Genomic DNA, 100,022 nt, shown 5'->3' with positions numbered 1-100,022 from the left:
GAAATGGTGGTCTTCTTACTGTCCATTTTAACCTACGATGTGCAGCAATATGGAGGGCTATTTTTTTGCGGTTACGTTCATCATAGCTAGCGCTTCGATCGAGGCGTACTCCTTTTGAGACAGCCCCATTCTTTTCAATTTTACGAGAAGATCAGCTTCCACAGCATCATACCCGCCATTCCGACCATTACAATAGCGGATAACCGATTGAAGAAAACACTGACCCGGCCTGTACGATCTGTTCTACCTACTAGCCTGCCTGCACCTGCCAGTCCCAGAAACCATACCCATGATACCAATGCCGCCGTTATCGCAAAATAAAACCGTGCCACCCCTTCGTATTGAAGTGAACTGGTGCCGATCACGGCTACCGTGTCCAGCAGGGCATGCGGGTTAAGCAAGGAAACGGAAGCAGCAAAGGCGATCTGTCTTCCCGCAGACAGCACTGCTGCTGAACTATTGGCAGGGCCGGATGACCTCCAAATGCTCCATGCCATATAGAGTAAAAATACACTCCCTCCTGCATACAATAAACTCGCCAGCAGCGGCCATTGCAGCAAAATGAGGGACACCCCTCCGACCGCTGCACCAATCAACAACGTATCACTGAGTCCTGCGGTTACTATAGCTGGCAGCGCCCGCGCATAACTTCGTTGACTCATGCCCTGATTAAAAATAAATACATTTTGTACACCGAGTGGCAAGATCAGGCCAAACGCCAGCACCACCGCGTGAATAATTACCCCCATCGTTCATCCCCCTTAGACATGTCTCCATAATAGTAGAGATAACGTCAGGCGTAACCAACCACTTGGATGGCATTGGACCCAACCAAATGATATAGTGTTCAAAATAAAAGAAAACGTAAATCCCATCACTCATTCTATAAAGGAGGCAAACCTGCCCATGAATCGTTCCGATTCTCGACAGGGGGGCAGCTGGAAGCCAGACCCGTCCCATTCCCTACCTCTGTACCGACAGATTGAAGTCTATATCAGCGAGAAAATTACTGCCGGCGAATGGACAGCAGGATATCGGCTTCCTTCACAACGAACACTGGCTCAATCCATGGGAGTGAATCGCAGCACGCTGGTTACTGCATTGGAAAATCTGGCCTCCGCAGGCATGATTGAAGGCAGACATGGTGGCGGAACCTATGTCTGCGGCTCTGGCTGGCATGCGCTGGCTCACGGAGCCATGCCCAACTGGGAGGAAGCCATCGAAGAAGGCTGGTATTATCCCAATCTGCCAGAGGTACAGCAGATTAACCGGGCTGAGTTCCAGCCAGGCATCATCAGGCTTGGTACAGGTGAGCTTGCCCCTGAGCTGATGCCCCAGGAGGCTTTTAACGACCTCCTCCTTGCTCTATCCAGCCGTCCTCGTACACTAAACTACCTCGAACCTCAGGGTAGTCTGGAGCTCCGTCAGGCTTTGTCCGTTTACTTGCAAGAAAGCGGTATCCAAGCCTCCCCTGACTCCATTCTGATCGTATCCGGCTCTCTTCAGGCACTGCACCTTATTTCAGTTGGGCTTCTGCCCCGCGGATCGGCAGTTCTGCTGGAGAAACCATCTTATCTGTACTCCATTCATGCCTTCCAATCCGCCGGATTGAAAATGAGCGGCATTCCGATGGATGCCGAAGGCTTACACACTCCGCGTCTGGAAGATGCCGTACAGAACAATGCAAACAGGGACAGCATCTCACTGCTCTATACGATTCCGAGCTTCCACAATCCTACCGGCTCCGTCATGAGTGACAGCCGCCGGGAAGAAATTCTCGCCACAGCGCGAAACACTGGCATCTCCATATTGGAGGATGCCGCTTACAGCGACCTGTGGCTGGACGAGCTCCCGCCGCCAGCGCTGAAGGCGCGTGATAAAGAAGGACGGGTGCTGCACATGGGCACCTTGTCCAAGGCGGTGAGCCCCGGTCTGCGCCTCGGCTGGCTGGTTGGGCCGGAGCCGGTCATCCGTCGCCTCGCAGACATCAAGATGCAGACGGATTATGGCACCAGCTCCCTCGCTCAGGAGGCTGCTGCACTCTGGTTTGCCGATGGATACCACGAGCAGCATATGGATCGCCTGCGGCCAGAACTGCGCAGACGCAGAGACTTCATGATCCAGCTTCTGCAACGCGATTTCGCTGAACTCGCCGAGTGGAGCATACCTGCCGGAGGCTTTTATATCTGGCTCCGATTTACCGTCAGTCCTCTTTCCATTCGCGAACTGTTCCATGCCTGTCTGGAGAATCATGTGCTGATTCATCCGGGTTATCTTTATGACCGCCTAGATGCGGAGCACATTCGTCTGTCCTATGCCTATGCTTCACCGGATGAGATGGAGCGGGGCCTTCACCTTCTGGCACAGACAGTCAAAAAGCTGATGACATCATGAAATGAAAGAACCGCCTTGATTGTAAGGAGTGACATCCCTCCGATCATGGCGGTTCTTTTGAGTTTTTGTATTCATGAGACAGATACATCTCGTCTAGATCGCAGGCAGGTTTTCCTTACCCTTTTACCGCACCCTCTGCAATCCCCTCCATGATGAACTTTTGGAAGAACGCATAGATGAGAACCACCGGAATAGCGGTCAGTACCAGGGAGGATAGAATCAACGGCCATTCCTTATTGTACTCGCCAAACAGCATGTTCGTGGACAGAATCAGCGTATAACGATTTACATCCGTCAGCATGAGCAGCGGCAACAGGAAGTCATTCCATATCCACAGGAAGTCCAAGATGGCGATGGTGACCGTAATTGGCAGCAACAATGGGAAGATGATCTGGAAGAACGTCTGGAACTCATTACATCCATCCATCTGTGCCGATTCTTCCAATTCACGCGGGATGGACTTAACAAACCCGTGATACAGGAAGATCGCCATGTTCACACCAAGTCCGATATAGATCAGGGCCAATCCGTATGTGCTGCCTTGAACGTGAAGTCCTTTGGCAACCCGTGTCAGCGGAATCATGATCGAGTGAAAAGGAACGAGCATGGATGCCACGAACAGGAAGAAGATCAGGTTGCTCAATCTGCCTGAAGTACGCGACAGCTTGTAGCCGGCCAATGAAGCACAGAATACAATACCGCCAATCCCCAGGAAGGATACAATCGCCGAGTTCAATGAGCTGCCTAGCAGATTGATTTTGTTAAATGCATCCGAGTAGTTTTCCCAATGAAATGTCGTTGGGAGAGCTATAAAGGACTGGAACATTTCGCCTTGTGTTTTGAATGAGTTCACAATCGCCATGTAGATTGGCAGCATTGCGACGAGGGAGCCCAGCACCAGCAGCAGTCGAATAAGGTAGCTGTTAATTCGTTGCATCCTCATGCTTCCACCTCTTTCTTCTTCATCACCGTAATCTGAATGAGCGTGAAGATGAGCACGATGACGAATAACACAACCGACTTGGCACTGGCATATCCGTATCTAAAATTGTTGGAGAATGCCTCTTCATAAATATTCATCGTAATGACCTGAGTGGCTCTGCCTGGACCGCCACCTGTAAGACCGTACACAACTTCAAATACTTTGAATGCTCCGTTCAGTGTCAGGAAGAAACAGATCGTCACGGCATGAGTGATCATCGGCAATACGACATTACGCAGTACCTGGAACGCGTTGGCTCCATCAATAACAGCCGCTTCCTTCAGACTCTTCGGCACACCCTGGAGTGCAGCCAGATAGATGATCATCATATACCCCACACCATTCCAGAGCGATACGATCAGGATGGAGTAGAATGAAAATTTCGGATCACCCAGCCACTGTTGGTCCAAAAAGGAGACGGCCAACTTCTCGGCCAGCTGCGGCAGCACCTGGGAGAAGATGAATGTCCACATAAAGGCGCTGATGATTGTACTGATCATGTTCGGCATGAAAAACAGGGTCCGGAATAACCCCTTGCTGCGCGTCCGTGTCTCAATGAACACGGCGAGCAGCAAGGCAATTCCATTTTGCAGGATCAGCATAAACACCACATATTTCAACGTGAACCACAGGGAATTCAGAAAGTCGGGATCTTCCTTGAACAGTTCCACGAAGTTCCCCAGACCGATAAAACTGTAATCCCGGTTCAGACCATTCCAGTCCGTCAAGCTGTAGAATAAGCCGCTAAATGTGGGATATAGCAGGAAAATGGCATAGATGACAAAGGCAGGCGCAGTGAACGCTAGCAGCGACAGATACTTCTTGAATACATTCGTAGCCATTGGTTCTCCCCCTTTTCACTATAAGCAGACTCGCGGAAACGGGGGAACGAAGACCGTTCTGCCAGCCGTTTCATCTGCTTACTTGTTGACTTTGTTGTAGGATTTCCACGCCTTGTCGAGCGCATCAATCACCTGCTGCTGATCCAGTTGTCCGGAGTAGTAACCTTGCAGCGCTTTGCCTGATTCATCCTTAACCGCTTGAGGAATGGATGGATCCTGATACGCTTTGCCTTCATTAACATATTTCAGGGCATCGTCTACCCAAGGGAAACTTTTGAAGTCATGAATTTTGGCAACCGGATTGAATTTCAGTGCTTCGTAGAATGCACTTGAGTCCTTGTCATCGAGAACATAGTTTACGAAGTCGAGTGCCACTTCCTTGTTTTTGCTGGAGGAAGATACGGCCAGTGAAGTCGATGTGCTCAGGTTGATTTTGGTATCATCCGGGTTGTCATTGATCGGCAGTGGAGCTACGCCGAAGTTGATATCCGGATTGGACTTCAGGATGGTTTCCGCGAACCAAGGTCCTTGAATCCACATTGCTGCTTTGCCTGTTGCAAAGGCTGCTGAACCATCATCGCCGCCCACTTCGAGTGCTTTCTCCGTTCCATTGGCATTGACGAGATCGAAGATGTCGAACAAGGATTTCATATCCGAGAAGGAACCTTGATCCTGATTCATCTTATCCAAGAAGTCTTTATGTTCTGACTGAGTCAGTGCACCTACAGTAAGTGGCAGGAACAGTTGTGGAATCCAGGCTTCTTTGTATGAAAGTTCAAACGGGGTGATGTTGGCTGCTTTCAGCTTTTCCACGACCGCTTTCATTTCCGTCAAAGTTGTAGGTACCTCTATCCCCTGCTCTTTGAAAATATCCTTATTGTACAGGTATCCCCAAGATAACGTTTCCAAAGGAACGGCCACGACTTTACCCGATGCATCCGTTACGGAAGGCTTAACGGAATCCAGTAATTTATCGACAAAAGGTTGACCCGACAGGTCTTCCAGATAACCTGCTTTGCTGAACGGTGGAATTTCATTGACCGCATGAAGTGCGAACACGTCCGGTGCATCATTGGAGGCAAGTCGTGTTTTCAGAATCTGAGGCGCATTATCTGCTGGCGGCATCTCCAGTTGTACGTTGACCTCAATATTCTTTTCGGCTTTCTCCTTGGCTTTGAACTGTTCTATATATTTATCGTAATGTTCTTTCAGCCGCGGCTGTGCAATGAATACTTTGAGGGACACCGTACTGCCCGATGCAGTTCCCTCCGTCTTACCATCCGTACCCGCATTGGAACCGCAGCCTGCGAGCAGAACACTCACAAGTACCGCACTTGCTACGCTTTTCCATACTTTCATCTCTTATGACCTCCCGGTGTAACTGGTTTGTCTTTCATAGGATCATTATATATCACGAAATGAAAGCGCTTCATTGGACATTATTAGACTCATTTATTGGATTATTTTAAACCTTAATCCAACTGTAAGCTCTCTGTGAACGAATTATTTAGGGCTGTTACCTGATATTCGAGGTTGTCCCTTTCGCATCTCTCCAGGCGAAACTCCGAAGTGTTTCTTGAACACCCGGTAAAAGTACGATACATCCTCATAACCCGTCATCTCAGCAATATGTTTGAATGGAATCTGATCATCGAGCACCCACTCCTTGGCTCTTGCCATCCGTAACTGGACAATATAGTCGGTCACATTCACGCTGTGTTCTTTTTTGAACACCTTGCTGAGATATTCTTTGCTAACAAAAAAGATCTGGGCAAGCTGCTCCAGCGTAATCATCTCCATGCAATGCTGCTCGATGTATTGCTTCACCTCATCCAGGTTCAGCTTGTTCTTGAATTTGCGCTGCGCAATCAGCTGCTCCAACGAAGTATAGTAAGGCGCTGATATCCAGTCCACCGCCGATGCGATGGACGCCAGAGCCGTCGGCGGCGGGAGCACAGCTGCTACAGGTTGCTCGCATAAGCCGTTGGAAACACACAGCTCGCCCAGCAGCGTCTGTAATTCGTATGCGATCCGCCCAAGCTGTTGCGGTCTCCGGATATCACTGGTATCAAGTCGGTGCTCCAGCTGCCCGAACAGCTCATGTAATCCCTGAACGTTCAAGTCGTTAAAACGCAAGCGTGCCTGCTGCTGAAACAACGAGAATTCGCCAGAAAAAGCCGAAGGATAAGGTTCCCACGACTCCGGCCCGGACTCGGTCTTTTCCAATTCACGTTTACACTTGGCCAGAACGTTATTCAATTCATCGGGATTTACTGGCTTAAGCAGATAATCAGCGGCACGGTGACGAATGGCATGTTTCGCATAATTGAAATCATCATAACCGCTGACCACAATCACTTTGATATGCGGATATTGTGCGCTCAGCGTCTGGAGCAGTTCCACGCCGTCTTTACCCGGCATACGCATGTCTGTAATGATAATATGGGGCTGATGCTGCTCGACCAACCGGATCGCCTCTCCGCCATCCTCTGCCTCACCTGCTACCACCATGCCAAGCTCATCCCACGTGCCCAAATTGCGCAAAATGTCTCTATTCCATGGCTCGTCGTCCACTAACAGCACTCTATAATGATCCTTGTTCACGAGATCTCGCCTCCTGTATGGCAAGGAATTCGAACAGTGACACGGGTTCCCTGTCCTTCCCCACTCTCCATGTTCATACCGTATGCAGGCCCAAAGTGCATCAAAATGCGTGATGCGGCATTGACCAGACCAATGCTAGTGCCCGAGCTCCATACTCTGTCTCCTTGCTGGGACAGCTTGGACAGTCTTGATTGCATCTCGGCCAGCCTCTCTTGATCCATGCCCATCCCATTATCGGAAATGCGGATGGTTACCTCATGATCTAGTCGGACAACTTGAATGTTCAATTTCCACTCTCCCTGCTTTTTCTCCAGACCATGAACAAATGCATTCTCCACAATCGGTTGCAGGGACAACTTGGGAATGTAACAGTCATTCAGCCCGCCTTCAATCTCCAGTTTATATTCAAGTCTGCTGCCAAAACGCTGCTTCTGGATGAGCATATAATGCTCCAGTTGGTCCAATTCGGACTGTAATGGCACGAGACCATCCGGCGCTCTGACAATATAACGGAACATCTCACTTAGTGCACGAATAACTTTATAACTGTCTGCCGGCTTCTGTGAGTACACCATACCTCCGATCATCTGCAACGTATTTTGTAGAAAATGCGGGTGAATCTGGGACTGAAGCGCCTTGAGCTCGGCCGTCTGTTTCTCCAGATTCATGAGATAGTTATCCCGGATATGCTCCCGAATGCGGCTTGCCATACCATGCAGATTTTTCTCCAGCAGGCCAATCTCATCCACCCGACCACTGCGCACCACTTCCTTGTCCTTGATCAACTGGATTCCCTTCATTGAATTCGCCAGTCTGACAATCGGTTTGGATGTTCGCCAAGCCACTAATGCTGCCAACAACACCGAAACCACGGTAGCCAGCCCACCCACAACAAGACCATATTTCATCGTTTCCATTGCACTCTCATTGATGACATGGGAAGGTACAATTTTGATCAGACGCATTCCTGACGGATCAATGGCATGATAGAATACATATTCCTTGGCTGTTCGAATGAAACCGGAACTATCCTTTGTAGCTGCGAGCCTTTCCAGTGCCTCTGCTGAAGGCTGTATCTCCTTATTGGGCTGATAGACCGGACTTCCCGTACTATCCGCGATGTACACCGCATAATCTCCCCGGCTGTCCAGCAATTCCAATGTCTGATTGAATTCGGCCCACTTGACTTCCAGACTGATCGCGCCGATCTGCGCCTGATCCTCGAATCGGTTCATGCTGCGGGTCATATGGAACTTCTCCGGATCGTTCGGATCATTAATAATCGTAAAGTCCTTATGCTGTTCAAAAAGTTCATCGTATGCCGAAGGAATGTCCGGAACCGATCGGATTCGGCTTTCCATCGAGTTGAAGGTAAACAATGTGTCCAGTTCCTTCAGGTATAATTCCACACCAAATACATAGTTGCCAGCCGAATAATATACACTGTTCAGCATGTTGAACACAGCCTTCTGTTCATCGAAGCGGCTGGCAGCTGGAGCATCCTGGTTCAATGCCAAATACTGATGCAGCTCATCACTGATCTGAATGGAATAGATGAGATTGTTCATCCGCGCGAATTGTTCACCCAAATAGATGGAGGCCCAATTCATATTCGCACGGTTGGTCTCCATGATCTCTTCTTCCATGGAAGAACGGGTATTTTCGGCTGCTACAACCGTCATGGCAATGACGGGCAGAATGGCCAGAAACGTCATGGTGAGGATTAATTTGTTGCGAATGCTGCGTTTGAACGGATTAGTAAGCTTCCGATATAATTCGGTAAACACGAGGCATCCACTCCTGAGCTATGAGCTAAAATAAGATAAACGCCCCAGCATGAAGCCGAGGGCGCTTTGGTCTTGGTATTCTTTTTATAATCATTGAAAACAGACTTGTCAATTCATTTATGATTTCCCATTATTGCTCAATAATGCAGAACCCCCATGGTTCCAGCTTCATATTCCGCCCTCCAGACACCGCTGTTCCTGCCAAAAGTTCCGTTCCATCCCCGTAGGCATACACGAACGAAATCGCCTGATCGGAGTAGTTAAAGAAATACCGAATCGTATTCCCCTGATCATTCACTCCGCTCTTCACGATGATTGGAAAAGCCAATTCCTGATCGGTTCCCCACAGTCCAGCTTCCTTCATGACACGCTCCAACACGTTGCGGATCACCGCGGAGCTGGTATAACATCCAACGTACGTTGCTTTGCCCTTGCCATAGGTATTCTGAGTAATTGCTGCATATTCTCCCCAGTGAGGATGATCATACCAGGCCAGCACTTCTGCAGTTGTTGGTGTGATGAGTTCCATCCAGGTGTGAATCTGATTCTGTTCCTCCCCAACCTCGAACGGATCATCTCGAAGCGAAACATTTTTCGGCTCTACAAAAAGGTTGTAACTGATGCCACAAGCCTCACTGATCAGTCCAGGCTGGCGGGTAGAGCGGACCTTAATATGCTCATTAGCGAATCCGCTCTTGAAGGAGTAAACGACATGCCCACCATCATGTACAAATTGATTCAGCCTCTCGAGCAAGACATCGGAAGCTGCGTACAAAGCAGGCACAACGATCACATCATAGCCTTCATAACTCTCCACAGACGGATCAATCAGATCACAGCCAATATTCATTTTGTATAATTCGTCATACATCCAGCGAACAACGTCGTTGTATTTTTTGTCACTCGTAAAATTAAATCCGAACCACTTGATCGACGTCAACGCCTCATTGCTGAACAGCACGGCTACCCGATTCGTTTTCTTCAAATTCACCAGTTGCGGGCTAAGTCTGGCAAAATCCCGGCCGATCGTTTTGGCCTCGTTGTAGACCGGATTGGGTTCAAAATCATGGCTCAGCAATCCTTTCCAATACGTCTCGAACGAATTATGCAAGGAATGCCAGTGCCAATAGGCGACCATGTTTGCTCCCGATGCCAGGTGGCTAAACGCCTGAAGGCGAAGCTGTCCGGGGTAGGGAACCCAATGCCAGAAAGCCTGCGCTTCCGTCTCCAGTACGAGATAGTTCGATTGTTTGGTGGAACGTGCCACGTCACCACCGAATGAAATCTCAATGCCGGTCAGATCATCCTGCGACGGATGGTAGATGTCCACACTGGTGATGTCAAAAGGTTTGGATGCGGCAAAATGGTCCACATCTCCCTGAATGCCGTACGAATATCCACGCCAGTCGAAGTCAAAATTCTGGGTTACAAACTGCCCCTCCTGTTTGTACTCATTTACAATTCCGACCTGCCACGCTAGAAAGTTAGTTACCAGTTGGCGCTGGAATTTGGCAAATTCAGCTCCCAGACTGCCGTTGATTGTACCAACAACAGACGGGAAGTCCTCCCAGCTATTAATGCGGTTACTCCAGTAATCCAGCCCAAATTCCTTGTTCAGATCATCCAATGAGCTGAATTTGTTACGCATATATTTGACGAATTGCAATTGTACATTATCTCCGGCAGTGTTGTAATGCTTCGTTTCGTTATCCGTCTGATAACCAATCACGGCAGGGTGTTTACTGACACGGGAAATCAGCTTGCGAATGATGCGTTCCGCATAGAACAGATACGTCGGATGTGTGATATCCATGATCTGCCGCGCCCCATATTTCCCCGGTCCCTGTACCGTTGTTGCCAGAACATCCGGGTGCTCCTTGACCATCCACGTCGGAACAGCATACGTAGGTGTACCCACAATAACCTGAATACCCGCCGCATGCATGGCATCCAGAACACGATCTACTGAGGAGAAGTCGAATACACCATTCTGTGGTTCATGCGTACTCCATGTTGATTCCGCAATCCGCACCACGTTGATGCCTGCATCTTTCATCATCTGAATATCCTTGTCCAATCGCTCATAAGGCATATATTCGTCATAGTAGGCTACCCCGTACAATAACTTGTCCATGTTAAAATCCCCTTTTCATCCGGAAGTATGAAGCTCTTGGCATTTATACAAAATGAAATGATCCAATTGAAAGATGATAACGTTTACATTATTATCTATTGAAGTACATCAGAGACTTAGCAATCTGCCGAACGCTCTCCTGTTCTGCGATTTTCAATGTTGGCGTTAAACTGATTATAATGAAGTATACTATGGGTGCCGATTGTACAAGGCGAGTTATTTTTACCCTTTTCCGAGGTGAATGTCATGGATATCCGATCGCAGCTGCGAGAAATGCCACATCATACACTGGCTCACTGGCTGCCTATTATCGACTGTAACATTAAATTCTATGGAGCGCACAGCCAACAAGTTCCATACGGTTGGGCGATGCCGGAGGAATGCCATCCGGGCTTTGAAATTATGCTGATTATAAAGGGGACTCAGGAGAGTGTAATTCACGGATATACCTATACGGTTGAGGAAGGTTCGATTCTGCTAATTCCACCCGGATTCAAACATACAAACCAATGTGTATCATCAGAGGGCATGACGTACTTCAGTGCTCATTTTAATGTAGATGATCCCGTATTTACCCTGAAGCTGATGTCACATCACAGCCGAATCTATGAGGCAGGCACCACAGATAATATGCAAATGCGCCCTGTCCTGGAGAACTGGATGAACATGATCAGAACATCGGAGGCATACACTTCCACAGACAAATTTATCATGCAGGCACGCATGTTTGAATTGTTTGCCCTGCTGTCCCAAGCAGCTGACCGTGAACCACTATCCACCCGATCTGATGCTTCGCCTAATGCTCCAGCTCCCGCAGCCATGCATTATGCAGGAGCCATCGCAGAAGCCATCAAACAGGCGTTCCATACGCAGCTCCGAATCCAAGAGGGCAACGTATCCACCGTCAAAGTAGAGCAGATTATATCATCGTTTGGCATCAGTCCGGGATATGGGCTGCAGATCTTCCGTAAGGTGTACGGACAATCTCCACGGGCCTACCTGTCCAGCCTGAAGCTGCAGGAAGCCAAAGTACTGATCGAACAGCCGAAGCTCTCTTTGGGTGAAATTGCATGGAAGCTGGGCTACACCCATCTGTCGCACTTCAGTCGGCAATTCAAACGATGGACGGGTCAGAGTCCACTTCAATATCGCAACGCCGTTCAGGATCTATCCAACGAATCGGGTCCAGTGGACCAGAGTTGGCAGACCGAATCGGACTAAGAAAGGAATCCGAAGATGAATGAATAGATGGGTTAAGGGCCGTATGATCTGTTGCGAATATGCTCATACTCTTCCGGGGTATTCATATTACTAAGCTGAATGGCCAAATCATGGACACCAGCGCTTTCCAGCTCATCGACGTCGACATATCGGCAGCTGATCTCTTCAAGCCATTGGGTTACTTTCAGTCTATTATCTATTAAGCGCTGTTCAATTTCGGGGAGAACACATCTATGATATGCACCTGCAAGCGGATGAACACGCCCTGCCAGTCGTGGAACGATTGCGTGATGCTCTTGACCTGATTCGGTGAGCCACTTCAAGCCTTTGAAAAAGGATGGCTCTAGCAGCGGCATATCACAGGCGCAGACAAGGTTCCAGTCTGTCTGCGAAGCTTTCAGCGCGGCATGCAACCCTGCCAGCGGTCCCTTCCCAGGGTAATAATCCTGAACGCAGTCATAGGGCAATGCCTTGTATGCAGCCGTGTTGGCTCCTGCGGAAACGATAATACTATTCACAGCTGGTGCCATCGCTTGGATGACCTGCTCCAGCACGCTGGAACCATTCCATTCCAACAATGCCTTATTGGAACCCATACGGCGGGATAAACCTCCTGCCAATACAATACCTGTCCATTCCATCGTGCTCACGGTAATCCTCCTCGTTCAATAAACTTATTCTATACATTGAATACCCTTTCAACAAATGATACATTGAAGAATATGATTCTGAAAGGAATGGCTCTATTGGACAGATATGCACCCGGAAGAGGCAATCCCTCTTTGGTTTCGCTGAAACTATATAACTTTTTCATTTATGGAGCCATTTCAATCTTCGCCGGTTTTCTTCAGTTGTATTTGCAGGAAATCGGGATGACCAAATTGGAGATTGGCAGTCTGATGGCAATTGGTCCGTTTGTATCCTTGTTCGCTAATCCGTTCTGGGGCTTCTGGAGCGATAAATCACGCAATATTCGCATTATTCTGATGATGATGATGGGTGGCACCTTTGTGCTTGCTCAGGCCGTATTCTATGCGCCTACGTATGCCTGGATCTATGCAGCCATGATCTTTTTTTATTTTTTTCAAAGTCCACTGTTTGCCCAAACCAACAGCCTGATTCTCGGTTATATCGATGGCACGACTCAGAAATTCGGTACGTTTCGGCTATGGGGATCGCTGGGTTGGGCTCTAACCGCTGTGGCTGCCGGACCGCTGATTGACCGCCTGGGGGCGGGCAGTGTATCGATTGTCTTTGCCTTCATGATTGTCATTGCCTTTGTCTTTGCCTTGTTTCTACCCAGACAGCCGATCGCTTCAGATACACCTGTAGTGAGCTTTCGACGTTTCGGCAGGGTGATGTTCAATCCGTACTTTATGATCTTTATCGGGCTTGGGGTGCTCGTTTCCGTACCCAACGCCATGAACAGTACATTTATGTCATTATACATCGTGGAAATGGGTGGCGATAAACAGATGGTTGGCTGGGCCATCTTCACATCATCCATCCTTGAAGTGGGTGTTTTCTTGCTCCTGGACCGTTTTCTCAAACGCAAAATGAGCATGCTTCTATCATCGCTCATCCTGATCAGTCTGTTGTTCGCCATTCGCTGGCAGCTCATGGCCTTAGCGAACAATCCATTAGAGATTGTGTTCATTCAGCTCATGCACTCCATTACGTTCGGCGGGTATTTCTATGTAGGAACCCAGCTGACGATGCTGTTCATTCCAAGGCCGTACCGTTCCTCTGGTCAGGCCGTGTATACAATGGCCTGGGGCGGCCTCTCTGGTGTCATTGCCGGCCTGTTCGGCGGCTGGCTGTTCCAGAGCTTCGGTGCCGAAGTAATGTATAACATCGGGGTATTCTTCTCCCTGATCGGTGCTGTTGGTTTTGCAATCATGTGGCTCTCGAACCGCCGCAACGGCTATCAGCCAACAGTGTTGACGGAAATGGGTGAAAGATAATCTTTTGTTGGCAAAGGTTGAACCTTTCAAGATTTACACTGGATCACTACGAAGACAGAACAATCTTTCGATCGCTGTTATCCCCGGATTTTTTTGATCCCCTTTCTATAAGGGTAAAATCCGGTGATAAAGGCGACCGCTACGCTTCTCCAGCTTTATTCTGTCCTCTCGTTATGGTGTAAATAACAAAGTTCAAACAATCAAACAAAAGATTAAGAATAGTAGTAATAAAGAGAAAGGCGTCTCCATTGGCTTGTTGCCCTGGAGACGCCTTTACGTTTATAGATTGAATTTTATGGATTTAGGTTTACAGCTTAGGCGTATAACCCTAACTTGTTTTCTCACCCTAAACCTCTAACTTCACCTATTGTTCTACCTTTGTACTTAACCTTATGCTTTTGGCAGTTGGAACGAGCTTTTCAGGGATACTACCCGGTTAAATACCGGACGGCCTGGCTCGGAATGTTTCGGATCAACGCTGAAGTAACCATGACGGAAGAACTGGAATTTATCCTGTGCTTTCGCTTCCTTCATCTCTTGCTCCACAAACCCTTGAACGACTTCAAGAGAGTTTGGATTCAATTGATCCAGGAACGTTTTCTCCGGTTGCTCTTCAAGCTCTGTTTCCTCTTCAGCATCCGGTGCTTCTGCGGCGATCAGAGGTTCATACAGACGGAATTCAGCAGGTACCGCTTGGCTTGCTTCCACCCAGTGGATGGTACCTTTAACTTTACGGCCTGTGAATCCACTGCCGCTCTTCGTTTCCACATCATAGGTACAATGGATTTCAGTCACATTGCCTTCTGCATCCTTGATTACATCGTTACATTTGATGAAATACGCATGTTTCAGACGAACTTCGTTGCCAGGGAACAAACGGAAATATTTGTTCGGTGGATTTTCCATGAAATCGTCTTGTTCAATGTAAATCTCGCGAGAGAACGGAATTTGGCGATTGCCCATCTCCGGGTTCTCCACATTGTTCTCAGCTTCGAGCCATTCCACTTGCCCTTCAGGGTAGTTGGTAATGACTACTTTGAGCGGGTGCAGGACAGCCATCGTGCGCGGAGCTTTCAATTTCAGATCTTCACGTACAAAGTGCTCCAGCGTTTGCAGGTCGATGACGCCTTGGCTTTTGGAGATGCCTGTTTCGAATACGAAATCACGAATCGCTTCCGGTGTATATCCCCGGCGGCGCAGACCTGAAATCGTTGGCATGCGCGGATCATCCCATCCATCCACATGGCCTTCATCCACGAGCAGTTTCAGCTTCCGTTTACTTGTCACCATTTGCGACAGGTTCAGGCGGCCAAACTCATATTGATGTGGTTGGTTCTCCATCTCACATTCGGCAATAACCCAATCATAGAATGGACGTTGGTCCTCAAACTCCAGGGAGCAGAGGGAGTGGGTTACTCCTTCAATGGCATCTTCAAGTGGATGTGCGAATGCGTACATCGGATAGATGCACCATTTGTCACCCGTATTATGATGATGTGCATGAGCAATACGATAAATGACCGGATCACGTAGATTGATGTTCGGTGAAGCCATATCAATCTTGGCGCGCAGCACTTTCTCACCGTTCTGGAATTCGCCTGCACGCATCCGTGTGAACAGGTCCAGATTCTCTTCTACAGTGCGGTCACGGTACGGGCTGTTCTTGCCCGGCTCAGTGAGCGTTCCACGCATAGCACGGATTTCGTCAGCGCTTTGGTCGTCGATATAAGCTTTGCCTTTTTGGATCAGCAAGACCGCGCGGCTGTACATTTCATCAAAATAATCGGAAGCAAAACGTTTCTCGCTCCACTCATATCCGAGCCATTTCACGTCTTCCTGAATCGATTGAACATACTCTACATCTTCCTTGACCGGATTTGTGTCATCGAAGCGCAGATTTGTTTTGCCGCCAAATTCGCCACCCAGTGCAAAGTTAATCCAGATCGCTTTGGCATGGCCGATATGCAGATAACCGTTCGGTTCCGGAGGAAAACGGGTAATGACTTCCTGGACTTTCCCTGACCGGAGATCTTCGGTAATAATATTTTTGATAAAGTTAGGTGGGGTTGTACGATTGTCCACAGGTATCAAACCTTTCATGAATTGATTGGAGCTTTCAGGAATTTGCAGCAATTCCGGCTAAAATTCCTTTATAACGAAGTCATTTCCTGAAAAAATCTATTTTCTTGGAAAGTTTCGTACGCGTTTCATTTAAATATACCTTTAACGAGGGAGGAGTTCAATAAATAACGCCCCAAAATCAGGATCAGTTACACACAAGATAGGCCCAAAACCATTTTGACGGGTTCGCACGAATCATGTAGCATGATAGAAAAACAGAATTTAAGGGAGGGTTTCCCATTGAACGCGCTAAAACTGTCCAAAGAACAACAGGATGAAGCCATACGTACCATCCAGTCGTATTTCGAAGAGGAACGCGGCGAAGAACTGGGCGATCTGGCAGCTTGGGGTGTGCTGGATCTTTTCATGACCCAGTTGGCTCCCTTCATATATAATCAGGCACTGGGTGACGCCCGTACTACGGTGAATCAACGCATGGCCTCGATGGAAGAAGACCTGTTTGCATTGGAGCGCAAGCTACCGAAGAATTCCCGATAATTCATTATTTTAAAGAAAGAAGGTTGCACTCATGTTTACCTATTCATTGGATGAATATACCGAACTCCGCCCACTTGCCATGGAGCACACCAAACCGTTGTTCGAACTCACGGACCGCTCGCGGGACCAGTTGAGGCATTGGTTACCGTGGGTGGACAACGTGACCGAGATTGAGCACACTTCAAATTTTATCAGCAATGCATTGAAACAGGGCGCTGACAACGGCGGGTTCACCGCAGGTGTCTGGCTGAAAGGCGATCTTGCCGGCATCATCGGCTTCCACGAAATCAACTGGACCAACCGCTCGGTAAGCATCGGATACTGGCTTGGCAAAGGTTTTGAAGGTCAAGGCTTGATGACCAGCGCATGCCGCGTTCTGGTGGACTACGCTCTCGTCACCCTGGATCTGAACCGTGTCGAGATTCGTTCAGCAACCAACAACAAGCGGAGCCGGGCCATCCCTGAACGGCTTGGATTCGTCCTTGAAGGCGTTATTCGCCAGGCTGAGAAACTGCCTAAGGGCTATGTTAACCATGCGGTGTATGGCATGCTGCAGCATGAATGGGAACTTTTACGCTAATTAGACTTACATAATTTGAATGGTTGGAGGACCAGCTTCCATTACGAATGACGGCCCTCACAATGCATACATCAACCCTTAAAGCCCCTCCTACTCCACAACACGTGGAGAATAAGGAGGGGCTTATCTTATTTGCGCATTTATGCATCCATATAACTTCGAATCTCTCGATCCGACTTCTTCTTAGAGCGCACGTACCATGCCACCGTCCACTACAAGAGATGTACCTGTAATGTACGTATTCGCTCCTGATAAGAGGAACACAACTGCTTTGGCAAACTCGTCGGGTTGACCATAACGTCCCAGTGGAATTTCCTTACGGAATTGTTCGGCAACTTCTTCCTCACTTATTCCGTTCTGCTCTGCACGTGCAGCATCCAGTTCACGTATCCGATCCGTACCAATTCTACCCGGTGCAACCGTATTAATCAGAATGCCATATGGCGCGAGTTCCTGTGACAAGGTCTTGGCTAATCCGAATACCCCCGTACGGAACGTATTGGACAGAATCAGACCGGGGATCGGCTGCTTCACAGAGGTGGAGGCAATGTTCACGATATGTCCGCCATTCTCCTTCATGTAAGGGAGCGCACCGCGAATCAGTCTGACATAGCTAAGTACATTTAATTCAAATGCACGTTCCCAATCTTCATCCGTCAATGACTCGAATGTTCCTGAAGGCGGGCCGCCTGAATTATTCACCAAAATATCAATCTGTCCAAACCGCTCGCCTGTCTTGCGAATCAGGGCATCAATATCTTCCTTGCTTGTCACATCGGTTGCACAATATTCGATACGTCCACCGCCACCCAGCGCCAGCAGCTCCTGCTTCACCGCTGCAAGCTTCTCTTCGTTCCGGCTGGCGAGCATGACATCAGCGCCTTCTGCCGCCAATTGAGCGGCTACCGCTTTGCCCAGTCCTCGACTGGATGCAAGCACCAGCGCCTTTTTACCCCGAAGTCCCATGTCCATTGTTGTTCCTCCTTCTACTCTGTTCTATCCGTTGGCCCGGATGAAATAGCTCATAAGAATATCGTCCACATAATTGCCTGCAATATAAAATTCCGACACCAGTCTGCCTTCCGTCACAAATCCACACTGTGTATAAAAAGCAATCGCCCCTGGATTGCTGGATAACACCCGCAACCTAAGTTTGATGATCCCTTGTTCAAAGGCATGCTGTTTCATCGCATCCATCAGGGCTGTAGCAATACCACAGCGCCGATCATGGGGATGAACAGCGATATTAATCTCGTATACATGGCGGTTAACAGGCATTCCTGTTGGCAGATAAAAGCCCACATAACCACATACCCGCTCTCCCTGAACGGCAATCAGCTGACTGCCTGGAGGACAATGCTGCAAATATTGTTGTCTGGATCGCCACTGAAACGGGGCCGGAGAGGTATGCTTATCCCATACCAGTGCATCCAGTTCCATCAGTTGGGCGGCATCCTTGATCTCGGATGGCCGAATGGTATACGTATGGCTGATAAGCATAAAAGTTCAACCTTTCGAGCAATAGTCGATAATACTGCGCAAAGCAGCGTTAGAAAAAATGGCTTGTTCCTTACTCATTTCGACATTTTGCAATTGAATACGATGCAAAATGCTCCTTTGCTTTATATTGTAGCATAGCCTCAGACTTGACTAAAATTTCACTCAGTGGAAAGAAATAAACACTTAACCTTGCCGTAACGTCATCGTTTATACTGAATTGATAAGGAGGTGCACGTGATGAACATCAAAGAAGCCGCGGACAGACTCGGCATATCGGCGAGAGCTATTCGCTTTTACGAGGAAAAAGGACTGATCTCGCCCGTCAAACAGACAAGTAACGGATATCGTACATATACCGAGAATGACATCTGGCGGCTGCAAACCATTGCAGCTCTGCGTGAAATCGGGATGTCGCTTCAGGATATCACCCAAGCGCTCGGAGAGATTGACCAGGGCAATCAGCAGCGGCTGGAAGAATATCTGGAGCTGCAGCAGGCGGTCATGTATGCCCAGTGGGTCGAGCTAAAGCGCATGCTGGATACAACCCAGCGCATGATTGATCTCAACCGCCAGGACGGACCACTGGATGTGAGCCATCTGCATGATCTTGCAGACAGTGCGCGCCGCCTCAGGGAAGCCCGGCAGAACTGGCACGACCGCTGGAATTACGATATGCAGGCAGCCATCCACGATCAGCGGGTGCAGGCGGCGAATGGCCGTATGACCGGTCAAACTGCTTCTAAGGTCAGCATTGATTCGGGACCCGGAGCCATGCAAGCAACGGTTGAGTCAGATCGAGAAGGAGGACCAGTTCATTATGGCGATGAAGTTCGCAGCCAGAAGAAGAATAGCCGGACAGCACACAGACCAAACAGCGATGCAACGTATCCAGAAGATGCAGAATCAAGATTGGAAGAATTGGGAGTAGGAGTAGGCGCAGGACCGTTCAATATATATGAAAACTATGACGAGGCGCTGGAGCAGACGACAAGCTGGATATCTCCTGTGCCCGGCGAAAAAGGACTCGATATCGGTACAGGCACGGGGAATTTGGCAGGCAAACTGTTAGAACGCGGCGCAGCGATGACTGCCATCGATCAATCCCGGGAGATGCTGCGTACATGCCGCACCAAATATCCCGAGATGCATGTGAAGCTTGGCAACTTTCTGGCGTTGCCTTTCGCCGACCATTCCTTCGATTTTGTCGTATCCAGCTTCGCCTTCCATCATCTGAGCCCAGACCAGCAGCAACTGGCGTTACATGAAATGCAGCGAGTGTTAACCACACGTGGACGAATCTGCCTGACAGACCTCATGTTTGTTGATGCAGCTCACCGACAGGCATATGTCCAACAGGCTGAGGCAGCAGGTCATGAGGACCAGCTGCAAACGATAAGAGAACGCCACTTCCCACTGCTGGACGGCCTGTGCAGCTCGCTGGAGGACGTAGGCTATGTGACGAAGCATATGCGCCATAACGCGCTTCTGCACACATTGCTGGCCGTTCCTTTGCGTTAGAATGATCATCCCCGTAACAAGTTCCTCTGACCCGCCAATGAATCCTTCTCAAATAAAAAAAGGTCACCCTGCCTGTTAAGGAGGATGACCTTCCACTCTACTGAAACATCGAGTTTGTATTAAATTTACATATAAATTTCAACAATCGTGCGCTCCGAAGCATTACGCGCTTGTTTGAACTCATCCAGCGAGATACGAGCCCCACCTTGACGGTAACGGTTCGCCGTTTGCTCGGTGCGGATGTCCTTGCCATTTACCGTTACACGGTTAACCGAACCTTCGTTCAGATGGTAGATAAATGTTACCGGCTCTCCTGCATATTCAAATTCGAATTGCATGCCATTCAGCTCAGCCGGCAATACCGGGTCAATAACCAGATCTCCGCCTTCCTGACGAATGCCAAGTGCGTTCGAGATCAATTGGTTCATGTAGATTCCAGGGCCGCTGGAGTAGATTCTCCATCCACCTTTCACCTGTACTGTTCCTTTGCGTAGTTGATCAAAATGCTCCTGCGCCTCGTAGCGCGTGTTGAACTTACCGTCGGAACTGCTGAAGTACGCGTTCGCCTGACGAATCTCTGCATTAGGTACAACTTCGCCGATGCCAACCGGGTTAATCATGGCAAGACCATTCCACACCTGATCCGTCTTACCAAGCTTCGCCATCGCTTCAACGTAACGGATATGAGCGTGTACATACTGCAAGCCGATCTCGCGACCGAAGTTGGACGCTTGCTCTGCCCGTTTGAAGTGAGTGCTCACACCACCTGCATATTGAGCCGGACGATTCATCAGACGTACCCCATCCGGGCACAGGAACTGTTCACGAATCAGCGCATAATGCGATTCTGCCTGTTCTGCATTCAGCAATTCACCGATCATGCTGCGCGTCATCGGCAGAAGGCGATATTGAATGCCTGTCTCCGTATCTGTTGGGTGAAGCATCAGCTTCGCCTGATCTGCTTCTTCCATGTATACAAAACCTGGGATCACATCTGTACCCAGCATGTAACGATTAAAGTCTTCACGGATGCCTTGAGCCAGAACGTCCAGCTCCTGTGCAAATGTAGCGTCTTTATGTTGCAGCGCTTGTGCAAGCACATTTACAGACTGATAAGTCAAAGCAACGGTCCAGCTGCTCACCATATATTGTTTGAGCTGTGCATTGGCTGGCTGGAGCGTATCATCCCAGTCCCCATCACCGTAAGAAGACAGGAATGTGTCGTGCAGGAAGTGCGAACGAATATACTCGATCTCTTTTTTCGCGTGATCCAATACAGTCGCTGTTTCTTCTGTGAATCCGAAGCTGTGCTTAACGGTATAAGGCACTTTCTCATCCAGAATCGCATAGTCGCGAGTCGCTGTCAGGTAGTCCGCCAGCACTTTCAGCGGCCATACGATGATGTCACCGTGGCTCTCTTCCTGCTGAATTGCAAAATACTTGTCGAACATAAACCATTGTGGCCAGTTGCCATCATCTTCATATTGGTGGGTGTATACCATTTTGATGATATCGCGAACCTGCTCGTATTTTTGTGTTGCCATGAAGTATTCAACCGGACCTTGGCATACATCCCGAGTACCCCATGCGGCACCGCCGTACTGCTCCAAACCGTGAGGCACGGAGTAGTGAACCAGCATGTTGTGGGTGTACCACCAAGCCAGTGCGTTCACTTTGAACAGATCCTCTGCACTTTGGCCTTCACCACGAGACAAACGGAAACCGTTCATTACACCTGCGAAGAATTCACGGTACGCCTGCACTTCCTCTTCAAAAGTAAGACTGGATCCTGCTACGACAGAACCGTCTGCTTCGTTTGCTTGACCTTCCAATACGCCTTGTACCTTGAGCGTCCATTCTGCACTCTCTTCCAGACTAAGTGTAACCAGCGATGCAGATCCACTGCGAATACCACTCGCCAGCAACGTTTCGTCTCCAACATTTACGGTTGCGCCATCCACCGACATGCGGTATTGCAGATCAGGATACGTTCCGGCACTAATCGCTTGTGGATCAGCCTTGAAGATCAGCGTATTGCCATCTTGCGTCATATGCAGCGGATATTCGTATTCATTGACATTCATCGTAATTTGGTTAGTTACCAGGTAACGATATGCTTTGCCACTTGTCGAGCGTACGTTCATGCTCACTTCAGTGGTGTGTGCTCCAGTGTAGTTGGTCACGATAATGGTATCCGATTCGGTTTTGTAGATCCAACGCACATAGTTGAAGCCAATCTCGAACAGGGAAGGCATCGTCAGCAGACGATATTGTCCATCCATTTCCACATAAATGCGTTGTCCAGCCGTCTTCGGCACGTTCAATGCGTTGCGGGCATTACTGATCATTTTATTAAAATTGGTGTTACCAATAACGAGTTGTGAGTTGAAAATACCGTACATATACGATGTCGTCGTAATAACCTGCGCACCAAGCTGCACATTGCCACCACTCATCAGGATATGGCCGTGCGGACGCTCTACGAGCAATTCTTTCGCTTTCAGGACGATATGTTCATAACTGTCCGTGAAGAAGGATAACAACGAATCACCGCTACGCTCTTCCTGATGGCGATCAGGGAACAAATCATGAATCTCATCTTGTGTCAAATCAAGCGCAGCAAGCGGTTCACCCAGGAAGGAGGACAGTTTCACCTGTTCCAACGTCTCGCCTTGCTCCACAGTCAATGCTTGTACTTCGTTCCATGCTGCAGTCACTTCATCCCCGAATTCCAGTGCGGAGATTCCGGCAGGATGATCTGCTTTGGCCAGTCCGTAGAAGACGACTTGGGCTTCCCCATCCAAGTTTACGCGCTCCGATTGCAATGCTGTGTAGGCAAATTCATACTGGTATGTCTCATTTGCCAGTGTATTATGGCTCAGGCTCTCAGGCTGGTTCGTTTCCTTGTAGGACAGTCCGAAGAATTGGAATCCGTCTGTAGAGTAACCAACTGCCTTAGTCAGAGAACCTTGTTGCATGTAAGGGAAAGCACCGCCCTGAGGCTGGTTTTGACGGGAACATACCACATATCCCTTCGCTTCATCCTCGAACACCGTATGGTCAATATACTGCGACAGATAAGCTTCATTGCTACGTACTGCACCTGGATCAGCAAGACCTACATCTTGTCCATATACCACGTCAACGTTATGTTGTTGTCCTGTGAGCTTCACATCCCAGAACCAGACGCCTTGCGTTGTGGCTGTAAACACAACCTGATAGCCAATGCCTTGTTCTTTGCCTTCAAGCTGTACGGTACCTTCCCAGATCAGTTGATTCCCGGATTGCGCTTTGCTTGTGATCACTTTGCTGTTCGAACGCACACCCAGCAGTGGGAACGAGCTGATTTTCTCTCCCTCGTGTACACGCAGATACAGGTTATTCAAAGATCCATCGATCTGGTTGCTAAGCAATTGATTCAACATGGTCGTACCGGATTTAGCTTGGTACAGGTCCCCACTGTTCAAAAAGGTAAAGGATAAATCCCCGGCAGTAAGCCGGATTGGTTCATTAATCATCGTTGTCATACGATTCACTCCTTCAATTAGTATAAAATCGAAACGTTTCGATAAATCTGAAAAAGAATAGGGGTCCTCTGCGAAATGACCTTTGTCTGGCCCATTCGGACGGTGATCCCCATCATTCAACTCTTAATTCAAAGAGGGCTAATCCCTTTTACAACCATGCAAGTTGGAAAAAAACAACTTCAAAAATTTAGACAGATCGGATATGGCATGACTTCTGTAAGCAGTTCTGTAAGCAGTTCTGTAAGCAGTATCCAAACCATATCCCATCTGACGAGTTACTTCCTAGGCTGGCTGAATTCCTGACTGATCCTATACCAATCGTACAGACTCGCGCTCCACCAGATCAATGGTTAACGTGTACGATGGATTCACAGCTTCACCGTTCAGCATCTGGAAGAGCAAATGCCCAGCCAATGAACCTGCTTCATGCTTGGGCTGCCGCACCGTCGTAAGCGGAGGATGAACATATTCGGACAGTTGAATATCATCAAATCCGATGACCGAAATGTCATTCGGTACCGAAATGCCGCTCTCTTCAAATGCCTTCAGTCCACCAATCGCCATTTCGTCATTCCCGTAAAATACAGCAGATGGAAGCTCGCCCTGCATAACCATCATCTTGGTTGCACTATATCCGCCCTCACGTACAAAGTTACCGCTTAGACGCCATTTGGACTTCTCTTCAAGGCCCGCCTCCTGCATGGCTCGCAAATATCCTTGATAACGCAGCGCATTATCATAAGAATTGGATGGCCCGCTGATATAGGCGATGGTCTTATGCCCCTTCTGAATGAGGTGACGTGTAGCCAGGTAGCCACCTTGCTCCCCATCTACCAGCACGTTGACCAGATGGCTGCTCGACAGCTGCCGATCCATCACAATGATAGGGAAACGTTCACCTGCAGATTCCACCAGAATATCATCATGGATGTTATGGGCCAGGATGATAGCGCCATCCACTCTTTTTTCCCGCAAGAAACGAACCGCTGTAGAGTCGCGTCCTCCCATAGAACTGCAAGCAATCAGATCATACCCGTTAGCCAGCGCTACGTCCTGTACGCTGCGAATCAATTCGGAGTAATACGGACCCGACAGATCTGTAAGAATCAATGCAATCGTGTTCGTCCGGCTCCGTTTCAAGTCCATGGCAAAGCCGTTTTTGCGATAATTCAGTTCTCGTGCTGCCGCCAGCACTTTTGCCTTGGTCTTGGCACTTACCTTGCTGTCCCCATTCAGTGCATAGGAAGCGGTCGAGAGCGCCACGCCTGCCAGCTTTGCCACATCCTTAATCGTTGCCATTCCACGTTCGCTCCTTCTAACTTTCTTGTTACCTATCATTTTATACTGTAAATGGTTGCAACAACCACCTATTCCTATTCATTAATCCAATAGGAGTGACCTCAATCCCTCATCTATCGAAACGTTTCGAAGTTTTTTCAAAAAAAATCTCTCTTCACGTCTTTTAAGCATCACTGCTGAATCATATACCCTTTAATTGTACATATAGCTTGGTCGATTGACAACATTTCAATATTGGACAAGAGGAAGAATTCATTATAAATCACAATGAACACGCCTGTAAACCATAGATTGAAACGTTTCGACATTTTCATTATAGTCGGTGTTGATAGCGATTTCAACCTCTTTATCCATTTTTCACAGAAATATGTGAAGGGAATGATTCGAAGGGTCCTCATTCCACCTTTGTGGTATTATACTGCTTATTAGTCCAATCCTCTATAAGGAGTCCATTATGTTATGAGCAATCTGGATCTAAGCTTTCATAAATCATCCCTGAACAATCCCGGCCGCTTGCAGCAAATCACAACCGTGCCTCCCGCAATGTTCAAACTGTGTCATCTGGTGCAGCTCCATGATCGGGAAGCCTTCTCCCGTATCGATGAACTGTGGAGCAGCAAGCACGTTCTTTATGTCATCACCTCTGGTCAAGCAAGACTGGTCAGTTCGAATGGTCCATTGATGGTAAATACCGGCTCCGCTGTTGTACGCCAAGCTGGAACCTTGCTTCGCCATGAAAATAAACGGGGCTCGCTATCTCCCGTACAGGGCATTGCCATTGCCTTTGACTATACCGATAACAGTGAGCCAATCTGGCCGTTCGGACCTTCCGTTCCTATTACGAGCCGCGTCATTGCCGAGCTGGTCTCCGACTTACTGCTGGCCTGTTCCAAAATCGATGAGTCAGGTCCATTCAAACCTCATATGCTGTTTTATCAGCTGCTGGATACGTTGCGAGATCATGCTGTGCGTTTGGCTCATGAAGATCATTCCTGGCTGGACATCGTCATCGCGCACATCCATGAAAGAATTACTCATTCTTTTACACGTGAGCAATTAGCGAAAGAGGTTAATGTGAGTCCAGAGCATTTTTCAAGAGAATTCAAGAAGTACACCGGACTTACGTTTGTGGAGTATGTTACCCGGTTAAGAATTCGAATTGCCCAGGAACACCTGCTGTTTGCCAATCCCACATTGCATGAGCTTGCGCAGTTGACGGGATACAGAGATACCTTTTATTTAAGTCGAAAATTTAAACAAACGGTAGGTTGTGCACCGACTCTCTATCGGAAAACGCCAAAAAAAATTGTAAGCCTTACATACAACTACACCGCTTCCTTGCTGGCACTGGGCCATATTCCGCATCTGGGTGCCGTTGCAGGATGGATGAAAAGTAGACTTATTGAAAATGGACAAGACCAATTTGATCAGTGTTATGAGCATGATCTTATTAATCTTCCGGATCTAATCGCAAACGCTCATCCCGATGTCATCCTTGGTTATGCACCTCATTCCGGCATGGATGAATTACGGCAGATTGCACCAACTATTTTGATGCCTTTTGAGGAACTTGACTGGCAGGAGCAATTCATCCATTTGGGACGTATCACGGGTCTGGAAGCCAAAGCACGTGCGCTGTTAGACCATTATGATATGCTTCAGCAAGAGGCCAATCGTACACTCGATCAGATCATGGGTAAACGGGGCTCAGCGGTATGCATATTCATGATTGGTGAGAGTGGAGCGTACATCTATGGTCATGGATGGGGCAGAGCTTCTCATATTTTGTATCAATCGCTGGGCTTCACCCCTCCTGCACGGATGAAGAAGGATGGACAACTACTCACAGGTTACATCCATGTTCCGCTAAATGAAATTCATTTGTATGCGGCAGATCATATTTTTATTGATTATGCCAGGGAATCATCAGAGCAGGATGCTGTAGACAAGCTGTTTGCTCAGGAGTCCTGGAATACCTTGAGTGCGGTCCGGAAAGGGCGCCTGTACGAGATTGATGCGGATATGTTTTATGGATTCGACCCCATCTCGGTTATGGAGCAATTGCAGCACATCATGCACAAACTGACATCACATCTGTCCATGCATTTGTCATCATAGATGTCCATGTACAAATGTTACGTCATCCTCTATGTTAGTAATGAGAATAATAATCATTATTGATTATATACACAGGGGGAACAATTATATGTTTGCTGCAAAAAAACGCTTTTCCGGCTTGCTGCTCATGCTCGCCATCATCATGATTCTGGCTGCCTGTAACAGCAGTACGGGTTCCGGCACAACGGAACCAACAGCGGCGGGTTCAGAATCGACTACAAGTTCGACCGAAACAAATACCGATTCTTCGGGTGCTACGCGGATCTACAAGTCATTAAGTGGAGATGTGGAAATTCCGGCTGAACCGAAACGGATTGTTACGGATATGTACGTAAGTGATCTGCTCGCACTTGGTGTAAAGCCCGTTGGCTCTATTCAATATTATCTGGAAAATCCATTCTACGCCGATCAAGTGGAGGGCATAGAGAATATTGGCGACCGGGGTGCCGTATCCTTGGAGAAGGTCGTCGCGTTGGACCCGGATCTGATCATTACCTACTCTGATCAAGCTGAAGAAATTGAGAGTTATCAAAAAATCGCACCTACCGTGGTCATTCCCTACGGCACGTTTACCAATGTAGAGGATGAAATTCGAGGCTTCGGAGAACTCATGAACAAATCCGAAGAAGCGGAAGCCTGGCTGAAGACGTACGACGAACGTATTGAAGCCGCTCGCGCCAAAGTAAAAGCAGTCATTAAACCGGAGGAAACCTTCTCCATCCTCGAAGTATCAGACAAGAGCTATTATGGCTATGGAGACAACTTTGGTCGCGGTGGACAAGCCGTTTATCGCGCTTTGGAACTTACACCACTCGAAATCACCAAGAAAGAACTGATGGGTGATACCCAGTGGAAAGAGATATCGCGTGAAGTCGTTGGTGATTATGCAGGAGACCATATCTTCCTGACCGTAGGGGAAAACAATAAAAATTACCAAGGTGATTCCATCTGGCAATCGCTCCCGGCTGTGAAAAACAATCAGGTGTACGAATTACAGGAAGATCGCTACTGGTACTTCGATCCGATTGCAATTCAGAGTCAGGCTGAAGAATTCGCTGATATGATCGTAGAACGTGCACAGCAAAATCGTAAATAAGAGGATGGATTCAATAATCATTTCATAGGAAGAAACGTAATGTCCGGACAGGCCGATCAGCCTGCCTGGGCTTTTGCGTTAGAGAGAGGAGTGACTACATATGCTTCGCCGTTTTATGGCTTATTATCGTCCTTATCGGGGACTCTTTATATTGGACTTCTCCTGTGCAATTCTGGCTGCACTGCTGGAACTTGCGTTTCCCTTGGCTGTAAACAAAGTTGTCGATCAGCTGCTTCCCGCAGGCAACTGGTCCATGATTTTATCGGCCTGTGCCGGATTACTGGGCATCTATCTGCTCAGTTCCTTTTTCCATTATGCAGTCACCTACTGGGGACATAAGCTGGGTATTAACATCGAATCCGATATGCGGCGGGAACTGTTCCAGCGTGTGCAGAAGCAATCCTTCCGCTTTTTCGATAACAACAAGACGGGGCACCTCGTCTCTCGCATGACCAATGATCTGATGGATATAGGTGAGATTGCGCATCATGGACCCGAGGATCTGTTCATTGCCCTGATGACGTTGGCCGGAGCCTTCGGCATCATGCTGGGTATCAACTGGCAACTGGCTGTCATGACCTTCATCATCGTACCACTGATGATCTTCCTGTCCCTTTATTTCAGCCGCAAAATGTCCAAAGCGTTCAAGCGTATGTTTGCGGATATTGCAGATTATAACGCACGCGTAGAGAACAATGTGAGCGGAATTCGTGTAGTACAGGCTTTTGCCAATGAAAAGCATGAAGTGAAACGTTTTGTCGAAAATAATGAACGCTTCCGTCTTACCAAACTAATCACCTACCGGATTATGGCGTGGAATTCCTCGCTCAGCTTCATTCTGATGAAATTTGTCTCGCTGTTTGTACTGGTATGCGGTACGTGGTTTGTCATTCAGGGCAGCATGACCTACGGAGAATTTATCGCCTTTGTTATGTTATCTAATGTGTTTCTTGGACCAATTCAACAGATCAATTCCGTCATCGAAACGTATCCCAAAGGCATCGCTGGATTCAGACGTTACCTGGAGCTCCTGGAGGCCGAGCCCGATGTGAATGATACACCACAAGCCAAACCCATCCCGCATGTGAAAGGCGACATCGCCTTCCATGACGTTTCATTTGCTTATGGGGAACACAAACCAACCTTGGATCAGATCAATCTGGAGATTCAGGCAGGACAAACGGTTGCGCTCGTTGGACCTTCGGGTGCAGGCAAATCTACGCTGTGTAGCCTCATTCCGCGCTTTTACGATGTGGATGCGGGGCACATCTCTATTGACGGGATTCCGGTAAAAGATATGACACTGGAGTCGTTGCGCTCCCATATCGGGATTGTGCAGCAGGATATTTTCCTGTTTGATGGGTCAATTCGTGAAAATATTGCCTACGGCAAACTGTATGCACCTGATGAAGAAATCTGGCAAGCTATCCGCCGGGCCCAACTGGAAGAGCTGGTACAATCTCAACCTGAAGGACTCGATACTCTAATTGGTGAGCGAGGCGTCAAATTATCTGGCGGACAAAAGCAACGTCTATCCATTGCTCGCATGATTTTAAAAAATCCGCCGATCCTCATACTGGATGAAGCGACCTCCGCACTTGATACCGAGACGGAAGCCGCCATTCAGTTGGCTTTATCCGAGCTGGCACAAGGACGTACAACGCTGATCATCGCCCATCGACTGGCAACGATCAGACACGCCGATCGCATTGTGGTTGTGGAGAACGGCGGCGTAGCCGAACAAGGCAGCCATGATGAACTTCTGGCACGTCAGGGCTCGTATAGCCGTTTGCATCAAGCTCAGTTTGGGTAGGTTGCGTATTATTGCGGATTATTGTGGATTGTAAAGTTTAACGAATTCCAGTCACGTTATTCCCGCAAAACCAGCGGCAGGATCGCTAATTTCGGAAATTGGCGTTAATAACACGCGCTCGGTTCGTTAAACAGTACTAACGCTAAAAAAGGATGTCCCCGTCATGTAAAATGTACCCTACAAGATGACCTTTTTTTTAAAGTGTCTATCTTATAGGGTACATTTTATTATGGGACATCCCTTTCTTTTTCAGATCCTAATCTGTGATAATCACATCAGGAATAGAGTTTTATTTTTTGACCGCATGGATGAAATGGTTGGTTTCGAAGGCAGATAACTCATCTGTGCGATTGCTGAAATATCGATCCTGTATGTCTTCTGGCGATAGATGCTCATATATAAGAAGTCCCACATCCGCCAATAACCGCTCTATCTCCTCGTAAGTGAAGCAAGATTGCATCGGCTCGCCCCCCATTGCAGCCATCTTCACCATATTTTCAACCCGGTTAAACCTTCCTTTTTCCTCAAAGAGATGCTCATCTGCATAATCCAGCACAATGGAGCTACCCGTTGGAAGATTCCAAAATACATGTCGGAGCAAGTTGGACAGATCTTCTTTGGTCAAATAATACGAAACGCCTAATAGAGTAACCATCGTCTTTCGCTTCTTCAAGCCTTCCTTAGTCAAACGTTCATACGAAGGCTCATGGGTAAAATCCATTGGCACCAAATGAAGATTGTCCGGCATGATCAACTTGGCCTGGTTCAGACGCTCCCGCTTGAATTGCTGTGTAGCTGGATAATCCACTTCAAATAGTTCTAGAGTGTCCTCCAGTTCCGGATGCCTCATAGCAAATGTATCCATCCCCGCGCCAAGAATGACAACCTGCTTCAATCCCAACACAACTTCATGAAGCAGTACATGCTCACAATAGGCGGCCCGAGCCAGTGTTATTGGTGATAACTGCACCTGGGTAATCCATTTTAAAATCGTATCCGGTTCGTCCTTGATCAGATGAGCCATGTCCGGGTTAAAAAAATGGATACCTTGAATCATATTCTCGCGAATACCCGCAAACTCTTGAGGAGTAATAAGCTCTTTAGCTATATAGTCATTGAAAATAAGCGGTGTATCGTATTGGCAATGGTAGGCTCGGCCAAAAGCCGAAATCAAGGATGTGATGCTGGACTCATTATGCTTCATATTTCATCCTCCCGTACAAACAAAAATAAGATTCCCCCTGGCCAGGAGAACCTTAGTATATACGGAATGTTTTTATATGTAAATTATAGCATAAAAAGATTTTTTTGTCAATATCAATATACGGGATGATCCGACAGATTAAAGTGACTTTCTTTGCCCCTCCACTCCAATCTGTCCTCTTCCTCCCTCATAGCATTCAATCAGAAAAAGCTAAGCGTCCAATCCGTACTCCTTCACTTCACGGTTGCGGTTCAGCACCGCATGCAGTACAAAACCAAGCACCGCAATAACCGCCGTGCCAGTCGCCAGCCACGCTACAGGAATCAGTCCCTGTTTGTCGTACATGACCCCCATTGCATACGGCCCGATAACCCGTCCAACCGCACCGATCCCACCGGAGATCCCGATGTAGAAAGGTGCCGCTCTTCCGGCATGCTCTGAGATGAATGCCGGCGTAGCAGGTGAGATCAGCATTTCCCCAAAGGTAGCCAGTACCATTGCAAGCACCATACCCGGATAGCTATACATGGTGATCATGACGATGTAGGCCATGCCATAGAACACCGCACTTGCAGTCATCTGAGCAGTCGATGTACGGGCCATCGTACGCTTGACCCAATTGGTGAAGGGTTGTCCCACAAAGATCAGCACCCCGTTCAGGGTCCAGAGCAGACCGTACATTCTTTTCTCCATACCCTCGGAAATAATATACGGAGACACACCCGTATTCCAGATGGAATTACCGAATAGCAGGAACAGCACGCCCAGGCTCATGAACAGATATAACCTGGTGTTGCCCAGTAGCGCCCAGACGCCCGGCCCACCTTGAACCGTTTTGCGTTTGGTCAGATGTACTTCGCCCTGATCCGGTTCTGCCCGCGACAGATAATACCAGAAGAAAATCGCAAACCCGGCGGAGGTCACCCCGTTCAGTACAAAGCTGAGATGATAGGAAAAGTCAGCCAGAAAACCACTGAGCGCTGTACCAATTGCCACACCGATATTGTTGGCGACATAGATCACATTGAACAATTCCCCACGTCGCTCCGCAAACCGGAAGCCAATAAAGGCTTGAATCGCTGGTAACGACAATGAACTGAATAGACCGATCCAGCCCATGGCACATATAAACACAACCCAATACGCGCTAATCCACGGCAGAGCAAACAGCCCTACGGCATTTAACGCCAGCGATCCGATGATTAGCTTCTTGACGCCCACCCGGTGGTACAATGCACCGCCGAGCAGTTGCCCGAAGATGCCGCCCAGCGACTGGATCAGAATAACAAACCCCGCGTTCGCCATCGTGCGTCCAAGCTCGTCAAATACATACATCGTGGTCAGCGGCCACATCAAAGCACTACCTGTCGCATTGACTAAACTTGCCAGCAAAAATATTTTCACTTCTTTTGGATACGTATCCAGCCATCTCATCATCTTGTTTATTCTCCTTAGTACCTTCAAAAAGCATATTGCCATAAAAAATAGACCCTTGCCCTGACGGCATAATTAGCCAGAGCGAAGGCCACTTGAATTTAGAATTTAGAATTTAGAAATTTGATTTCCGAATCTTGCTCTTTATCATTCTGCTTACGAACTATCCATTGTTCATCTTACCTGAAAAGATCCGATCTGCAAGCACATTCATTGACGCTTCACTTCGACAGTGGCCGAGAAGAATGTTGCCCCATTCCCCATGTCGGACAGACGATTGGACGTGAGCGAGTTCGCCCGCTGTTTTTTGCCATTGCCATCCCACCATAAGCCTTGACTAATCACCGTTCCTGGCAGCATGGATTCACTCACTTTGGCGGTTAGCTCGATCCGGCCACGGTCGTTCCATACGACCACCGCATCCCCGTCTTCCACCTGTCTGTGAGAGGCGTCCTCTGGGTGCATTTGCAATAATGGCATCTTCTCCAAACGTTGATGTTTGGCCGAATTGGCAAAGGTGGAATTCAGGAAATTATGGTTTGGCGGCGACAGAAACATCAGCGGATAAACATCCGCAGGTCCAGCCGGGTTTTCCCCGTCATACCCCTCCACGAGTGCACTATACGTAGGCAAAGGAGGCAATCCCTTCTGTGCCATCGTTTCCGAATACAGCTCGATTTTCCCCGAAGGCGTGGGCAACTGATCCAAATAGGAGTCATGTGCAGACATATCCAGCTTGACGAAATGATGCTGCTTCAGCCCCTCCAAGGTTACTCCGTTCATGTAGGGATTGCCCGTACCCTGAAGTGCTTCCTCGATCATCTGTTCCGGTGTCTGACCGAAAATCTCCGGGTCATACCCCATCGCCTGTCCAAGCAAAGAAAACAATTCAACATTGCTCTTGCTCTCACCCAAAGGCGCAATGACGGGCTCTTGCAAATGAACATACTGATGCCAGTAGGACGTATATAGATCCGTCGTTTCAAATGAAGACGTCGCAGGCAGCACAATATCTGCGTATTTCGCCGTATCCGTCATGAATAGGTCATGGACTACCGTAAACAGATCTTCTCGTGCAAAACCTCGCTCCACCCGCTCGGTATCTGGTGCCACCACCAGTGGATTGCTGCAGTAGACCATCAACGCCCGGATCGGCTGCTCCGCTTCCAGTAGCGCTTCGCCAATCCGGTTCATGTTCACCACGCGCGGCTCCGGGTTCTGCCGCAGCTCAGGACGCTCGAGCGCATCGCTATTGGTGCTCGCGTAGCTGTTGGTACGAATAGCGCCCCCGCCGCGCTTCAGCCACTGCCCTGTAATGGCAGGCAGACAGGCTACGCTGCGGACGTTCATGCCACCGTTGTCGTGATGCTGGAGGCCATTGCCAATATGAATATGGGCTGCCTGTGCATTGCCATAGAGCTCAGCCAGCTTCACGATGTCCGCTTCCGGCACACCTGTAATACGTGCGACACGCTCAGGGGTGTAGCTGCGGACATGATCACGCAGTGCCTCATGGCCCACGGTATATTTTTGCATAAAAGCCTCATCCGTCAGTCCCTGCTCAAACAATACATGCATTAATCCGAGTGCCAATGCACTGTCTGTACCGGGGTAGAGTGGAATGAACCAGTCTCCCCATTGGGCGGTCCGATTGCGATGGACATCAATAACGACGATTTGGGCGCCCCTTTTGCGAGCTTTCTCGGCCAGAACAACCTGATGCATATTGGTGCTGACGATGTTTCCTCCCCACACCAGAATGACATCCGCATGCTCTGTATCCTCGGGCAATGTTCCACGGTTCGCACCCATCGTATATTTCCAGCCGGTATTTCCCGCTGCATTACAGATGGTCTGTTCCAGCTTGCTCGCACCTAGCGCATTGAAAAATCGACGATCCATGCCATCCACACCAAGAATGCCCATGTTTCCATAGAAGCTGTAGGGCAGGATGCTCTCCGGTCCGTAGGTAGCTGCCAGCGAACTGAATCTCGCCGTAATCTCGCCGATGGCTTCGTCCCAACTGATTCGCTCGAACTGGCCTTCGCCCTTGGCTCCGATGCGTCGCATCGGATATTGCAGCCGCTCGGGGTGATACACCCGCTCCGTCATATTTCGGACTTTGTTACAGATGGCGCCTTTTGTAATCGGATGGTCCGGATTGCCCGCTACCTTCACGATCTTACCGTTCTCCTTATGAAGCAGCAGGCCGCAAGTATCCGGACAATCGAGCGGGCAAACTGCCGGGAATACGCCATTCTCCTGATCGATCATATACAAGTCCCTCCCCCTTCAAAGCTATCCTCATATCATATCTTCTTCCTGGTAATCGCGTAAAGAGAACAGTCTTTTTTTTACCGCCACAACCGCTCCACATTTTTTTCAAAAAAATCTTTTTTCCCTTTGATTCAATCTCGAAATTCAGGGGTAAATTAAAAATAAGGCATTAGGCTAGTGTTTCCCCACTTCCTCCTCATGCCATATCATGGACCACTCCCGAAATTCGCCATGAACAGGTTTCGTTCCCCCGAACCTTGTCATGGCGAATTTATTTTGCGTGGATATTTTTACATTAAAAAAAGCGATTCCTCTCCCGTCCATCACAGCAGACAGCCATGACTTGAACGAGATCAGAATCGCCTCTCCTGTTTACTTTGCACTCGTCTTTTCATTCGTTTTCGCACTTGTACCACGTTTACAACGCTACTCAATTACTCGGCAAAATTCCGCTACGCCTGCTTGCTCCACATCGGTCTGGCTTCCGTTTCCACAGGCTGGGCCGCCGCCATGGCCACCTCAGGCTTCACTTCCGGCTCATGCTTGCGCAGGTACACCATCCAGTAAGCAGCTGCAACAAACAGCGCCCCTCCCGTCAGGTTGCCAAGCCATACCGGAATGAAATTCATGACGTATTGTCCCCACGAATAATGCCCTTCGAAGATCGCCGCTGGAATCAGGAACATGTTAGCGACAACGTGCTGAAATCCAATAGCCACAAAGGCCATCGTTGGGAACCAAATGCCCAATACTTTTCCACTCATCGTATCCGATGCGTAGGACAGCCATACTGCGAGAGCTACCAGCCAGTTACACCCGATCCCGGATATAAAAGCCTGAAGGAAGCTATCATCCAGCTTGTGTCCAGCCATATCCACCACTTTCGTCAAATAAGCCCCCTCTGCCGTCAGTCCGAGCACATGCCCAAACGCGTAGGCCACAAAGATCGCCCCAAGGAAATTACCTATCGTGACTAAGGTGAGATTCTTCAGCATGTTGCCTGCGGACAGTTTGCGTGCAATCGTCGCGAGTGGAACGGCCATCATATTACCTGTCAGCAGTTCCCCGCCGCCAATCAGCACCAATATTAAACCTACCGGGAACACTGCTGCACCAATCAGATTAACCAAGCTGCCCCACTCGGCCGGAGCAGAGGCAATGACCCGAATATCCAGCAGAAATCCAAGCGCAATAAAAGCGCCCGCCAGAAAACTGAGTATCAATACGGAGGACACTGGATTCTGGGCTTTCTTCATCCCCGTATGCGCCGTATATTGTGCAACCTCAAGAGGTGTTTTTGCTGCCATAACGATCCTCTCCTTCACAGTTCATGAACATCATAATTCAACCTGTTTTGTTGATATGTTCATTGTATCGCGAAGGTTTCAAGAGGTTTGTTACTTTTATCACAAAGTCTGAAAACTACATTTTAATATTTCCGTTGTGTCTTGCTTGATATCCAAAAAAAACAAAAAAGAACTACCGCAGAATGAATGCGGCAGTTCTCCCATATTTATGGTTATACCATTGCTGGTGTTTTTACTTCTACTGGTGGCAGCGCCTGAAGACCAGCCGAATTCAGGAAGTTCCACGGTTTGTTGTAATGTGGCTGGAAGAAGAAGTCGACGAAGGCCAGCTCATCTACCGTCATGTTGTTCTGGATGCAGACAGAGATCGTATTGATCGACTGTGTCAGATCAGCCTGTGACATCACCTGCGCACCAACAATGCGGCGTGTAGCCTGTTCATAGATTACTTTGAGCAGCAGCTTCTCTGCCGTTGGCATGAACTCTGGACGGTAAGCATCTTCAAGCGTTACAGCTTCAACCACCAGACCCTCATCCGCAGCAGATGCTTCCGTCAAGCCTGTGCCTGCAATATTTTGTTCATAAATTTTAATACCTGATGTGCCTTGTGTACCCATGTACCGTGTCGTAGGACGAACCAGGTTCCGTGCTACGAGCGTACCCATCCGCACCGCATTAGTTGCCAGTGGAATGTACGCTGCCTTGCCAGTTGGGTTGTAATGAATTGCACAGCTGTCTCCGGCAGCGAAGACGTCTTTTTGGCTGGTTTGCATATATTTATCCACGATGATTGCGCCGTTCGGCAGCATATCCACTTGGCCTTTGAGCAGCTCGGTATTTGGACGGAAACCAATGCACAGAATAACGAGGTCTGTATCGAACTCTCCTTTGGAGGTAATGACCTTGTTCACTTTGCCATTTTCTCCGGTAAACTTCTGAACAGTTTGGCCCAGCGCCAGCTTGATGCCGTGTCCAGTCAACGTTTCTTCAATGGCATCCGTGAACTCGGGGTCTAGATATTTGTTCAAAATCCGGTCCACACTATCGATCAGTGTAACTTCCTTGCCGTTCATTTGGAAAGCCTCCACCAGCTCGATGCCGATATACCCTGCTCCTACCACGGTAATACGTTTGGCATGTTTGGCTTTCTCAATAATCGTGTTGGAATGGTTGTAGTTTTTGCATAATAAAATGTTGTCCATCTCGATGCCTTCCAGCTTCGGTACGACAGGCCAGGAACCCGTGGTCACGATCAGCTTGTCAAAGGTATCTTCGAATTCTTCCCCTGTTTTCAAGTTTTTAGCCTGAAGTTTGTGACCCGCAGCATCTACTGACGTCACTTCATGAAGCATTTTGGTAACGACACCGAGCTCGGCCAGTTGGTTTGGCGAAGAATAGAACAGTCCATCTGGATCTTTCACCACGCCACCAACATAAAGCGCAATGCCACATGATAAGAAGGAGATGTTGTCATTGCGCTCATACACTGTAATGGTAGCATCCGGGTACAATTTGGCGGTGTTAACGATAGCTGCGGTTCCTGCATGTGTACATCCGATAACTGCGATTTTCATGATAAGGTTCCCCCTTGGAGTATAAAATATAAGAAATTCTCATCCATTTATTATTAGTTGCTGAATTACTGAAAATAGGCTGCGGCACTTGCTTTAACAGTTGTGAACAAATTCACTAATCAACTTAGAGAATAAATGTGAAAATATTCACTACCAACTTGTCATCTTTGTGATTAATTTCACTTCATGCACTCATTATAATGTGAACTTTTTCACATTTCAAGTCTTTTCTCAAATAAATTTAAATCTTGATCTATTTGTAACGCCTTCTGCCCTACTCATCATTCATCGCATGAAGCAAAGTATGCCCGCATTTGTCGGGGATTATGCCTTTTTCACGCTCTTGCAGACAGGAATAAAAAAGTGTATTCGAGCAGCTTCCACCGCTGCCAAACGCTGTTATACTAGTACCACGGAAGACGGTAACGCTAATGTGCATTTCAATGAGTCTTCTCCCGAAAGGAAGGATTACACCATGCTGAGAGCCGTTGTATGTGATGATGAATCCATCGTTATTCAGGGTCTGCAAGGAATGATCGACTGGACAAGGTATGGAATCGAGTTGGTTGGGACCGCTGGGGACGGACTATCTGCGCTCCGAATAGTCCAGGAGCTTCAGCCTGACATTATTCTTACCGATATTCGCATGCCTGGATTGAATGGACTTGAATTGATCGAGAAGCTTACAGCTATTCATCCCGATATTGCCTGTATTGTCTTCAGCGGCTTTAATGAATTTGATTATGTAAGGCGTGCCATCCATTTGGGCGTTATCGATTATCTGGAGAAACCCATTACGATTGAACATGTTGAACAGGCACTGGTAAAAACGGTTGATCGGCTTAAGCGTCATCAGACTCTTGTTACACTTCAAAACCAGTGGTCAACCGGAAAACAGGAGCTGTTGGAAAAGGCAACGATGGATCTCATGGTTCTCGGAAGTGAGGCTATCCCAAAGTGGAAGGAACTGTTCGGCCCGGAGGCCGACCAGATTACAGAAATTCGCGCAGTCGCTCTGAGTTCCCCGATCTCCCCTCCTGAGCCTGATTGTCCCGGTTATCAATACATACGTACAGGAACTGGAGGGGATTATGTTCTGGCTATGTTCCCTGTCATGCCTGCTGTCGAAGGATATGTATCTGTAACCATCAATGAAATTCATTCCACGCTGTCACCTTTGTCGGATTGCAGCCCTCTCGTTATCGGGATAGGCAATGCGTATTCGCTCCATCAGGCACAGCAAAGTTACCAGGAGGCCCGCAAGGCGTTACGACATGCTCGATTCACCGGGCAGCCCTGCGTCGCATATTCGGATATGGTCCAGATAGAACAGTCTGTCGTGGATGTTATGACGCAGCATAGAAACGACCTCGAGCTGTGTCTGCGAACCCGTGACCGCCGAGCACTGATGATGGCCTTGGATCAGTTCCAGGCCTGGAGCAAGACTTCGCAGATTGGACCTGAACCGATCGAAAAAGAATCGCTGCGACTTATCTACATAGCGCTGGATACAGCCCGTAAACAAGGGGGTGACCCCATTGCCCTCTCTCCTGCACTTGAACAGATTCATGGCTTGCATACACGAGATGCCATGTTCGATTGGCTTCGCGAGCAATTGGACCTCGTTTTTCAGGCTGTCACTGAACCGAATGTAACATCCAGGCACCCTGCTATTTTGAAAGCGCTATCTTATATGAAAGAGCATTATTCCTCTGATATCTCATTACAGGAGGTTGCACAATATGCCGAATTAAATCCGACTTATTTCAGCCTTCTCTTCAAAGAACAGACGGGAACATCCTATATTAAGTATTTGACCCATATGCGGATTGATCTTGCGAAGTCCATGCTGTCTCAAGGATTACGTGTCCATGAAACAGGTACAAGGGTCGGGTACCCCAATTATAGACATTTCACCGACACCTTCAAGAAAATAACGGGTATAACCCCTGGGGAGTACAGAAGCAGTTGTGAAGAAGACAGATCTCATCAGGAGCGTGAGAAATGATGAAGCAATGGCTGAATACGTTATTTATGCCACGCATTAGACGCGTCCGTACCCGTTTTCTGATCGCCATGATTATGCTCTCCCTGCCCTCCCTGTTTCTGCTCGGCTTCATCTCCTACAATGTTGCCAAACACACCCTGGTTGAGATTAGCACACAGACAAACCGGGAGCAGCTGCAGATGTCAGGCGAAGTAGCCGATCTGCTGTTCAAAACAATTAATAATCTGCATATGTCCATTGTCATGAATGATGGCATTAAGGATGCTCTTCGCGGCAGCAATGCACAAGGAGGCAAGCAAACCGCGGACGGCGTAACACTCCAGCGTCTCAAAAGCGTTCTGAGCAGCAGCACCATTGACAGCAAATATATTTCATCCGTCTGCCTGCTTGATCTTAATTTTCGCACGTATTGCGAGGGGCGATCGGATGAGGCAGGCATCTACGAAATTCCAGACAAAGATAGCGCCATTACCGCTTCGGATTGGTATTCGCGTGCCGTTACAGCCAAAGGAAAAATTGTATATTATCATTCGGATGTGTTTGGCACCTCTGATGACTCCTTCTCTACTGTCAAGCTATTCCGGGACGCAGACGACCCGGAGGGAAGGACGATTGGACTGCTTATTATCAACATTTCGGACGGGATCTTCAACAAAATTTTCAGCACCAGCCACTATGGCTCTTACTTGGCTCTGGACACTGCACAAACGAAGACTCAGTCGGTATACGGCACAAACACCGGATGGGAATCGGATTCAGGCACCATGCCAAGTGTCATCCAAAGTCTGGAGCATGAAGGATACCTGGTAAACACATATCGCAATAGCGTGACGGGCTGGACGTTCATTCACATGGTCGAATCCAGCGAATTGTTGAAACAATCCCGTTCAATTGGCTGGGCAACAACACTTATCGCCACCTTCATCGGCATTATAGCGCTTGTCTCCTCCTACACCATCTCAGGCACCATTACACGGCCGTTACTGAGGTTGAAGAAAATGATGGTGGACTGGACGCTCGGCCATAGCAAATTCCCTGAACGATTTGCCCCGGACGAAGTGGGCGTCATTGCCGAAACCTTCAGGCGAGTGGCCATGGAAAGGGACGAACTGAACGAACGCCTGCTGCAATCCAAACTTAAAGAGCGTGAGGCAGAGCTTCGAGCTCTTCAATCACAGATCAAGCCTCACTTTTTGTACAATACCCTCGATTCGATCTACTGGATGGCCACGCTGAAGCAAGACACGGCTATTGCCCAAATGGCCGTATCCCTGTCCGAAAGCTTCAAGCTCAGCCTGAACAAAGGACAGGAACGTATCCCGGTGTACAAGGAGCTCAAGCATATTGAGCATTATTTGAATATTCAGCGCATCCGCTTTGGTGAACGGTTCACTTACATTGAAGAGGTGGACGACGCAATCAAGGGAATGTGCATGATGAAGCTTATGCTGCAACCTCTGGTGGAAAATGCAATTTATCACGGTCTGGAGCCCAAAGTGGGGGAAGGCACCTTGCGTTTGACCGGAATTCTGGATGAGGGATATATGCTGTTTACAGTGGAGGATAACGGTGTCGGCATGAAGGATATATCCAGCACCCAACAAGGCTTCGGATTGCGCAATGTGCAGGAGAGACTGGATCTAACCTATGGTGCAAACAGTACATTTCAGGTGGAAAGTGAATTAGGACATGGCACCCGGGTCATCCTCCGCTTTCCCGCCACCTAAAAAAAACTGACATTCACCCAAATAATAGAGCGCTTACATATAAATGATCGCTCCCTTAACATATAAGCATCGGCAGCGCCTACCTTTTGGTAGCTATCGAAAATCTCAACAAGGGGATGAGAATATGTTTAAGAGAAAAACGGACTCCACATTTGCCCTACCGAGAAGCAGGCAGCGTTCGAAGCCCGCTATACTAATCTGCGCCATGGCCATGCTGGCAGCTGTGCTGTCCGCCTGCTCCGGTACAACGGAGAGTAGTTCCAGCTCCTCCAGCGGAAGCTCGAGCAATTCACAGGAGCAAGTTACCCTCACCCTGCTTGTGGACAATTCACAGGATGCTGTAAACCAGACCAATGCTTACATCAGCGCTTTTCAAAAACTGAATTCGGATATCAAAATCGAGCTGGAGACCCGTCCTAACGGTTCAGAGGGAGACAACACCGTGAAGACCCGGCTCGCCACCGGAGATATGGCTGATGTGTTTTTCTATAACTCCGGCTCTCTGATGCAGGCGCTGTCCCCTGAGAAAAATCTGCTCGACCTGACGGATGAACCACTTATGGACAACATTATGGATGCCTTTAAACCAGCGGTAACCTATAAAGAACGCATCTATGGTGTACCCTCGGGCTCCACTACCGCCGGAGGCTGGTTCTACAATAAAAAAATCTACAGCCAGCTCAACCTGACGGTACCCAAGACATGGAACGAGCTAATGGAGAACAGCAGTAAGATCAAAGCCGCGGGCATTACCCCCGTCATCGGAACCTATAAGGATTCCTGGACCTCTCAACTGGTCGTTTTAGCCGATTATTACAACATTCAGACCCAGGTACCGGATTTCGCTAATCAGTTTACATCCCATCAGGCGACAATTGCAGGCACACCTGCCACACTGCGCAGCTTCGAGAAGCTTCAGGAACTGCATGACCAGAACTTCATGAACAAGGATTTCCTAGCAACGACTTACGATTCCGGATTAAAAATGCTGGCCGAGGGCAAGGGAGCACAATATCCAATGCTATCCTCCGCTATTCCAGCCGTGGCTCAAAACTTCCCCGATCAAATAGAGGATATCGGTTTCTTCGCCCAGCCAGGGGACGATGCATCAGCTAACGGCCTGACGATCTGGCTTCCAGGCGGAGCATACATCTACAAAGAAAGTGAGCACATCGAGGAAGCCAAAAAGTTTCTGGCCTTTATTGCATCGGTCGAAGGAACAGAGACTGTAGCTGCGGCATCCTCCCCTACCGGACCCTTCCTTATTCAGGGGGCCTCGATTCCCGATAGTGTGCCTACCGTTGTTAAGGAAATGCTGCCGTATTTCGATTCGAACCAGACGGCACCTGCGTTGGAATACCTCTCACCCGTCAAAGGCCCAAGCCTGGAGCAGATTACCGTCGAGGTTGGCTCAGGCATCAAAACGGCTGCAGAAGGCGCTGCCGCCTATGACAAGGATGTTGAGAAACAGGCTAAGCAGCTTGGATTGGATGGATGGTAGAATCGATCTACGTTCATTTCATAAGAAATCCAGTTAACCCAGAGGAGAGAACGATGTGAATAAAACCGTCAAACAGACGTATTCTTATTGGTTTTTGCTGCCGGCGGCACTCGTCTATCTGGTGATCTTCATTTTGCCGACGGCCTTGTCCTTCTTCTTCAGTCTGACACGATGGAATCTGACCGAATGGAAATTCATCGGGCTTGAGAACTTCGTTACCTTCTTTCAAGAGCAATCCCTCAGCATCGGATTCAAAAATACATTGATTTACGCCGTGGTGACCTGTGCTCTTAAAGTGGTCATCGGTCTGCTGCTAGGTGTGGTACTGACGTCCAAAATCCGCTCCAAAAGCTATCTGCGCTCCGTCATATTTTTCCCGACCCTGATCAGTACGATAGCTGTTGGCATTGCCTTTAGCGCTATGATGCATCCGACAGAAGGGATCATTAACTCGGGCCTCGCCTTGCTCGGTATAGAGGGACCGGATTGGCTGGGAGACATTAGACTCGCCCTGCTCTCGGTAGCTTTTGTAGATGTGTGGAAAGGCCTCGGCTTCGCTACCGTTATCTATATTGCAGGCATTCTCAGTATCCCGGAAGAATACTATGAAGCTCTGCAGATGGATGGAGGCAACGGCTGGCACAAATTCTGGAACATTATTGTACCACTTTGCCGCCCAGCTACACATTCGGTCATTATCCTGTCCTTTATCGGCGGATTGCGTTCCTTCGACCTGATCTGGACGATGACCAAGGGAGGCCCTGGCTTCACCACCGACCTCATTGCTTCCATTATCTATAAACAATACCAGGGAGGCTTTTACGGTCTTGCCACGGCAGGCAATGTGATTCTCTTCATCCTGGTCACACTGCTCGCCTTGCCACTGTATTCCTATATGAATCGAAAGGAGGCCGAACTGTGAAGCTGCATCGCGCTCGCAACTGGATACTGGAAGCAGCGGGAGTGCTGTTCACTATCGTTGCTTTCTGGATACCGTTCTATTTCATCATCACCAACGCTGCCAAGGACGTGAAGGAATCATCACTGCTCAATCTGTCGCCGCCCACCGTGTTCCAGTTGTGGGATAACATACGAACCGTAGTCTCGGCCCGCGACTTCATGCTGATTCGTGCCTTCTTTAACAGCACTGTACTAACTGTTGCTTCCATCGCCTTCATTATTGTTTTGTGTGCCATGGCTGCATACGTTATTCAGCGAAGACGTGACCGTCTTACACCGCTGTTCAATTTTCTTGTGCTCGCAGGACTCATTATCCCTCCGGCCATCGTACCGACAATCTGGGTACTGGATGGACTGGGGCTGTTCAAAACACTGCTGGGACTGATTCTCGTGGAGGTTGCACTGGGTTTGCCATTTGCAATCATTCTGTACCGGGGCTTTATGTCGGCGATACCGCGGGAATTGGATGAGGCGGCTGTGATCGATGGATGCAGCGGCATACGGCTGTTCTTCAGCATCATTCTGCCCCTGCTTCAGCCGGTAACAGCCACGGTAATCGTCCTGTCCTCCGTTACCATTTTCAATGATTTTACGAATCCACTCTATTTTTTGCCTGGCTCCAAAAATGCGACCGTCCAGCTGACCATGTACAACTTCCAGAGCCAGTATGTGACGCAGTACAACCTGTTGTTCACGAATATTCTGCTTATTACTCTGCCGCCGCTTGTCCTGTTTCTGTTCTTCAATAGACAGATTGTATCAGGCATGACGGCAGGCTCCGTCAAGGGCTGACCTTCAATATACAAATACCCGAATGATACGGGTCCTGGGAGGAATTATGTATGTCTGATCTTCTTATTGAAACCTTAACCTGTGAATACAGGGAGCATTGCCTGGGTACAGATGTCCGTCGCCCACGTTTCAGTTGGATCACACAGTCAGCTCGGCGAGGAGTTATACAATCAGCTTACAGAATCCAGCTGACAGCAGGGCATGACTTCGAAGCTCCCTTGTGGGATACAGGTCAAGTGATCTCATCGAATTCCGTTCATATCGAATATGCTGGTCCAGAGCTTCAGCCGCGAACCGCCTACCAGTTCAGAGTCCAAGTCTGGGATAACAATGGAATTGAGTCAGATTGGAGTGCGCCTGGTCAACTGGAAACAGCTTTATACAGCTCGAATGCCTGGCAAGCGAAGTGGATCACGCCCGATACATCCCGGATTGAGGCTGATGCACACCCTGCCTTTCTGCTGAGGCGTGAATTTGGCCTGCGTTCATCCTCCCCTGTCGTGTCTGCCCGGGTCTATTCTACCGCTGCTGGCTTATACGAACTGTACATCAACGGTTCGAAAGTATCCGCAGATCTGCTGACACCGGGCTGGACCAGCTACCATCATCGACAACAGTACCAGACCTATGACGTGACTTATCTGCTGCATCAGGATGCCAACGCAATAGGGGTCATGCTGGGAGATGGCTGGTACCGTGGCGGGCTTGGATTTGAGGGAAGAAACTATATGTATGGGGAGAATCGCGCCGTACTGATTCAACTGCATATCCGCCATGAGGATGGCACGGAATCCGTTGTAATATCCGACGCCGACTGGCGATGCTGCTTGGCGCCGATCCTGTACAGCAACATCTACCATGGAGAAACGTATGACGCTAGGCTGGAGCAAAGTGGCTGGATGAACCCGGCCTTTGACGATACGCAATGGGTCGAGGCTGAGCAACTGGATTTATCCTATGATCATCTGGTTGCCCAAGAGAATGTACCCACCCGAGTCACAGAGGTCGTGAAGCCGATTCAATACCTGTTAACACCTGCGGGTGATCATGTGCTCGACATGGGACAGAACATGGTTGGGCGGATTCGGTTACAGGTTAAGGCCCCTGCTGGGACGCAAATTGAACTTCGACATGCCGAAGTACTTGATCGGGATGGCAATATTTATTTTGGCAACCTGCGTCCGGCGAGACAGACGGTGACTTATATTACCAAGGGTGAAGGTACGGAAGCATATGCCCCCTACTTTACCTTCCAGGGATTCCGTTACGTCAAGGTTGAGGGATTCCCTGGTTCGGAGCAGGGACTGCCCTTGGACGCATTTCAGGGAGAGGTCATTCATTCGGATATGGCCTCAACAGGTGACTTTGCATGCTCGGATGAGCGGATTAATCAGCTTCAAAGCAACATACGCTGGGGGCAAAGAGGAAATTTCGTTGATGTGCCTACCGATTGTCCACAGCGGGATGAACGATTGGGCTGGACTGGTGATGCCCAGGTATTCATCGGCACCGCCCTGTTCAATTATCACGGCGGACCGTTCTTTACCAAATGGCTGCGAGATGTAAAGGCCGAGCAGCATTTGGATGGCGGTATTCCATTTGTCGTGCCGGACATTATCGGCGGAGCCAGTTCGGCAGCCTGGGGAGATGCAGCCGTCATCTGTCCATGGACCATCTATCAATTTTACGGTGACCTTAGGCTTCTTGCAGAACAATATGACAGCATGAAACGCTGGGTCGACTATATCCGTGTCCAAGGTGATAACGAATTTCTGTGGAATACCGGATTCCACTTCGGAGACTGGCTGGGGCTGGACGCGAAGGAGAACAGCTATAAAGGGGCGACACCGGAAGATCTGATTGCCACCGCTTTCTATGCCCATTCGACGCGGCTGGTACGGGATACGGCAAGTATACTTGGTAATGAAGAAGATGCACGGCAATACGGGGAGTTGCTTGAGAATATTGTTCAGTCCTATCGGGATGAGTATATGACGCCGACAGGTCGGGTCGGCGTTCCTACACAGACAGCTCATGTGCTCACTCTGATGTTTGATCTGGCAGAGCCGTTATTACAGCAGCGCGTGGCCGCAGACCTCAACGATCTGATTATTCAAAATGACTACCATCTGACGACCGGGTTTGTTGGAACGCCATATCTGTGCTTTGCACTCTCAGGCAACGGTTACCATAGCACGGCGGTCCGATTGCTCATGCAGGACAGCTATCCTGGATGGCTGTACTCCGTCTCCAAAGGCGCGACCACGATCTGGGAGCATTGGGACAGCATCAAGGAAGACGGCTCCTTCTGGAGCGATGACATGAATTCCTTTAACCACTATTCCTATGGAGCTGTTGGCGAATGGATGATCCGCAACATTGCCGGTCTGGACATGGTTGCCCCCGGCTTCAGGGAGGTACGGATTGAACCATTATTCGGCGCGAATCTGCTCACTCATGCCAGCGCCTGGCATCAGACCCCTTACGGTAAGCTGGAGTCAGGCTGGCACGTCCGGGGCAAGGAAATGGAAGTGAGCGTCAGCCTGCCTGTTAATACAACTGGCCGAATCATTCTCCACGGCGCAAAGCTCGACTCCTTGCAAGAGGGCGGAAAAGCTGTCGCAGGCAGGGAGGGCATCACTTCCGCTAAAGAGACCTCCTCCGGCGTAGAGCTGATTGCAGGCTCGGGAAGCTACACTTTTATTTACGAGTACGGCGACCTGTTTGCGGAAAGCTACACTGAAAAAACAAGATTAAATGAGCTGCTTATGGACCCTCATGCGAGAGAAGTCGTAGAACGACATGCGCCTCAATTATTGACCGGAGCTACCCATAACATCGTACGCACTCCCTCCTTCCGTGAGATTAGGGAAAATGGCATGTTCCAGATGTCACCGGACATACTGGATGCCATTCTGGAGGAACTATCTGCAAATCCCTCATCCAAAGAAAACGTTGAGATGTGATGAAGCTTGGTACAACATGGCTTTCATATAAATATGACTCAAGTCAATTCTCTTGAAATGAAATGGATGTTATCTATTAATCCACCCATCTAGGCATGATGTTCATCAAAAAAGCCTGTCCTCCAAAATAGGAGGCAGGCTTGTCTGTTTCTATGGATGTTACCGATTATCCCAGAAGCTTTTCAATCTCTGCAGTCATGGCTTCAGGGGATTCTTTTGGTTCAACACGCCCTACAACTTCACCTTCACGATTCACGAGGAACTTGGTGAAATTCCATTGGATGCTGTCGTCTTCGCCAACACCAGGTTGCTGCTCACGCAGATACTTGAACAATGGATGCGCATCTTCACCATTTACGTCGACCTTGGCAAACACCGGGAAATTAACGCCATAGTTGATTTGGCAGAAGGATTCTGCTTCCTCGCTGGTACCCGGCTCCTGACCTCCGAACTGGTTACAAGGGAATCCCAGTACAACCAAGCCTTGATCACGATAGCGATCATAGAGCTTCTGCAATTCACCGTATTGTGGAGTCAGTCCACACTTGCTGGCTGTATTGGCGATCACCAACACTTTGCCTTGATACAGATCGAGTGGAACTTCCTGATTTGCGGTCGTTACCGCCTGATACGAATATACGGACATGACTGATTCCTCCCATGAGTATGATGTAGGTTGGGCTGCTATATGTACTGTACCGAATGACCATACGGCACACAGCCTGTCTCTATATTATAGACCTGAGGCGATCAATTACCAAATCTTTGATTACACCCTGCTCAAGTTTATTCGCAGAACAACAATTCCTCCATCAACATGGGCAGACCTTTCGCCAATCGTACCGGTTGTTACTCATCCACATTCCCGTAACCAGGTGTAGTTGATTGCTCCCATTCCTGTAGACCTCCTGGAATGCGAATAAGCCGCGTGCATCATGCACAGCGGCTTCATTCTATCGTTTAGGACCACCTATGGCCCGTTTCATTAACTTCCTGTTGCATGACGAACGCGTTGCTCTGTCCGTCCTCCAGCATGAACCATTGCACTGTTCATGACCACTTGTTCTGGAGGTGCTGATTGCTGACGTTCACCCGCAAGGGCGTAAGGCAAGCAGAGCGGTACACCGGAACGCGGATCAATCACAATATCAGCTTCAATGTTAAATACTTCGCGAAGCACATCGGAGTTCATAACCTCTACAGGTGAACCTGTAGCGATGGCTTTACCTTTTTTAATACCAATCATGTGATGCGCATAACGGGAAGCATGGTTCAAGTCATGCACAACCATAACGATCGTACGGTTTGCTGTCGCATTCAGCTGCTCCAGCAATTGCAGTACTTCAAGCTGGTGAGCCATATCCAGGAACGTCGTCGGCTCGTCCAGGAACAGAATGTCTGTCTCCTGTGCAAGAGCCATGGCAATCCAGGCACGTTGACGCTGTCCACCGGACAATTGATCGATTGGACGATCATGGAACTCCGTCATGCCTGTCACTTCAATTGCCCATTCAATCATGCGTTTGTCTTCAGCACGCATCGATCCAAAACCTTTTTGATAAGGGAACCGTCCGTAGGACACCAGTTCGGTTACGGTAAGTCCTTCGGGCGCTGTTGGATTTTGTGGCAAAATCGCAAGCTGCTTGGCTACTTCACGCGTGGACTGCTTATGGATGGACTTCCCGTCGAGCAATACACTACCTGCTTTTGGATTCATGATCCGTGCCATCGTTTTCAGGATGGTAGACTTCCCTGAACCATTGGCTCCAACAAGTGCTGTAATTTTTCCTTGGGGAATTTGAATATTCAGATCTTCAACAATCAGTCTTTCCTCATAAGCGATATCCAACTTGGACGTCTCCAGACGAAACATGCGATCATCCCTCTCTCATTTATCCCGGTTATGTATTCCGGCTATGACAACGAAAACGAAATTGTAGTTCAGCGTATTTCCGGCGCAACAAGATCTTATACTCTAAAGATACTGATAATCATTATCATTTGTCAACACTAAATACTTAATTCCTTGACGGTTAAGAGCTATTTTTGAGATATTTTACTAGAAATCGGTCAGATTGTCCGCACTTTATGTGAGAGCTTTTCTCATCGTGTACGTGCATTTCATCGCTTTGCGTTGACCGAACTTGCCCAGCATCTTAATAATGTGTCCGAATTGTGAAAAATAGACCTATATTGATTCATTTTGTAAAACTCACTTCCATCACTTGAACAAAAAAATACAGCCCCTACGAAATTCTTCGAGGTAGCTGTATTCACATGAATAGCATATTCACGTAATATCGCTCAAAGCTTCGGTTCCGGGACTAGGTTAATCACGGTCGTTCCACTCTGAACACTTACGATGTCCTTTAGATCAAAATCGGCCGGAAGTTCGACTTGGTGCCCATAAGGATACAGACGATCTGCTTCGGCAACCGTCAGGTTTTCCACTGAAGATGAATCTGCTCCCGTAGACTGAGATGAATCTGAATCTGATGGCGTGCCATCTACATCTCCCTGTCCTGTGCCTTCATCCGCAGTGTCAGAGGCTGTGCCAGTACCTGCATCCGTCGTTGTGCTCCCTGCTGCTGGATCTGAAGTATTGCCCTCCGTTGAGGCTGAATCTGCCCCTTGCTCGGCTTCTCCGCTCGGCTGAGTATCGTCCGCCTTATCGGTAGAAGAACCTGCTGAGCTTCCTTCAGACGTACCCTCTGAGCTGTCACCAGCTGTACCTTCGCCATCCGGCTCCTCATTTCGGTTGAAACTCTCCCATTCACCCTCAGCATTGAGCTTCTGTGTCGTACCATCTTTCAAGTTCCATATGAGAGTGTCCGTTTGCAAAGCGTTGCTGTCCGTTTCGTCTCTGTAACGAATCACCAACTGGGCAGGCGTCTGTGTGCCGTCGTCCGCTTCGGATGCAGGAACGAGGTAGGCGATCTGTTCAGCGAGCTCCACCTCCGGTTCAGCTGGAACAACGGGCTCCTGTGTCGGTGGAGGTGATGCCTCAGGTGTCTTCGCCTTATCGCTCATCAAAGCATACGTGCCTCCAGCAATACCAAGAATCAGAATGACAATGACCGATCCTAGAAAAAGGTTCTTCCTTTTACCCGTCAGCATGCGTACCAGCGGGGAAGACAACTCTGTTTTGGCGCGATCGTAAGCCGGCTTCATCGTCTTACTTGCTCTGGCATAATAGGGTTTGAAAGCTGACTTTGACTTAAAAGCTACGCGATCATGGGCCTTGAAATAGGCCACGATTGCATCCGAGTATCCCTTATGTGCGTTAGAGCCGCGAATAAACAAGCGTTGATTCCCTGACCACTCCATAAATTGATACAACACTTCTGTACGTCCTGAACTACTATAGATAAATTCAATCAGGCCTGGATAATCGAGTCTGTTGCTACCGCTGCCACCGCGATAGAAAGCCAGCGGCAGTGCTTCAAATGCAGTCGTATCTGGGCGATCACGAAGCTCTCCGGCAAGCCAGCGACGCGTCCAGCGCTGGAGCTCATTACGTTCGGCCAAAGAGAGGGATTCCAACTCCTCTTCGTCACGCCCCTCACCGCTAAGCCATGCTCTCGCTGCCAGCATCATGTTTGTACGCGCAGATACATCTGAGCCCTGGCGAGCAGCCCAGTCCCGAACCTCGTTTCCGTGCAACAAAATATCAATGCTTAACAGCTGTTCACGGTTAACCCGCTCCAGATCGAGATCCTGGATCATAAACAAGTTAATAACGTAAGCCAGCTTATCTGCAAGCCGGGTTAAATCCTCCTGATACGCTGGTGGTTGGACAGCGGACCCAGGTCCACCTTTCCGATTAGCACGAACTGAAGCTCCAGACTGTCCAATCCGGGCGGTAATACCTGTGTCTAAGCCGCCTGCGACTGGTACACGATCCAATATACTAACCCGCTTAAGTGCCTCATTGGCAGACTGAACAGGGTTGGGCGCAGAACACAAACGTTCACGCAGCTCCGTTCCTGTCCGTTCCAGCAAGAAACTGTTGTGGATGGCAGACGGGTGAGATGTAATCCATCTCTGGATCACTTCCACAACATCGGCGGCTGATTCCGTGCGTTTCAGCTGATTATCCAGATAGGGCTCGAACAGCAGCTTGGTCAGTGATTCGTTCGCCAGCACTTTGTCGAAGAAAGCACGGCTTAACAGGCTGTCCCGATCCAGCAAGCCATACAGCTCCTGCACGGCACGCATACGTTTCTGCGAACGGGCGTTATTAACACCATAGATGAAATAATCCACGATTCGGGACTGTACGACTGGCGCAGCGACCCGGAAATACTCCCCGATGCGTGCTGCAACCGATTCTTCAGGTACATTCTCCCGTTTGACGCTGTCCAGCTCACGACTGAGCAACGTCAGGAACAACTCGTTCAAACGAGAGCGTTGCTGTGCTCCGCCTTCCGGTTTCAAGTAGGTGAGCAACCCACTCAGGACATCGCTTTTGTTATCCAGATACAACTCTTCCATCCCCTGCTCCAGACGATAGAACATAGAAAGTTCCCCGTATGCTTCAATGGAGAGCTCCCGTCCAGGTTCCATTCCGGACAGCATCTCATCCGCAAAAGCATAAAATGAATCGGCAGCCGCAGGTTCGTGCAGTAGGGTCCAGGCAAATTCCGCATAAGGAAGCTTCGCCACAGATGCATCTGCATGGGTAACTCTGCCCGATACCAGATCAAAGGTAAAATCCTTCTCCGTATTCCGATCTTTTGGACGTAGCGTACCCCGCTCCACAAACTGAAGGTGGATGCCTTTCTTTGCCTGCGGCTCCTTTGCAAACGTCATAAAGCCGAGCTGCCGCCGGAACGCGTAAGGCAGCGCCGTATATAACAAACGCAGCAGTCCCTTGGCTCCGGCTGTAACTTCCTCAGCGGGCACATCTAGCGCAATGTATATCTTCCGACGTGTAGCTACAGCTTGCATGACGGCGTAGAGCAGGCGTTTGAATACCACCTCGTCCATTTTCAGAGCGGCAAAGATCTGACTTGGAGAGCTTTGTCCAACACCAGCTGCTCGTGGCAATTCAGTAAGCGCAGGCAGCACTGTACCTTGTTCGATGTCATAGGACGTGGCGAACACAGCATCCAGCCAGCCACCTTGCTTCATCTGCTCTTCCGAGCGTTCAGGAGACAAGACATAGTTATGGGCGAAAAAAGCGCTGCGCAGCCCGGTGAAATCAACGGACTGGTACACATTTTGCCCAAGTATCGTCTCCCCGCTCTCCAGATGCAGCAGATGAATGGACGGGGGAAACTTCGTCTCATCCTTCTCACTCCGGCCCGTCAGCTCCGCTGGAGCGTCATAGACGCAGTAGGGATGAAGCACTTTTTTGATAAAAGAAGGGTCCAGTCCTGGCGATGCGGCAACCGTATCGAACCCCTCCGTTGTGCGAAACACCCCGCGCCGCTCTCGAGTGTACAGCTGTTGTTCAATTGGCGGGGTCATGGAAGAACGCATCATCCCACTCTCCCCTCAATATACTTCAGCTTGTACAGCAGCCAGAGGAATGGCTCATCGACACGGATTGGACTGACCACACCTTGCAGCTTCATATCCACAGGATTGCTTCCCAGCGCAGACACCGCAAAGTAAGCCGTATCCTTAAAGTACACATCCATCGTGCCTTTGAACGGACGGTCCACCTTCTCGATAAAACGCCGGATCTCCCCGTCGATATTCTCGAATTCGGTCAGGTCAAACCAGTCGCGGTGCACCATGTTGCGGAATACATTACTGTTGGATTTGATGTAATCGCCCTCTTCATCCTTGAGGGAATGCAGCATGTCGCTTTTGGTGAGTACAACGGCTGTCGGAATATTCGTCTTGGCTTTGTCTTGGTACGCGATAAAGTCACCGAACATCGTTAACACCACATCACGCGGTTCATCGTATCTTGGCGTCCACTCGCCTGGCTCGTTGCCAAGGTTGATGCGGATTTTGTCCCGGATGGAACGAATCTGAAGCGGGTCCACCATAAACAGAATGCCTGCCGAGTTCTTGATATGCTGCCCGTGAAGTCCCAGATAGTCCTGCTCCACCATACCTTCACCAGCGACGTCAAAGAACACCAGTGTTAGCGGCGCTTTATCTTCATCCTTGAACACAAATTGGAAAATGAACGGCTCCTGCAGCTTCTCCTTCTGCGTTGAATCCAGCAAATCGCCCCGCTCGAATAATGGTTCTTCATAATCGGCACGGAACCGGCGGCTAATCTCCGCATTCAGCGGCATGCAGGCCGCATCAAAATGATCGGCTGTGTAATGCTGCAATGTATGAATCAATGAAGTCATGTAGACGGATTTACCCACCTGGGATGCCCCGATAATGGAAATGATATTGCTTGGTGCTTTGCCTGCTGTGACAGGCAGCTCGTTATGGCACTGTGGACACAGCCGACGCCGTGTAACCACACCGTAACGATCGTTCAGTCCCATCACAATGTTATCCGAATAGATGCGATGTTCCTCAGGTACATCATGCGGAGCCAGCACAGCCTCCATATCAAACACCGTATCCAGTCCAAACCGTTCGCGATATCGATTCAGCTTCGCATCTTCCCCAAGTGCGTAGTCCTCATCGTCATCGCGATGATGCGCAGCCCGGAACACAACCTCCTCCGGTGAAAACTTGCTGAAGCAATATGGACATACGATATCGTAAAACAACGGCCGCTCTTCCGGCTGCTGTCTCTTCAAAAACCGACTAAAAAAGCTCATAGCCACTCCCCTCCCCTGATCCGTTAGACAACGTTGATTTACACTTGCACTACGATGACAGAGTTTCTGTGTAAAAACTCGCCTAACTATCTAGTCTGATATTAGTCTATAGGCGGCTCCATACTTTGGTCCATCCGTGAAGAATAGCCTCACGTAATCGTCCTTGGCGACCTCGACGGGTGGCATCTCATTTCTCCCGGGAGCAAAATCACTCACAAAAGGGTACACCGTGCCATCTTCCTTATTCAACGGAACCCCACCTTGTTTGCGGACATAACAGAGCGCCTCCTTCGGAACAGGTGCTTCCGTTGTAACGGTCATCAGTACACTTTTTCGTTTCTGAAAAAAACCGCTCTTGTATCGGATCGAAAAGCGAATATCGGCCTTGCCTGCACTGGCAACGACCGTGTTGTCTCCATCACGCTGACGCACCAGAACTGGCCCGTCCTCCTGCATCTGACACACATACACTGTATAACGGATGGCACCAAAACCCGTGATTCGATCCATATATCCATTGCTCGCCTTATATTCTTCTTTTGTGTATAACTTCAGCTTGCCCTGTGCAGCCTGCTCCTCGGTACGATCATCACCCATCATATCGAGCTCCAGCCGTTCAACATATACAGCTTCCACGCTCTCTGGCCAGAGCCAGCGAAGTGTACACTGGCTCTCGTCCACTGCAAGTGTCAGTCTGCGAATCAGGGGCGCTGAAGGGTCTGCATCCGTAAAACGCATCTATCGCCTACCTCCAGACGTCAAAATCCTTTGCTGCGCGAATCTCTTGCCCGCTGACCGAATCCTTCCACCGAATGGGTTCCTCCACCAGCATCACGGCGCCCACGCGTCTTGCGTGGTGTATTCTCCTTGATCGGAATGATCCAGCTGAACAGGGTTAACACGCCAGATAAGATGAGCATCGCTCCGAATCTTACAAATGCATCACCAACCGTTGATCCGTCCAGACCCCATTCGAGCAGTAGTCCTGCCAATAAACCAGACACGGCACCCCCAATTCCGAAACTGAGTGCAAGATGACGGTTATCGAATACAAGACCGAGCGACACGCCCAGTGCGACACCAATCAACAGTAAGGCAGCCACTCTAAAGATAGCCAGATACGTACTATGCTCCATCATGCCTGTACGTTCGGTCACCAGCGTTCGTTCATCAATCGTATCGTAAATTTGCTGGAATGCCAGATTAAGTCCACCGGAATCTGGTACATCATAGTACATACCGCCCGTCTGCTGGGCGATATGACGCAGCAAGTCGGTTCCGGAAGGGTCCACCAGACTCAGTCCCACCGTATTGACGGCAATCTGTTCATTTGCATACTCAGACAAAATGCCAGATGTGTCTGCATCACTGAATCCATCGGATAGCAGAATCGCTACCGTTCCGCGTTTCGGGTCCTGTTTGCCCTTAATCTGCTCCATCGCTTCCCGCAGCACTGCATCGAAATTAGTTCCGCCCGAGGTCGTCACGATGCCATCAATTTTGCTGTACACCTCATTTTTGGCAGCTTCGCTGTCCAACGGGGTGAACGGCTGAAGCAGCTCGGGTTGATCATCAAAGGTAATCACCGCCACCTGTTTATCGCTTTCCATTTGGCTGATCAGTGTTTTGGCCGCTTCAAAGCGACCGTTATCTGGGTCTGTCTCACTCATACTGCCCGAGTTATCGATCATCAGCACGATATCCTTGACTTGCTTCACACCGCCTGGGTTAATCTGATACAGCAATTGCAGGGCAAGTCCGACGACAAACAACAGCGCCAGCGTTGCCGGAACAAGCAGTTTCCAGGATAGTCCCAGATATCGCAGCTTCCAGGAAGCCCCGTTCAGCTTGGGCGAGATCATCTCTGCGAGTAAACAGAATAATCCCACGCTAAGCGCCAACACGCCAAAGTATAATCCCATCAGCAATAGACGGGGCATTTCCCCGAGCCACTGACGCAGCATGATTTCTCCAGCCGCAAAGCCCACAGCTCCGCCAATCAGGCTGAACAGGACCAGGAGAAGATTGATTTTTCGCTGCATGTTTGCATGCATCCTTTCCAAACCAGCCGATGAACGGCTGAATTAATACGAAACCGGATGAAGAAAAACAAGAAATTTCATGTTCATGAACGGAAAACAGATCGACGACGTCAAGCCACTCCCGGACACAGCGAGCCAATAAGATGCACTTTGCCCGACTTTAGGCCCCTGGTTCCGTCTTCCATCTGTACCTCCCTTCCGTCCAACTAAGATACAGACATGCCTTATGTTTTAACGCATGGGTGACAGCTTCTCGGCCAGATCGGAGGGATGGAGCTCATAACCATTCTCCGTATACGAATCGTAATACACCCGGCCATTGCGATACACCATCAGGTCTTCCAGATGGAAGCCCCCCATCAGATTCAGCTTCTCCACACCACTGCTTCGTTCCTCGTATACCACACCCAGCTTATAGATCCGTGACGTTTCTTCGGCATACGCCGCATAGTCCATGAAGGCACTATGGTGATCACCAAAGAAATATTTTTCTTCATAACGATGTTCCTGCGTATAGTCGAATACTCTTACCCGAACGACCGCCTGCTCCTCCAGTGTGCGATACAATCGGCGGAACAGATCATCACGGGTCAGTACATTTTTGTCCCCATAGGTAATGGTAACATTCGCCCGCAACAGCAATTCTTCTTCGAAAGGTACCCGGAGCGGTTCTGCTGTAAGCAGCATCACATGACATACCTCCATCAGACGTTGCAAGAGTCGCTCGTTTCCTTCTGTGGCAAGCCGGTTCATATCCCCCATATGGCGGTCCTCAAACCAGACATCCCGTCCACGCTTTGCCTCCAAATCTGCAATCAGCGCTTCCGTCACTTTGCCGTAATACTCCATGACGTTCTGACCGATATATTCATCTGCAGCCGCTATGCTCTCCACCGCTGTCTCACGCAAAACACGTTCCAGCGTTGCCAGTGTCTCCGTTACACTCCGGCTGAACGTATGCAGTTGTTCCATCTCTGTGTCATAGACACGAAGCAGCTGCAATTCATTCTCCAGACGCAGCAATTCAACTTTGGGCACATACACACGCTCCAGCAAACAATCGATCAGGTTGCGCACGTTCTGTTTGTCACGGAACAACGCCCGTTTGAACGACTGATCCTCTACTCTCTCCTGCTGACGCTGCTCCAGCAAGGCACGTGCGGATTCAAGCTGCACCGATTTATCACGAATCAGCCCAAGCAAAGCCTCACGCACACTGCCGAACCCATTATCACTCCAGGCGGCCCACTGAAAATAGCCAACCTCAGGATGCTCCGTGCGCGATTGCTCAGCCTTACGACGAAGGGAGCCTTCTGTGCTGCGCTGACGTACTCGTTCCTCCGCAAGACGGACCACATTATCACGGAAGTACGCCTCTGCCCCATGTCCGAACAATGCTCTCTCCGCTTCACGCAGCGAGAGCGGCTTCAGATCGGTGAAGCTGACGTTATGCGTCATTATGCCGCTCATGCCGCTCACCAGATCCTCATCGGGAAGAATCCCTTCCACTTTGCGCTCTACCGAAGCCCCATCCAGTCCGAAGAAGGCGAGCTTGTCCTTGATGCTCCACTCGGGTTCCTGCCGCATCCGTTCAAGCAAATAACGATACAGGTGATACAACACCGCGAGTGCAATGGGTTTGTTCGGCCGTCTAATCTCGGCAAAACCTGCACTGGCATAACCATGCTGATCCGAGGTCGTACGAATGTTATTTTTGAACGACGTATTGTTATACGTATTGGCCCCTGTGCTTGTCACTGAACCAGAGCTATCTCCATCCTGCTTCCGGTTCTTGAGCAGACAGATTCGGCAGATGATCTCGGCATTTTCGATCCACCCGCCAGGTACGCCGGTTCCACGCTCGTTTTTGTCTGACAAAATATATACGAGATCGAATAACGGAGAAGCGGGATGTACAACCGGAATGGAGATACCGTCCTCCGTAACCAGCAGATTGCCACTGAACGTATAGTCCAGCCCCTGCATATAATCCAGTTCCCGCAGAAAAGCGAGTCCCGCTGCGCTTGCATATCCAAAGGAATCGACCTGCTCCATCTCGCTGACCAGCACATGCAAATCGGTCTGTACCGACTTGAAGGATTGAGACAATATTGTTTCGGTCAGCTTGGTAAGCTCCGGCAACAATACATTCAATGGATCATCTGCCCTGGTCACAACGGTCACGTAGATTCGATCGAAAGATGAATATAGGCGTCCGTATTCGGCAATACGATTACTCACCCGCCGCAAGGTACGATTCAGACCAAAGAGTGCCTGATCTGAATCGTGGAAGCTACGATGCACATCCTTGCGAAGCGTTTTGGAAGGTCGATCCGTCTGTATGGTGGACAAGGGAAGCACGTGACGGGTCACCTGACCATCATCCGAAGTGCTGCCATTCCTTGCATCACTCAAGCCGTTAACACGTGCATATCCTGAATGAGCACCATCGCTGTAAAGGTCATGCTTCGTTTGCGCGGGGTCATGGTCACGATGTTGGTCATGCTCCTGATTTTCCGTGCCAATCTGTACATAGACTACGCCTTCTCCGTTATCCCATTTCAGCCGGTTGATTTCCTGGACAGCAGACACTGCCGGAGCAACCTGGTCACCCACGAACAGGAACAACGCGGGGTAATGGATGCTGCTGCGACCATCACCCAGGCTGCCTTGACGCTCCTGCTCTGTTGCATACTGTGCTGCATACCTCTCCAGATTGCGCTTCAGAGCATTATTCGAGCTGAATTCCATCCCGGCCGCCACCCTTACTTCAGCCTTCTGCGAATGTCATTCAGTTTCGATGACATCGTTCTGTAGAACTGGTAGATGTCTTCTCCGTTTGCCAGTTCCACTCGCTCGTATTCCAGACGATCACGGGATTCCATGAACAATGCAGCCAGATCATCCAACTTCGTAAGCAGTGGCGTGATATCTTCGGAAGCGGTCAGGTCGTTATCACGGCGGGACGCTTTGCGCAGCAACGTGCTGCGATCCTTCTCCGCCAGTCCACGGAAGTTGCCAAACACTTCATATTCGGCAAAGTTGCGGCTCTTCATCAGGTTCGCAAACGGCTCCCATGCGTCTTCTTCCGGATCGCGGTCATAGACGTACAGCGCACCTTTCTTCACGATGGTATCGGTGTAGAGTGCTTCGATGAAGCGGTCATACCACTGCTCCTCGTCCTGATGCTGGGCGAGAATGCCTTCCAGCTCGGCGACTTTGGCTGAGATAGCGTTCATCTTCGCCAGTTCTTCACGTACCCTCGCGATCAGCTGCGGGGAACGCACCAGGTTTTCTTTAGCCATATCTTCATTAATACTTCCGAAAATGTCCTTCACCGACACCAGTGGCAATCCTTCGGATTGCAGGCGTTTCAATTCCATGACTGCCCGCTTCACTTCACCCAGGTTCGGCGTGGTGGACGTCAGGCGCATGTCGTAGGCAGCGAGCTTCGCGGACAGGTCGAACGGTTCGGTCGTAACAACGGCATAGCGGTTGCTTGTATTTTCGTCAATCGTTTTGGCTGTAACAATCTTATAGCCGATCGCCTGCTCGAATTCGGTACGTACACGGGCGTTGTACTGCTTCACCCTGGCGTTCTCGTACACATCTCCCCAGGATTTTTCCGGGATTGGAGACGGCAGATAGGTCCAGTTATTCTTCTCGGTTTGCACCAGATGGCGTCCGATACCTTCTTTGTCCAAAATGGTGCGTTCATAACTTTCCTCATATACTTTGAGCGGTGTGTACACAAACAGGGGTACCCCGTTGCGAGTGTTCAGCCAGAAGATCCGGTTGCGCACTTCACTTTCCTTGACGGTAAAATGAGATTTACCTACCGCATTGTTCTGATAGTTGCGAATCCCTCTCAGAATGCCCGGCGCCTGTGCCGGCACCGATACGAATCCCCAGGATGGGAAATGCAGACTGCCTGTGCTGTTGCTCAGATTGAACACCGGAACGGCCTCATCATCCAGTTTGCCTGCAATGAAGCGTTCCACGAATTTCTCGACTGACTCGTCCTGCCCATATTTGATAACCAGGAAGTCCTCCATCGAGCGGGTAATCAGATCCCCGAACTTCTCAGTCAGGAAATCAGAGATGGAGCTGACGATATCGATCTCGTTTTCTTTCACCCACTGGCTGGAGTTCTCCAGCAATTCACGCGAGAAGTCACGGATCAGATCATCCGTATCGCGCTTGTCCAGCAGTCCATCCACCACACTGACGATATCCGGCACACTTACAACGTTCCAGTAATACGTTTTGTTGCCTTTGTGATCGGACTGTTCTTCGCCGCGTGTCAGGATATCCCCGTTTTTGGAGAAGATCGAGCTAAGTGCGTTCAGCGTTTCAGTAAATACGTTATAAATGCGGCTGTTCTCCTGGTTCAGCAATTCGTACAGGTCTTCGTAGAACTCGATCATCTGATCATTGCGTTCCACATCGGCGTGCAGCCAGTACTCATGAATTTTTGCTTCAATATAAGCATTCTTCTTCTTCTCTTTGGAGACGAACGCACTCTTCGCATCGCCCAGCTTCTCTTCGGACTGCTCTTGAGCGGCCTCAATGTCACGCGGAATGCGGAAAGCATTCTCACGCAGAGTTTCAATGTACGACTGAATCATCTTCAGTACACAGAAGCCTTTTTCCGTGTAGATCAGACGGGAGACATAGAACGGACCCTGTTCAGGATGCAAAAACATACGCCGGATCTGTTCGGTGAACTGACCCGCAATCTCACCCGGCAGCTGCTTCTTCGCCTTGATATATTCCTCACGAGCACGAGCCAGGAAGTTCTGCTCCAGTTCGGTGTCCATGTTCACGACCTGTGATTTCACCACATTGCCATAGGACAGACGCTCACTGTTCTGATAACCTGGCAGCGGCTCCGGCACACGGGCTTCAAAGGACTTGACCACACTTTCGAGATCAATGCCGAGCTTGCGAGCAAACTTCTCGGTATCCTCCTGGTTCGGTGCTTTGGAGAACATGGTGCTCATTTTGTCGAACATGCGGTAAGCCAGATAGGTCGTCATTTCTTCAATCGGCAGTACCGCTGAGGATGCACCGATAATATTGTAATCATAGTTGGCCGGGTAGGCTTTGTTCATTTGTGCGATGTTTGTACGAATGTTGCTAATATAATCGTGGATGGCAAACTCCTCGCCGGATTGCTTTTCCTCACTCGCCATAAAGTTGGTGATGTTCTCGGCGGTGACGTTCATGCAGTAATCATAGGCGTTCTCCAGCAGTTTGCCTTCCGTGTTGGTTGCGGAAATCAGATGACACAGGTTGAACGGCGGCAGCGGTGAATTTACGGTCAGAATATTGCCGTATTTCTGAGAGAAACGCTCTCCCCGGCTATCCACGTTCATCCAGTAATCCAATTCCTTGAGCGCAGCGTATCCATTCTTGCGGATATATTCACGAGTGTGTTCACTCAAGCTTTTGTTGGACAGATTCACGTCTGGGGTGAACAGATAACCAAGCGTATTCACGCGGTCAATCCCGGCAGAGCCGTGATCCCGTTCGATAATCCCGCGCACGATATAGGAAATATCGAGGAAGCAACCACTGCCCGTACCGCCGGAAAGACCGGTCAGCAGGAACACCATCAGTTTTTTGTTGGTGCCTACAGATAATGTTTTGATCTTTTTGTCGATCGCCTGCACGACCTGGTTAATCTTCGTGAACAGCAGCAGGCGTCCAGCCTGACGCACCCCTGCGGCGCCGTTCATGCCATCGGTGATGCTCAGCTCCGGAGACAGCCAGTCCGTAATATACGGCTCCAATACGCTGCGGTTCTGAAGCAATCCACCAATTTCGGCATTGGACAGCAATACGAATTCATTAATTGGATCGAGTCCGATGCCTTTATACTTCTTGGCGCGATCCTGTTCGTTCGTTTCAAAAGCAAGAAACTCCACGTTGGACGGTTTGTCCATTTTTTTCTTGGATACCGGGTCCTGTGGCAGCTTGAAACGTCGGTTAATCTGGTATTTAAGGCGCAGCAGCGCATCAATACCTGTTCCTCCAAGACCGATAATTAGAATCGGGTTATCAATCGTATCGACTCTGATTTTCTCACTGACAATCCCTCCGCCAAGCGATACATCCAGTTGCTGAATATGTTCTCTAACAATCGGTTTCATTCCATGTCCTCCTTTGGATTAACGCACATATGCTTCAATCTATACAATTCAAACTAAAGAAATTTACACTTGCCACTCCGATGACAGAGTAACCTTCCGATCGCTGTTATCCCCAGATTTTTTCAATTCACTTTTACAAAGTGAAAATCCGGGGATAAAGGCGAACGCTTCGCTTCTTCAGGTTTTCTCTGTCCTCTCCGTTCTCGTGTAAACAATTATATCCAAATTAAAATGCATTCCTTTTAAACCAAATAATCAAATTACACCAGATACTCAATTAAAATCGTTTTGTCCGCCTGTTGCAGCGGGATGCTCAGTCGGTCACCGTTCTTCAGTTCAACGCCTGAGCTTGCATCAACGGCACGGCCGGATTTTTCCAGCGTTCCGCCTGCGGCGTTGCGGATTATAATTCGATCCCCATTGCTGGGTGTAAATACATACTTCTCGGTTTCCTTCAATTCAGGGTCCAGCTGTAACAGCTGGTGCAGATGGAATCTACCCCGGAAGGATGCCAGCTTTTTATATTGCGGGTACGACTTGTCCCCGGTATTCTCATCACGAATTTCGACAACCATCTGTCCGACAAATCCACGGTTTTTGCGTTTCAGCCAGCCTAACAGGAACCAGACACCCACAGCTACCACGATTAAGGCGATCACGCCCAAAATAACAGGCATCCATGGAAACGGCTTGTCCTGCTCGCCCGCAGGTGTCGTTGGCTGAGTTCCGCTACCGGCTGCTCCGCCCGCATTGATCGTAATTGGAGCACTTTCCCGGTAGAAGCTGTCTTCTTCTGCACGGATAACAAGCTCGTAGTTATGGTTGTCCGGCACTTCGAACGTTCCGGTGAACCCGGAGCCCGTGTTTTCGAGCGGCTGTTCTGTGCTTTTGCCTGTATCCTGATCGTTTACGACCAATGTCGCCTTCATATCGGCATACAGATCATTATCCTGCAGAGGCTGCCCTCCATTCTCCAGCTTGCCGGTCAGATCCACTTTGTCACCCTTCGTATAGGACTTGGTCTTAATTGGGTCCACAACGAGCTGGAGATCATAGTTGAACAACAGGTTGATATCGATGCTGTCTTTCGGAGCCCCTTTTACCCGAAGTTTCCAGTCGCCTTCCTGAGGCTTGAGCAGCTTCACCAAGGAATAACTCATCGAAGTCGAGAGCTTGGCTGCGTCAGAGTTGAGATCTACGGCCTTGCCGGAAGGATCGGTCAATTCAATCTGGACTTGCTTTGAAGACATGATCGAGATGTTGGCTTCAAGTACACTGTCGTTCGGTACGTTCACGGTAACTTCCTGATAACTGCCGTTTCCTGTAATGGAGGGCAGCTTCACGACATTCAGTTTGGCATGATCGGCGAAAATCTCACTCAGAATCTGTGGCAGATCATCCGGTGTATCTGTGATAAAGGACTTGCCTCCGGTCTGCTTAGCCAGATCTGCAAGTGCGTCCTTGTTCAGTTTGCCGTCTGCGTTCAGTCCAATCGTATATACCGGGATACCCTGATCCTGTGCTTCCTTCACGGATTTCGCCAGATCAGCGTCGGATTGTGCCTGTGTACGGCCTTTGGTTTTGTTAAAGTCATTGTTGCCATCCGCCAGCAGCACGATCATCGGCGAGTGGGATGGGTCTGCACCATGATTCAGTATGTTCACGGCTTCGGCGACACCTACAGAGACATCGGTATATGGCCCCCGGCCGAGCTGATCAATAAAATCTTTCAGGCTGCTCTTGTCCGCATCGGACTGAATCTCCAGCATAGCCTTTTCCCGCTCCACCTGATCGGTATAAGCGACAATCCCTACCTTGTCCCCCTGGACCGGCAGCATATCAATAAACATTTTCATGGCTTCATTGCTGATCTTGTCACGGTCACTTGTATTCATGGAATTACTGACATCGGCTACAAGTACCGCATCGATTCCGCTTGTCTGTGCCTGAGCCGCTGCAGCATGTGGCAGCAACGCCTGAGGTAGCAGCAGCGTTAGAAATGCCAGCAGAACCAGAGTTCCGCTGAGCCAGCGTATTTTGCTTGTCCGCAGCATTGGGTGTACTCCTTCACGTTTGAGATTAAAATGGGAATAGTTTATTATAGGCGTCAAGCCTTAAGGAAATCTTAACAGTCTACTAATAAATTCTGAAAAGCACCCCTATCTTCAGTTACAGTTTTGTAATGACTGACAAAAATCGACGAATTCATGTCAGTAGCTGGCACAAAAGTTCCAACTATGGAAATATGATATAGTTATTGCCAGCAAACTGCAATATAACGACGCTTGATCAGTAAACATTATAACTACGCATATTTTAACTATGCCTAGAAAGGAACGGATTATGGTTACATACGGATGCCTCGCCATATTGTTTCTTTTTGTCATTATAAAGGGGATTGCGTTCCTGCTTCATCGGCGCAAACCCGTTTCAAGGGAAGATGCCGATCGAACCCTCTACACTATTCTGAATGGCGAGCGTGATTGAGCATGAGCAATAAACAAGTTGTATCCATCAAACCTTTTATAAGAACAACGCATGCATTTCAAAAGTTGCGTGTCTGCAAGCGGTGTGGCCAGTATACCTGCCTGTGGGAGGATCGCTGTACTGCCTGTGGACGCGGCACCCTTGCCACAGTGGAAGAACGCGCCTCTTCCCGCGTCAAACGCCGGATCGCACGCGACCTGTTCATCACAGTAATCCTTGGTGCGGTTGCTACCTATTTAGGTGAAACCATAGACCAAACGATGGCGGCGGCCAGCGTCTCCCTGCTGCTTCTGGCTGGATTGATCTTCATGCAAAAGCGATCCTTCCAGGTCGAACAGCAGCGTGAACTTAAACGCATGCTGCGTCAGGACGAGGAAGCGATTCGCCAAGGCATTAACCGAAATTGGGCCCTTGTCGCTGAAGCACGGAAGCAGGATGAAGCGCTAGCCTATGAAATGCTCAGGGAGATCGGTTCACTCGTCTATAACGACCGGATTCGTCTGCAGCAGGTTGCGCTGCTGCAATCCTTCGTGCTGCGCAGTGATATGGATCTGCAGCTCAAACCTCTGCTGCTGCGTAGCTTCGAGCGACTGCTCGCTGAATATATCGGTGAAATCGCACGGCTGAAGCCCGAATTGGTCCGTGAAGATGCGATCCGTTATATCGCTACGTACGAAGTGAATATTTTGCAGCTGCACAACGGGATTCAGATTCTGACGGCTGTAGCCGCCGCCGCTGTACGCAAGAGTAAATATATTGAGTTGTTCCCAAGTCTTATTACCCGCTACGCGCGCTTTATGCCCAAAGATCGGTTTATGCGGCTCTATCGCACTCTGGAGCTGTATCCTGGTAAGGCCCGCGGTGGTCTGGCGGAGTCGGTCAGTCGGGTATATAACGAGAAATATCGAGATTCGTATGCAGATGTTCGTGTGTAGAGCTGTTGTAAATGAACTCGAAATGTAAATTAGTGCAAACTCAATCCCTGTATATAGACGAACCATAGTTCGTTTAACCCTGCATGCGTAATGGAATTACGCGTGACATCCCTATAGTTTTTATCATATAAGCTTCGACGAAAAAACACCCCATCCTTAGGTCTAGGATGAGGTGTTTTGATATTTGGAAAATGTATGGCGTTCTTCCAGACTACTTGCCATGGGTTTTAACGAGTATTACCGTCCGCGACGAGAATCGCGGCGGTCGTTCTTGGCCGGCCCGCGTCCTGCGGAGTCCGGTCGGCGTGAACCTTCACTGCTGCGCCCGGAGCTGCGCTTGTCGGCGCTACGGCCGCCCCAGCCGCTGCTGCGCTCATCGCCGCTGCGACCTGCACCGCGCCCGCCTTGACCCGCTGCACCGCGACTGCTGTCGCTGCTGCTGCGCGCGGAACCACGGCCTGCGCTGCGCTCGTCGCCACTGCGGCCGCCACTACGACCACCGCTGCGTCCACCGCTGCGTCCACCTTCGCCGCCACGGGAACCACCACGACCGCCACGTCCGCCTTCGCTGCGGCCGGTACGACCTGCGCCGCGACGGGCACTGCCTGTCCCAGCGGAGCGTCCGCCAGAACGTTCTTCATCACCCTGACTGTTGATGGAACGTCTATTTGCTCCAGTTGATGCTACAGGACCTTCACTTGTCCACTGGATACGGGACAGCTTCTGATTGGTGCCTTCCTCAATACGAGCAAGCTCCGGTCTGTCGTGCTGTGTTGCAAATGTCACGGCAAGACCGGTGCCGCCAGCACGACCCGTACGGCCGATCCGGTGGATATAGCTTTCCGCATCATGCGGCATATCGTAGTTGAATACATGCGTTACGCCTTCAACATCCAGTCCGCGTGCCGCAACATCCGTAGCAACGAGGATTTGCAATTTCGCGTCGCGGAATGCTTTCATGACGTTCTCACGCTTGGATTGAGACAAGTCACCATGAAGTTCATCGCTCGCATAACCTGCTTCACGCAGATCTTCATTCAGCTTGGATGCACGGCGCTTGGTCCGGCAGAAAACAATTGCCAGGTACGGGCGATACGTATCAATCATGCCGCGAAGTGCCTCAAGTTTGCCACGATCCGTGCACTCCAGCACCTGCTGGCGAATCTGATTGATCGGAATCACGGACTTGGAGGATACCTTCACATCCTCCGGGTCTTTCATGTAGTTCTTCGCCAGGTTGCGAATGCCTTTCGGCATCGTTGCCGAGAACAGCATCGTCTGACGTTTGTGTGGAAGTTCACTAAGGATGGTCTCAACATCATCCAGGAAGCCCATGTGCAGCATTTGGTCGGCTTCATCCAATACAAGTTTCTTCACATTATCCAGCTTCAACGTTCCACGACGCAGATGGTCCAGGAGACGTCCCGGCGTACCAATCACGATCTGTGTACCGTTTTGCAGTTTGCGCAGCTGTTTGTCCACATCCTGTCCGCCGTATACTGCGAGAACATGCAGCTTATCGTCGTTTGCAGTCAGCTTCTTCGCTTCTTCCGTAATTTGCAGCGCCAGCTCCCGCGTAGGGGCAATAATCAGTGCTTGCGGCGAGCGGTCGGATACGTTAATTTTCTGAATAATCGGCAGCAAAAAAGCCAGCGTTTTCCCTGTACCCGTCTGTGCCTCAGCAATAATATCACGCCCACCCAGCAATACCGGAATCGAACGTTCCTGTACCGGAGTCGGCACGGCGATGCCCTGATGTTTCAGGATCTCGCACCATTCCGGGCGAATGCCCAGTTGTTCAAAGTTTGCCAATCGTTACACCTCTGTATATTCATTTAGATAAGTCCATTTCATAATTGCTTTCACTTGGCTTCAATCAAGACTCGTTTTCCGTATATCAATCCTGATTATGAAATGAATTTTTTAAAAAGCAATCGGTCCGTTGCTCTTCTTCTCCATACCCTGTAGTTTACACGTTAGTCAAGCAAAACAAAAGGGGATATAGCGTTACACCCTCAACTTGTAGCACAAAATTCCAAGATCAGCGTGACTTGTAGCGACCAAGTGAGTTTGAGGATGGCTTTGAGAGTAACGATAGAAGCTCCCCTGAGAATGGTGACTACCACTTATCACTAATTTTAACGAATCCGGGACACCCTATTCCAACAATTAGAGCCGTTTGCAATTTCTAACGAACTCCAGCCACCTTAGTACCCGGAAATACACGCAGAACAGCTACAGTATTGGTGAAATCGGCAAAATAAGATGTCTGAGATTCTTTAGAATAATGAATACATGAAATAACCTCATATAAGACGTGCCAGGTTCGTTCGAACTTACACACAGTGAAAGACACAACCTTCAACACAGTAACATCAACTACTAAAAATAAAAATAAAACTAGAACTAGAACTAGAATTACAACTACAACGCAGTGCACATCCATCGTCTAATAAAAACAGCGGCGCCTTCTCCCGACTTAAATCCGGAAGAAAGTGCGCCGCTTATAAAAACAAGTTTTTTTGTTGTCTACTTCGTTGCCACCAAGCTACGAACCGAGCCCTCCGGCTGTAGCAAATCCACTCTTCTCAAGCAAACGAGAGCTTTCCTCGTTCAGTCCGCGCAAATGCACCGTTTTGCCCAGCTTTGCATATTTGAACTTCACTTTACCAATGGCGACAACCGCCGTGTTATCCCAAATATGTGAGCCACCAAAATCAATCGTGATTTCCTGCGGATCAGCCTCAGCATTGAACTCATCGACGAAGCGGGAAGATGAACCGAAGAAGAACGGTCCGTGGACCCGATAGACCTTCTGCCCCTGCTCCTCATATGCCTGTACACGAATCTTGGTCTGTTTCCAACCAAAATGAAGCACACTAAGCACAACGCCGACCATCACACCGATAGACAGATCGTGGGTATACACCACAATGGCAACTGTGACTACCATAACGAAGGCTTCCGCACGTGGCACACGCGCAATGTTCTTGATGGAGCTCCAGTCAAACGTACCGATGCACACCATAAACATCACACCTACGAGTGCGCCCATTGGCACCTCTTTCACCACACCACTAAGCAATAACAACAATATGGCCAGAAAAGCGCCAGCCGTAAATGTCGATAATCGACCTCGACCACCAGACTTCACATTAATAACCGACTGTCCAATCATCGCGCAACCACCCATGCCACCGAAAAGGCCATTAACAAAGTTGGCAATACCCTGACCACGTACTTCGCGGTTTTTGCTGCTCTTGGTCTCAGTCATTTCATCCACAATCGTTGCAGTCAGCAAAGATTCCAGCAAACCTACCAGAGCCAACGTGAACGAATACGGCAGCAGAATCATTAGCGTATTGAGGGACCAGTCGATATTCGGCAGATGGAACATAGGCAGGGTACTCGTGAGATTCCCCATGTCACCTACGGTTTTGACGTCCAGATGTAACAGCGCCGTAATGATCGTCATGATCACAATAGCAATCAGTGGAGCCGGAACACTTTTGAAAAACCGCGGCACAATATAAATGATCGCCAGCGTACCCGCTACCATCGCATACATGATCCAGTTCGCACCTGTGAAATGGGTAAGCTGAGCCATAAAGATGAGTATCGCCAATGCGTTCACAAACCCGGTCAGTACCGAATGAGGCACAAATGTGATGAACCGCCCCACCTTGAAAATCCCCAGAATAAACTGAATAATACCTGTCAGAATTGTAGCGGCAAAAAGATACTCCACGCCATAATCCTTGACGAGTCCCACCATCAGTACCGCCATAGCGCCTGTTGCGGCCGAGATCATGCCCGGTCTTCCACCCGCAATTGAAATCACGATGGCAATCGTAATTGAAGCGTACAATCCCACCATCGGATCGACACCCGCAATGATCGAGAAGGCAATGGCTTCCGGAATAAGCGCCAGCGCTACCGTTATGCCTGCCAGCACGTCTCCGCGAATGTTACCAAACCATTGTTGTTTTAAAGTATTCATATCGTCCTTTGCCGGTCCTCCTACGTATTTAAACTCATATTTGTCTTATTGCCTGAACGGCAAGAGAACGGTTCGTCACTGACCAACTTAACAACAGACAACACAAAACAGCGGAATACCCTCCGCAAAAACCCGTCTATATAAGTTGAATTACATGTTGAATTGATCATGATCCGAATAAGGTATCCGATTTCATGTCTGAACATGTCTCATCCGTTCCAGTGTGCACCTCTTATTTCCACTACAGCATTCAGGTGTCTTGCTTTCGAGACATCGTGAGCCAATCACAAGTTCTCTAGGTTTTCCCCTCTCAGAAAAACCGGGTCCGTTAATGTACTGACCTATTATTATAGTCCCAGATTCTCTTCTACACGAACAGAGTATGTATCCGTAATTGGTATATTATCTTTTATTATCTCTTATTTATGTAAAATATCTCAGTTATACTCTGTTTATCTTGTTTAAATATTCCCGTCCATGCCCAAACAAAAAAAAGCCGCTATTGCTCCCCTGACAGGAAGCGTTAACGACTCTCTTGATTACGTCTATACTTAAAATCTCCCCGATTTAAATATCGAATATAGCAGGAAGGCCACCATCAGAATGGCCACCAGGAAACCAATCTCAATGACCGGAATATCCCACAGCATGGTTGACTGGTGACTTATCGAAGAACCGATGATCAATCCAACCATAATGATACAAAATGCGAGCAGTACAATACTAAAAGACAGCCGATTACTGATCTGGTCCATTCTGCGCATGAGCGCATCCAGTTCGGGGACACTGATCTCCAACCTCAGCTTACCTTTGCTAATAATGGAAGACAATTGCCTTAACTGCCCTGGCAGACCCATGACACTTTCGGCCATATCCGCAGCACTGCGGAACAGACGGTTCTTGATCCTCCCAGGATTGAAGCGTTCCTTGATCAGCTTACGACCAAATGGTTCTGCCATATCTACGATACTCAAGGAAGGATCGAGATGTTCGATGACACCTTCCATAGTGAGCAGCGATTTCCCTAACAGCAGAATGTCGGCAGGCATGACGACCCGATGTCGCTGGGCCACACCGAACAGATCGTTCAATGCTTGACCCACGCTGATTTTGGAGAAGGGAATATCGTAGTATTTGCTGCGCAGCTTGTCCAGATCGTTATGAAGCCCTCTCAGATCCATATCATCCGGCATCATACCCAGCTTCTCAATCGCCCGAATCATGCTGTCCGTATCTTTGCGCATCAATCCGATAATGAGCGAAGCCAAATGCTGCTTCATCTCATCACTAAGACTGCCCACCATGCCGAAGTCGATAAAGGCAAGCCTGCCATCCTTCAGAACCATCAAATTGCCCGGATGTGGATCGGCATGAAAGAATCCATGAATGAAAATCTGATTCAACAGCGAATCCACCAGCCGCTGCGCAATGTTATTCAGATCATGCCCACGTTTAATCAACTCTTCACGGTCATTCAGCTTGATGCCTTCGATGTACTCCATGGTGAGCACACGAGAGGAAGTTTGATCCCAATAGATCAGTGGTATTTTCACTTTGTTATCCTGCTGATATTGCTGTGCAATCTTTTCCGTATTACGTCCCTCGACCGTATAATCCAGCTCGGCCATCAGTGCCTGAGCGTACTCTTCTACCATTTGCGGGATCTGATATTGCTTCACCCAATCCCAGCGTTTCTCCGCCATCGCTGTCAATTCTCGTAAAATATCCAGATCGCGCTGAACGATACGCGATATGCCGGGACGCTGGATTTTAATAGCTACGGCCTCACCGCTTCGAAGTTTACCCAGATGCACCTGTCCAATACTAGCCGCAGCCACAGGGGTATCCTCGAACCGGGAAAAGATCTCCTCCAGCGGTGTATCCAATTCCTGTTCCAAAATACCCCGTGCCGTCTCTGAGGAAAACGGTGGGACCTGATCCTGCAGCTTCACCAATTCGCGGATCACAGACTCAGGCAACAAGTCTGCCCTTGTGCTTGCCAGTTGCCCCAGCTTAACGAAAGCCGGCCCCAGCTCCTGCAGCACGAGTCGTATGCGTTCACTCAGCGTCTTGGTGGTGTGGGCTTCACGCGACATCCACCGCCGGGGGATGGCCAGCAGCTGGAACAAGCCCAGCTCCTCGACCATATAACCGAAGCCATGACGCACCAGCGCCATGGCAATTTCCCGGTATCTCCCGACATGTTTGATTCGCACAGCCATCTACTCGATCTCGTTTCCTTTGAGAGGAGGAACTTCAAGTGGAGCTGGGGATACATCAGGTTGAAGCTGTGGTGTGTGACCCAGTTCCGCAAGCTTTTTCTCAAGGACAGCAACACGCTGTTCCAAACTGGTTACATCACTCTCGGATGGAACGCCCACTTCCTGCAGGACGCGCTTGACCTGTTCCTGAATCATTCTTTTGAACTGGCCCTGTTCTTCATCGCCTCGTTCCATCAGGCGTTCGACCAACGCTTTGGATTCACCAGGCGCCAGTTCCCCGCGCTTGACCAGATCATCCACGGTTTTCTCAATTTTCTCCTTACTTACAACTGTAAGACCGAGCCCTAACGAGATCGCCTTTTTGAACAAATCGCTCATTCTTGTCATCCTCCTCTTCGTTGATCTCTATAGTATACCCCTAATCAACTGCTCACAAAAGAAACGGTCCGGCTATACGTAACGCGCAGCCCATTTTCCTGCCTGCAGAATTAACTGACGATAGGTTTCATGTGCAAAAGAAGGTACATGATGTCCTGGCATCAGGTAAACAATGCGTCCAAGACCATATCTATGCGCCCAAGCTGCGGGCTTCGGCCCTTCTTCGGATTGATACTCCAGCAGAACTTTCGTTTCGGCAAATGAACCGAACTCGAACTGATAAGGCTCTTCCTCCATCGTAAATCCCGAGATGCCTTCCGTCACCGGATGACTCTCTGCCGTTACTGTGAACTCCAGTGGGGCATAAGGTGGATGATGCAGGAACTTCGCACCGATCATCTGCTTCAGCTCATAACGATTTTGGAGCGAAATTCCGTTATGTATAATGACCAGTCCACCTCCATTACTAACATAGGACAATAAGCCTGCCGTCTGCTGTGGAGAGACTTTCCCCTTCCAATCGTCCATGTAACAGATACACACATCAAATCCGGTTATATTTTCTTGCAGCAGCATGTTGCGATTCTCACTGCACTGCACAGTCATAGTATCGTGAAAAATCCGACTAATTTCCGCATCCACCCCTTGCAGCGGATGCCAGTCTGGATGAGTATAATCTCCAAGTAGTAACGCTTTTTTACGATGATCCATCAATAAAAACTCCTTTCAAATTACCTACAACAGAATTACCAAGGAAGGGCTTCCCCCTTGTAATCTATATACGCGGGCTGGTCTCCCATGAACTCCTTATGGCGGTCAATGAGTGCTGTGATATGCTGAGCCGATTGATCTGGCGTAAGGTCTGCAGCGGTATTCAATTCCCCGCTCATATAACTCTGTACCCACCCTGGATGAATCAGCATCACTTGTCCACCCTCATTCTTCAGACCATTATGCACAAGGCGAGCCTGCATATTTAGCGCAGATTTGGACATGCAATAGGCAAACCATCCATCCCGGCTGCACTGCTCAATACTGCCTGCCTCCGAAGAAATATCGACAATCAGCTTGTTTGTCCCTTGAAGAAGGAGGGGCAACAGGGCATGAGTCACACGCAATGTTCCCAAGGTATTTACGTTGAATACTTCTGCCATCTCCGCCATGTTTAACGGTCCGCGGATATGGTCCGTAATACTTCCTAGTATAGCCGCATTATTGATAAGCATATCCAAATGCTCTGTATCCAGCTTCAGCGTCTCCGTGAACAAAGCCACGGACAGATCATCCGCAATATCCAGTTCGATGGCGCGTAAATGTGTAGAATATGCATCCGTAAGAAGACGAATCCCTTCGGACTCTTCCATGTCCACACCCGCTGCATAAACGATATAACCTCTCTTCAGCATTTGTGCTGTCAGAGCCAACCCGAGTCCCCGGGCCGCCCCGGTCACACATACGGTTTTCATCATGCTGTCCCTCCCTCACAAGCTTAATCTGTCTTTAATTCATTCCACATTATGTTCCAAAAACCTTTAATTATGAATGGGTACAAGTAACTTCACGACCAAAGTCTCAGGTGAAATCCCTTGAATCAGAGTCGTTCAGCGTATAGAAAATGAACCGCTCACAGAGACAAGCAACAAAAAAAGTTCTAATCCATATAACGGATCAGAACCGGGAACAACTTGGCATCTTAAATACGTTTCATTCAACGCTTAATATAACTCCAGGCGGGATCACATATTATTGCAGCAGTTGAGCCTTGTCTGCAGATCGGGCAGCATAATATCGTCCCAGTTCAACGATGAGTGCCCCCATCTTCTCATCCTCAGGGACCACGAGCGCCTCAATACCTTCTTCACGCATCGCGTTTGCTGTAACTCTGCCCACCGAAGCAGGCACCACGCCTTGTCGGAAGGCTTCCTGCATGGCTTCGAGCTTGCCCTTTGACGCTGCATATTCAACCAAAAACCGTACTTGCGGACCACTTGTAAACGCGACAGCATGCACCTCATGCATCAAAATTTCATTCAACAACTGTTCCAGCTCGCCTTCTTCGGGCGGGACATGACGATAAGGAAGCACCTGACGTACTTGAGCCCCCTGTTCCTCCAGCCACCCGACCAGCTTGGGCGCAGTTTCCCCGTGCAGCTGCAACATGACCTTCTGCCCTGTAAGTTCATGAGGCGCGAATTCGCGAATCAATCCGTCTGTGCTGCCATCATCATCCCGCACCAGCGGGGTCAGTTTACGTTTTCGGAGTGCATTGACTGTCTTATACCCTCTTGCTGCAATCGAGGATTCCGATAATACGTCCAGCAATTGATCAGCAATCTCCATATCCTCAGCCATATCAAAAATAGCGTCCAATCCCATACCCGTGGTTAATACCGTCCAGTCTGGTGGATCGGATATCCAGGATACCAAACCGTCCCGAATGTTACGATCGTCCAGAAAAACTGTTCCCTGTGCAGGCCGGACTAGTGGAATCCCGCCCATTTTCTCAACCAGCAAAGACATTTCTTTGGATTTTCGTGGTCCTGTCAATGCTACGCGTATACCTGCCAAATGTTGAGCCATCCATGTTCCCCCCGTTAATTCACCCGAATGTCATCAGTCTGACTACAGTATACAGGGTACTTCTATGGAGGGAAACCGAGTTTCCCCTCTTTTCGTCGGTTCATCTATAACGATTTTTGATGGGATATATCAGGAAGGCTGTAGTTCTCCACCTTGATGTCCTTCCCGTTTCCCTTTGTCAGATTCATCTCGTTCCTGTGATGCTTTACCTTGTTTATCCTCTTTGGGTTGCTGCTTTTGCTTCTGACTATCCGCTGCTCGTCGATCATTCGCACTTTTTTTGCGCGGACGCAGGATTATAAACAGAATGAAGGGAAACAACACCTCGAATACAATAGCGATCCAGGTCCATTCCCGTGTAAACTGAAACAGATCCACTGCGCTTTTGAAAAACCAGAAAGCACATACAAATCCCAGCAAAGCAATCGGTCCGGTCATCACCTTCCCGGATACCTTAGGGATCATCCGCTTCATTCCCCAACAGACAACATACAGATCAAATGCACTCTTCGTTACCATTGCAGGCAATGTCGCGGCAGCCAGAGGCAGATCAAACCTGTCAAGGAAGTCACTGATTTGCAACTGTCTTGCCAGCTCATACGAAGGATAGAACAGCCTTGACGCAATAGGTACACCAATCGACGCAATCGTCTCGACTATAATCAGCATCATGAGCAGCGTGGAGATGATGATTCCCCACATTACGGATTTGAAACGAAAATCGTTACCTTTGACCACAAAAGGCAATGCCACCATTTCTCCAAAAAAGGAAAACAGATACCAGCTGCCCGTGCCGACCCCTGCAACATCGATATCGAAATACGGCTTCAGATTATCCAGATTAATCTGCTGAAGCAGCATGAGGGGTAAAATGAGTGAATTCAGCAGAAACAGCGTAACGTACAGCTCTGACATCCCGATCAGGGAACCCAATCCCCCCCTGACGATAAAAACAGCCATCACCATAAGGGATAATACTATGACAGAAATCGGCGTAGTCTCCAGCAGAGTAATGCTTACGTAGTCACCGATCAACCGGATGTCGCGGGCAAAAATAAAAAGAAAAAACAAAATGTACATGATCCCCGTCAATCGCCCCATAACAGGATGACGCTCAACCATGGACTCAAACAGATCCTGATTGGGGAATCGGCGCTGCACACGAGTTAACATCCACATGGAACACACCATCACCAGAAATACAGGGATATAAGATAAGTAGGCATGCTGTCTAGCATGATCAATGGCCTGTGCATGAGGCTGAATTAATGTTCCTGTTATACTGAGCAACATCACTAGCAGCACCAACTGCCGACCGGTCACCCCCTGGATCATAAAATAACTCCTCTCGTCTTCTTCATTTGGAAATCAAGCGGGATAAACGAACTTACGGCATAGGCAAAAATCGCCGCATGATGGGAGCAAGCCATGAAGAGACAAACAAAGTGTTATTCAAATGGATGATATAGAACCAGATGACCGTGCTTAGTCCCATCACGCCATACGACAACCAGCGGTTAATGACCGCTGCCTGCTTCAAATGTTTGAAATCCATAATGATCACGGCTACGACCATGCCCAAATAAGTCAACATCATTTGTTTAATCATGGACAATCTCCTCCTCGCTTAAACCGATCGGTTTATTGACAACCCCTACGTTTGCAATCATGACATGGGGCTCAACAACAACCTCCACATCCGGATAAATATCATCCCAGCGATTTCTGATTTTGTGCCACTCTTTTGGCAGATTCTGATGAATAGAACGACCCATGCCCAAAATATCAGCATGATATTTTTGCTGTACCAAACCAATGCCTTCCTCCATATCATCCTTTAGCTTTTGGTGAATGGCGTCATTCAGACTTTTCATCTCGTTGTCCCGCAGATTACCGTAGTCGGATTCGTTATCCACCAAAACTCCCTTAGCGAAAAATCGGATAGTTACACTGACTTTTCCATTCACTACGCGAGGAAAGAGTGAGGAGAAGCTTTCATTAAGCTTAATGAACAAGTCGCCATCTCCACGCGGAGCCTTGATCATCACTTCCGGTGCATTCGCTTCCCCCATCGCCAGGATCAGTGCATCCGCAGGAGCCTTGTCAATCATGCCCACAAGCTTGTCCTTCTTGAAAACAGCCAGTCCATCCAGCTTGATGTTGGTCTTGGAATCCTTCCAGCCCTTGGGCACATTCTCCACTACGGACGCGACAGGAAGAAACGGATCTACACCTTCGCTAAGAATCGCATCCGTAAAGGTTTTGAGCGAACGGGGCTTGCGCATGTTCAGAAAACACAATTCACGCACCATTTCAGAAGGAAACTTTTCGATTTGTGCATCCGTATCCATTACCTTGTACGCTCGCCCTCTGGTTACGATGGGCAAAGCCGAGAAACGATTCATCGGATAACGGGTCAACAGATCAAGCATGGGAGCAACCCCGTCTCTGGCCAGTTCCTCACCAATCAGCAGTGTACGGCGATGAGCATAATAAATGGTGCGTGATAGCGCTTTTTGGCCTTCAATAGTCGTTCCACGCAACGTTTTGGCTGTATTCGATAACATAAACCAGGATTTATCACCCGTTGTGCCCCCTCCGCCCCCTGTACTGCCAGATGCACCGGACTGTCCGGGAAGAGCGATCTGCAGACTGGACCTGTAATCATCTCCTTCCTTGTCAATAGCGATGCCGATCACAAAGGCGATATCGTTAATTTCCTTTCGATCCCAGCATCCTGACAGGAAAACAGTGCATAGGAGCATTATGGCTATCGGACGTCGCTTACAGATGAAAACCATATGCTCACCACCCTTCCTCTGCTTCTGGCGAACCGTTGATCTTTTCTTTCATACGCTGCTGGTCACGATGGACGGTAGAAGGACGATGGATCATTTTCCACCATGGTGCACGGATGACAATGTCTTTGGTATCTGTTTTGCTGTACGGACTGAGGCCTTTCAGATAAGGAACGCCGAATGAAGTCATCTGCGTCAGATGCACAGAGATCAGCACCAGTCCAATCACAATGCCATACAAACCAAGCGCCCCGGCAAGCAGCATAATAGGGAAACGCAATAAACGAACCGTGATGGCAAAGTTAAAACGCGGGATGGTAAACGATGCAATCCCGGTCATGGATACGATAATAACCATAGGTGCCGAGACAATTCCTGCCTGAACCGCTGCCTGTCCAATCACGAGCGCACCCAAAATACTGACAGCCTGACCTACTGTTTTGGGTAACCTGACCCCTGCTTCACGCAAAGCCTCGAATGACAATTCCATAATGAGTGCTTCAACCAGCGCCGGAAATGGAATGGCTTCCCGTGCCCCGGCGATACTCAGAATCAGTGTGGTCGGTAACATATCCTGGTGGAAGGTTGTAATGGCGATATAGAGTGCAGGCAGAAACAGTGCGATAGCCACAAACAAAAAACGAATCCATCGCAACAGATTGCTGATAAAGAACCGTTCGTAATAATCCTCACTGGCCTGCAGCATTTGCCACATCGTTACCGGACCAATCAGTGCAAACGGAGTGCCATCCACAAAAATGGCAAAGCGGCCCTCCAGCAAATTGCCTGCCACCGTATCCGGACGTTCGGTATAATGCATCTGCGGAAACGGGGAATATGGATGATCTTCAATTAATTCCTCGATATATCCAGTCTCCAGGATGCCATCGATTTTGATTTGCTCCAGACGTTTCTTCACATCCTTGATCAACTTGGGATTAGCAATATCATCAAGGTAGGACAATACAACACTCGTTTTGGTTTCGGTCCCGATGGTCATGCTCACCATTTTGAGGGAAGGCGTCTTGAGCTTGAAACGAAGCAGGGCCGTGTTTACACGCAACGTCTCGGTGAAGCCTTCCCGCGGTCCGCGGATAACAGCTTCTGTCTGGGGCTCTTCCACGCCCCGCCGTACGCCGCCTTTTACATTGAACAGCCAGCCTTCCCGACTTCCGTTGAGCAACAGCAGCGCAGAGGATTCCAGTACTCCATCCGCTGCGGCTGCCCAATTGTCCACTTTCTTCACCTGTGTCAGCGCAATGCGTGTATCATCCAGAGGGGCTTCAGGTTCATCTGTGCGCTGCTCGATCAGACCACGAATCAGAGGACGGAGCATATGATCCTGAATATCTGTCGAATTCACGATGCCCTCGATGTATACCAGCAGTCCTTCCACGTCAGGTGAAATCTTGACATTGCGGAAGATCAAGTCCGAGCAATCCGAGAAAATGTCTTCCAGTGCCAACATATGGCTTTCATGTGAAAGGCCTATCGGTTGCCTCAGAATAGGGGGAGACGGCAGCCCTAAGGGGATGTGTTTCTTCTTTTCTGAATCCTTGGAACCATCTTTCCCTGATGTTTTGTCCGCCATATGCCGCCCCTCCGTTCCTGTTTTTTTATACAAGGTAGCTTGTGCCAGATCACGCGGAATTATGTGGTCTTTTTGTAAAATTTCCAACCGCTTCTTCATTTCAAACAACAAAAAAAGGCCTCTGTATGGATAACAGAGACCTTTGGGGCCTAATAATCAAAAATTCGTATCAATCTTGATTCACTTAATTAATGCTCTTGTCCACTTCTTTAATCATTTCCTGAATGGATTCCAAACCACCGCCAGACAAGTACCAGTAATCCGGGTCAAGATAAACAATGTGTCCGTCTTTATAAGCATTCGTATTTTTAACCAAATCATTCTCGACCACCTGTTTGGCAGGCGTTGCCTCACCACTGCCTGCAACCACTGCACTCCGATCTACCACGAACAGATAATCCGGATTTTTCTCCATAACATATTCGAATGAAACGCTTTGTCCATGGGTCGACACTTCAATATTTGCATCTGCCGGAGTAAAACCGAATACATCATGAATGATACCAAATCGGGAACCTGCACCATAAGCACTCAATTTGCCTTCGTTCGTCAGAACAACCAGTGCATTCTTTCCAGCAGCCGTTACTTTATCATTTAAAGCTTTAACAGAGGTATCAATGGATGCCAGTGCCTCTTCTGCTTCTTTTTCTTTACCAAAGATCTCTCCAAGCGTCTTCACATTCGAAGTCAGGGAGTTCATATAATCTTGTGTATCTACCGCCATATAAATGGTTGGTGCGATCTTGCTCAGCTCTTCATAGGAGTCTTGCAGTCGTCCTGAGATGATAATCAGATCAGGCTTCAGGGCATTTACTTTCTCAAAATCAGCCTCTTTCAAACCGCCAACATTGGCGTACTTTGCATCATTATACTTTTCCAGATAAGAGGGAACTCCCTCCTGAGGTACACCGGCAACCTCTACCCCAAGCTGATCCAATGTATCCAGCACACCATAGTCGAACACAACCACTTTCTGCGGATTCTTCTTCACTGTTGTTTCGCCAAGTTTATGCTTAATGACGATTTCTTCATTAGACTGATCTGCTGCTGCATTCGCTTCTGATCCTGTGCCACTGCTGGCACCTGTATTTTCTGCTGTTTTATTTCCACCGCAAGCTGCCAGAACAACGGACAACACCACAAGCAACGTAAACAACCAACCTTTTTTCATAAATAGACACCTCTCGCTCTCTCTATATTGGTTTAATTTTTTCAAGCAAAATACACACAAATCTTACGCCCATCAATCCATTGCACAGGGATGTGCATGTCATATACTTTCTGCAATACATCTGTATCAATGATGTCCTCTGTTTTACCTTCCTGCACAACACGCCCGTCTTTGAGTGCCACGATATAGTCTGAGTAGCAGGAGGCAAAATTGATGTCATGAATGACAATAACAATCGTCTTCCCCAATTCATCCACCATTTTGCGAAGCACCTTCATAATCTGCACGGAATGTTTCATGTCCAAATTATTCAAGGGTTCATCGAGCAGAATATACTCGGTGTTCTGCGCGATAACCATGGCGATGTAAGCCCGCTGTCGCTGTCCACCGCTTAGCTCATCCAAATACTTTTTGCGGAATGGAGCCAGCTCCATATAATCGATGGCTTCCTGAATCCACTGCCGATCCTCTGCCGTGAGTCTTCCTTGTGAATAAGGAAAACGGCCAAAAGCAACCAGGTCCTCCACAGTCAACCTGATGTTTATGTGATTGGATTGTTTGAGAACTGATATTTTTTTGGACAGATCCTTGTTCTTCCAGCCTTCGATCTCTTGTCCTTCGATCAGGACTTGTCCTGTATCCTTGCTGATTAGTCTGGTGATCATGGATAACAGTGTGCTTTTGCCTGCACCATTGGGACCGATAAATGAAGTGATTTTCCCTTTGGCAATATTCAGTGATACGTCATCCACTACCCGGACGCCGCCGTATTGTTTGGTTACATTTCTGACTTCTACCACGACTTATTCTCCTTTAGCAGTAAATAGATGAAGTACACTCCGCCTACAAAATTGATAATGACACTTACTGTAGTCGCAAAAGTAAATACCCGCTCCACAATGAGCTGTCCACCGACCAATGAAACCACAGCTATAATGACTGAACCCCAGATCAGCACTTTATGACGATGTGTCCGGAATATCTGATGCGCCAGATTCACGACCAGCAGTCCCAAGAACATGATTGGACCGACGAGCGCTGTGGAGATCGACACCAGAACCATCACAACCAGCAGCAGCCTTTTCACAATGTACTGGTAATCCACCCCAAGATTAACCGCGTGATCTTTGCCGAGGGATAGTACGTCGAGATATTTGGTAAACCTCTGTGCATACAGCAGGATCAGAACAATGGCCACCATGGAGATGATCAGCAAGTCGGTATTTACATTATTAAAACTCGCAAACATCTTGCCTTGCAGCACAAGAAACTCGTTGGGATCAATCAGCACCTCCATGAAGGAGGACATGCTCTGAAACAGCGTTCCCAGAATCAGACCAACGAGCAGCAGCAAATAGATATTGCGCCCCCGTTCTCTACGGAACATGAATTGATGCAGGAGTAGAGCAAACAGGGTCATTAACAGCACAGATACCGCAAAGTTAAGATTTTTGTTCACAAAGCTGATATGCGTGCTCCCAAACACAAACACGGCAAAGGTCTGAAACAACATATACAGGGAGTCGAGCCCCATAATGCCAGGCGTAAGAATTCGGTTGTTGGTTATCGTTTGGAAAATGGCAGTAGAGTACGCAATGCAAGCACCCGTGAGCACAATAGCAAGAATCTTTTTCCCTCTGCGAGGCAGAATATAATCCCAGTTACCCCCGGATTGAATGACCAGAAATACACCAATCAACAGCACTGCCGCTACAATCAAAATGCCAAACTTCCAGGTATTCGCCGTATACTTCATTCTCATGATTCATAAGCCTTTCTTCGAAGCAGTAAATACAAGAACAGCACGCTGCCCACTACGCCCACAGTCAAACTGATGGAGAGCTGATAAGGATAAATAATCAATTGACCCAAAATATCGCAGACCAGAACAAAAATCGCGCCGAGCACTGCTGTATGAGGCAATGTATCCCGCAAGTTGTCACCCTTATACAACGTCACAATATTCGGTACTACCAGACCGAGAAACGGGATTGTACCTACGGTGATAATGACAACGGCTGAAACCATCGCAACCAGAATCAGCCCGAGATTAACCACCTTTCGATAAGCCAGTCCAAGGTTGGTTGAGAAATCTTCGCCCATACCCGCAAGTGTAAAGCGATTAGCGAACAGGTAGACGATAATAAGCAACGGAATACTGATATAGATCAGTTCATAGCGTCCCTTCATAATCGTGGAGAAGTCACCTTGCAGCCAGGATGACATGTTCTGAATCAAATCGTTCTTGTAAGCAAAAAAGGTCGTGACCGAGCTTACAATATTGCCAAACATCAAACCAAGGAGAGCGATGTAGATCGTATCCTTGAATTTGACTTTCTCTAGAATCCGCATAAAGATTAGCGTTCCAGCCAGTGCGAAGGCAAAAGCGACCAACATTTTTTGCAGTGGAGAAGCACCGGGAAACCACATCAAAGTAACGAGGATACCCAACCGGGCTGAGTCCATTGTTCCGGCCGTTGTCGGAGAAACAAATCGGTTGCGTGTCAGCTGCTGCATGATCAGTCCAATGACACTCATACTGATACCTGCGACAAGGATGCTGACTAGACGGGGAAAACGACTGACTTGTAACACCTGAAGCTGGACTGGGGTCAAATGAAATATATCCATGGGCGAAATTGCTGAATTGCCAATAAACAGGTATACGATAGACAAAAAAGCCAGCACGATCAACATATAGCCTAACTTCATCTCTCTACTAATCCCCTCACCAATAGCCGTAAAACACTTGTAGCTGCTCTACTTAGTTCAACTTGATATTGATACTCATTATCAATTAGAGTAATTATATCGATATTAATTTCGTCATGTCAACCTTCCTCTGCTTCTCTTTTTCTAAATTTCATGAAACAACCTGAAACACATATAATTCAATTTTAATTGTATATAAGGAAAAAGACCTTCCAATTGGAAGGCCTTTTTAATGATTCAGTTAGTCGGCAAAATAATCTTCAGGAACATAGCGGATCTCAGATTCCGCATATATCGTCAATGTATGGCTTTCTCCATCATACTGCACCTGGTCTCCCTGAACGTAATACCAGTGCTTCACCAAGGGCTGATCTTTACGCTGTACAAATCGAAACACATTGAGCTCCTGTCTAAGCTCCATAATGCGATCTACCACCTGTTGTTCCAGACCCGTCACGGTAAAAACAAACCCAGTGCCTTCTCTTTGATAGCGATAGGACATCGAATCTGTTTTGCTGTTCACTAACCCTCGCCCTGTCACTGCATGCTTAACCATGAACCATTCCTGCTGCGTCATAAACGTAATTCCTCCTTTGATCTTGGAGTTTCAATCCATTTCGGTAATCTAGGGCAGATCGATCAACATATAGAAAGCGTCCTCGCTTGCATCCAGGTTCATGGATGTCGTCTGTTCCACACGAGCCGTATCCCCTTCATTTAGCTGATACTCTCCGTTCAAGCCAAGCTTTCCTTCAATGGCAAAAATGTACATGCGGCGATCTGCAGCCTGTTCATATGTTAAAGTCTGACCTGCAGCCAATCGGCCAAGATAGATGGTCATATCCTGTTGAATGGATGCGATACGCGCCCCACCTTCAGGGGATACCACGGGTACGAGTGCTCCCGCAAGTGCGTCTGGATCAAAAGAAGTTGTCTCATAAGACGGCTCAAGCCCTTTCGTATGTGGCATGAACCAAAGCTGTAATATACGCACTTCTTCAGAATCGGAGGCATTGTGTTCGGTATGGATCATGCCACTGCCTGCTGACATGCGCTGAATTCCACCAAATGATGTAACAGCCACATTGCCCAGGTTATCTTCATGACGCAGCTTCCCGTTCAGCACGATGGACACAATCTCCATATCACTATGCGGGTGTGCCCCGAAACCACGACCAGGGGCAATTACATCGTCGTTAGCTACCCGCATGGGTCCAAACGCAGTATTCTCCGGGTCCTGGTATTCACCAAAGGAAAAGCTGTGATTGCCGCGCAGCCAGCCCCGGTCGAAGCTGGAACGGGAATCGGATGGAATGACGTTAATCATAAAGGCATCCTCCTATATGTTCTCTTATTTTTTCTTAGTAGCATACTTATTCTCATTGTACCAAATCGATGGGCTAGTCGTCCAAAACAAAATCAAAAAGCCTTTTCCCGGTTCGAACGGTTCACACGTATAATTACGCGTATTCCGACCTAGCGAGAAAAGGCTTCTATGCAGGATATACCTGCTTGAATGAACTTGTTATCCACCCTTATTGGAAAGTAATAGACCCGTTATGCACTCACATTCTGGCGAGTGTTCCCTTGTCTGGAGAAGAAATAATCCACCGCCAGAAAACGGCTGCCTGAGAAGAGTAGTGTCAACGAACCCGCAAGCAACAGATAATCTAACTCGGTACCACTCATGAACGGCTGTCCCACTTTGGCAGTAAGCAGAACCCCGCCCATCACTACAATGAACAATGCAGCAAATACACGTGTTCCCAATCCCAGAATCATGGCTGCACCACCCACCAGCTCAATGATCGCTACAACCGATGCCAGAAAACCAGGAATGCCGATACTTTCAAAGAAACCAACTGTACCGCTAATTCCACCTTCGAATTTGCTCCAACCATGTAATACAAAGATGAGACCAATCATGATCCTTGAGAAAAACAAGCCAATCTCCACACTTCTATTCATATTCATCTTCCTCCTTGGAGTTTAGTTCAACGTTACATTTCACCCAATGGACCAAACGAACAAGACAGACAGCAGCAGGATCACTGTGGCCGAAATGAATACCGCATAGCGGGGAAGCGTCAACTCAACATCCTGTTCCGGGTCTAATAGACGGGAAATCCGCACATTCACCGAAGTATCGGCAAAAGACGATTGTATACCTGTCTCTCTAATTCTCCAAGGTTCAGGGCAAGCCCGGATCAGTTTGAGCAGTGCGCTACCAATGCCCGCAGCGTTCCCTGTACGTTCAATCGCTTCATTGTCAGCCAGAATTTCTCGAATGATATTGTAATGTTTTGAAGTATGCTTCAACACCGGAATATAAGGCATCATGACGGCAAATACCGACAGCAATGTCGTCTTGAGTGGATCACGATGCCACAGATGATGCACCTCATGATACACAACCGCTCTTTCTTCTTCAGCATCCAGCATCGTGAGCAGCCCTGTCGAAAGCACAATACAGGGTTTCCAGAGACCAATGGTAAATGCAACCGGGGACCGCTTGTCCACCACAATGAATTCAGGTTGTTTCAGATGACGGTACCGCGCCTCAAATTTCCGAGACATGGCCCGATCTTCCGACGACCGAAGCTTCCGCACCGCTGCACGTGTCTTAATCATCCGATCGAACAGCAACCAGCCTGTACCGGCAAACGTCAGGAGCACCAGTGCCATAAGAACATGCCCCATGGATAACCAGCCCATCCGGCTCATCCAATGATTGCATAGCCAGAGCAGATTGAACGGAATGTCCCAACCGAATATTTTGTACATCGCGTACATGAACATCTGCATGAACACGAATAACGGAATGCCAAACCCGACGGTAAACAACAGCTTCGAGCGGGCCTTCCACATGTCAATCGCTATCCTTTTTCCATTGCTTAATCTTCTGCTCCAGACGCTCAATCAGCCCTGCATCTGCTTCATCCAGCGCGTCCAGCATGTGATTCACAGCAAGTGCCCCGAACTCATCCACCAGCTCATGTGACAATTCCTTGGATTGGTCGTTCATAAACTCCTCCCTGCTCTGTACCGGATGGTACAGTGACGTTCGGCCCTTCTGCGACTTGTGGAGCATCTCCTTGTCCACGAGGCGATTCATCACCGTCATGACTGTATTGAAATTAACGTCTTTATCTTTTTCTAGTGCGGTTTGCACTTCGCGAATGCTGCTGCCTGGACGCGCCCATAAAATGTCCATGATCTTCGCCTCCAGCGGACCGAAAAACCGGTTCAGCCCACGCTCACCCACTTTAAAATTGTGTATTCTCATGTTCAGACACCCCTCACACTACCCATTGTAGTGCCAACAAACGAGAAGTCAACCTCTATGTCAGCTATTTATTGTAAATGATTTGTAAAAATGTTTTCCATTTCAGAATATTATTTTGTTGCATAAGGTCTGATTTTAGGTTAAAAAAGCCTAAAGACCGGGCAGGTCTGCTGTTTTGCAGTCCTGCCCGGTCTACTTGATAAATCGATTATTCATTTCTGAAATAATGATGAAATCAGTGCTTTATTTATTTGCGATCCTGTGAGGGCATGAATGAGGAGATATCCACACCAAGTCCATGAGCCAAACGACCACCAAGCTGTCCATCTGCCTGGAAGAAATGGCATAAGGCACGAAGCTGGGTCTGTTCCGGTACTGCCTTCAAGTCATTGATCAGGTTGTCTAGCAAATGTTGCTGCTCAACCGCCGTGAATGAACGGAACAACTCCCCTGACTGCGTATAGTTATCGGTCTTCTCAATTTTCTCGCGCGTAACATGACCCTCTAACGGAACCTGGCTGTCACGGTATTCCGGTGCTTCTTCCGGGCTGTTGCCCGAGCTGTTCGGTTCATAGTTTACCGGAGATGGGTCCTGACTCACATTCATCAATCCATCACGCTGATGATTGCGAACCGGAGCATAAGGGCAGTTCACCGGAATCTGCAAATAGTTTGGTCCGAGCCGGTGGCGCTGTGTATCCGGATAAGAGAACAGACGACCTTGCAGCAATTTATCCTCAGAAGGCTCAATTCCAGGCACTAAAGCGCTTGGTGAAAAGGCCGCTTGCTCCACTTCTGCGAAGAAGTTTTGTGGATTTCGATTCAATGTCATGGTTCCGATCGTCTGGAACGGTAGTACATCTTCCGGCCAAGTCTTGGTTGGGTCGAGCGGATCGAAGGCGAAATCATCCATCTGCTCCGGCTTCAGCAACTGTACCTGCAGCTTCCACTGCGGGTATTGCCCGTTTTTGATATGCTCGTGTAAATCCCGGGTGGCATGGTTGAAATCCTGCCCTTGTACCTCAGCCGCCTCTTGACGTGAGAAGCCTCGTACGCCTTGAGCCGATTCCCACTTGTATTTCACATAATGAACTTGCCCTTGAGCATTAATCCATTTGAAGGCGTGTACGCCGAATCCATCCATTTCACGGTAACTTGCTGGTGTACCCAGATCGGAGAACAACCAGGTCATCATATGAGTCGACTCGGGAGATAGTGTCATGAAATCCCAGTAGCGTGCAGGGTCCTGGATATTTGTATCGGGCGCAGGCTTCAGGGAATGAACCATATCCGGGAACTTCATCGCATCACGAATGAAAAAGACGGGCAAGTGGTTACCCACAATATCATAGTTCCCTTCACGGGTGTAGAACTTCACGGCAAAACCACGTGGATCACGCGCTGTCTCCGGTGAACCCGTACCGTGAATTACCGTGGAGAACCGGACCAGTACATCCGTCTCTGTACCCGGGTCTTGCAAGAAGTCGGCTGTTGTATAAGCCTTCATGCTCTTCTCCAGCGTAAACACCCCATGTGCACCCGCACCTCTTGCATGAACGACCCGTTCCGGGATACGTTCACGGTCAAAGTGTGCGATCTTCTCAAGCAGATGATAATCCTCAAGTAATGTGGGGCCTCTTCTTCCTGCGGTACGTGAGTTTTGGTTGTCACCTACGGGTGCGCCCTGATTGGTTGTCATGCGTTCTGTCATATCGTTATCCTCCTCATGTTGGTCTCATGCCTGCTGTATATACTCTATTAAAATCATATTCGCCATCGGGTTAAATATACATTTAGACTTGATCTAAATGTTAAATTGATTCTAACATGTCCCACTTTCCCCTTGCATGAGGTTCGTATGAGATTAAGATGAGTTTCTTGCTCGTTTCATGAATGAAATATGAACATCCGCTTTAAGAAAGATGAGCGTTGATCCATTTGGATTGACCTGATTTACTCTATCTAATGATATACCCGCATACGAGTGACATGAACAGCATTATGTGTGCACAAAAAAAAGCGGACTAATCCGCCAGGCGGTAGCCCACTCCTCTTACTGTTACGATATATTGAGGCGAAGCCGCGTTATCGCCAAGTTTTTTGCGCAAGCTTTTGATATGAACATCCACCACATTGCTTCCACCCGTAAAATCAGTCTCCCAGATATCGCTGAGCATCTCCTCCCGAGAAATCACTGCACCTTTCGCATCAATCAGCTTCAGCAGAAGATCGTACTCTGTCTTGGTCAAATGAATACGGTCATTATTCCGGTGCACGCTCATACGTTCACGATCCAACCATAGATCCTTGAAACCGATGCGTTGTCCTTCCTGAGGTAAAAACCCGCGTTTCGGTGCTGCAGGACTATTGCCGATCATGCGTTGCACACGATACAACGCTTCCTGCGGACGGGCCGGCCAGACCAGTAATTCCTCCTGAAGCATTGGGCCGCTGGCACTGCCAATCATCTTCTCCCCCACCAGATAAAGACAGGGTGTTGCATGTTCCGCTTCACGATTCAATCGGCTGCTGATACCGGCAAAAGCATCAATGGTTCCAGCAACAGACAGGTCATAGATCAACAGATCAAATACAAGCCGTTCATGCAAATCAGGCTCCCAGCGGTGGAACACCAGCACATCGAAGCAGCTATCCGTGAGTGCCTTAACCAGCTCATGTACTTGCCCGGGCATCGGACTGATCAGAATAACCCGTCTCGTGACCGGGCAATTATCCACAAGGGGAGTTGGATCTGCAAGGGCAGGCTTGACCCGGAGCGGCAAACGACGACCGGACAGGTTGATTTTTACTTGACCCGTTTGTTTCTGCATTCCGCGCAGACACCTCCAAAGACCACATGAGCGTGATCAATCGCATACCCGGTTTCCTCCGCCACTTGCTTCATCCATTGCGGAGGAACTTCCGTCATGACTTCATCCACCTTGCCGCACACTTCACACATAATATGTTGATGATCGTCCATGCGGGCATCATAACGACTGGCCGTCTCGCCCAACTTGAGCTCTCGAATCAATTCTTTATCCGTCAAATATCGGAGTGAATTATATACCGTACCATAAGCCAAATTATATCCTTGCTCCACCAGACGGTTCATCACTTCTGCTGCCGTTGGATGGTCTTCGGAATGACGGACTACATCGTAAACGGCTTGACGCTGTATCGTCAGATTTAGAGTTCTCACCAGCAATTCTCCTTTATTAACCCATTCAAATAGTATATAAGATGACACAGCAATCTGCTGATTGCTATGATTCCCTGAAACATCAAAATCAATTTTGATTTAGATTAAGTATAAATCTCATTGTATAATGAAGTCAATATCCGACTATTTTATTCATGAATAGCGATAACCAAGACTCTTCTCCGTATCCCCCTCTCCCACTTGGGATAATATGGTTCGCTACTATACTGCTTTTCAGCTAAAATATAGTAATGTGCGCTAAAGGGGGGATGCTGGTTGCTAAGCACGTTTTTTGTCAATCTCTGTGTTATGATCACGTTCATGTATGTGTCCGGAATCGTAGCCAAATTCTATCGTATCCGTGTTCCCTTTCCCTCAATACGTGTGCAGATGATCGGTGGTCTGCTGTTCGGGATCTATGGAACGGTACTGATGAACTACTCCTTTCCTTTAAATGAAACGACCATTGTGGATTTGCGTCATTTGGCTATCGTCACAGCAGCCGTATATTTAGGAGGGCTGGCTTCGGTCATCTCGGGACTCGTCATCTCCATCCTGCGTATTGTCATGTTTGGAATGTCATCCGCTGCCATCGATGCAGCATTCGTCATGACGATCATCGGACTGTCCGGTGTATATTTTGCCTATGCTCCCTGGTCGAGATTAACCAAAATTATTACCATGAACCTGCTGGGCATGACGCTGATCTTTATCATCCTGATGCTGAATACTTCCAGCATGAATTCATTAATGAAAGTATATCCATTACAGATGACCATTTCTTTTATCGGTGGAATCTTTATTTATTTCATCGCAGAATTCATTAATAAATCCAATGAGATGTTATTCCTGCTCGAACGAAAAGCGACCACAGACCATCTTACCAACCTCAGTAATCGCAGACAATTTGAGAATTCACTCGTGTTGGAACTGGAACGGGCACGTGAGTACAAGCAAAAACTATCGCTGTTGGTCATCGACATCGACCGGTTCAAAAAAGTAAATGACACCTTCGGTCATACTTCAGGTGATGCGGTCCTGAGACAGCTCGGACAATTGCTCATTGAGCATGCCCGCTCGGCGGATATCGTCTCTCGAAACGGAGGCGAGGAATTCGCCATTCTGCTGCTTGATTGTGGTCATCACCAGGCCATGGCCATTGCCGAGTCAATCAGACAATCGGTTGAGAAATACCATTTCGCCCTGCCTGATGGCAATACCATCCGGCTGACCATCTCGATCGGTGTGGCTGTTTTTCCAGATCACTGCGACGACCGAGACGATAACGATTTCTTTGAACAGGCAGACCGTGCGTTATATGAAGCCAAGAATACGGGCCGAAACCGGGTCTGTGTCATTCCGCTGCGTTCCAGGTCGCTCTCCGGCGGCCAAAGCCCATTCTAATCTCAAACTCAAAAAGGGATGTCCCCGCAGCCTATTAGGCTTGCCAGGACATCCCTTTCTTCTCTCACCCATTTTGCAATCATTCAACTCAACTCGCTTACGGGTACAAGAGCCACCTGTGCGGTCGAGTATGACTGAGTTTGCCTTAAGCTAAGATTTGTTCGATTTCTTCAATGATGGCAGCATCCAGCTTCACGCCGGAAGCGGCTGCGTTCTCTTTCACCTGTTCAGGGCGGCTTGCCCCTACAAGCGCACTGGAGACATTATTTTGGCGCAGAATCCACGCCAGAGCCAATTGACCGACCTTCAGGTCCAGCTTGTCCGCCACTTCAATTAACTGGCGAACCTTGCCAATCCGGTCAGCGTTAATCTTCCCTTCATCCCAGCCCAGCTTCGCTGCCCGGCTGTTCTCAGGAATATCGGACACCGAAGTGTATTTTCCGGTCAACAATCCTTGTGCCAGCGGGGAATAGACGACTTGTCCAATCCCTTTGCGCTCACCCAGCGGGATGATTTCACTTTCGATGTACCGGTCAAACATGTTGTATACCGGCTGGTTCACCACGATATGATCCAGCAACAGGCGATCAGCGGTACCCAATGCAGCTTCCATCTGTGCCGCGGTCCATTGACTAACACCTACGTAGAGCACCTTGCCTTGACGCACCAGATCGTCCAGTGCTCGCAGTGTCTCTTCAATCGGTGTTTCGGTATGATAGCGATGGCAATAATATATGTCTACATAATCAACACCCAGCCGCTGCAAGCTGGCTTCGCATTGTTCTTTAATATGTTTACGGGATAACCCTTGGTCATTTGGACCGTCACCCATTTTGCCAAAAACCTTAGTTGCAAGAACATAGGAATCGCGGGAATACGCTTTCAATGTCTGCCCCAGCAGTTCTTCTGCTGCACCCCGCTCGTACACATTGGCTGTATCGAAAAAGTTGATGCCTTCATCGAATGCGGCTTCAATTGATTTCACCGCGTTTTCACGTTCCACATATCCTCCGTATGTCAGCCAGCTACCCAGGCTAATCTCGCTTACTTTCAGTCCGCTTCCACCTAATCTACGGTATTCCATTGAATGCACATCCTCCTCTAAACTGATTAATGATGAAGTTCCCTTTCTATTGTATCGTATTCGGCTCGGATTAAAAGGGCTTTGGTGAAGAATTTGGCAAATAGATAAGGATGCATATGAAAAGCTCCGATAAAAGAGCGGAGCCACGACACGCGTCAAATATTACCCAGTCACCACATTTTAATGAATGGGCACTAGTTAATCTTAGTTAGCTGTTACGATAAATTGTTCCCATGCTCCGCCCACAGCGTTACGATTGGCAGACAACACGCCTCCGTTATTCAAATCCGCACTGACATATTTACCGTTCGCCACGGATTTGAAGGCAACCAGTCCTCCGCCCAATTCTTCTCGGGTAAACTTCTCCCATGTGGACGGGTATGTGGCCGAGGCGATCAAACGCCCGCCATTATTCAGATCGGTTTGCACATATTTGATATTGCTCATCGACAGCAAAGATACCGTACCATCCGAATTCTGGATGATTTTGAACCTTTCCCAATGTCCGACAGTATCCCGATTGGCTACCAGCGCATCTGCACCCCCATTCTCTGCGCTGACAAAAGTGCCATTGGCGTTGGCTTTCAGACTGGACCATGTCTCAGTAAACGGAGCCGTTCCCGTATGTTTCTTGACCACATTCTGGAACGAGGTATTAGAGGCAAAGTTCGCCGTTGTGAACTTGCTCCATTTGGAAGCAATCGTTGCCGCGCTGTCCATATTCAGGTTCGGTGCGGGATTGTTGTTATTATTATAATAACCCCAAGTTCCGCCACCTTTGACCTTATAACTCCAGTTCGTCCATGAAGCATTCAGTGCATTCAGACCTGACAGCCACTTCTCGGTCAGATCATCCTGACCAAACGAGAACTCGCCCGCTAATACCGGAACGTTCCAATTCTTCTGATAGGACGCCATATCCTTCAGCCAGCGATCCATCTCCGAATTGGTCAGATCCCAGTTGTTATAATCCGTGAATTGATAATGGTGCGTCTGATACATCACATTCGTCCAGCCGTACGTCGTTGGTGGTGAAGCTGCCCACCAGTCGAAGAATGCTGCGATGATGATCATGTGATCGGCATCCTTGGCACGGACGGCTTTGTACATCCGGTCATAGAAATCCATTTTTTGTTTGATTTGAGCTGCATTTTCGCCTGTTCCCATCGTTACGAGAGGTTCATTGAGCAGGTCGTATGCGGCAACGGTTGGATTGCCTTTGTAACGTGTCGCCATCCGTTCCCAGATCTGAATAGTCCAGTTCTGGTATGTAGAGTTGGTCCACAGTTGGTTGGAATTCTCCTGACCGCAGGAATGCCATGGACAGGCTGCTCCAGGTGCGCCGTGCAGATCGAGAATGACATACAGATTCCGTTTGCCCGCTTCATTAATCAGCCAATCCAGCTTGCGGAACGTAACCGAATCAGGCTTCATGACACCACTGGTGTTCATAAAATCCTCCCAATAGATCGGCACACGCACAACGTTCATGCCCCAGTTCTTGATGTTATCCAGATCGCCAGCCTGAATCCAGTTGTCCTGATATCCATTGATCAGGCTCTGTGCACCCGATTCCCCAAAACGATTCGTCAACGTGCGACGCAGCGTGTATTCATCTACCGCCCCGGATGGCGTCATCCATTCTTCCTGCAGCAGCCAGCCACCCAAGTTTGTACCACGCAGGTTTACCACGTTGCCTATACCCGAATTATTGCGGACAACCGTCCCGTTAGCCTTCAAGAAATCCCCTGATCCAAAAGCCGCACTGGCCTTCGGTGAACCTACGGCCGAAGCCAGCAGTCCCAGCAGCAGACAGCTGCACAATACCATAATAGTGCTCTTCTTCAACATGTTGACGCCTCCCTTAAATGGTCATATCTTGAGGTATGACTGAACCAGGATGCAGCACTCACGACAGGTGACGGTAATGCTATAGAAACAGCGGGTATACGAGGGGTACGATCCAAAGATGACCCCGCTATTTATCACAACTGGGGAATTAGTGAAATCGATTACATTTTGTTGAACGTTAAACCCTTTATTCCTGCACTATCCCAATTATTGTTTCAATCGGTTATAACTTGTAATCGTTTTCAATTGGAATTATAATGAATTTGAATTAATTGTCAATCACTTATTTGGAGTTGTGAAGAATATGGATGTCAAAATCATTGATGTAGCTGCCATTGCAGGTGTGTCCCCGGCAACCGTATCGCGGGTTATTAATCAGCACAGCAAAGTTAGCACCAAAACCAAAGATAAGGTGATGCGCGCCATTGAGCAATTGGGATATCACCCCAACGCAGCAGCCAAGAATCTTCGTTCACAGAGAACCATGACGATTGGCGTCATCGTTCCGGACATCAACAACTCCTATTATGCCGAAATTATCAAAGGCATTGAGAACATTGCCTACGCCCGCCATTACAAGGTCATCATATGTGATGCTCATAACCAGAAAGAACGAGAAGTCGATTATCTTAATTTGCTGCTGGATCGAACCATTGACGGTGTCATCATTATCACGCCCATGCTCGCGGATGAGGAATTATTCCAGCTTGCGGATAAGGGGTATCGCATTGGCATTGTTGGCAAATACATCGAACATGATCAGATCCCGTGTATATATACGGACAACGTGAAGTTCTCTCAGGAAGTTGTTCAGCATCTCGTTGAGGCCGGACATCGAAATATCGTTTTCTTAAACGGTTATCCTGAAGCAATCGACAGCTATGAACGGCTTGAAGGCTATTTGAAAGCCCTGCGTGATCATCAGATTCCGTTCCGTCCCGAACTGATCGAGAATGGAAACTTTAATGAGGAAGGTGGGTACGAGGCCATCAAAAGACTATTTAACAAAGGCCTGTCCTTCTCCGCTGTATATGCGGCTAATGATGAGATGGCGCTAGGCGTATACAAGGCATGTTCGGAATACGGAATACACATTCCCGAGCAATTGGCTATCGTAGGTGTAGACAACAATCGTATCAGCAAATACATCCATCCTACGCTAAGTTCAGTGAACCAGCCCAAGTATACGATGGGGGCCATTCTTATGGAGAAGATGATTGACATGATGAATTCGAATGATTTTCAGGACAAACGTGTATTTAAAGTCGACTCGGAGCTGCTTGTTCGAGCTTCCTCTTCCTTCAAAATAACCACATAAAGCGCACCCGTGACAGGTGCGCCCAGTTTTATATATTTTCTCATGTTCTTAATGCACAATGATGCTTAACGCATTCAACAAATCAGCCTGCTTCACCGGCTTGGTCAGGACCGCATCGAAGACTTCCGCTTCATGCGGATCGATATGCATGCCATACGGGATCAGAACAATGACCGGTGAATCTGTAACCAGGCGCTTCAGCTTGTGTACCAAATCCACAGCACCGCCCTCCAGCAGCCCCATATCCACAACGGCCACGTCAGGCTTAAAGCCATCCTGTATCCAGTCATACGCTTCAGTCGTAACCGAGGTCATGTGCACATCCATCTCCCATCTGCGCATCAGAGACGAGGCGCCTTGCAGAATGTCAGGGTCCTTGGCAAGCAGCACCTTTTTGCCCTTCAGTCGATGCTGAATATTGGCAAGCTGAGGCAGTTCCCAATGTCTGCGGAGCGGCAGGCAGATCTCGAATTCTGTCTCCTTGTCTCCCATGCCATGCACCTGAATACGGCCGTTCATTAGGATGGCAAGATTCTGGCTGACCGCCAAACCGAGATTGGTTCCCACCAGCTTCTGTGTACTTATATTTCCATCCAAATTGTTAAATGATCTAAGCTTATTGTCCGAAGACAACATACGTCCGGTGTACTTCACATGGAGTTGAAGCGTACACGCTTCCTCTACATCTCCACCAGCTACGGTTGCCGTAATCAATACCGAGCCTGTCCGTGTTGAATCTAGAGCATACTGAATGACATGGGCCAATAGTTGCCCGATCTTGATTTCATCCCCGACGAAAACCTGGGACACATTCAGATCAAGGTTCAGTCCCAGATCAATGTTCTTGCTCAGCGCCAGTCCCGCATAGAGATACACGGTATTCTCAATCGTGGCTACCAGATCAAATGGATCATCGTGTACAACCGTTTGTCCTGCGTCATTAACGTTAAAACTCATCATGTTATTCAGCAGGGAAAGCAGAATGTTACCGCTGGTTTCAATCATATTCACATATTCTGTCTGCTCGTCCGACATATCCGGTGTACGCATCAGGTCGGTTAATCCCAGAATGCCGTTCAGCGGATTACGAATCTCGTGGCTCATCAGCGACAGCATCTGCGTCTTGGTCATCGCCTCAGACTCTGCACGTTCCTTCTCTGCCTGCAATTGCTCTTGCAGTTGCTCCGAATCACTCAGCTTCTGCTCCTGAACGTGCAGCGTATCTTCCAAATCCACGACATACCCGAGAAAAACGGCCATCGCTTTCAGTGTTTTCATATCTGTTTCACTGATCACATAATCGGGATCATCCATCAGACAGATCGTGCCGAACGTTTCCCCGGACCTGCGCATAATCGGAATCCCCACAAAGAAACGATTGCCCAGTCCGCTTGTTACGTCCATGGATCTCGTAAGGGGATGTTCACATGTATCCGTGATGATCAGACTGCTGCCCTTATCTCTTAAGACCAGGCTGCAATATGACGCTTCAAATGGAAGTTCACTACCTTTGGCAATCAACTCTTCCTCGCGGTTAAAAGCTTCCATAATAACATTGGTCACACCATCATTTGTGGCAACAAAGATGGTGTTCACTTTTAAGATACCGCTTAATACGTCTACAATATGGGACGCGGCTTCCTGTATATTTTCATAGAAGCCCCTTGTAACGCCTACCGTTCCCATGATTCACCCCTCTTGGTTTAGCTGCATTTCAAATTCATAGTCCACTGTATGATTCAATCGATTAACGAGGGTTCACAAGTTGCGAAACAGCTGTCACAACCTATACATATATAAAGTTTTGTATCCTTTTTTAAGCATCGTCAACTGAACTTACACGGTAAATAGAAATTATACGCTTACCCTCCAGCTTTGAAAACCTCTATCATTCAGGGCAATGAATCATGACGATCAATCAGCCTCTCACATGTGACCATTATCACACCCAAATAACAATATATAGTTTATAAATGGATAAAGAAACTCTACATGTAGTGTTCAATGAATGGACATTATCCCATACATTTTCAATTTTATTATTTAGGAGGAACTGACATGAACTTGCTTGAGTATGCCTCTCCACCGGCATCCGATCTGCTATCTGACCTGGGAAGACGAATTATAGGTGCTGAAGACGCCGATACGCTGAGGGAGAATGCCAATCTGAACGGAGACTCGTTCAGCGGCAAGATGAGCAGGCTCGGTTCGGAGACCGCCAAGTGGCATGCTCTGCGTCATGTACTGCCTAAGGAGCTCGCTCTAGCTGTGGAGAACGGCGATCTGTATGTACATGATCTGGATCAGTATGCCCTGGGAACGACCAACTGTATCTTTATTCCGTTTGACCGACTGCTGGCCTCCGGATTCAACACCGGTAACGGTTCGGTTCGTACACCACAGACGATTATGTCTGCCATGGCACTGGTGGCCATTATTTTTCAGTCCCAGCAAAACAGCCAGTACGGCGGTGTATCCGCCAATAAAATTGACTGGGATCTTGCACCTTATGTGAAGCGTTCGTTCCGTAAGCATTACCGGAAGGGACAACGGCTGTTTGGAGAGAATGAACGAATGGAGGATGAGCAGCTGTATCTGGATAGCGATGAAGCGAAGAAAAAGTGTCCACGAGCCTTCGCCTTTGCCTGTGAAGAAACGGAACTGGAGACCGGACAGGCTGCGGAGTCCCTGATTCATAACCTGAACACCATGAGCAGTCGTGCTGGCGGACAGATTCCGTTCACTTCGCTGAACTACGGACTGTGTACTTCAGCCGAAGGTCGGCTCGTGTCCCGGTCGTTGCTGGAAGCGACCATTCGGGGACTTGGTAACGGAGAAACGCCCGTATTCCCACAGCATATTTTCCAATGCAAGCAAGGCATTAATCAATCGGAGGCAGATCCGAATTATGATCTGTTCCGACTTGCTGTGACCTGCTCCTCACGGCGCATGTATCCGAATTTTGTCAATGTGGATGCTTCCTTCAACCTGCCCTATTATCAACCGGAAGATCCCGATACGATCATTGCGACGATGGGTTGTCGTACATGCACACTGGCTGATCGCTTCGGACGCAATCGTCAGAGCGGCAAGGGCAATCTGTCCTTTAACACCATCAATCTGGTGAAGCTCGGCATTCGATATGGGATCTGCCGGGGAGCAAGAGCCATCGCTGACCGGGCGGGCTTCTATACGGCGCTGGAATCCGTCATGCGCAATGCTACGGATGGACTACTGCACAGGTATCGAATTCAGACGAATCAGCCTGCCAAAGCATCGGACTTCATGATGCGGGAAGGGGTATGGGAAGGCGGTGAACAATTGGCTCCGAATGAACCGGTGGCTGACCTGTTGAAGCATGGTACGTTATCTCTTGGTTTTATCGGGCTTGCTGAATGTATGACCGCTCTATATGGCCGTCACCATGGACAAGATCTGCATGTACATCGAGAAGCCTTGAATATCATTCGTACGATGCGAGAGTTCTGTGACCGGATGAGTGATCAGCATAACCTGAATATCACCTTGTTCGCTACGCCCGCTGAGGGCCTATCCGGCAAATTCACCAAGATTGATCGTGAGCGATACGGCATCATCGCGGGGGTCAACGACCGGGAATACTACACCAATTCATTTCACATTCCGGTCTATCATACCCTTCCTGCCTATCGCAAGATTGAATTGGAGGCTCCCTTCCACTCCTTATGTAATGCTGGGGCGATCTCTTATGTAGAACTCGACGGGAATGTAAGGGCCAATACCGCAGCTTTCCAACGGATTGTGCAATACGCGCTGGCCCAGGACATCGGGTATTTCTCCATTAATCATCCGATTGACCGCTGTCCGTCCTGTGGATATGAGGGCGTTATTGGAGATGTATGCCCCGGATGTGAGGCTCATGAAACCCACGTGCATTTCCAGCGGCTGCGCCGGGTGACGGGATATCTGACGGGTGACTATAAAGTGCGCTTCAATGCGGCGAAGCAAGCCGAAGTGAGAGACCGGGTGAAGCATCGGTGAATCTGTATGGTTACATCCCGGAATCAGTGAATGAGGGGCCTGGCCTGCGTGCTGTGTTGTTCATCAGTGGATGCCGCCATGCCTGTCCGGGATGCTTCAGCCCCGGCTCATGGAGCTTCCGTGCAGGCGAACCATTTTCGGAGAAGCGGCAGCAGCAGATTTTGCATGAGGTAACCTCCCATCCCTTGCTGGAAGGGGTAACGTTATGCGGAGGTGATCCGTTTTTCTCTGCCGCAGCATGCGCCTCCTGGGTTCGGAAGCTTCGTGCTGCTCGGCCTGATCTGACCGTATGGGC

74 protein-coding genes (1 of these 74 cut by a window edge) are annotated in these 100,022 nt (G+C 48.7%); 21 read left to right on the top strand and 53 right to left on the bottom strand.

What is annotated here, in order from left to right:
- Positions 1-140 precede the first annotated feature (140 nt).
- Positions 141-749, bottom strand: a complete 609-nt coding sequence (locus BMW94_RS04985; RefSeq protein WP_090995119.1) for a LysE/ArgO family amino acid transporter — start codon at positions 747-749, stop codon at positions 141-143.
- Between the two features lie 157 nt (positions 750-906).
- On the opposite strand from BMW94_RS04985, the gene BMW94_RS04980 reads away from it, so the two are divergent.
- Positions 907-2,394, top strand: a complete 1,488-nt coding sequence (locus tag BMW94_RS04980) for an aminotransferase-like domain-containing protein (RefSeq protein WP_090995116.1) — start codon at positions 907-909, stop codon at positions 2,392-2,394.
- Between the two features lie 115 nt (positions 2,395-2,509).
- On the opposite strand, the gene BMW94_RS04975 is transcribed toward BMW94_RS04980, so the two are convergent.
- The 6 genes from BMW94_RS04975 to BMW94_RS04950 all read right to left on the bottom strand — a co-directional run bounded on the left by BMW94_RS04975 (position 2,510) and on the right by BMW94_RS04950 (position 10,743).
- Positions 2,510-3,337 (bottom strand): carbohydrate ABC transporter permease, encoded by an 828-nt coding sequence (locus BMW94_RS04975; protein ID WP_024632759.1) that lies wholly within the window; start codon positions 3,335-3,337, stop codon positions 2,510-2,512.
- Positions 3,334-4,218: a carbohydrate ABC transporter permease gene (locus BMW94_RS04970; RefSeq protein ID WP_064641854.1), complete on the bottom strand. Its 885-nt coding sequence runs from the start codon at positions 4,216-4,218 to the stop codon at positions 3,334-3,336. Before BMW94_RS04970 ends, BMW94_RS04975 begins: the two co-directional genes overlap by 4 nt.
- 78 nt (positions 4,219-4,296) lie before the next feature.
- Complete coding sequence (locus BMW94_RS04965) at positions 4,297-5,577, bottom strand: ABC transporter substrate-binding protein (protein WP_063566932.1); 1,281 nt, start codon at positions 5,575-5,577, stop codon at positions 4,297-4,299.
- A 144-nt stretch (positions 5,578-5,721) separates the two neighbouring features.
- Positions 5,722-6,822 carry a response regulator gene (locus tag BMW94_RS04960; protein WP_063566931.1) on the bottom strand — a complete coding sequence of 367 codons (1,101 nt, stop codon included), beginning with the start codon at positions 6,820-6,822 and terminating at the stop codon, positions 5,722-5,724.
- Positions 6,819-8,609, bottom strand: a complete 1,791-nt coding sequence (locus BMW94_RS04955) for a sensor histidine kinase (protein ID WP_090995114.1) — start codon at positions 8,607-8,609, stop codon at positions 6,819-6,821. Before BMW94_RS04955 ends, BMW94_RS04960 begins: the two co-directional genes overlap by 4 nt.
- Before the next feature lie 130 nt (positions 8,610-8,739).
- Positions 8,740-10,743: a beta-galactosidase gene (locus BMW94_RS04950; protein WP_090995111.1), complete on the bottom strand. Its 2,004-nt coding sequence runs from the start codon at positions 10,741-10,743 to the stop codon at positions 8,740-8,742.
- A 246-nt stretch (positions 10,744-10,989) separates the two neighbouring features.
- On the opposite strand from BMW94_RS04950, the gene BMW94_RS04945 reads away from it, so the two are divergent.
- Positions 10,990-11,964, top strand: coding sequence for an AraC family transcriptional regulator (locus BMW94_RS04945; RefSeq protein ID WP_090995108.1), 975 nt, complete (start codon positions 10,990-10,992; stop codon positions 11,962-11,964).
- 32 nt (positions 11,965-11,996) lie between these two features.
- Here the strand turns inward: BMW94_RS04945 and BMW94_RS04940 are convergent, their stop codons facing one another.
- Entirely contained in the window at positions 11,997-12,605 is a 609-nt protein-coding gene (locus BMW94_RS04940) for a molybdenum cofactor guanylyltransferase (protein ID WP_063566969.1), read from the bottom strand.
- A 96-nt stretch (positions 12,606-12,701) separates the two neighbouring features.
- Between BMW94_RS04940 and BMW94_RS04935 the strand changes: the two genes are divergently transcribed.
- A complete protein-coding gene (locus tag BMW94_RS04935) occupies positions 12,702-13,928 on the top strand; it encodes an MFS transporter (protein ID WP_063566968.1) in 1,227 nt (408 codons plus the stop codon).
- Between the two features lie 390 nt (positions 13,929-14,318).
- Here the strand turns inward: BMW94_RS04935 and BMW94_RS04930 are convergent, their stop codons facing one another.
- Positions 14,319-16,028, bottom strand: coding sequence for a glutamine--tRNA ligase/YqeY domain fusion protein (locus BMW94_RS04930; protein WP_162842457.1), 1,710 nt, complete (start codon positions 16,026-16,028; stop codon positions 14,319-14,321).
- A gap of 261 nt (positions 16,029-16,289) precedes the next feature.
- Here BMW94_RS04930 and BMW94_RS04925 point away from each other — a divergent pair, with 261 nt between their 5' ends.
- A complete protein-coding gene (locus BMW94_RS04925) occupies positions 16,290-16,547 on the top strand; it encodes a DUF2164 domain-containing protein (protein ID WP_090808970.1) in 258 nt (85 codons plus the stop codon).
- A gap of 31 nt (positions 16,548-16,578) precedes the next feature.
- Complete coding sequence (locus BMW94_RS04920; RefSeq protein WP_076287542.1) at positions 16,579-17,127, top strand: GNAT family N-acetyltransferase; 549 nt, start codon at positions 16,579-16,581, stop codon at positions 17,125-17,127.
- A gap of 183 nt (positions 17,128-17,310) precedes the next feature.
- On the opposite strand, the gene BMW94_RS04915 is transcribed toward BMW94_RS04920, so the two are convergent.
- Entirely contained in the window at positions 17,311-18,099 is a 789-nt protein-coding gene (locus BMW94_RS04915) for an SDR family oxidoreductase (protein ID WP_079695584.1), read from the bottom strand.
- A 24-nt stretch (positions 18,100-18,123) separates the two neighbouring features.
- Positions 18,124-18,627: a GNAT family N-acetyltransferase gene (locus BMW94_RS04910; protein WP_090951995.1), complete on the bottom strand. Its 504-nt coding sequence runs from the start codon at positions 18,625-18,627 to the stop codon at positions 18,124-18,126.
- 237 nt (positions 18,628-18,864) lie between these two features.
- On the opposite strand from BMW94_RS04910, the gene BMW94_RS04905 reads away from it, so the two are divergent.
- The gene (locus BMW94_RS04905) at positions 18,865-20,145 is read left to right on the top strand and encodes a methyltransferase domain-containing protein (protein ID WP_090995102.1); all 1,281 of its coding nucleotides are present in this window, start codon (positions 18,865-18,867) and stop codon (positions 20,143-20,145) included.
- Between the two features lie 125 nt (positions 20,146-20,270).
- Here the strand turns inward: BMW94_RS04905 and BMW94_RS04900 are convergent, their stop codons facing one another.
- Both BMW94_RS04900 and BMW94_RS04890 read right to left on the bottom strand, forming a co-directional pair.
- Positions 20,271-23,672 (bottom strand): GH36-type glycosyl hydrolase domain-containing protein, encoded by a 3,402-nt coding sequence (locus BMW94_RS04900; RefSeq protein ID WP_090995098.1) that lies wholly within the window; start codon positions 23,670-23,672, stop codon positions 20,271-20,273.
- Positions 23,673-23,981: 309 nt separating this feature from the next.
- Entirely contained in the window at positions 23,982-24,971 is a 990-nt protein-coding gene (locus BMW94_RS04890; protein ID WP_090995090.1) for a LacI family DNA-binding transcriptional regulator, read from the bottom strand.
- A 459-nt stretch (positions 24,972-25,430) separates the two neighbouring features.
- Here BMW94_RS04890 and BMW94_RS04885 point away from each other — a divergent pair, with 459 nt between their 5' ends.
- The 3 genes from BMW94_RS04885 (at position 25,431) to BMW94_RS04875 (ending at position 29,998) form a co-directional block, all read left to right on the top strand.
- Complete coding sequence (locus BMW94_RS04885) at positions 25,431-27,089, top strand: ABC transporter substrate-binding protein (RefSeq protein WP_090995087.1); 1,659 nt, start codon at positions 25,431-25,433, stop codon at positions 27,087-27,089.
- Positions 27,090-27,177: 88 nt separating this feature from the next.
- Positions 27,178-28,185: an ABC transporter substrate-binding protein gene (locus BMW94_RS04880; protein ID WP_090995084.1), complete on the top strand. Its 1,008-nt coding sequence runs from the start codon at positions 27,178-27,180 to the stop codon at positions 28,183-28,185.
- 100 nt (positions 28,186-28,285) lie between these two features.
- Complete coding sequence (locus BMW94_RS04875; RefSeq protein ID WP_090995081.1) at positions 28,286-29,998, top strand: ABC transporter ATP-binding protein; 1,713 nt, start codon at positions 28,286-28,288, stop codon at positions 29,996-29,998.
- A gap of 289 nt (positions 29,999-30,287) precedes the next feature.
- Here the strand turns inward: BMW94_RS04875 and BMW94_RS04870 are convergent, their stop codons facing one another.
- The 5 genes from BMW94_RS04870 to BMW94_RS04850 form a co-directional block, all read right to left on the bottom strand.
- On the bottom strand, positions 30,288-31,202 hold the full coding sequence (locus tag BMW94_RS04870) for a class I SAM-dependent methyltransferase (RefSeq protein WP_090995078.1): 915 nt from the start codon (positions 31,200-31,202) through the stop codon (positions 30,288-30,290).
- 210 nt (positions 31,203-31,412) lie between these two features.
- Positions 31,413-32,636 carry an MFS transporter gene (locus tag BMW94_RS04865; RefSeq protein WP_090995223.1) on the bottom strand — a complete coding sequence of 408 codons (1,224 nt, stop codon included), beginning with the start codon at positions 32,634-32,636 and terminating at the stop codon, positions 31,413-31,415.
- Positions 32,637-32,846: 210 nt separating this feature from the next.
- The gene (locus BMW94_RS04860) at positions 32,847-34,910 is read right to left on the bottom strand and encodes a molybdopterin-containing oxidoreductase family protein (RefSeq protein WP_090995075.1); all 2,064 of its coding nucleotides are present in this window, start codon (positions 34,908-34,910) and stop codon (positions 32,847-32,849) included.
- A gap of 455 nt (positions 34,911-35,365) precedes the next feature.
- Complete coding sequence (locus tag BMW94_RS04855; RefSeq protein WP_072733667.1) at positions 35,366-36,220, bottom strand: formate/nitrite transporter family protein; 855 nt, start codon at positions 36,218-36,220, stop codon at positions 35,366-35,368.
- A 212-nt stretch (positions 36,221-36,432) separates the two neighbouring features.
- Positions 36,433-37,794, bottom strand: a complete 1,362-nt coding sequence (locus BMW94_RS04850; protein ID WP_090995072.1) for an FAD-dependent oxidoreductase — start codon at positions 37,792-37,794, stop codon at positions 36,433-36,435.
- 475 nt (positions 37,795-38,269) lie between these two features.
- On the opposite strand from BMW94_RS04850, the gene BMW94_RS04845 reads away from it, so the two are divergent.
- The 6 genes from BMW94_RS04845 (at position 38,270) to BMW94_RS04820 (ending at position 47,748) form a co-directional block, all read left to right on the top strand.
- Entirely contained in the window at positions 38,270-39,802 is a 1,533-nt protein-coding gene (locus BMW94_RS04845) for a response regulator (RefSeq protein ID WP_175480580.1), read from the top strand.
- Entirely contained in the window at positions 39,799-41,529 is a 1,731-nt protein-coding gene (locus BMW94_RS04840; RefSeq protein ID WP_254790114.1) for a cache domain-containing sensor histidine kinase, read from the top strand. Before BMW94_RS04845 ends, BMW94_RS04840 begins: the two co-directional genes overlap by 4 nt.
- Before the next feature lie 124 nt (positions 41,530-41,653).
- Entirely contained in the window at positions 41,654-43,030 is a 1,377-nt protein-coding gene (locus BMW94_RS04835; protein ID WP_254790113.1) for an ABC transporter substrate-binding protein, read from the top strand.
- A gap of 55 nt (positions 43,031-43,085) precedes the next feature.
- On the top strand, positions 43,086-43,952 hold the full coding sequence (locus BMW94_RS04830; protein WP_090995067.1) for a carbohydrate ABC transporter permease: 867 nt from the start codon (positions 43,086-43,088) through the stop codon (positions 43,950-43,952).
- Between the two features lie 2 nt (positions 43,953-43,954).
- Positions 43,955-44,782 (top strand): carbohydrate ABC transporter permease, encoded by an 828-nt coding sequence (locus tag BMW94_RS04825; RefSeq protein ID WP_090995213.1) that lies wholly within the window; start codon positions 43,955-43,957, stop codon positions 44,780-44,782.
- Positions 44,783-44,832: 50 nt separating this feature from the next.
- On the top strand, positions 44,833-47,748 hold the full coding sequence (locus BMW94_RS04820) for an alpha-L-rhamnosidase (protein WP_090995064.1): 2,916 nt from the start codon (positions 44,833-44,835) through the stop codon (positions 47,746-47,748).
- Positions 47,749-47,914: 166 nt separating this feature from the next.
- Here the strand turns inward: BMW94_RS04820 and BMW94_RS04815 are convergent, their stop codons facing one another.
- Positions 47,915-48,394: a glutathione peroxidase gene (locus tag BMW94_RS04815; RefSeq protein WP_090995061.1), complete on the bottom strand. Its 480-nt coding sequence runs from the start codon at positions 48,392-48,394 to the stop codon at positions 47,915-47,917.
- Between BMW94_RS04815 and BMW94_RS30105 the strand changes: the two genes are divergently transcribed.
- Complete coding sequence (locus BMW94_RS30105; protein WP_139209298.1) at positions 48,393-48,629, top strand: hypothetical protein; 237 nt, start codon at positions 48,393-48,395, stop codon at positions 48,627-48,629. The two genes, BMW94_RS04815 and BMW94_RS30105, sit on opposite strands and share 2 nt — an antisense overlap.
- Before the next feature lie 104 nt (positions 48,630-48,733).
- On the opposite strand, the gene BMW94_RS04810 is transcribed toward BMW94_RS30105, so the two are convergent.
- The 8 genes from BMW94_RS04810 to BMW94_RS04775 form a co-directional block, all read right to left on the bottom strand.
- Positions 48,734-49,621 carry an ABC transporter ATP-binding protein gene (locus BMW94_RS04810; RefSeq protein WP_090995058.1) on the bottom strand — a complete coding sequence of 296 codons (888 nt, stop codon included), beginning with the start codon at positions 49,619-49,621 and terminating at the stop codon, positions 48,734-48,736.
- A 431-nt stretch (positions 49,622-50,052) separates the two neighbouring features.
- Positions 50,053-53,235, bottom strand: coding sequence for a GAP1-N2 domain-containing protein (locus BMW94_RS04805; protein WP_090995055.1), 3,183 nt, complete (start codon positions 53,233-53,235; stop codon positions 50,053-50,055).
- Positions 53,232-54,491, bottom strand: a complete 1,260-nt coding sequence (locus BMW94_RS04800) for a TRAFAC clade GTPase domain-containing protein (protein WP_024632789.1) — start codon at positions 54,489-54,491, stop codon at positions 53,232-53,234. The genes BMW94_RS04805 and BMW94_RS04800 overlap by 4 nt, the downstream gene beginning before the upstream one ends.
- 90 nt (positions 54,492-54,581) lie before the next feature.
- Entirely contained in the window at positions 54,582-55,229 is a 648-nt protein-coding gene (locus BMW94_RS04795; RefSeq protein ID WP_063566907.1) for a hypothetical protein, read from the bottom strand.
- A 20-nt stretch (positions 55,230-55,249) separates the two neighbouring features.
- The gene (locus BMW94_RS04790; RefSeq protein WP_090995052.1) at positions 55,250-56,533 is read right to left on the bottom strand and encodes a vWA domain-containing protein; all 1,284 of its coding nucleotides are present in this window, start codon (positions 56,531-56,533) and stop codon (positions 55,250-55,252) included.
- Positions 56,534-56,764: 231 nt separating this feature from the next.
- Positions 56,765-59,284 carry a transcription initiation factor TFIID gene (locus BMW94_RS04785; RefSeq protein ID WP_175480579.1) on the bottom strand — a complete coding sequence of 840 codons (2,520 nt, stop codon included), beginning with the start codon at positions 59,282-59,284 and terminating at the stop codon, positions 56,765-56,767.
- Between the two features lie 14 nt (positions 59,285-59,298).
- A complete protein-coding gene (locus tag BMW94_RS04780) occupies positions 59,299-62,688 on the bottom strand; it encodes a tubulin-like doman-containing protein (RefSeq protein WP_090995049.1) in 3,390 nt (1,129 codons plus the stop codon).
- Between the two features lie 260 nt (positions 62,689-62,948).
- Positions 62,949-64,742 (bottom strand): vWA domain-containing protein, encoded by a 1,794-nt coding sequence (locus tag BMW94_RS04775; protein WP_090995047.1) that lies wholly within the window; start codon positions 64,740-64,742, stop codon positions 62,949-62,951.
- 435 nt (positions 64,743-65,177) lie between these two features.
- Here BMW94_RS04775 and BMW94_RS04770 point away from each other — a divergent pair, with 435 nt between their 5' ends.
- Positions 65,178-66,110 carry a hypothetical protein gene (locus tag BMW94_RS04770; RefSeq protein ID WP_090995044.1) on the top strand — a complete coding sequence of 311 codons (933 nt, stop codon included), beginning with the start codon at positions 65,178-65,180 and terminating at the stop codon, positions 66,108-66,110.
- Positions 66,111-66,347: 237 nt separating this feature from the next.
- On the opposite strand, the gene BMW94_RS04765 is transcribed toward BMW94_RS04770, so the two are convergent.
- The 23 genes from BMW94_RS04765 to BMW94_RS04655 form a co-directional block, all read right to left on the bottom strand.
- Positions 66,348-67,922 (bottom strand): DEAD/DEAH box helicase, encoded by a 1,575-nt coding sequence (locus tag BMW94_RS04765; protein ID WP_090995042.1) that lies wholly within the window; start codon positions 67,920-67,922, stop codon positions 66,348-66,350.
- Positions 67,923-68,658: 736 nt separating this feature from the next.
- Positions 68,659-70,110, bottom strand: coding sequence for a SulP family inorganic anion transporter (locus BMW94_RS04760; protein WP_090995039.1), 1,452 nt, complete (start codon positions 70,108-70,110; stop codon positions 68,659-68,661).
- Positions 70,111-70,661: 551 nt separating this feature from the next.
- Positions 70,662-72,332, bottom strand: coding sequence for an ABC1 kinase family protein (locus BMW94_RS04755; protein WP_090995036.1), 1,671 nt, complete (start codon positions 72,330-72,332; stop codon positions 70,662-70,664).
- Entirely contained in the window at positions 72,333-72,710 is a 378-nt protein-coding gene (locus BMW94_RS04750) for a phasin family protein (protein WP_090995034.1), read from the bottom strand.
- A gap of 72 nt (positions 72,711-72,782) precedes the next feature.
- Complete coding sequence (locus BMW94_RS04745) at positions 72,783-73,421, bottom strand: ThuA domain-containing protein (protein ID WP_076287510.1); 639 nt, start codon at positions 73,419-73,421, stop codon at positions 72,783-72,785.
- Positions 73,422-73,456: 35 nt separating this feature from the next.
- Positions 73,457-74,179 (bottom strand): SDR family oxidoreductase, encoded by a 723-nt coding sequence (locus BMW94_RS04740; protein WP_254790112.1) that lies wholly within the window; start codon positions 74,177-74,179, stop codon positions 73,457-73,459.
- Between the two features lie 274 nt (positions 74,180-74,453).
- Positions 74,454-75,290 carry a uroporphyrinogen-III synthase gene (locus BMW94_RS04735; protein WP_090995031.1) on the bottom strand — a complete coding sequence of 279 codons (837 nt, stop codon included), beginning with the start codon at positions 75,288-75,290 and terminating at the stop codon, positions 74,454-74,456.
- 129 nt (positions 75,291-75,419) lie between these two features.
- Positions 75,420-76,625, bottom strand: coding sequence for a GerAB/ArcD/ProY family transporter (locus BMW94_RS04730; RefSeq protein ID WP_090995029.1), 1,206 nt, complete (start codon positions 76,623-76,625; stop codon positions 75,420-75,422).
- A gap of 52 nt (positions 76,626-76,677) precedes the next feature.
- Positions 76,678-76,899: a hypothetical protein gene (locus tag BMW94_RS04725; RefSeq protein WP_090995026.1), complete on the bottom strand. Its 222-nt coding sequence runs from the start codon at positions 76,897-76,899 to the stop codon at positions 76,678-76,680.
- Positions 76,892-78,091 carry a Ger(x)C family spore germination protein gene (locus BMW94_RS04720; RefSeq protein ID WP_090995024.1) on the bottom strand — a complete coding sequence of 400 codons (1,200 nt, stop codon included), beginning with the start codon at positions 78,089-78,091 and terminating at the stop codon, positions 76,892-76,894. Before BMW94_RS04720 ends, BMW94_RS04725 begins: the two co-directional genes overlap by 8 nt.
- 4 nt (positions 78,092-78,095) lie before the next feature.
- Positions 78,096-79,556, bottom strand: coding sequence for a spore germination protein (locus BMW94_RS04715; protein WP_254790122.1), 1,461 nt, complete (start codon positions 79,554-79,556; stop codon positions 78,096-78,098).
- Between the two features lie 307 nt (positions 79,557-79,863).
- The gene (locus tag BMW94_RS04710; protein ID WP_090995022.1) at positions 79,864-80,850 is read right to left on the bottom strand and encodes a siderophore ABC transporter substrate-binding protein; all 987 of its coding nucleotides are present in this window, start codon (positions 80,848-80,850) and stop codon (positions 79,864-79,866) included.
- Positions 80,851-80,891: 41 nt separating this feature from the next.
- Positions 80,892-81,650 (bottom strand): iron ABC transporter ATP-binding protein, encoded by a 759-nt coding sequence (locus BMW94_RS04705; RefSeq protein WP_053782775.1) that lies wholly within the window; start codon positions 81,648-81,650, stop codon positions 80,892-80,894.
- Complete coding sequence (locus BMW94_RS04700) at positions 81,644-82,606, bottom strand: iron chelate uptake ABC transporter family permease subunit (protein WP_090995201.1); 963 nt, start codon at positions 82,604-82,606, stop codon at positions 81,644-81,646. The genes BMW94_RS04705 and BMW94_RS04700 overlap by 7 nt, the downstream gene beginning before the upstream one ends.
- A gap of 2 nt (positions 82,607-82,608) precedes the next feature.
- Positions 82,609-83,562 carry an ABC transporter permease gene (locus tag BMW94_RS04695; protein ID WP_063567229.1) on the bottom strand — a complete coding sequence of 318 codons (954 nt, stop codon included), beginning with the start codon at positions 83,560-83,562 and terminating at the stop codon, positions 82,609-82,611.
- Between the two features lie 241 nt (positions 83,563-83,803).
- On the bottom strand, positions 83,804-84,139 hold the full coding sequence (locus tag BMW94_RS04690; protein WP_090995020.1) for a hypothetical protein: 336 nt from the start codon (positions 84,137-84,139) through the stop codon (positions 83,804-83,806).
- A 48-nt stretch (positions 84,140-84,187) separates the two neighbouring features.
- Positions 84,188-84,889, bottom strand: coding sequence for a pirin family protein (locus BMW94_RS04685; RefSeq protein ID WP_063567227.1), 702 nt, complete (start codon positions 84,887-84,889; stop codon positions 84,188-84,190).
- 230 nt (positions 84,890-85,119) lie between these two features.
- A complete protein-coding gene (locus BMW94_RS04680; RefSeq protein ID WP_175480578.1) occupies positions 85,120-85,530 on the bottom strand; it encodes a DoxX family protein in 411 nt (136 codons plus the stop codon).
- 39 nt (positions 85,531-85,569) lie between these two features.
- Positions 85,570-86,430, bottom strand: a complete 861-nt coding sequence (locus BMW94_RS04675; RefSeq protein ID WP_090995015.1) for a M56 family metallopeptidase — start codon at positions 86,428-86,430, stop codon at positions 85,570-85,572.
- Between the two features lies 1 nt (position 86,431).
- On the bottom strand, positions 86,432-86,848 hold the full coding sequence (locus BMW94_RS04670) for a BlaI/MecI/CopY family transcriptional regulator (RefSeq protein WP_090995012.1): 417 nt from the start codon (positions 86,846-86,848) through the stop codon (positions 86,432-86,434).
- 247 nt (positions 86,849-87,095) lie between these two features.
- Entirely contained in the window at positions 87,096-88,559 is a 1,464-nt protein-coding gene (locus BMW94_RS04665) for a catalase (RefSeq protein WP_090995010.1), read from the bottom strand.
- 313 nt (positions 88,560-88,872) lie between these two features.
- Positions 88,873-89,679, bottom strand: coding sequence for a winged helix-turn-helix transcriptional regulator (locus tag BMW94_RS04660; protein WP_063567222.1), 807 nt, complete (start codon positions 89,677-89,679; stop codon positions 88,873-88,875).
- Complete coding sequence (locus tag BMW94_RS04655) at positions 89,655-90,050, bottom strand: Fur family transcriptional regulator (protein WP_063567221.1); 396 nt, start codon at positions 90,048-90,050, stop codon at positions 89,655-89,657. Before BMW94_RS04655 ends, BMW94_RS04660 begins: the two co-directional genes overlap by 25 nt.
- 276 nt (positions 90,051-90,326) lie before the next feature.
- On the opposite strand from BMW94_RS04655, the gene BMW94_RS04650 reads away from it, so the two are divergent.
- Positions 90,327-91,454 (top strand): GGDEF domain-containing protein, encoded by a 1,128-nt coding sequence (locus tag BMW94_RS04650; RefSeq protein ID WP_090995007.1) that lies wholly within the window; start codon positions 90,327-90,329, stop codon positions 91,452-91,454.
- 145 nt (positions 91,455-91,599) lie between these two features.
- Here BMW94_RS04650 and BMW94_RS04645 read toward each other — a convergent pair whose 3' ends face one another.
- Both BMW94_RS04645 and BMW94_RS04640 read right to left on the bottom strand, forming a co-directional pair.
- Complete coding sequence (locus BMW94_RS04645; protein WP_090995005.1) at positions 91,600-92,538, bottom strand: aldo/keto reductase family protein; 939 nt, start codon at positions 92,536-92,538, stop codon at positions 91,600-91,602.
- A gap of 204 nt (positions 92,539-92,742) precedes the next feature.
- Entirely contained in the window at positions 92,743-94,389 is a 1,647-nt protein-coding gene (locus tag BMW94_RS04640) for a cellulase family glycosylhydrolase (RefSeq protein WP_090995002.1), read from the bottom strand.
- 304 nt (positions 94,390-94,693) lie between these two features.
- On the opposite strand from BMW94_RS04640, the gene BMW94_RS04635 reads away from it, so the two are divergent.
- Positions 94,694-95,707: a LacI family DNA-binding transcriptional regulator gene (locus BMW94_RS04635; RefSeq protein ID WP_090994999.1), complete on the top strand. Its 1,014-nt coding sequence runs from the start codon at positions 94,694-94,696 to the stop codon at positions 95,705-95,707.
- A 48-nt stretch (positions 95,708-95,755) separates the two neighbouring features.
- On the opposite strand, the gene BMW94_RS04630 is transcribed toward BMW94_RS04635, so the two are convergent.
- Positions 95,756-97,393 carry a hybrid sensor histidine kinase/response regulator gene (locus BMW94_RS04630; protein WP_090994996.1) on the bottom strand — a complete coding sequence of 546 codons (1,638 nt, stop codon included), beginning with the start codon at positions 97,391-97,393 and terminating at the stop codon, positions 95,756-95,758.
- Between the two features lie 372 nt (positions 97,394-97,765).
- Here BMW94_RS04630 and BMW94_RS04625 point away from each other — a divergent pair, with 372 nt between their 5' ends.
- Positions 97,766-99,727 (top strand): anaerobic ribonucleoside triphosphate reductase, encoded by a 1,962-nt coding sequence (locus tag BMW94_RS04625; RefSeq protein WP_090994994.1) that lies wholly within the window; start codon positions 97,766-97,768, stop codon positions 99,725-99,727.
- On the top strand, positions 99,724-100,022 hold the 5' portion of the coding sequence (gene nrdG / locus BMW94_RS04620; RefSeq protein WP_090994991.1) for an anaerobic ribonucleoside-triphosphate reductase activating protein. Its footprint extends 211 nt past the window's final position; only the first 299 of its 510 coding nucleotides appear in the window; its start codon is at positions 99,724-99,726; the stop codon falls past the right edge of the window. Before BMW94_RS04625 ends, nrdG begins: the two co-directional genes overlap by 4 nt.

Origin of the sequence: Paenibacillus sp. OK003 (genome assembly GCF_900109515.1) — a bacterium.
Lineage (GTDB): Bacteria > Bacillota > Bacilli > Paenibacillales > Paenibacillaceae > Paenibacillus > Paenibacillus marchantiae.
This window is presented reverse-complemented; position numbering and strand designations above follow the sequence as displayed.

What these genes read in the sequence shown, in the direction of transcription:
- BMW94_RS04855 (WP_072733667.1), bottom strand. Translation starts at nt 36,220, where the DNA reads ATGGCAGCAAAAACACCTCTTGAGGTTGCACAATATACGGCGCATACG.
- BMW94_RS04975 (WP_024632759.1), bottom strand. Translation starts at nt 3,337, where the DNA reads ATGAGGATGCAACGAATTAACAGCTACCTTATTCGACTGCTGCTGGTG.
- BMW94_RS04780 (WP_090995049.1), bottom strand. Translation starts at nt 62,688, where the DNA reads ATGAAACCGATTGTTAGAGAACATATTCAGCAACTGGATGTATCGCTT.
- BMW94_RS04630 (WP_090994996.1), bottom strand. Translation starts at nt 97,393, where the DNA reads ATGGGAACGGTAGGCGTTACAAGGGGCTTCTATGAAAATATACAGGAA.
- BMW94_RS04860 (WP_090995075.1), bottom strand. Translation starts at nt 34,910, where the DNA reads ATGATCGATCAGGAGAATGGCGTATTCCCGGCAGTTTGCCCGCTCGAT.
- BMW94_RS04665 (WP_090995010.1), bottom strand. Translation starts at nt 88,559, where the DNA reads ATGACAGAACGCATGACAACCAATCAGGGCGCACCCGTAGGTGACAAC.
- BMW94_RS04835 (WP_254790113.1), top strand. Translation starts at nt 41,654, where the DNA reads ATGTTTAAGAGAAAAACGGACTCCACATTTGCCCTACCGAGAAGCAGG.
- BMW94_RS04735 (WP_090995031.1), bottom strand. Translation starts at nt 75,290, where the DNA reads ATGGCTCAACATTTGGCAGGTATACGCGTAGCATTGACAGGACCACGA.
- BMW94_RS04840 (WP_254790114.1), top strand. Translation starts at nt 39,799, where the DNA reads ATGATGAAGCAATGGCTGAATACGTTATTTATGCCACGCATTAGACGC.
- BMW94_RS04915 (WP_079695584.1), bottom strand. Translation starts at nt 18,099, where the DNA reads ATGGACATGGGACTTCGGGGTAAAAAGGCGCTGGTGCTTGCATCCAGT.
- BMW94_RS04695 (WP_063567229.1), bottom strand. Translation starts at nt 83,562, where the DNA reads ATGAAGTTAGGCTATATGTTGATCGTGCTGGCTTTTTTGTCTATCGTA.
- BMW94_RS04685 (WP_063567227.1), bottom strand. Translation starts at nt 84,889, where the DNA reads ATGATTAACGTCATTCCATCCGATTCCCGTTCCAGCTTCGACCGGGGC.
- BMW94_RS04745 (WP_076287510.1), bottom strand. Translation starts at nt 73,421, where the DNA reads ATGGATCATCGTAAAAAAGCGTTACTACTTGGAGATTATACTCATCCA.
- BMW94_RS04845 (WP_175480580.1), top strand. Translation starts at nt 38,270, where the DNA reads ATGCTGAGAGCCGTTGTATGTGATGATGAATCCATCGTTATTCAGGGT.
- BMW94_RS30105 (WP_139209298.1), top strand. Translation starts at nt 48,393, where the DNA reads ATGACTGATTCCTCCCATGAGTATGATGTAGGTTGGGCTGCTATATGT.
- BMW94_RS04775 (WP_090995047.1), bottom strand. Translation starts at nt 64,742, where the DNA reads ATGCTGCGGACAAGCAAAATACGCTGGCTCAGCGGAACTCTGGTTCTG.
- BMW94_RS04755 (WP_090995036.1), bottom strand. Translation starts at nt 72,332, where the DNA reads ATGGCTGTGCGAATCAAACATGTCGGGAGATACCGGGAAATTGCCATG.
- BMW94_RS04730 (WP_090995029.1), bottom strand. Translation starts at nt 76,625, where the DNA reads ATGATCCAGGGGGTGACCGGTCGGCAGTTGGTGCTGCTAGTGATGTTG.
- BMW94_RS04900 (WP_090995098.1), bottom strand. Translation starts at nt 23,672, where the DNA reads ATGACAACGATGATTAATGAACCAATCCGGCTTACTGCCGGGGATTTA.
- BMW94_RS04645 (WP_090995005.1), bottom strand. Translation starts at nt 92,538, where the DNA reads ATGGAATACCGTAGATTAGGTGGAAGCGGACTGAAAGTAAGCGAGATT.
- BMW94_RS04740 (WP_254790112.1), bottom strand. Translation starts at nt 74,179, where the DNA reads ATGATGAAAACCGTATGTGTGACCGGGGCGGCCCGGGGACTCGGGTTG.
- BMW94_RS04795 (WP_063566907.1), bottom strand. Translation starts at nt 55,229, where the DNA reads ATGCGTTTTACGGATGCAGACCCTTCAGCGCCCCTGATTCGCAGACTG.
- BMW94_RS04720 (WP_090995024.1), bottom strand. Translation starts at nt 78,091, where the DNA reads ATGGTTTTCATCTGTAAGCGACGTCCGATAGCCATAATGCTCCTATGC.
- BMW94_RS04690 (WP_090995020.1), bottom strand. Translation starts at nt 84,139, where the DNA reads ATGACGCAGCAGGAATGGTTCATGGTTAAGCATGCAGTGACAGGGCGA.
- BMW94_RS04820 (WP_090995064.1), top strand. Translation starts at nt 44,833, where the DNA reads ATGTCTGATCTTCTTATTGAAACCTTAACCTGTGAATACAGGGAGCAT.
- BMW94_RS04680 (WP_175480578.1), bottom strand. Translation starts at nt 85,530, where the DNA reads ATGAATAGAAGTGTGGAGATTGGCTTGTTTTTCTCAAGGATCATGATT.
- BMW94_RS04640 (WP_090995002.1), bottom strand. Translation starts at nt 94,389, where the DNA reads ATGTTGAAGAAGAGCACTATTATGGTATTGTGCAGCTGTCTGCTGCTG.
- BMW94_RS04815 (WP_090995061.1), bottom strand. Translation starts at nt 48,394, where the DNA reads ATGTCCGTATATTCGTATCAGGCGGTAACGACCGCAAATCAGGAAGTT.
- BMW94_RS04670 (WP_090995012.1), bottom strand. Translation starts at nt 86,848, where the DNA reads ATGAGAATACACAATTTTAAAGTGGGTGAGCGTGGGCTGAACCGGTTT.
- BMW94_RS04930 (WP_162842457.1), bottom strand. Translation starts at nt 16,028, where the DNA reads ATGAAAGGTTTGATACCTGTGGACAATCGTACAACCCCACCTAACTTT.
- BMW94_RS04890 (WP_090995090.1), bottom strand. Translation starts at nt 24,971, where the DNA reads ATGGCAACGATTAAGGATGTGGCAAAGCTGGCAGGCGTGGCGCTCTCG.
- BMW94_RS04935 (WP_063566968.1), top strand. Translation starts at nt 12,702, where the DNA reads ATGGCTCTATTGGACAGATATGCACCCGGAAGAGGCAATCCCTCTTTG.
- BMW94_RS04635 (WP_090994999.1), top strand. Translation starts at nt 94,694, where the DNA reads ATGGATGTCAAAATCATTGATGTAGCTGCCATTGCAGGTGTGTCCCCG.
- BMW94_RS04715 (WP_254790122.1), bottom strand. Translation starts at nt 79,556, where the DNA reads ATGTTGGCACTGGAAGACATTTTCTCGGATTGCTCGGACTTGATCTTC.
- BMW94_RS04945 (WP_090995108.1), top strand. Translation starts at nt 10,990, where the DNA reads ATGGATATCCGATCGCAGCTGCGAGAAATGCCACATCATACACTGGCT.
- BMW94_RS04805 (WP_090995055.1), bottom strand. Translation starts at nt 53,235, where the DNA reads ATGATGCGTTCTTCCATGACCCCGCCAATTGAACAACAGCTGTACACT.
- BMW94_RS04940 (WP_063566969.1), bottom strand. Translation starts at nt 12,605, where the DNA reads ATGGAATGGACAGGTATTGTATTGGCAGGAGGTTTATCCCGCCGTATG.
- BMW94_RS04970 (WP_064641854.1), bottom strand. Translation starts at nt 4,218, where the DNA reads ATGGCTACGAATGTATTCAAGAAGTATCTGTCGCTGCTAGCGTTCACT.
- BMW94_RS04710 (WP_090995022.1), bottom strand. Translation starts at nt 80,850, where the DNA reads ATGAAAAAAGGTTGGTTGTTTACGTTGCTTGTGGTGTTGTCCGTTGTT.
- BMW94_RS04700 (WP_090995201.1), bottom strand. Translation starts at nt 82,606, where the DNA reads ATGAAGTATACGGCGAATACCTGGAAGTTTGGCATTTTGATTGTAGCG.
- BMW94_RS04725 (WP_090995026.1), bottom strand. Translation starts at nt 76,899, where the DNA reads ATGATTAAACAAATGATGTTGACTTATTTGGGCATGGTCGTAGCCGTG.
- BMW94_RS04885 (WP_090995087.1), top strand. Translation starts at nt 25,431, where the DNA reads ATGAGCAATCTGGATCTAAGCTTTCATAAATCATCCCTGAACAATCCC.
- BMW94_RS04950 (WP_090995111.1), bottom strand. Translation starts at nt 10,743, where the DNA reads ATGGACAAGTTATTGTACGGGGTAGCCTACTATGACGAATATATGCCT.
- BMW94_RS04965 (WP_063566932.1), bottom strand. Translation starts at nt 5,577, where the DNA reads ATGAAAGTATGGAAAAGCGTAGCAAGTGCGGTACTTGTGAGTGTTCTG.
- BMW94_RS04760 (WP_090995039.1), bottom strand. Translation starts at nt 70,110, where the DNA reads ATGAATACTTTAAAACAACAATGGTTTGGTAACATTCGCGGAGACGTG.
- BMW94_RS04660 (WP_063567222.1), bottom strand. Translation starts at nt 89,679, where the DNA reads ATGCAGAAACAAACGGGTCAAGTAAAAATCAACCTGTCCGGTCGTCGT.
- BMW94_RS04865 (WP_090995223.1), bottom strand. Translation starts at nt 32,636, where the DNA reads ATGAGATGGCTGGATACGTATCCAAAAGAAGTGAAAATATTTTTGCTG.
- BMW94_RS04985 (WP_090995119.1), bottom strand. Translation starts at nt 749, where the DNA reads ATGGGGGTAATTATTCACGCGGTGGTGCTGGCGTTTGGCCTGATCTTG.
- BMW94_RS04880 (WP_090995084.1), top strand. Translation starts at nt 27,178, where the DNA reads ATGTTTGCTGCAAAAAAACGCTTTTCCGGCTTGCTGCTCATGCTCGCC.
- BMW94_RS04810 (WP_090995058.1), bottom strand. Translation starts at nt 49,621, where the DNA reads ATGTTTCGTCTGGAGACGTCCAAGTTGGATATCGCTTATGAGGAAAGA.
- BMW94_RS04920 (WP_076287542.1), top strand. Translation starts at nt 16,579, where the DNA reads ATGTTTACCTATTCATTGGATGAATATACCGAACTCCGCCCACTTGCC.
- BMW94_RS04785 (WP_175480579.1), bottom strand. Translation starts at nt 59,284, where the DNA reads ATGGAATTCAGCTCGAATAATGCTCTGAAGCGCAATCTGGAGAGGTAT.
- BMW94_RS04675 (WP_090995015.1), bottom strand. Translation starts at nt 86,430, where the DNA reads ATGTGGAAGGCCCGCTCGAAGCTGTTGTTTACCGTCGGGTTTGGCATT.
- BMW94_RS04770 (WP_090995044.1), top strand. Translation starts at nt 65,178, where the DNA reads ATGAGCAATAAACAAGTTGTATCCATCAAACCTTTTATAAGAACAACG.
- BMW94_RS04790 (WP_090995052.1), bottom strand. Translation starts at nt 56,533, where the DNA reads ATGCAGCGAAAAATCAATCTTCTCCTGGTCCTGTTCAGCCTGATTGGC.
- BMW94_RS04625 (WP_090994994.1), top strand. Translation starts at nt 97,766, where the DNA reads ATGAACTTGCTTGAGTATGCCTCTCCACCGGCATCCGATCTGCTATCT.
- BMW94_RS04800 (WP_024632789.1), bottom strand. Translation starts at nt 54,491, where the DNA reads ATGAGCTTTTTTAGTCGGTTTTTGAAGAGACAGCAGCCGGAAGAGCGG.
- BMW94_RS04850 (WP_090995072.1), bottom strand. Translation starts at nt 37,794, where the DNA reads ATGAAAATCGCAGTTATCGGATGTACACATGCAGGAACCGCAGCTATC.
- BMW94_RS04875 (WP_090995081.1), top strand. Translation starts at nt 28,286, where the DNA reads ATGCTTCGCCGTTTTATGGCTTATTATCGTCCTTATCGGGGACTCTTT.
- BMW94_RS04910 (WP_090951995.1), bottom strand. Translation starts at nt 18,627, where the DNA reads ATGCTTATCAGCCATACGTATACCATTCGGCCATCCGAGATCAAGGAT.
- BMW94_RS04750 (WP_090995034.1), bottom strand. Translation starts at nt 72,710, where the DNA reads ATGAGCGATTTGTTCAAAAAGGCGATCTCGTTAGGGCTCGGTCTTACA.
- BMW94_RS04905 (WP_090995102.1), top strand. Translation starts at nt 18,865, where the DNA reads ATGAACATCAAAGAAGCCGCGGACAGACTCGGCATATCGGCGAGAGCT.
- BMW94_RS04870 (WP_090995078.1), bottom strand. Translation starts at nt 31,202, where the DNA reads ATGAAGCATAATGAGTCCAGCATCACATCCTTGATTTCGGCTTTTGGC.
- BMW94_RS04980 (WP_090995116.1), top strand. Translation starts at nt 907, where the DNA reads ATGAATCGTTCCGATTCTCGACAGGGGGGCAGCTGGAAGCCAGACCCG.